Here is a 106,582-nt window from a genome sequence, read left to right as displayed (position 1 = left end):
TTCGGGGTTTTGTTATACCTAAATATACGAATTAATAATCTGATAATCAAATAATTACACTACTTCTGAACGTGCCTTTTTAAATTATTTTAATATTTGATAACCAGCTATTTAAATATTGTTACTCTAACCATAACTTAAAGTCTCTAACGCGCTCTCTACTTACAATAATATCATGCTCATTAAATCGGTTCAGCTTGATTTGAAGCCTTGAATTGGTATATGAAATGATGTCTCCTACGTGGTTGATATTCACATAAAACTTTCGGCTCACCCTAAAAAATGTCTGAGGCTCCAACTCCTCCTCCAACTGTTCCAAAGTAGTGTCCAACAAATAATTTCTTCCATCCGAAGTTGCCGCATAGGTTCCTTTGTTTTCGCTATAAAAACATTCCACATCATCGGCGTTTATAATTTTTAAATGTTGTCCGACCTTGGCCGTAAATCGTTTTTTGTATTCCCTCTCCAAAGGGTTAATCAAAAGATTTTTTATGTCGTTAAAATCAATCGGTATTCTACGATTTTCGGGCTTAAAATTTTGATACTTTTTCACCGCACTTTCCAGCTCTTCTTCGTCTATTGGTTTCAGTAAATAATCAATGCTATTTAACTTAAAAGCTTGGAGCGCATATTCGTCATAAGCGGTGGTAAAAATGATGGCACTTTTCACCTCGATCGCATCAAAAATTTCGAACGAAAGCCCATCGGATAATTGAATGTCCAAAAAGATTAAATCGGGGTGGGGATTATCTTGAAACCAAGCAATGGAATCTTCAACGGAATGCAACATGGTGGAGACCTCAATTTGCAATTCCGAAAGCAATCTGGACAATCGTCTTGCCGCTGGTTTTTCGTCTTCAATGATCAGGACATTCATTTTTTACGTTAATTGTTTTTTGGTTAGATACTTTATTGCCTACTGCTCTCTAAAATATAACAACTGACTTTCTACCTATTATTTTCTTATCTGTATTTATCAACATGATCTTTGTCCTCGTCCATATATTTTTGAATCTGTCTTTCTTCCCATTTTTTGAAAAAAGTGAACCTGTGTCGCAATACAATGATTGAATGGACGGCCAAAATCACTCCCCATATCAGGATATTGGCATTGATCCAATCGTAGTAATAGGATTCCTTTGGAAATGTCTCGGGTAAAAAGGACGTCAGGACACCCAATTTGAGCAACAACAAAGTACCGTTTACGATTACAAATATGCGATATGCCTATAATAGCCTTTGAGTTCCTGAACTCGCTTGTTAGCGGCCTCTCTGGCCATGTCTCTATCTGTCATTATTTTACTTGTACTTGTTCATTTCCTCTTTATCCTCATCCATATATTTTTGGATTTGACGCTCTTCCCAATCCTTGCCCAACATGGGGTTGAACCCAAAGGTTCTGGATGCATGGAACAACACTCCCACCCCCCAAGCTACCAATGTGATAAAATGTTCCCATTGCCAAAAACTATCTGACCTTAGGGAGATATTGATCAAAATAAAGGTGTTTATTACCACATAAATGGCCAAGTGTATATAAAAGCCTTTTAGTTCTTCAACTCTTTTCTTGGCTTTATTGTATTTTTCCTTATTAAAGTTTTCCATGATTATTTCCATTTATTGTTCTGTTCTTCATCGCGCATAATCTTCTCTATCTTGCGCTTTTCCCATTGTTTTCCAAAAAAAGGGTTAAGGTCAAAAGTTTTAATGGCATGAAAAACAATACCGATACCCCACCCAAAAGCGGCCCACAAAAACCACATATAGCCAAAACCGGTGGTAAAATAATTGATCAGCGCCAATCCTGAGATTACCAAAACATAGGAAGTCAGGTTTCCGTAAAACTTTTTAAGCTCGTCCACGCGCTCCCTTGCCCGCATGTACTTGTTTTCTTTATCGGTATTTTCCATGGTATTCGAATTTGATGTGATGTTGCAGTTAAAAATACTCATTATTAAAATTCTTTATCGTTCATAAGTTCCTGAATCTTACGCTCTTCCCATTCTTTTCCAAAAAGGGGATTGTGTCCGTAAGCCGACATCCAGTGACCTATTAGTCCGAGACCCCATCCCACGGCCGGAAAAATAATCCATGGGAAACTTGTAGTGCTATAATTGATATATCCCAGTAAAGGAATCACAATTAGGTAAGCTGTAAGATTGTAGTAAAAAGATTTGATGCATTCCACCTTCTCCTTGGCTTTGGCATATCGAAGTTCTGTTGTGTTTTCCATGACTGTTCGGTTTTGATTTTTGATTACACTGCTAAATTCGGCATAGCAACTCCCTTAATGAAAAATGAATTCCTGAACTATACATTTATTGGGATGAATTGTGGTGTTGGGGTTTAAGGTTTTGGGTTTGGAAGAGCAGGCAAAAAGGTTTGATGAAAACTACACGAAACCATTTTAATTGAACTTGATACCTGAACTTGAGCTTGATGCTTGGACTTGACACTTGAGCTTGAACTTAGCCAAGCAAGAGTTTTCGACTGCCCATTCGACTGCCTGCCCGTCCGACAGGCGGGCGCTCAGGATGACAGCTCGAACTGACATCCGACATCCGACATCCGACATCCGACATCTAAATTCTAAAAATCATCCTTATCCATAAGCTCTCTAATCTTGCGCTCTTCCCAGCGCTTGCCCCAAAGTGGGTTATAACCGAAGGCTTCCATCCCATGGACAAGCACACCGAACCCCCAGCCAAATGTTGGAAAAAATGCCCAAAGAAAATCCGTTGTTCTAAAATTGAGCCACCACAAAAAGGGAATCACAACACAATAGGCCATAAGATTGCCGTAAAATTCCTTAATTGCCTTTACCCGCTCTTTGGCCTTTACGTACCGCTTTTCTTCAATATAACTCTCTTGGGTCTCCAATACGGTATATTTTTGGGTGAGCATGGGCAGAAACACACTAAAATCCGACTGTGTTTTTTTAACAACCATTTCACGGTCGGTTAAAATACGGTAGCGTTGCTTTATATTCTGTAATCCGACCCCGCTACTTTTTTTCACCACTTGTTTTTCCTGAAGGTTATTGCTGACAACCAACATGCCTTGTTGTTCAAAAACCTTGATGTGCAACGGCCTGGATGAAGTGACCACATTATGTTTTACGGCATTTTCCAGCAATAGTTGTAGGGACAGCGGCACAATTTTAGCTTCAGGTTGGGAACAGCTATCCGGAATATCGAAGATGATGCTATCCTCGAAACGCATTTTTAGAAGTCTTACGTAGGTTTTGGCGAATTTCAGTTCTTCATCCACGGTAACCAGGTCCTTATTTTTCTGCTCCAGCACATACCTATAAACCTTGGACAGTGATGTTGTAAAGTTTTGGGCCTGATGTGGGTCTTCATCTATCAAACTGGTTAAAACATTGAGGCTATTGAACAAAAAATGGGGGTCCAACTGGTTTTTTAAAGCATCGAAACGGGCAGATGCCGATCCTGCTATGATCTTCTGTTCTTTTACCTGCTTCTCTTTGTAATATTTGTAGTAATAAGCAGCATAGAACAAAACGGCCACTGCCATGGAAATTAAAAAAGAGCTTACATAATACTCCGTGCGCTCTTCTGCCAAAAATTGATCTATTGATTTTTTATATACCAGCACCCCCAGGACAAACCTGGAAATACCAATTCCGATAATCGAGGCTATAACATTGCCCAAAAAACCATAGCCTATATATTTTTTTGTAAAAAGTCGTTTATCATACTTCCGCATCAAAATGATAAAGGACGCAGAGTTGAGCATATAAATGATCACAGAAAAAACCATACTCTCCCAAAACTCTGTCCAAAGCTCTTGAAAAGTAAGGTCCCACCCCTTAACAAAGAAAATAATGAGTAAGACCATGTAAATGGCCACCCCCACTAAAAACGCCCTTACAAGTTCCCTTATTAAGAGTTTCATCCTTTTCTATTTACCACAGTTCGCCAAAACCTCTTTCGCTCTTTCTTCTCCCCAAGTAGGGTAAAACGGTGTTTCGGATTTAAAGGTAGCAAAAAGTTCCAAGGCTCTTTCCACATCCTTACAATAGGGTACAGTGTCCTTGCCAAAGTATCTTGCCGATCCCATATCCCACTCTGCCTTGGAAAGGATAACCCGGGGGTTGTTAGGGGCCAGTTCCATTGCTTTTTGATAGAGTTGTGCATTTTTTTGTGACAGTGTCATCCCATATGTGACACCATCAAAGGCAATCCAAGCTGTATTGATGAGTGCTTCCTGAATCAATATCTCAGGGTTATTTGGTGAAATGGCTTTGGCCACATCTATAAATTCTTTGGCTTTTTCGAGCTGTTTTCCTAGTTTTTCTTCATCCTTTTCCCCGAATGAGATTATGGTGTTTATTTGAGAAACATAGTAATACGGCAACCAATTGTCCGGTTCCGCTGTGGCTATTCGTTCAAAAAGGTTTGATGCTTCCACCATCTTTTGGTCTTGCCATAATTCAAATGCCTTTTCCATACCCTTTGCGTAACGGTCTTGTGCGTTGACAAAGGTGGCTCCCATTAATAAGATTGATAAAATCAGATTTTTCATGACTGTCGCTTATTTATGCTCAGCTTGACTGAGTATCTCTCATCTTGACTGCGCATTGATTATTGATGCCACAAAAATGAATCAGGAACTACAATTTTAAAAAGAAGGATTACCGAACTGTACATATTTGGAGATGGATTGTAATGCGCTTATGTTTTAAAAAGCTCGTTTAATCCCTGGTTGAGGGTTTTATTAGCGACGCTCTACATCGAAATAAATTGACCTTTTTTCGTTTGAATACCTCGTGGGCTTGCCTCTAGGTAGTTGATTATTTATACTTTAGCAAACGGTTAAAAATTGAAGCAATCCATGTACATTCCACCCCACTACAACAATCAAAACATTGAGGAAATCAAAGGTTTTCTGGTAAACAACAGCTTTGCCATCTTAATCAATATTGTTGACAATAAACCGTGGGGCACCCATATTCCTTTGGAACTGGAGACCGACGAAAACGGGAATGATATTTTGGTGGGGCACATTGCCAAAGCAAATCCCCAATGGAAAAATTTTTCGGACGAAGCAGAAGTTCTGTGCATTTTTAATGGCCCGCATGCCTATGTTTCATCTTCTTGGTATAAAGAGGAGGAAGTACCTACTTGGAACTATATAGCGGTGCATGTGTATGGGAACTTAAAGATTTTGAACGAAGAGGAAACCATGCAATCCATGCACAGATTGGTGGACAAGTACGAGAAAGCTTCCAAAAACCCGATTTCTCTTAAAAACTTATCCCCAAAAACCTTGCACCAAGTAAAAGGAGTCGTGGGTTTTAAAGTGGAGGTATCGGATATACAGGCTACTTACAAACTATCCCAGACCCGAACCAATGACCACCACAAAATAATATATGAGCTTGAGGAACGTCCAGACCCGGGAAGTCAAGGCATTGCCCAGCACATGAAAGGTAAAACCTCTTAGTGGGTTATTCGATATCTTCAAAGTTAGTATCTGCCCAATTGGAATACTTTGGATTCTCAACATGCATGATCCAAATTTCGTCCTGATACTTACCTCTCATCATTGATTGATAGGCAGCATGGGCCGTTTCGCTATCTTCATACTTTGCCAAGTAAACATAATTGAGACCGTTATCAGGATTCTTGAAGTATTGTGCCTGCAATCCCTTGCTTTTCAGTTCTTTCATAAAGGTTTTTAGGTAGGTCTCATTTTTGAAAACGTTGGCCACAATATAGTGCCCTTTCCCTACCCCATCAAGGTCAATATATTTTTCAATGGGCTTAAACGCTCCTCCATGAAAAGAACCCTCACTTTTCTTATTGGATTGTTTGGTGACGGATTTGGAGTTATCTGCAAGAGCCTGCGCAGTCGAAGTTTCAATTTCATTGAAAACGGAGTCCAAATCCTTGTTGTCCGCCAAGTACAGCTTTTGGGCTTTGGTTTCAATATCGGGAATCTCATCTCCGTTGTGCCTTTTCACAATTCGCATAACCATCTCGAAACGTTTTTCCATTTCCTGTTCCCTACTCTGTTTCATGGAATCTATTTTGTAAAGGAGCTCGTCAATTACAGCGTAACTATCTTCTTGCCGCTCCTGCAATTGCGCAATACGCTCCTCCCAATAGGCCCTGTCCTCTTTATTGGAAGGGCGCAAAGTGGTTTCTTCATCCAGTCTACCAAGTTGCTTCGCTTTTTCGGTTTCATCACTTGCTTCGGCGACTGCCGTATTTTCAATCGCTTTTTTTGTTTCATCGTCATTGGAAACAAATGTGTTTTTGGAAAGATTGGGAACAAAAGAGTAAGCAATTGAAATTTCGTGGGTTACACCAAGGTTGGCAATGCTACTGTTCAAGCTTTTTTCAAAATTATAGCCAAAGGACAATCGTTGGTTCAAATTGAATCCAGTACCGGCCGATGCACCATAAAATTGGTCGTATCCACCTTGAATCCAACCCAATTTGGGAAGATCCAAAATAATCCCTCCTCCAAAGATAGGGTCTTCACTCCCTTCAAATCGTGCTCGTGCCAGGGGCATTAATCTCCCATCCTCAAAAACACCTCTTCCATTTTCCAACTCCTTAACAAACTGTACATGACCTGAAAAGGTTTTTTGATTTAGGTTGCTCAGGGATTTTCCTGACCTTAAATTATAATCCACCAAATTTTGGGCGAACACTCCAAAGTCGAATTTGCCCAAACTAAGGTTAAGGCCTGGCTGAAACGATATTACAGAGCTTTCCTCAGCTTCCATCAAAATGGGATCTTCTCCCTGAGTTACCGCTCTACTAGGATCATAGCCAGTTACATAGTAAGGGATATTCACCCCAAAGGTTAAGCTACTCTCTTCTCCCAACTGGATACCGTGGGAATAATTGGCCATGACTCCTAAATTGGAAATGACTCCTTCTTGCTGGTTGTAGAGGCTAAACCCGAGTCCAACCCTATCGTTTAACCTACCGCTGTAACTCAAAAAATAATTTTGGCGGTTGTTATCAAAATCAGCACTTTGGCTCCGATGAAAGAAGTTTACGTATGATTTGTCCTCACGTATTGATGAAAAGGTAGGATTGATCAAAAAACGGTTGAACTTCAACAAATTCTGAAATGGTACATCGTAACTAACATAGGGGTTACTTTCTTCTTGGGCCTGTAACGGGAAACCCAGAAAAACAAAAATCAATAACGCATAAACATAGCGTTCAAATTGGGGCGGAAATGTGATTTGGGGAAACGGGGGTATTTTTATCTCCATAGCCGATTGGAATTTGTAGGTTAATTTCCTGATTGGTCAGGCTAATATGTTTTTACTATTGTCATTCAGCAAGATTTGGGACTTGTAAGAATTTTAAGACTAATTTAATGTAAATCTACATATTTTATCGCCCAACAGGTAATTTTTTCGTTGAACGGTCTATTGGATTGATAGATAAGCAGTTTGAATTCATAAAAATTGAATTTCAGTTTATAAAATGTTCTGGGATTAAATTTATTTTTGACAATAAAATTCAAAATATCCCTTCGCATGGATGCGTCTTTCACCATTATCCCCTATTCTGAAACTTATAAAGATGCTTTTAGGAGCCTAAATGAGGAATGGATTACCAAATATTTTCAGATGGAGGAAATGGACCGAGTTGCACTCCACCATCCCAAAGAATATATTTTGGACAAGGGTGGATATATTGCGGTTGCTTTAATAAATAGAGAACCGGTGGGGGTTTGTGCTTTAATTCCTTGCCAATATGATGGTTACGATTTTGAACTGTCTAAAATGGGCGTCTCACCTAAAGCACAAGGCAAAGGTATAGGCAAATTGTTGGGACAGCACATTATTGATAAAGCCAAAGAGTTGGGAGCCAAAAAAATATTTCTGGAAAGCAATAGAAAATTGACCCCGGCCCTATCGCTTTACAAAAAATTAGGTTTTAAAGAAATGACCAAAATTTCGTCACCCTACGCCCGTAGCGATATTCAAATGGAGCTGACAATAACCACTGCCTAGTACAGCCCATGCTAGGTTTGTAACTGTCTTACAATTTTACAAGGTTTTAAACGACCACCTATTTACTATATCATTAAAAATGAGTATCTTATAGTGTCAAACCTTAAACCTCATTGCCATGGCTCTAATAAAATCGCTCAATAAATGGGCAAATGCGCATACGTATCTCCTTTTGGACTTGATCAGAGTTATGCTTGGCATCATCTTTTTTGTCAAGGGAATCGAGTTTATGACCAATTTTACGGAAATGGAGCGAATGGCTCGTCCTTTTGAAGGAGTACCGGGGGGAATGTTCATTCTGCATTATATAGCTCCCGCTCATTTTGTTGGTGGTATTCTTATAGTTGTAGGATTGCTGACTAGATGGGCCTGCATTGCTCAGCTTCCCATACTTTTGGGTGCCGTTCTTACTAATTTTTTGGGCGAAATGGACACCAACAACCTCATGTTGGCCACCATTGTTTTATTAGCTACCCTCTTCTTTATTGTTTATGGTTCTGGGAAACATTCCGTGGATTATTACCTTAAAATGCAGCAATAGCCTATAAATTGTCCAGCTGGTTGCTCTTGCCATCCGAGCTTATGGTCCAGAAAAATCCAACAAAGAAGAAACTGTCGGCCGGTGGGGTTATTGCTCTTCTATTGAACACTCCGTTGGCATCCGGAACTTCTGCATATTGATAATTGCTCACATTATTAAAACTCAATAGATTGCTCACCGAGAAATACAAAATCTTTTGTTGGTTGATAAGATAGGCCCAATTGAAGCTGAGATTGTTATAAGACTTTGTCTCTTCCGTCATAAAACCAGATGTATTGGGGTTATGGTACGGCCTTCCGGAACCGAACGAATAAGAAAGTCCGACTTGGGATCTTAGCTTATCCACCCAATATTTGGTGACCAATGATACATTATGTTTTGGCGCAAAGTTAGGAGTGGCTTTCTCGGGAAAGTTTCTGTAGTCCCTCTTGGTGTCCAAGTAAGAGTAGGAAGCCCAGTAATCTAAATGCTCAATGCTCTTGCTATCTCTCCAAAAAACATCGATGCCCTTGGCGTACCCGCCTCCCAAATTGGTGTAGTCGGAATTGAACTGTGGTGCATCCGTATCATACTTTACCAACTGGTCATAATCCTTATAATATACCTCGGTCCTAAAAGTTTTTCCATTATTGATATATTGATAATTGAGGATATAGTGCGATGCTTTCTCCATGTCCAAATTTTGGGTGAACTTAACCACTTCGGTAAGCGGTCTCTGATAAAAATCGCCATAGGCCAAAGAAAACTGCCCATCCTCTCCCGGCTTATAGGCCAAAGACATCCTTGGCGATACTTTAAACCCAACCAGCAAGCTGCAGTGCGTTCCCCGGACACCTAACTTCATGGCGAACTTGTTGCTCAGGAAAATATCTGATTCTACAAAAGCGGCCCATAAGCCTTCGTTATAACCACTATTGAACTCATCCACATCAACATCGGTATAATTTTCGTCATAATTGGTATTGAAATATTCCGCCCCAAAACTCAAATCATACCGATTACTAAAATTTTTACGTGCCTTTATCTTGATATGTGATGAAGTTTCTTTTGCATAGACTTTGTCTTCCTGTATACCAATATCATTGGTGTCCCATGCAATAGAAGCACCAGAGGTGAGACTCCAATCGTTAGCGAAAAAATATTTGTAAGATGAATTAAAGTACAGGTTGTTGTTCTTTAAACGGAACTGAACATAATCATCAAAATTGATATCCTCCTGCCCAATGTCCAAGTTGGTGTGGTTAAATCCCGTGTACAGTTTAAACATACTTATCTCTCCTTTGCTTCTAAAAACAGCTTCACCGGAAATGGATTCGTACGGACTGTCCCAACGAACACCTTGGTTTGATGGAATCAAAGCCTCATAAGGGGCAAGATTCATGTAAGATGTATTGATGCTGAGCGATTGGTCGCCCCAAATCTTTGTATGCCCCACTCCACCTCCAACACTCATTATGGAGATATCCGTTTTCTCCTGTAACGGCACATCCGCAGTGTTCAACAAAAGTACACTGGACAATGCCTGTCCATACTCTGCCGAATACCCTCCGGTGCTAAAGGAAATTCCCTTGAAAAGAAATGGTGAGAATCTGCCACGGGTAGGTGTATTATTGGGGGTGGCGTTGAACGGTTGAAAAACACGAAGACCATCTATAAAGACCTGCGTTTCACCTGCAGTACCTCCCCGTACAAACAAACGACCGTCCTCGTTTACCGTTGTGGTTCCTGGCAGTGTTTGCAAAGCAGCCACAAAATCGCCCGCTGCCCCTGCCGTGGTAACAATATCCAACGGTTTAAGTACCGAAACCTTGGAATTATCGCCCGCCTCAAAGGTTCCGGCCGTTAAAGTGACCCCCGACAAAGAGTTGACGGACGCTACCAACTTAATATGCAAATCCTTAAAATAGGAAACATCGCCAGCCTCGTAGTGGGGCTCGTAGGACAACATGGAAACAACCAAGGTCTGCATTCCCTCTTCAGTTGTTTCAAAATTAAAATTGCCGTCGGCATCCGAAGAAGCGCCATCGTAGGTACCTTCCAGATAAATGTTAGCACCTTCGATGGGGGTGTTTTTAGCATCGGTTACTTTCCCCGTAATGGCTTGTTGGGCAAAAGCAGCTCCCGTCCACATTAATAAAGTGATTAGATTGATGAAGATTTTCATGACTGTTCGTTTTGATTGATGCCACAAATCTCCCTTTCCACCCTTTGCCAAACCAAAACGAAATACCCAATTGTAGTTTTTTACTACTAAATTGAAATGGCCTATTTGCTTTTGCAATTCACTCCAAAAAATCAACATTTCGGTCCATTGAAATATTTTATAAGAGTCTTCTCCCAGAATTTTGGGGCAAACAAAACATCAAATACAAATAGTATGAAAACTGTTACACTAGCTTTAAGTTTCCTCTTTGTAAGCATTATTGCCATGGCGCAAGAAAAAACCAACGTAGCTATTACCGTTACCATCGACAACGTAACCAGTGATGAAGGAAAAGTACTTGCCAGCCTGCACACCACCGAAACTTTTATGAAAGGCCCGGGCATACAAAACTTGGAAAGTACCATTGAAAACGGAAAAGTAATCTTAAAGTTCAACAACGTAATACCAGGCACCTACGCCATTATGGCCCTGCACGATGCCAACGAAAACAACCGAATGGATTATCAGTCCAACGGGATGCCAAAGGAAAGCTACGGGATGTCCGGCAACGAAATGACCATGGGCCCACCGGATTTTAAAAGTGCCCAGTTTACCGTTGGCGATGAGGATTTGGAAATGAACATCCGGTTTTAGTCAAAAAAATATCATCAATCATTGAAAAGCCTGCTTCGTGCAGGTTTTTTTGTTTTGATTTCCCCTTGCTTTTAGGATTCTTTCTTTTCTATAGACTAACCTAATGGTTTTTTATACTTTTATGTCCTAAACTTATAATTGAATGACCATAACCCAGCTTCAATATGTGTTAGCTGTTGCCGAGCACAAAAACTTTACCCTTGCCGCGGAAAAGAGTTTTGTTACCCAACCCACCTTAAGCATGCAGGTACAAAAATTGGAGGACGAACTGGGTGTCCTCATTTTCGACAGGGGCAAAAAACCCATATCCATTACCGAGGTTGGAGAAAAAATTGTAGCCCAAGCAAAGAACATTGTCGCCGAAGCAGAACGAATAAAGGACATTGTTGATCAAGATAAAGGGTATGTTGGGGGAGATTACACCTTGGGGATAATACCCACGGTAATGCCCACATTGCTCCCCATGTTCCTAAATGCTTTTATAAAAAAGTACCCTAAGGTAAACCTGATTATAAAGGAACAATCCACACAAACCATGATCAAGAATATTTTGGACGGTCATTTGGATGCTGGAATTGCTGCAACACCCCTAGAAATTGAGTTTATCAAAGAACGTCCATTATATTATGAGCCATTTGTAGGTTACGTCCCAAAAAATCATCGTTTGGGATCACAGGAAGAGTTAATGATGGATGATCTGGATGTAAATGATATTCTTTTGTTGCAAGATGGGCATTGTTTTCGGGAAGGCGTCATCAATCTTTGTAAGGCCTCCAAAAACCGGCATGGGGACCATTTTAAAATTGAGAGCGGAAGTTTTGAGACCTTGGTCAGTTTGGCAGATGAAGGCATGGGAATGACCCTATTGCCCTACTTGAACACCCTACACTTAGAAACGGACAAGAGAACAAACCTAAAATCCTTTCAAAAACCTACCCCAGCGCGAGAGATAAGTTTAATTTACCATAAAAGCGAATTAAAAATACAGATAACCGATGCCTTAAGAGAGGTTATTTCCAGCATAGTCCGTGGTGCGATTGCTTTTCAGGATGTGAAAATAATCAGCCCCTTGGCCAAAAATTAAAAGAGCCGCTAAAAAGCGGCTCTTAGTTAGTGTTTATACTTTTAATAATACTAATGTTGATTGTAACTCTGGCTTGTCCACAAGATAAAATTGTAACCAGATTCTAAGCTCTTCCACTTCACTTGGCAATAATCTAGAAATAGCTTTCTGAAGTTCCCTAGCAAAGAGTTTAACATCAAAACTCACCTTTTGAAGGATTGTTTTGGTGTAATCTAACATAGCTCTAGGCATAATAATTTGATTAAATTGAATGTAAAAGGTTATGTTCTAAATTAGTGAAAAACACGTTTAAAAAACCTAAGTTTCAGTTAAAAATTGAATATCTTGTTGTTAAAATTGACCAAGAGCCTATATGAGCCAATCACAAGTAAAATTATATAAACCACTGTTTTTCAATGTTTTTATCGTCATTTTTTTATTGACCGGATGTAGTCCCATCAAAAAAACACTGAACTCGAATATTGAGGGCGACAGCCTGAAAAATTCTTTCCATGGCCTTGTAATTATTGATGCCAATACTAAAGAAGAGATCTATAATCACAATGGCGACAAATACTTTACCCCTGCCAGCAACACAAAGATTGTAACTTTATATACAGGTCTAAAGTTACTTCCCAAATACATTCCCACCCTAAAGTATAAAGTGACCCAAGACACGATATTTATTGAAGGTACCGGTGACCCATCATGGCTGCACCCCTATTTTAACGACAGCACAGCAATAGCTTGGTTAAAAAATCAGGAGACCATTGCCCTTTACACCAAAAATCATAGCGAACCCCGTTATGGGCCCGGTTGGGCCTGGGAAGATTACGACACTTATTTTTCGCCCGAAAAATCCACTTTGCCCCTTTACGGCAACGTAGCTACCATTTCCAGCAACAATGGATTGGAAGTTTCTCCAAAAACATTCTTCCATAAAACCATAATCAAGGACACCACTTTAAAAAGAAAAGAGTTCCACAACAAGTTTTATATCTCTTCTACGGAACAGGACACTTTGGAAATTCCTTTTATGGCCAGTGAAAATTTGACCAAAGAATTACTTGAGACAGCCCTTGGGAAAAAAATTGCCTTGACCCCACATTTTCCATCTGGTGAGAAGCAAACCTTGTATGGAATAGAAACCGACTCTATTTTTAAGCGTATGCTTTTTAAGAGCGATAACTTTTTGGCAGAACAATTATTAATGGCGGCCTCGGCCACACTATCCGATACCTTGAGCACCGAAAAAGCCATAGATTTTATGTTGAACAATCATTTAAAGGACTTGGAACATCAACCGCGCTGGGTAGATGGGTCCGGACTTTCCCGTTATAATTTGTTTACGCCCCGTTCCTTTGTTCAAATTCTTCAAAAACTATATGAAGAAGTACAGGAAGAACGTCTTTTTGGGATATTTCCGATGTGGGGACCCAACAATACGGTCCAAGAATGGGAAGACCACACAACGGAGCCGTTCCTATTTGCCAAATCGGGCTCCGTGGGCAACAACTATAATTTGAGCGGCTACGTGAAGACCAAATCGGGCAAATTGCTCATCTTTAGTTTTATGAACAATCATTTTCGGGTGCCATCATCAGAGATAAGGGAAACCATGTATACTACCTTAAAGAATCTATACGAAAATTACTGATGCATAATTCCCTGGACTTGGGCGTATTGTAACAACATTATGGTCTTGGCATCTTTTATTTCACCGTTTTGCATCATGGCAATGGCTTTTTTAAAATCAAGTTCCAACACCTCAATATTTTCGGTTTCATCCGCCGCGCCGCCGCCATCGCTTACTTTCATGGCATCTTTATACTCCCCAACAAAAAAATGAAGGATTTCCGTTACCGAACCGGGTGACATGTAGGCTTCAAAAACCTTTTCCACCTTATCAATTTTATAACCCGTCTCCTCCTCTACTTCCATTTTAATGGTCTCTTCGGCATTGCCCTTTTCCAAAAGTCCCGCACATACCTCGATCATCATCCCATCATCATTACCGTTCACATACGTGGGCATACGAAACTGTTTGGTAAGCACAACCTTTCTTTTTTCAACATTATAAAGGAGTATGGCGGCACCATTGCCACGGTCGTATGCTTCTCGGATTTGTTTTTCCCAAACGCCATCGTCCCGTAAATATTCAAAAGTTATTTTCTCAAGGGAATACCAGTTGTCCGATAGTAGTTCCCGCTGCATATTTCTGATTCTGTTGCTAGCCAAAATGAAAAAGTTTTGGTTAAATATACAAGCTTATCCACTTATCATCCTGAATTACTGCAATCACTTTTGACATCAATATTATTATGTCGATATTTATGTTTTTTGATGAAAACCGACCAAACCCAATATTATGCGTAACCCCTTACTCCTTCTATTACTTTTTGCTATTCTAATAAGTTGTGATAAAGCCACCGAAAAAAAACTGCCCCGAATCGCTATTGCCGGCCTTGGAATTGAGTCCAGTACGTTTTCGCCAGCCCTTACCCATAAAGAAGCGTTTCACCCCAAAATCGGAGATTCCATATTTAATCGCTATCCGTTTATGGAAGCGGATTCATCTTTGAGGAAACGAGCCGAATGGGTTCCCACTTTAGTGGGGAAATCATTGCCGGGAGGCACGGTTACCCGTGAAGCCTACGAATCCTTGGTGGGCAAAACATTGACGATGTTGGAAGAAAACATGCCGTACGACGGCCTTTTCTTTGACATTCATGGAGCCATGAGTGTGGTGGGCTTGGACGACCCGGAAGGTGACCTCATCAAACGTATTCGAGAAGTTGTGGGGACCGATGTGTTGATTTCGACCTCCATGGATCTCCACGGAAATGTATCCAAACGTTTGGCGCGGCACTCCGACTTGATTACCTGTTACCGCATGGCACCCCATGAAGATGCCACAGAATCCAGAAGGCGAGCCGTTGAAAACTTGGTGTCCCGACTCGAAAACGGTAAGGGCAAGCCAAAATACAAAGCCTGGGTTCCCGTACCCATCCTATTGCCGGGAGAAAAAACCAGCACCCGCGTGGAACCCGGAAAAAGTCTGTATGCCCAAGTTCCCGAAGTGGAGCAACAAGAAGGTGTGATCGATGCAGCTATTTGGATTGGCTACGCATGGGCCGATGAACCCCGAAACCACGCCGTGGTTATGGCTATAGGGGATGATAAAAAGCAAGTAACCGAAGGTGCTGAAAAGTTGGCCAATAGCTTTTGGGATGTCCGTAACGAATTTGAATTCGTCGCCCTGACAAAATCTTACGAAGAAGCATTGGAACTTGCCCTTGCCAGTGACAAAAAACCATTTATGATCAGTGATATGGGCGACAACCCTACCGCTGGCGGTGCAGGTGATGTTACTTGGACCTTGACGGAACTCTTAAAAAGGGAGGAGTTTCATAAAACAGATGGCAAATCTTTGATTTATGCCTCAATCCCAGGCCCTAAATTGGTAGAAGAAGCCGTAAAAGTGGGTGTTGGAGGGAAAGTCAGCGCCCCTGTTGGTGCCGAGATTGACGATAGATATGCTCCACCCCTTATGTTAACGGGAGAAGTTACTGCCATAAAACATGGCGATGTACATGCAGAAACCGAGGTTGTGGTGAAAGTGGACAATGCCCATGTGATTGTGACCAAAAAGAGGAAACCCTACCACAGAAAATCCGATTTTACCGATTTGGGGCTTACCCCCAGTGAAACGGATATTATAGTAATTAAAATTGGGTATTTGGTTCCAGAACTTTACAATATGCGAGGAGATTGGGTCATGGCCTTGACCCCAGGTGGCGTGGACCAAGATTTGGAACGTTTGGGCCATAAAAGAATCATTAGACCCATGTTCCCATACGACCCCGATATGGAGCGTCCCGATCTTTCTGCCCGATTGATCAAGGCTTCAGATGAGCTGGACTAAACGGTAACCGCTTGGTTTAAATATTGTCGAAAGGGAAGCATCTCTTTGTAAACCTCGACGATTTTTTCTTTGAAATCAGGATTCAGCACGTCTGCTTTTGTCAGTTTGTACTCCACCGCGAAGGTTTTGTTGCGCAACAATTCAATATGCGGATGGTCGTTGGAAAACCCTTTGGGGGATGACACCAATTTCTCGTCCTCATATAAGCCGCCAAACATTTTTTTGAAGGATGGTTTGTCCAGAATCTGCTGCAATTCCTCACCATTATAATCAATGGCATCTCGGATACTGCGAAGCGTTTTGGAGTCAGGTCGCCATCGACCGCCTGCCAACAAGCAATGTTTTAGTCCAATTTCAATATAAAAATCGGCGGAATTGGGCGCTTTGTCCAACCCTGCACCCAAATGGTCTTTGTAGATAGGTTTATTCGGATGGAACATTAAATTATTATTGATTCTGTTGATGCCCTTTTTGCCTGGAGTTGGGTAATAATCGTCATGGAGTTGTGCCATGGTCAAATCCAAATCATCCAACCAAGCGATAAAATCGTTGCGAAGGGATTTGTACCATTTGCGGTTCGCATCCATCCATTCTTTGTTATTGTTCTTTTGAAGTTCTTCTAGAAAATGGAACAGGTCGTTGAAATTCATATGCGCAAAAGAAGTGATTTTTTCAGACTCCAGATATCGGAATTCAGATTTCTGACATCTGACATCCAGCACCTAAAACCTATTATCTCCATCCAACAAATCACCGATACCGCCCAAAATACTTCCTTCACCTTTATCTTTTCCGCCGCCACGGGGTGCAGCGGCCCAAACTCGGCTGGCCAACCTACTGAACGGCAAAGATTGAATATAAACGGTTCCCGGACCACGTAGCGTAGCAAAGAAAAGTCCCTCCCCACCAAAAACAGTATTTTTAATGCCGCCCACAAACTCAATATCATAATCCACAGTTTGGGAAAAACCAACAATACAGCCTGTATCAACTTTTAAGGTCTCTCCAGGTGCCAATGTTTTTTTCGCCATGGTTCCACCAGCGTGCACAAAGGCCATTCCGTCACCTTCCAACTTTTGCATAATAAAGCCTTCGCCTCCAAAAAACCCACGGCCCAAGCGTTTGGAGAACTCAATGCCCACGGAAACGCCTTTAGCGGCGCATAGGAAGGCGTCCTTTTGGCAAATAAACTTCCCTCCTTTTTCGGAGAGATCTATGGGAACAATTTTACCTGGATAAGGCGAAGCAAAACTCACAAGTTTTTTACCTTGACCAATGTTCAAGAAAGCGGTCATAAAAAGGCTCTCGCCCGTGAGCAGACGTTTACCTGCGGAGAACAATTTGCCCAATACCCCAGTATCTTGGTTGGAACCGTCCCCGAAGATGGTTTCCATTTTAATATCGGTGTCCATCATCATAAAACTGCCGGCTTCGGCAACAACGGCTTCTTGTGGGTCCAGTTCTATTTCCACATATTGCATTTCTTCGCCATAAATGTGGTAGTCAATTTCGTGTGCGTTCATTTGTTATTGATGTTTTTTGATTTCTTTTTATATGTTTATAAATAAGAGATTTTGTTACATTATTAGTTGTATTTGATTTGTCAAGAATTTTAAAAATTAATTCAAAATATTTAAGCGACAATAATTTCAGGAAATCCTCATAGTATGAAAAAAAATTAAAATCATTCTCTCTATACTCTTTCTAACCCAAAGCTATATCGCCCAGTCACAAATCGAAAAAGACATCCTAGGAAATTGGCAAATTCAGAAACATAGAGAATATGAGGTAATATACCAAGAAATCTATATCAGTGATTCCACTATGTATATCTATGAATTTGGGAATTAACCCTGCAGGAACTTATCAAATTAAAAGCAGTACATTATTTCCATCTCAATTAGATTCAAGTTTTGAAAAAATAGGAAAAATTCATTTTACTGGTCCAGACCTATTGACAGTCGAAAAAGATGGAATTACGGTTAAGTATCGAAAACTAAAAGGAAAAAATTACTTCAATATTTGATTGAATAAAAAATCGATAAAAATCAATATTCAATTACGTTTTCTCAAAGACTGAACAAATGGCAGGAAAAGAATTGAAATATCTATTCTCTTGAATAATTAATAAAATAGTTAAATAAAGAAGTAGATATGCTTCGCAATTATTTTCCAATTCAAAATTTATCTTTTACCATTAACCTTTAGCCATAACTATTCCTTCACCTTGACCGTCCACTCAAAATGAAAAGTGGATACTTCCACCCCATCTTGATTGACCCCTACGGATTTCATCCAACACGTTTGTCCCTCACCAGTTTCCACGGTCTTTTTTATTGCATCGGCAATCTGTTCGCCATCCTCGCAAGCAAAGTTGATTCTGCCCGTAGCTTTTTTGGTAAAGGTGGCTTTGTTGTTAGCCACGAGCATAGAGATTTTCTTTCCGCTCTTTTGGATCTCGTTCATCACCAATGCACCCGTACTTAGCTCAGCAGCCATCCCCTGCACGGCCCAAAACATGGATTTAAACGGATTTTGATTCACCCATTTATGCTTTACCGAGGTGATTGCCTTTTTGTCATCAATATACTTAAGCCTTACCCCACACCACCATGCGGAAGGAAGTTTCATAAATGTAAACGTATTGATTTTACTGGGTGTAAGTGCCATATCCTGTATTTATAATCTCCTAAAAATAGGTAAAAAGATGATATGTATTATTGTTAATTTTATGTTAAATTATAGTACTTTGCTTTGCATAGTACCATCTTTTGGATATATATTTGCATGGTAAGCTAATAGGTTTACCCCTTTACAATCAAAAACATCAATCAGAAAATGGCAACTACAATCACCAAACACGAACGAAATTTATCCGCAATCATCCATGCGTCCATGTTCTCGAAGTACTTTATCCCCTTTGGGAATTTTATACTTCCCCTGATTTTATGGACCGCCAATAAAAAACAACATGAGTTTGTGGATTACAATGGTAAACAAGCACTTAATTTTCAAATTAGCATGTTGCTCTATTCCATTGTGGCAGGTTTGATCACTATTCCATTCTTTATCGGATTTTGGCCAGACCTGTTCGATTGGAACTTTTTTGGGTTCCACGACTTGAGCGATCTAAACAATCTAAACTTTCATTTAGATAGTGACGATTTTAGGTTGGGACGACTTATTTGGCCCGTAGGAATATCTGGATTTTTGCAGGTTGCCTTGGGCATTGTGAACATTGTTTTTACGATTTTGGCCACCATCAGAACCAATGAGGGGGAATATTTTAAATATCCATTCACCATTAAATTCATCAAATAATGAGCAATTTTAGATACATATTTGGAATTTTCACCTTAATCCTTGCCGTTTCGGTACATGGACAAGTAGCAAAGGACTCAGAATTATACAAAGTATTAAAATCCAAGGACAGTCTGTTGTTCGATGCCGCTTTTAACCGATGTGATGTAGATACCATGGAATCTTTGTTCACGGAGGATTTCGAATTCTATCATGATAAAGGAGGTTTCACCGATGGAAGGGAAGCCTTTTTGCAGCCTACACGAGAAAATTGTGAAAAAAAAGACCCCGAAGCACCCCAATATTCCAAACGAATTTTGATGGACGGAAGTTTGGAAGTATATCCTTTATATAAAGGCGAGGAACTGTACGGAGCCATTCAACATGGAGTGCACAGGTTTGAGTTTCTAAATAATCGAAATGAATATCAGAAAGGAGATATTGCCAAGTTCACACATGTTTGGGTGCTAAAGGACGGCGAATGGAAAATTAAAAGGGAGTTGAGCTACAATCATCATTTAATGAAAAACTCAGAACCTATAAAGGAGGTTTCGGTATCTCAACAAATATTGGACAAATATGAAGGTAGTTACACATCTCCACAGGTAGGGTCTGTTCAAATCAGAAAAGATGCTGGCAATCTATTATTATCATCAGAAAAAATGCAAGCCACACTTTATCCACAATCCGAAAACACTTTTTTTATGAAGGAAAGAGATGTTCGCTTTAAATTTATACAAACCGGTGAAGGTGAAATAACCAAAATGCAGATTATTGAAAACAATGCCGTTGTGGACGAAGCTAAAAAAGAAAAATTATAATCATCAATCAATAGGAGCTTAATCACCTCCTCAATATTTTATCATTCATCAATCAAAAAAATCGGAGTTTAACCATCAATCAAAAAACGAAAAAAATCATCAATCATCAATCAAAGAACCGTTTTCCACTCCCCTGCCCAATTCGGGGGAATGGAGTGGGAACGTTGCCAAAGAAAGTTTGGCAGTACAAAAACGAACAGTTAATTTAATAGAACCATGAAATTATGAACATAGAAAACACAAAAGCACAGATGCGCAAGGGGGTTCTGGAGTATTGCATCCTGTCCATCCTAAAGGATGACGACAAATATGCCTCAGAAATTCTGGGAGCCTTAAAGGACGCAAAGATGTTAGTAGTGGAAGGTACCATATACCCTTTGCTCACAAGGCTAAAGAACGCGGGATTGCTCAACTACCGTTGGGAAGAGTCCACATCGGGGCCTCCCCGTAAATATTATGCCCTTACAGAAACAGGCCAGCTGTTCCTAAACGAACTCAATGGCACCTGGGACGAACTTAGAAACGCAGTGAATCTGGTAACCAACACAAAATAAAATCAAAAAATGAACAAGACAGTAAATATAAATTTAGCAAATACGCTCTTCCATATAGACGACGATGCGTATAACAAGCTGAGACGGTACTTGGAATCCATAAAACGTTCCTTTTCAGGTACCAAGGGAAGCGATGAAATCATTGCCGATATAGAAGCTAGGATCGCCGAACTCTTCCTTGAGAAAATGGAGAACGAACGGCAAGTGATCACCCATAAGGAAGTTGACCAGGTAATCGATGTAATGGGGCAACCCGAAGATTACATGGTGGACGAGGACATTTTTGAGGACGAACCCAAAAAGGCCTATACTGAATCTACCGGGAAAGGCAAAAAACTGTACAGGGACATAGACCATAAATATATTGGTGGTGTATGTGCCGGTCTGGAGCATTACTTGGGCATAGACGCGCTATGGGTTAGACTCATATTTATTCTATTGGCCGTTTTCACCAGTGGTTTTGGACTTATCGCCTATATCCTACTTTGGATTTTGGTGCCCGAAGCCGCCACAACCTCCCAAAAATTGGATATGCGGGGGGAGCCCGTCAACATCAGCAATATAGAACGCAAAGTTAAAGAGGGGTTTGATGATGTTGCGGAAAAAGTAAAAAGTGTTGACTACGATAAAGTGGGCAACAAGGTCAAAAGCAGCTCCAAGACCTTTTTTGATACCATCGGGGACATTATTCTGTTCCTCTTTAAGGTATTCGGCAAGTTCATAGGTATCCTATTGATCATCATCGGTGCATCCACATTGGTGGGGCTGTTCTTTGGACTGTTCACCGTGGGCATGTTCGATGCAGTACATGTACCTGGAATAGATTTCTATGAAATAGTAAACACTTCCGGGGCGCCTGTATGGGTAGTATCCATCTTACTGTTCTTTGCCGTTGGTATTCCGTTCTTCTTCCTGCTCTATTTGGGATTGAAGATTTTGGTAAACAATCTAAAATCCATCGGGAATATCGCCAAATTCTCCCTTTTGGGGCTTTGGTTGATTTCCGTAGGACTGTTGATTGTATTTGGAATACGCCAAGCTGCTGAGTTCTCTTATACTGGAAGTGTAAACGATAGGACCGAACCGGCTTTGGGAATTCCTTCCGACACCTTGATTATTACAATGAAAGATGCTTACATGGAATATGACAGGGATGATATTCATTTTGGAAGGATGACCTTTGGTTATGATGAAAATGACAACCGTGTGCTGATGTCCGACGAAGTTGATATCAAAATCAGAAAGTCGGATACCGATTCCATCAAAATCAATATCAGAAAAGATGCTGATGGAAGTTCAACGTTAGCAGCTCGTGACCGCGCCAGAAACATTGAATACGGATACGAAATTGATGGCAATGAAATTTTGTTGGACGAGTATTTAATCACGCCAACATCCAATAAGGCCAGAAACCAAGAGGTAACCATAACTATTTACATTCCTGCATCCATAACCGTTTATTTTGACGATTCCACAAGCAGGTACATTGGTCGCGGTATTGATAATGACCAAGGCTACTACAGAAGTGGTATTGCCGGACAACACTGGTTGATGGATGAAGATGGTGAGCTACAATGTTTGGATTGCACCGATTTGGATGACGATTCCAATGAAAATGGTAAAATCATAATCAACGAAGATGGTATTGACATCGACATTAAAGACAATCAAGATTCCTTTGAGATGAAGATCAACGAGGATGGGGTAAAAGTCAAAGCAAAAAACTAGACAGGTCAGTACCCTGCAATCCTATAAAAAAAAATCAACATGATAAAGTTTATTTCATTACCCATAATTCTGTTAAGTCTCATTGCTGTACCATCCTGCAAAGCACAAGACAATTCTTCTTCCGGGAACAAAGATGTTGTAAAAGAAGAGAGATCTATCCCACCTTTTAACAGTTTGATTGTTACCACTGGAGGAAACATCTATCTGCACCCTACTTCGGCAACCAAATTGCAGTTGAAAGGTAAAAAAAGTTGTGTGGAAAAGATCGATGTCGCCGTTTCATCGAAAGCCTTACACATTTCGAGCAAGGACAACCATTCAGACAAATGCCATGTTGAAATCCATATTGGGACTCCAAATTTTGATGATATTCAGTTAAGTGGGGGTGGGTCGCTCAAAATAGAGGATGGTTTTGCCCCAATAGAAATTCTCAAATGCACTGTAAAAAGTGGAGGAAATCTTGAAATGGCATCAACACCTGTTGATTCCCTGTTCGCCATCGTCTACGGAGGTGGAAAAATAACCGCACAAGTTGGTACACTTCTTAACGGCACAGTAAAGGATGGAGGAACTATTTTTTATACAGGTAAACCTATAATCAAGTCGGATATATCAAATGGTGGTGTAATAAAGCGCAGATAAATAAAGGAAAAGGGAAAAGGCATAAACCAAAAATTACAATTGGGGAACGATTTTCTACAATTGAGCATTTTTAAATTCCAATAACACACATAAAACAGGACATTTAGGCTGATAAATTTCAGTATCGATCACAACTAAATCATAAATCAATCAATAATAGATGCCCAGTCTAGCTGAGAGATACTCAACCAAGCTGAGCATAAAAAACAACAATCATGACAACACTAGCAAGATTAGCAATCGCCGCGCTCCTATCTCTATTTGCATCCTCATGCATGATGGATATGAACTTCGGCAATGGAAAAACAGGCAACGGCGAAATCGTAGAAGAAAGCCGTGATGTAAAAGAGGATTTTGACATCGTATCCGCCTCCGAAGGAATTGATGTATTCGTAACGCAAGGCTCCGATTTCAACATTTCGGTAGAGGCAGATGAGAACATTATTGACCTTATCGGAACCGATATTAAGGATGGAAGACTTAAAATCCATGCCATTGAAAACATTGGAAGAGCCACCAAGAACGTTTATGTGACCCTACCAGAAATTACGGCATTGGAAAGTTCCAGTGGTGCCGACCTTATCGCCCAAAATGTGATAAAGGCAGAAAACATTGAACTTGACTCCAGTAGTGGTGCCGACCTACATGTAGAGGTTGTGGCGGGCGAAGTATCTGCAGATGCCAGTAGCGGTGCCGACATCAAGGTTTCTGGACAGGCAGATGCACTGTTTGCAGATGCCAGTAGTGGTTCGGATATTAAAGCACAGGATTTGATGGTAAAAAGATGCAACGCAGATGCCAGCAGTGGTGCCGATATTTCCGTAAATGTTTCGGAATCCTTGGTGGCAGACGCAAGCAGCGGAGCGGATATTAAATATACAGGCGAGGCAAGTGTGCAGACCAAAAAATCCGTTTCGGGAAGCGTTCGTAAATATTAATCCAATTCCCTTTACATATGCAAAGGCCTGCTGATTTTTCAGTGGGCTTTTGTTTTTAGAGCATATTTAAAAAGGATTGATTGTAGCGAAAGTAGGCATTTTGTGCCCAGTTGAAGACTTTTTTGAGTTGCATAGCAGGGCTACGGAAGGATAAAAAGGTAAAAAAATGGATGCAAAAGGGCAATTTTTAGCCAATTGAATTCTTTTTAAACATGCTCCAATAAGTTTATCCGAAATCCTATCTTAGCGTGACTCAATTTAAAACATCCCATGCAGATAACGCTAAAAAAATATACACTTCAACTAGCCCACACTTTCACCATTTCCAGAGAATCCAGGGATGAACAGGACACCCTGATTGTTTGTTTGTCGCTTGATGGTAAAACAGGTTATGGCGAAGCCACCTCCAACCCCTATTATAAAATAACCATTGAGGGGATGATGGCCGAAATAGAAGCTGTCAGAAATCAAATTGAAGGGTACACCTTAGACACCCCTGAAAACTTTTACGAACATTTAGAGTCCCTCAACCTCCATAAATTTACCCTTTGCGCCTTGGATTTGGCAGCAAACGACCTTTATGGAAAACTAAAAGGAAAACCTCTTTACGAAATTTGGGGCACCAATACGGACAAGTACCCCATCACCAATTACACTATTGGTATTGATACAATCGAGAAAATGGTGGCCAAACTCCAAGAAAAACCTTGGCCCGTTTACAAAATTAAGTTGGGAACCTCCGACGATGTTGCCATTGTACGCGAACTCAGAAAACATACGAACAGTATTTTTCGAATTGATGCCAATTGTGCATGGGGTCCAGAAGAAACTATTAAAAATGCCCCTTTATTAAAAGAACTGGGGGTAGAATTTTTAGAACAGCCGTTGAAGGCCGATAATTGGGAGGAAATGGCCATTGTTAAAGAACAATCCGCACTTCCCGTTATTGCCGATGAAAGCTGCATTGTGGAAAGTGATGTAGAGCAATGTGGCCCTTATTTTCATGGTATCAATATTAAATTGACAAAATGTGGAGGGCTGACACCTGCCAGGCGAATGATCAAAAAAGGTAAGGAATTGGGGCTGCAACTCATGGTCGGCTGTATGACGGAGTCCACCGTTGGAATTTCTGCCATTGCCCAACTTTTGCCCCAGCTTGATTATGTGGACATGGATGGTGCCATGCTCCTAAAAGGTGATATTGCAAAAGGCGTGGAGATTTTGGAAAACGGTAAAGTAATTTTCCCAAAATTGCCCGGTAGCGGCATAGAATTGCTGTAATGGGCCACTCTATACATCGCATACCGGACAGACAAATTTTAGTTGATGGCAAACCCCATTTATATTTTGGAGGAACTGCTTATTTAGGACTGCAAAACCATCCCCCTTTTAAGGATTTGTTTGTTCAAAATGTATCAAAGTATGGTATGCATTATGGCGCCTCAAGAAAATCCAATGTGCTTCTGGACATATACAACAAAACCGAAAACTATTTAGCCAACTGGGCAGGTAGTGAAAGTTGCCTGACCATGTCTTCTGGCTACTTGGCGGCCCAATTGGTGGTTCAGACCCTAATTGAGAAAGGACATACCGTAATTGCCGCACCACAAGCCCATGCCGCACTTTGCACCAAAGGGGTAATTGAAACCAAAGGTTGGGTGGAATTGGAGCAGCTAGTATCAAAAGAAATTGCCAAAAACCAACTGATGCCCGTTGTACTTTTTGACACTATTGATTTTTCGGGTGAACAATTTCCAAACTTCAAAAGTTTAAGGAGCCTCTCTTTGGATAAGGTGATTTTAATCGGAGACGATTCCCATGGTTTTGGCATTGTTGGCGAAAACGGGAATGGTTGTTTCAATATGCTCAAAGCACTAAAACCTGCCAAACTTATGGTTTGTTGTTCGTTGGGCAAGGCATTGGGCATACAGGCAGGGGCTGTTTTTGGTGATAAAAAGGACATACAAATGTTGGAATCCACTCCTTTTTATGGAGGGGCAAGCCCTGCATCTCCCGCTTTTATGGCAACGCTGTTGGACGCCAGAGAAATTTATTCGGAGCGTTTGGAAAAACTCAGGGACAACTACCGTTATTTTAAATCCATGCTAAAAAGACCGTCCTTTTTCACCCATATGGAAGGACATCCCACTTTTGAATTCCAAAATACAGAGGTGGTATCATCTTTAAACAAAAGTGGTTTTGTTTTTACCAATTTCAATTATCCTGATGACAAGGGGCCTATTGTGAGCCGTTTGGTCTTGAGCGCTTATCATAAAAAAGAAGATGTGCTACAATTGACCAATTGTTTGAACACCCTCTTGGGTTGATCATTATATCTCATAAATTGGTTATTTTGCAAGCATTAAATAAAGTAACATTATTATTTTATGAAGTTTCCATCTTTCCAAAATAATAGGGTTTACCTGTTTTTGTTGGTTGTCCTTATTTTTTCAGCCTGTAAAAAAGAGCAAAGCACAGAGCCAAATAAGATAGATCAAATGATTTCTTCCGTTCGGGAAACCTATGCCCCGGATAAGCGAGTGGCTCTTTTTGACATTCAATCAAAGGAGAATGCCAAAGGATATACATTAACGGGCAAAACCAATCTGCCCGACGCTCTGGATGCCCTGCATCAAGAATTGGAATCTCTACAAATTACTTATACGGATAGTATTGAAGTACTCCCTGCCTCTGACTTGGAAGGTAAAATTTATGGTGTCATCAAACTTTCGGTGGCCAATTTAAGGTCTAACCCTTCGCATTCGGCCGAAATGGTTACGCAAGGGACTATGGGAATGCCCATCAATGTGTATCAAAAAGAAAGAAACTGGTATCAAATACAAACCCCGGACAACTACTTGGGATGGGTGGATAGCGGCGGTATCGAGTTAATGAACAAAGCTGAGGTTGATGCATGGCAAGCTTCAAAAAAATTGATCTTTACCAAAATATATGGTAACTCATACATTAGCGCGAATGAATCATCACAAGTAGTTTCTGATTTAGTAGCGGGGAATATCCTGAGCTTGGTTGCGGACGAAGGTACTTTTTACAGAGTAAAATATCCAGATGGCAAAGAGGCCTGTATAAAAAAGTCGGCAGCCTTACCCTACCAAGATTGGAAGTCATCTTTAGAACTTTCCAAGGAATCTTTGGTTAAGACCTCCAAAACTTTGTTAGGGGTTCCCTATTTGTGGGGAGGAACCTCTATTAAGGGTGTAGACTGCAGTGGTTTTACCAAAACCGTTTATTTTATGAACGGAATCATAATACCTCGTGATGCGTCCCAACAGATACATGAAGGGATTTTGGTAGATGACTCAAAGGAGTTTGACAAGCTCGTTCCAGGGGATTTGCTATTTTTTGGAAGAAATGCCACAAATACAACTCCTGAAAGAGTTGTCCATGTAGGAATGTGGATTGGGAATAATGAATTTATCCACTCTGCGGGCAATGTCCATATCAGCAGTATGGACAAAAATGCTGAGAATTTTGATGCGTACAATTACAACCGCTATCTGCGCACCAAGCGTGTTCTGAATCAAAAAGACGAAGGACTTTTATACTTGACGGAACAGGATGTTTTTTGAAGTTCGAAGAGCAGAAAGTCAATACAAATACAAAGGCCATCCGATTGGATGGCCTTATTATTGTTTAATTATTTGCTGTTAATTTATTCGTCCCAAAAAATGCGGTCAAGAAGAGTTACATCAGGTACATTTTGTCCGTTCCTGCTCACTTCATTATCCGGATATGGCAATCTTCTTATAAACTGACCGTTCAAATCTGGATTTAAATTAACAGGCACGTCCATATCTTTATACTGGTAATCGAACCTTCTAGCATCATTCCATGTTTCTGGGTGCAAAAAAAGAGCGACCCACTTTTCTTTAAAAATGTCTTCGAGGGCAAACGCTCCTTCTCCCATACTCACACTAGGGTCGGCAAGGTATGTGTCGATTTCCTCTTGTGGCACCTCAAGCATTTCCATGTGCGCCCTTATCCCTGCTAAATAAGCCTGGTAAGATCTGTTCTTGTCAATTTCAAACGCGGCTTCTGCCTCTATAAACTTTTGTTCGCTATACGTAGCTATAAGTATTGGAGAAGTTATAGTTGTATAATATTGATCTTCTACTAAAGTTGACCTAGCTCCTTGCTCCGGAGCATTTCCCCTACCGGCTCCATTTACAGTACCAACAAAGGTATCATCATCTGTTGTACCTACCATTAGTCCTAATCTAGGATCGACCGCAGGATAGGACGTACCATCCAAAGCTTGGATAAATTGTTCGGATATCCAACCTCCCAATAAAAGATCAGCATTATCCCTCGCAACATCTGCCCATGGGTTGATGTCCTGTTCAAAGAAAGCAACCTTTGCATCATCATCAATGGATTGGAATCCATTATCGATGGCAGCCAACACTTCTGAAGCACTGTAATCGGAGGTTTCTTTGGCATGTATCATGTACCGTGCCTTCAACATATTGGCAAAGGCTATCCACTTTGTTGTATCTCCCTGATATATAAAGTCATCCTCTCCCATTGAAACGGTTGTTTCTCCTTGGAGATTATTAATTCCCTCATCCAAAAAGTCCATAATCATAGCATAAAGTTGCTCATCATCATCGTATGAAGGGGTAACAGTTTCAAAAGTAAAGCTTTCTGAAAATGGCATGTCGCCAAAAATATCCACACCCATTCCTAGGTTCAATGCCATTAGGACTTGCGCAGCCCCTTTATAATGATTGGCCTCTTGTTCTTCCGCTTTTTCAATCAATACTGTCAAATCGGTCATCACATTATATATATTGAACCAAGTATTGTTGTTACTTACAGGCTCCATGGTATCAGAAGCGCTTGCTGGATTTGGTGAAGCTAAATACTGTACATAATTTGATGTAATATCCCCTACCCTAAAAATATTTTTTGCAGATTCATAGGTACTATTAATCATTAATCCCGAGATAGGGGCATCTTCAGGGTTATTAGGGTTTTCGTTTACATCTAAATAGGAATCGCATGAGGCCATCATCAAGACCAAAAACAAACCTAAATTCCTCACTATTTTTTTCGTTATTTTCATCATTCCTGTTTTTATAGTCCAAAGTTTAACGTTAGAAAATAGCTCTGGGTTCCCGGAAAACCAAGACCTGTGAACCCTATGGCATTGCCGCCTGCTCCAGCGGAGAATGATTCAGGATCAAACCCATCCCATGGGGAATATAAAATAATATTGTTCGCCGCCAATGAAATCCTCATCGATGTAAATGGCAGTTTTGAAAGCACCTTATCATTTAAGTTATAAGCCAACGAAATGTTCCTTAGCTTGATAAAGCTCGCATCCTGCACAAAATTCTCACTTACCCCTCTATATGCATTTCTCCAATAACCTGCTCCATAATCCCTACCATCTGGCCCCAAACCTTGCCCAAGCCATACTTCTTGGGTGTTTGGGGTGCCATCGGCCAATACACCGTCAAAAACACGAAAATCATTTCTGGCTAGAGTATATTCATTTTTACCAAACGCTGACAAAAAGTTGTCAAATTGGTTATATTGATCAACATCTGCCCTAAAATCGACCAAAAAGCTCAACTCAAAGTCCTTATAAGTAAATTGGTTTCTTAGGCCTCCTATCCATTTTGGAACGGCGTTACCGAGTATGAGCTGATCTCCATTACGGACAGGAAAGCCATCATCCCCTATGACCGTCGGCAAATTACGTTGGAGAAAAATAGATTCTTCGTTTGCTCCGTATCTTTCATAGCTTGAACCATATAAATTGCCATAGGCCTCTCCTTCTATCAATTTCATGGTCACAGTACTTCCGGCATAACCAAACTGGTTGCCCACTACTATCTCATCAATACCTTCCCTTATTGATTTTACCTCATTGTTGTTCACCGACAGGTTGGCGGTCGCTTTCCAAGTAAAATCCTCATTACGAACAATATCCGCTCCAAGTACAAATTCAAATCCACTATTTTGTATTTCACCTGCATTGGTTATGTATGAAGAAAATCCTGTAGCATCGGAAATAGGAACTGGTATAATTTGGTCTTCTGCATTAGATTTATAGTAAGTGAAATCCAAATCCAATCGACTATCAAAAAAGGATAGCTGTGCCCCAAACTCCATTGAAGTTGTCAATTCAGGTTTTAACATTGGGTCACCAAATTCACTATTACGGCTAAATCCAACTTGACCGCCGAGTGGAAAATGGTCTGGTGAAACAAATGTTGCCCCCAATACATGAGGGTTTGTATCTTTACCCACTTGTGCCCAAGATGCCCTTAATTTTCCGAAAGTGAACCATGTGGGGACATCCAGATGTTCTGTAAACACATAACCCAGATTAATGGAGGGGTAAAAGAATGAATTATTGTTCTTTGGCAATGTTGAAGAAATATCATTACGTCCTGTTACATTCAAAAACAGATAGTCTTTATAGTTCAACATTAAATCACCATAAAAACCAACCAATCTTCTTATACTCTTTCCTTGCTCCGAAAATATCCTACTTGTATTATTGAGGTTGTAAAACTCAGGTATAATAAAAACCTCTCCCCTTGAAGTTATTCGATCATATTTTCTTTCAAATATATCGTTCCCCAATCGCAAAGTAGTGGTAAAATCTTCACCAAACTTATTTTTAAGGGTAATGTAAAAATTGGAAGTAATATCCCTACTGTTTATCCGTGTCTCCTCCAAATAGCCTTCAGAACTCAATGGCACTTCACCGTCAATACCTTTAGGTCCTGGAGTAATCTCCGTTCTGGAATCACTATAAAAATCAGTACCTATCCTATACGAAAGGGTCAACCACTCCCATGGGCTGTAATTGAAGTTAAGGTTACCGATAATCCGGTTTACATCGTCCTCATAGGTACTGAAGCGAGCATCATAAATTGGATTGGTATTCCCATAAGTCTTCATGGTTCCATCTTCATTTATATAATCCCTTACATCTTGGGTTTCTGCCCAATACATCATTCTTTCCATAAAACGATCATGTGGAACCCTATTTCCTCCAGAGTTGGAATAATTTATGGAACCACCAAAATTGAATTTTTCGTTCATTGTAACTGTTCCTGATATTTTTGCAGTGGTTCGGTCCCAGTTACTGAAAGGAATAATCCCTTTTTGATCCAACCGGCCCATGGATGCGTAAAATGTTGCTTTTTCACCCCCTCCGGAAATACTTAAGCTATGATCTGTTCGCACACCTGTATCAAATGCCCTATTCCAATTATCTTGGTACTTATGCCCTGGTTCTGTTTGGGCAACCTGATCTATTGGCGCTCCCCAACTAGGCCAAAAGCTTGAAGGATCGTACTCTCCACTGAATCCCTGTCCGTATTCTTTTTGGAGCTTGGGCAAACGATTGAGTTCATCAAATCCGACGGAAGTATTAAGGTTGATGCTTACCTTACCTTTTTTACCTTTCTTGGTAGTAATAATTACCGCACCATTTGCAGCTCGCACCCCATAAAGAGCAGTTGCAGCGGCACCTTTTAACACTGACATGGATTCCACATCTGCTGGATTAATATCCGCTGCCCTGTTAGAAAGCCCCCTTGGTGTGTTGGGGGATTCAACAGTCGAATTGTCAATGGGCACACCATCCACTACAAAAAGTGGTTGATTGTTTGCGCTAGGGTCCAATGAATTGATTCCCCTAATGATGATTCTAGCACTTTGTCCCGGGGCACCTCCCGAATTAGTTATTTGCACACCTGCAACTTGTCCTTGTAGAGAGTTGACGAGATTGGTTTGTTTTGTGTCGGCAATAGCCTCTGCATCAACACTCTGCGCCGAATAACCTAACGACTTCTTTTCTTGGGATATACCAAAAGCTGTAACAATAACTTCCCCCAATTGTTCTGCATCTTCTTCCAAAGACACATCGATAGTCTTTTGCGTACCTACGGTAACTTCTTTTGGTTTCATTCCCAAATAAGAAAATCTCAAGATCTGCCCGCTAGAGGCGGTAATGGAATAGTTACCATCAAAGTCTGTAGTTGTTCCGATGTTCGTGCCACTTACCACAATGGTCACCCCGGGCAAAGGCACTCCCGAAGTGTCGGACACTGTACCCGTAAGGGTCTGACCAAATGCAGCAACACAAGAAAACACTGCAATAATTGTCAAATAAATGTTTTTCATTACTAAAGTTTGTGTTAATAGACACGAAATTTGTTTAATTTTTTTTACATATCAAACATTTGCATTAAAAAATGTTTTATTTGTGATTATTTATCCGATTTAGTCAATAATTCTTAAATCATTTGTGAATATTTTAAAAAAGACATTTTTAACTATACTTTTTAGGGTTAAAAAAAATCTGATCTAAAGCCCTTTAGTTTGACAAAATGTTAGCATTTTAAGTCTATATTCTTAATTTTTACAAAAATTATTGCTATCTTTTAAATACTCTAACACTTTTAAAAGTAGGGCATTATGAAAAAATTAGTTTTACTTTTCACTATTATTCTTGTTTTTTTAGTTATAGGAAGCTTTAATGGACAAAAACCTAGCAGTCCATCGATTGAAGGTACTTGGGAACTACAAAGTTTTTACAACTATGACGGAGAAAATGTTATAGATACCATAATAAAATCTGACGGTTACAGACAGGTTAAGATGTATTCCAAAGAAAAAATTATGTGGACCCGCTATGTACCGGACGACCCCAACGGTAGGTTTGGTTATGGTTCTTACAAAGTAACGGACAACTCGTTGATCGAGATTATAGAATATGGTGACGACGACATGATGAAAGCTCTGGACACCATGCGAAACTTCACATTTGAGCTCATCTTAAAAGAAAATACATTCAGCCAAATTACAGTTGACTCGGATGGCAACAGAACTTTTTCAGAAAATTACAAGCGGATTGATTGAGTTGCAATCAACAAAAAAGGCACTGAAGTTTCAGTGCCTTTTACATTTTTACAAACTACTATTTATGATGCCAACACTTCTTTGCTCTCTACCAAGGCCAAGTAACGCTCCGCATCCAAAGCGGCCATACACCCAGTTCCTGCCGCAGTAACCGCCTGTCGGTATATTTTATCCTGTGCATCGCCACTGGCAAAAACACCGGGTTTGTTTGTTTTGGTGGATTTTGGCTGAGTAATTATGTAGCCTGTTTCATCCATGTCCAACTGTCCTTTAAATATATCTGTATTAGGTTTATGCCCAATCGCGATAAACAATCCGGTAACTGGTATTTCCTCTTTCTCACCGGTTTGGTTGTTCACCACACGAATACCTTCCACAACCTGTTCGCCCAAAACTTCATCTACTTCGGTATTGTATCGGATTTCAATATTGTCCAAACTATTTACACGATGCTGCATGGCTTTGGAAGCCCTCATGTAGTCTTTACGAACCAACATGGTCACTTTTGTGCATATATTGGCCAAATAGGACGCTTCCTCAGCTGCAGTATCTCCAGCTCCCACAATGGCCACATCCTGACCTTTATAGAAAAAACCGTCGCAAACCGCACAGGCCGATACTCCACCGCCCCTTAATCGCTGCTCGCTTGGTATATTCAAGTATTTGGCAGAAGCACCTGTTGATATTATCACGGTTTCAGCTTCCAATTGGGTGGAATCGTCCACGGTAATTTTATGTATTCCGCCAACCTCATCACTAAGTTTCACGGAGGTTACCATACCAATTCTCACCTCGGTACCGAACCTTTCTGCCTGTTGTTGCAACTGTATCATCATGGTTGGTCCATCAATACCTTCTGGATAGCCTGGGAAATTATCCACTTCTGTAGTAGTGGTCAATTGTCCCCCGGGCTCCATTCCGGTGTACATTACTGGTTTTAAATCTGCCCTGGAGGCATAAATGGCCGCGGTATAACCTGCTGGTCCCGACCCAATGATCAATGTTTTGATTCTTTCCACTTGTTCTGACATAAATCTTCTTCCTGAAATGTTACTTTACAAAAGTAGGTTTTTTGTCCAAAACCTTACACCATGCCGTTTTTATGTTTTCTTAAAAGATGTGAACAATTGTGAATGATTTTTTCCATTAAAGCTCTTTGAATATTTCTAAAATAAAAAGGAGCCGTAAAAAACGACTCCTTTCCGAAAAAGTAGGTTAAATTTATGGGAACATAATTTGCTCATAGAAAACTGTTACAACCAAGGGGCTCAACCTCAAAAACCCTCTTGGAGTAACGTAAATCTTGTTATAAATAAGATAATAAGTAAAGAACACAAAGTACCCTATAATCACCCCATCCTATTTTAAGGTTTTAACTCAAGCTGTAAAGCTTTGCGATAACTGGAACAAACATACTATTGTCCTTTGATTTGGAAGGGGTACAATTAACCAATGGGGCTTTTCCGTTTATGGATACCCATTTTCAATTTATATTCGTGTTTTTGAAGCCTTGTATAGGAAAATATATCTAAAATGTGGTAATTATTTGAAATTCAAATAATTGAGTAAAATCAGTAGCCTTATTGCTTATATTTCAATTTTTTCTCGATCGTCTCTATCATCACATTGGCAATATCCTTTCCGGTAGTATTTTCAATTCCTTGAAGTCCCGGTGAAGAATTCACCTCCAAAAGCAAGGGGCCTTTGTTAGACCGGATAAGGTCTACCCCTGCAACATCCAAGTTAAAGACCTTTGCAGATTTAATGGCCAATTTTCGCTCCTCTGGGGTTATCTTAACTTTTGATGCTGCCCCACCTTGGTGGATATTGGCCCTAAACTCTCCTTTTTCTGCGGTACGTTGCATGGAGGCCACCACTTTTCCGTTCACCACAAAACAACGAATATCGTGTCCATTGGCTTCTTTGATGAACTCTTGTACCAAAATGTTGGTCTGTACACTTTTAAAAGCGTTGATCACACTCTCCGCCGCTTTATTGGTTTCGGCCAAGACCACTCCTTTTCCTTGGGTACTCTCCAACAATTTAATTATGAGTGGGGCACCACTTACCATACGAATAAGATCTTTGGTATCCATCGGGGATTTGGCAAAGCCCGTAGTGGGTATATGAATATCGTTTTTGGAGAACAATTGCGACGCAAAAAGCTTGTCCCTGGATCTACCAATGGAGTCAGCAGAGTTTAGACAATACACCCCCAACGTATCAAACTGCCTTAAAAGAGCGCAACCGTAAAAAGTAACGGCGGGTTTAATTCTTGGAATCACGGCGTCGAACTTATCCAAAATGTTTCCGCCACGGTACCTAATCTCCGGAGTTGCGGCATCCAATTTCATGTAAACGTGCTCCACATTCAAAAAAACCACTTTATGGCCCCGCATCTCGCCTGCCTCAATAATTCTTTTGTTGCTATAAAGATTGGGGTTGCTTGCCAACAACCCCAATCGGAGTCCTTTTTTCTCCGTAGTGAAGGGTTGGTACTTTTGCTCAAGGTCCTCATCGGAAATATCTCCTTGCACAAAACTTTGGGATGGATCCACCAAATACCGTCCATTGATCGCCTCACGACCAAGCAGCATTCGATACTCCATGGTATCCCTATTGGCCAAGGTTAGTTCAATTTCAAAGACATTGCCCGCAATATTTACATTGGTCTTGATTACGGGACGCTCCTCTGCAATACCTTGCGAGCTTTTAACGCTACGCACATCGACCAATTTAGCTTGACATAAGATGGATATACTTCTATTGTCTTGAACCGGGTTTACCTCAAAACGTACCCATTCTTCCAGGCCTTTGTTAAAAATTTTAATCTTACTGGCTTGGATGGATGATGTTTTTGCCCCTGAATCTACTCTGGCCTTTATGGCCGGAATTCTCAAATCATCAAACTGGCACCATTCTTCGCTGCCCAAAATTTTAAAATCGTTCAAAACAAATATGTATTTAACTGATTAATCGCATAATGAACAGGTCCACAACCTCTACCAAAATCAAGATAATAATAATCCACTCAAGCCTGCTACTTTCCCTATGGTCCATAATATTCATGAACAGACTGAGGTTTTCCTTGATCACATTGCCTTGTTCCTTTATATTTCGGTACCTTTCCTTTAGGTCAAAGATTTGTTTTAAACCTTTGTCCAATCGGTCGAGCTCCAAATCTTCCCAAACTACTTCGTGGGAATCAAAAATATAGAGGTTTTCGGAAATTTGATTGTTAATGTTCAATACTTTGGCGATATGCTTTTTCAACTTTTTCCCTCCTATGTCCAACTTTCCTTTTTGCTCCAAATATGTGGTGTGTTGTCGGGTTTCTTTCATGGCCTCTTCCGATAGCCCCTCAAAATAATCCAGAGCCACAGATTGCGACAAATGCAACAATGCCAAACGAATACCTTCTACATTGGACTCCGGCAATATTACCCTATCGTGGTCTATGATTGCTTCTTCCCGATCCGATACCAATTCCATATCCATGGTTTCGGTGATGTAAGATTCCCGCCATTCCTTGCAAAAGGGCTTGATTTCGCTCAAAAGTTGGCTTATGTCCGCTTCACTGTATCCAAAAAAGGAAATAACACCGTATCTGAAGACATAAAGGTAACATGATGCATCGGAATAAAAAAGTTCATCCCTATCACCATAAACAAGTTCCTTGTCCAAAGCCTTCCTGCAAGCTGGAATATTGATACTAGCTGCCAAGTGCAGGGCCATTGCCTTTGATTCCATTTTGATAAAAGATTATATGTAAATCAAGAATTCATTCTTCTTCCGAAGCCTCAAGCTCATCAGTATCCAAATCTGAGTCTTCGCTATCATCGTTGTCCGAATCATCAAAATCCTCCATGGCCATCACCAAACGTTTGCTAACTTTTACCAAATAGGCGGTGTCTTCGGTACGAACCTCAACACACTCCACTACCTCATTATTGGCGTTCCGGTAGGTAACAATGTCATCATCATCGTATCCATCGGGAAATTTTTCCACAAGAAGGTTGAGCATGTTTTTATCCAACTTTTTGTAGTCTACGATCACTCGTTTTAAAACTGGTATTTGTCCTTTTCTCATGGCTACATGTTTAGTAAATAAGCAAAAATCAGGGGTGCCACAATGGTCGCATCTGATTCTACAATAAATTTGGGTGTATCAATATCCAATTTGCCCCAAGTGATTTTCTCGTTGGGAACGGCTCCGGAGTATGACCCGTAACTTGTGGTGGAATCACTGATCTGGCAGAAATAGCTCCAAAATGGCGTTTCTGTCTGTTCCAGGTCTTGATAGAGCATCGGCACCACGCAAATAGGAAAATCTCCTGCGATACCTCCACCAATTTGGAAGAACCCAATACCGTTTTCCGAGTTTTTCTGATACCAATCGGCCAAAAACGTCATGTACTCTATACCGGATTTTACAGTACTGGCCTTTAGTTCTCCTTTGATAACGTAGCTGGCAAAAATGTTGCCCATGGTGCTGTCTTCCCAACCGGGGACCACAATGGGCAAGTTCTTTTCAGCTGCCGCATACATCCAAGAGTCCTTTATGTCTATTTCGTAGTACTGCTCCAAAACACCCGAAAGCAGGAGTTTGTACATAAACTCATGCGGAAAATAACGTTCGCCATTGGCTTCGGCCTCTTTCCAAATGTCGTAAATGTGTTTTTGCAGCCTTCTAAAGGCTTCTTCTTCGGGAATGCAGGTGTCAGTTACTCGGTTTAGACCTTTTTCCAAAAGGTCCCACTCTTCTTGTGGGGTCAAATCCCTGTAGTTGGGCACTCTTTTGTAGTGGGAGTGTGCTACTAGGTTCATTAAATCCTCTTCGAGATTGGCTCCTGTGCAAGATATAATATGAACTTTATCGGTACGGATCATTTCCGCAAATATTTTGCCCAGTTCGGCCGTACTCATCGCCCCAGCCAAGGAAACCAACATTTTGGACCCCTTGTTCAATTGCTCTTCATAGCCTTTGGCCGCATCCACCAAGGCGGCAGAGTTAAAGTGCAAAAAGTATTTTTGTATAAATTGTGATATTTCTCCTTTGTTACTCATTATAATTACTATGTTTTTTGGAATTTTTGAAGGCAGTGTATTTGCTTCAAATCTTTACTCCGTAAAATCTTTGTTTTCTAAAAATTTATAGCTCAACATTTTATAGTAGAGCTTCGCTGCCAAAAAGTCGGAGGATTTATCAACATCATTTGGACACAATTCCACGATATCGAAACCAACAACATTCTTTTCTTTAAAAACCCTTCGTAAAAAGTCAAGAGTTTCGTACCACAACAGTCCGCCTGGCTCCGGTGTTCCTGTTGATGGCAATATGGATGGGTCAAAGGCATCCAAATCAAAAGTGATGTACACATTGTCCGTCATTAAATCGAGGGCGGAATCCATCCAAAAATCATCGGAAACCATTTCGTGGGCAAAGAACACCTTGTCCCTGTCCATCACCAATGTCTCGGCATGATCCATACTGCGAATACCTACTTGTACCAAATTTGTGGTCTCGTTGGCCTCATACAAGGCACAGGCATGATTGTACTTTGTGCCTTCGTACTCTTTGCGCAAATCGGCGTGGGCATCGATCTGAAGTACGGTGAGTCCCTCATAACATTCGTTAAAAGCTCTAATGGCTCCAATGGAAATGGAATGTTCACCTCCTATCATGGTCACCAATTTGTTTCGGTTGATGTACTCTTTAACGGTTTTGTGTACCGCTGCTACCATAGTTTCGGGCGATGCAAAATCTTCTATGGCATCTGCCAAGTAAACCCCTTGTTTATAAACTTCGCTATCCGTTTCAATATCGTAAACCTCCATATTTTCCGAGGCTTCCAAAAAGGCTTCTGGACCTTTGTCCGCTCCTTTTCCCCAAGTACTGGTACCATCATAAGGTACTGGCAGTAATACTACTTTAGCTTTTTCGGCCGTGCCGTATTCCTTTGGAATATCGGCGTATGTTCTTTCTGTTTTCATTTTTTTTTGATAATTCTTTTTTCAGTTATTGCTTGGTACCGATACATCTTCGGCCTCTACCCATATATCTGTGGACTTTTTGTTTTCATATCCCAGTATGGACAAAAACTCATCAGCTGTTTGTTGCTCTGCAAATACCGATGTTTTTATACTCCCCTCCTCATCTTTGTCAATGAGAATGTGTTTAGGATGGGGAATCAAGCAATGCTGCAATCCGCCAAAACCACCTATGGTTTCTTGGTAAGCACCTGTATTGAAAAATCCAATGTAAAGGGGCTTGTCCTTTCTATATTTGGGAAGATAAATGGCGTTCATGTGCTGCTCCGAGTTATAATAATCATCGCTATCACAGGTAAGTCCTCCCAGAAGAATACGCTCATATTCATCATTCCAACGGTTTATGGCCAACATAATAAACCTTTTGCTAATAGCCCAAGAATCTGGCATGGTGGTTATAAAAGATGAGTTGATCATGTTCCACTTTTCTCGGTCGTTCTGTTGCTTTTGGTAGAGTACCTCGTAAATGTTTCCACCACTCTCCCCAACGGTGAAGCTTCCAAATTCAGTAAAAATATTGGGGGGCTCCACGCCTGCTTCTTGACATGCCTGGGCAATTTGATGGATAATCTCGTCTACCATGTATTCATAATCGTATTCAAAGGCCAAGGAGTTTTTGATCGGAAAACCGCCACCAATGTTCAAGCTATCCAATGTTGGACACACTTTTTTTAGGTTGATATAGACCTTTAAGCACTTTAAAAGTTCGTTCCAGTAGTATGCCGTGTCCCGTATTCCCGTATTAATGAAGAAGTGAAGCATCTTCAACTCAACTTGTTTGTTGGGTTTTATGGATTGATTGAAAAAAGGCACTATGTTTTTATAGCCGATACCCAATCTAGAGGTATAAAACTCAAACTTGGGCTCTTCTTCGGAGGCAATTCGGATTCCAATCTGGAATTTTCCATCAATTACTTCGCCCAACAAATTAATTTCCTCGTAATTATCAATTATCGGGATACAGTTCCGATGGCCTTCATTGATTATCTTTGCAATGTTTTGGATGTATTGATCCCTTTTAAAACCATTACAGATCACATAGGTGTCTTTTGTGATTTTGCCAGCACTCTTCAAATGCTCAACAATATTGATATCAAAAGCCGATGAAGTCTCTATATGAATGTCATTTTTAAGGGCTTCATTCAAAACATGCTCAAAATGTGAGCTTTTGGTACAATAACAATAATGGTATTTGCCTGGGTAGTTATGATTTTTGATAGCTGTATTGAACCAACCCTTTGCCCTTTGGATATTCTCGGATATTTTGGGCAAATAGGTAAACTTTAAAGGAGTCCCGTAACGTTGCACCAAACCATAAAGATCTATTCCATGGAATTGTAATTTATTGTCTTCCAACTGAAATTCCTCTTGGGGAAAATCATAGGTTTGCTCGATTAAGTCGATGTATTTCGTTTTCATTTAAATTTCGTAATTGTATTATAAGATATTAATAAAATAGGAGGCCTGAAAATCAATGTTTTCAGATACGAAATTCAAAAATGGTATATGGTACAAAGTAAGGATTCCGTGAAAAATCACGGTCAATATGATATAGCTCTTCGAAAGTCAGCCCGTATATCCGGTGTCTTGATCTTAAGACGGCTTTTTGGGTAGACTTTCTTATCCCCAAAAGCCCGAACATGAAAAAAGTCTTCAAAGCTTATAGGCAATGCGTCCATATTCGGTGGACTCATTTATGGGGCAAACATAACTAAAAATCCAATACTGCAACTTTTTTTACAAAAATTTTTATTGATCATATTTTTTTGAATATCAAATAGTTACATATAAAAAAGTAAAATAAAAGTAATTGTAAACGAAAGCTGGCCAGTAAAAAACATCTACTGGCCAGCTTCTCTCTAATATTTAAATCAATGTGATTAACCTACTAACGGTGGTTTGTCATTAATGAAAGGTTGTTTGTAGAAACGTCTTCCTTTTGCTTTGTACAATGCATTGGATAATGCGGCTATGACAGGTGGTAAGGAAGGCTCTCCCAAACCGGTTGGATCAATGCCGTTATCAACAAAATGCACTTCTATATCTTTGGGTGCTTCGGAATTGCGCATGAGACGATAGGTATCAAAATTTGATTGCTCTGGTTTACCCTCCTCGAAAGTCAACGCACTGTACATTGAGTGGCCAATACCATCTACTATCCCACCTTCAATCTGGTTTTTTGCAGCCAATGGATTAATTACGATACCGCAATCCACGGCACAGGTCACTTTACTAACTCTCGGTATATCGCCGCCGCCATTTTCCAATTCCAATACTTGGGCCACATAGGAATTATGACAGTAATATGCTGCTACACCACGGGATTCGCCTGTTTCGGTGTTCCAATTGGATTTTTCCTTGACAAGTTTCAGCACTCCCGCATAACGTTCTGGGTCATAATCATTTTTCTCTGGGTCGCCCACAGGATTGTTTATGGCTCTATCGAAAAGTTCCAAACGAAATTCCAATGGGTCTTTGCCTGCCGCTTCTGCCACCTCATCCATAAAGGCTTGTTCGGCCCCTGCAATAAAGTTGGAACGTGGTGCTCTCCATGCTCCAGTGGTCACATTGGTTTCCAAGCTGTGCTTTTCAGCCAAATAGTTGTCCACGGCTCCTGCAGGAAAACGGTTTTCAAAGATAAGGTCATCGTTGGTACCTGCTCCGCGCACATGCCAAGCAATCAGGTTTCCGTTCTCGTCCAAGCCCGCTTTGTATTTTACTTTGTAAGAGGGTCGGTAGGTACCTTGGGTCATATCATCTTCCCTAGAGTACACCAATTTCACCGGAGCATTCATTTTTTGGGAAATCGCTGCTGCCTCCACTGCAAAAGTTCCATATAAGCGACGGCCAAAACCTCCGCCCATGCGGGTCATCATTACATCTATCTTTTCTGCTGGCATACCTAATCTGGACACCAATGTCTGTTCTAAAAATTCAGGAGTCTGTATTGGACCCAACAATTCCGCCTTTTCTGGGGTAACGTGCGCAAAAAAGTTCATGGGCTCCATGGTATTATGGGCCAAATAGGGTGCTGAATAGGTACTTTCAACAATTTTTGCCGCTTTTTTAAAAGCTGCCTCCACATCTCCATCCTTTCTTGCTGGTTCTTCTTGGGGTTTTTCCAAAAGTGATGCAAGAGCTTCTTCATGGTAAGAGGTACTTTCCAATTTGGACACTTCTTCCCACTCCACATTCAATGCTTTCTTGGCCTGCATACATTCCCATGTACTGTTGCCTACAATGGCGACCAGTTCTGGGATAGCACCTCCATCCGACCATTGTTTTTCTACATCTTCGGGATATGCCTCAAAGTGAAAAACATCTTTTATTCCGGGCATGGACTTTACCGATTCTGCATTCATGCTCTTGAATTTCATACCAAAAGCAGGCGGGTGCACGATCATGGCGGTAAGCATCCCGTCTTTATACACATCCAATCCAAAAAGTGGTTTACCGGTAACTATCTTTTTACCATCCACATTTTTCTTATCCGTACCTATAATAGAGAAGTTACCATTGTCTTTTAACTGTACCTCTTCGGGCACTTCAATACCGGTTGCAGCGGACGCCATATCTCCATAGCCTGCGGAATTTCCGCTTGCTTCGTGGGTCAGCACACCATCTTTCGTGGTAATTTCATCTGCCGAAACGCCCCAAGCCTGTGCTGCTGCTTCTTTCAACATGTGTCTTGCAGTGGCTCCGGCCATTCTTAAACTTTCCCATCCTTGTCTGATGGACTGACTACCACCGGCCAATTGCCGTGTGAAAATATCGGTGTTCAATGGAGCTTGTTCCACCAATACATCTTTCCATGCGATATCGAGCTCTTCTGCCACGATCATAGGCATGGATGTTTTTACATTCTGACCTATTTCGGGGTTGGGCGACATGATGGTCACCATACCATTATCCCCTACTTTGAGAAAACCGTTGAGTTCAAACCACTCATCTGGCAGGCTATTTACCTGCTCCGGAGTCATTTTACAAGAAGCTAACCAGCTAAACCCGATAACAAGTCCACCACTGGCCAATCCTGTATTTCGAATAAAGGCCCGTCGTCCAATTTTTGTCTTAACAAGTGTCATTATACTAGTTTTATGGGTTTATGATTTAGCCGCCAGTTTTACGGCCTTTTTGATTCTGGTATAGGTACCACAACGGCAGATATTGCCGTTCATGGCCATTTCAATTTCTTCGTCTGTTGGGTTTGGGTTTTTTTCCAAAAGAGCGGAAGCTGTCATAATTTGACCAGCCTGACAGTACCCGCATTGGGGCACATCGACTTCCAGCCAAGCTTTTTGAACTGGGTGATCGCCTTCTTCTGACAATCCTTCTATTGTAGTGATTTTGGAGTTTCCTACGGATGATATTGTTGTCATGCAGGCTCGCGTAGCAGTCCCATCCAAATGAATGGTGCAGGCTCCACATTGAGCTATTCCGCATCCGTATTTTGTTCCGACCAAGTTTAAATGGTCTCTTAAAACCCAGAGTACCGGTGTGGATGGATCCACATCGACCTCCTGCTTTGTTCCGTTGATGTTAAGTGTAAATTTCGCCATGATGTTGATTAATTCCTTTTGAAGTTAAATATTTCTTGCAACAAAATGGAATATTATATTAAACTTCCGTGAAAAATTAACATTGTTTTTAGTTTTTCCCAAGTTACTTAAAATCAATACAAATAAGAAGCGGGTAATTCATCCTGAAACCAATTAAAAAAGTCATCAAAAGTGTTGACCATTTGATTCGATTCAATACTTTAACCGCGCAAAAACGGGCAAGTGATCGGAGGGATATCGGGTATCCTTGGAGTCGCTCAAAATGGCACTCTTAAGCACCTCAAAGCTATCAGAAACAAAAATATAATCTATTCTGCGTTCCACAGGTTTATTGAATTCAAAGCCATTGAAAGTTCCTTGAGGGCCAAAAGCATTATTCCCGGCAGCAATGTGTGCATCCGCCATTTTACCCAAAATTACCCGCACACCCCTACTGTTGCTTTCCAAATTAAAATCGCCTATCAAGACCACCGGAAGGTTTTCGGTGTTCAATTCCTCTATTTTTTCGAGGATGAGCCTGGAACTTTCCTCCCTTGCTTTCACCCCAACATGGTCAAAATGAGTATTGAAAGCCATAAACTTGGTGCCATCACTTTTATTTTTAAAAATACCGTAGGTGCAGGTTCGGGGCAAAGCAGCATCCCATCCTTTGGACGGTTCATCAGGGGTTAGGGAAAGCCAAAAAGTAGATTGTTCAATAAGTTTCACCCTTTCTTTGTTGTAGAAGATGGCCGTGTGCTCCCCTCTTTCATCACCATGGTCGCGTCCTACGCCAAAATAAGCGTAGTCCTTTAAACCATTATCAATTTCTTTTACTTGATGAATCAGCCCCTCTTGAATACCAAATACATCCGGATTGTAGAAATTAAGCTGTGAGATGAGAAACTCCTTTCGGTTGTCCCAATTGTTGGGGGCATCATCAGGGTTGTCATATCGAATGTTATACGAAATAACGTCAATGGTTTGTCCTTGAACACTTAAGAATGTCCCAATGGCCAAAAGCATTAAAAAGGTGTTTTTCATTGTTCAGGTTTTTATGTTTTTTTTATTTATTCTTCTTGAGTAATAGGAACTGGGTCGAATGCTTTATAATTTAAGTATGCAAACTATTCATTTTATGGGGTATCTAGGTTACTAGATCTTTATTTTTCATAAAAAAAAGAATAATTTGTTTTAAGTAATTAAGGCATTACATCACTATTGTTCTAAAGGTAAGGTTGATTCTTGGTGTTTTCACCAACTTAGTTGGCGGTAACCGATGGAGCCAATGGCTTTGGGTACTCCCTTTCATTACTAAAAGGCTCCCATGGTCGAGGGTCAACCCTACCTTTTCCTTGGATTCTTTGTGCTTAAAAACAAACTTACGTTCAGCTCCAAAACTAAGGGAGGCAATGGCGCCATTTTTCTTCAAATCTTTCTCGGCATCGCTGTGCCATGCCATGCCTTCTTCCCCGGAATGGTACAGATTGAGCAGACATGAATTATAGGTTTCTTTAGTTAATTTTTCGGCAAGCTCCTTCAGCTTCAATAATTCTGGAGTCCAAGGCAATGCTTTTTTGGTGTAATTGGAATAGGTATATTCAAAAGGCTCATCGCCATACCAAGCCACTTTTCGCTTGGTCTCAATTCTTTTTCCATACATCAAGGCTACATCGTTCTTCCATGCAATGGTATCAAAAAGTTGTTGAAAATAGTGATTGGCTTCTTCATGCTTCATGATCGGGCCATAATAATTTACCACGCCATCTTTTGGCAACCAATTCTTATCGGGGTTTATTTGATTGGTGAACAAATCCATCTTTATTAAAATTAAGCGAACAACATTTCTTGGCTTTTTTTCAGGATATCGCCCACTCTTTCTTTTAATGCTTCCGGTTCAATAATCTTGGCATAATCCCCAAACATCAGGTACCATCTGGCAAAGCCATTTTCCAAATCGGTTGTCATAAAGGTCATTTCCACTTCTTTTCCCTTGACTTCTTCTGAAATTAGGCCATAGTACTTGCTTTGATTGCGAATATACTTGGCCACAGATTTATCGACCAATATCTTCACTTTTGTTCTGCTGACCTCCTCTCTTTTCTTCCGGTGCTCATCAATAGTGCCATGTTCCAGCATAAAATCCAATGATGTTCTAGCTATTCGGTGAATTCTATCTGTTCGAAAATGCCTGTAATCTGTCCGCAAATGACAATAGCCCAATATGTACCAAAATCCATTTTCATGAAAAAGTCCAACGGGTTCTATCCTACGTTCGGATGGGGTTTCTTCCCGTAATGATTCGTATCTTAAAAAAACCTGCTTCCGCTCTGCAATACTCTCGAACAAAATTTCAAGGGCATTGGTCACCTTTTCATTGAACAAAACCTGCCCCGGCACTATGGACACCTGGGACTCCAAGGTTTCCACCCAATCCTTTTCCTTTCCGCGCAACACCGATTTAAGTTTGTACATGGCCGACTCGTAGTAAGCCCCAAGGGATTTATCGGTAAACTTTTGCATGAGTTTTTCAGCGGCCACAAAGCTTCCAGCTTCTTCGCGGGTAAACATTACCGGGGGCAAACGGTACCCTTCCATAATGGTATAGCCCACACCTGCCTCGCTTACAATGGGCACGCCCGAGGCTTCCAAAGTCCTAATGTCCCTGTAAACGGTACGTAGGCTCACATCAAATCGGTCTGCCAGTTCTTGGGCCTTTACAATCCGCTTGGATTGCAACTGTATTAAAATGGCAACTATCCTATCAAAACGTTTTGCGGTATCCATTCCCATAATTGTGTGAGCTATCTCCCAAAGATAGGATTTCAATCCAAGGACGGGAGATCTTTTCTTGCTCATCTTGATTCATTTTTTACTATTAAATCCATGTCAAAACTAGGCAGGCAGAGTGACAACTGCTTGTCATGAACTTTTTTCCTACTCTTTTTTTTCTGCTGACAAAGGGCTGTCACATCCCCCTCATACTTTTGGTTTCAGAAACAATAAACCTTAAAAAAACAAAGCATCATGGAAAACATTACTAAAAAGCAAACCGAAGCACAAGTGATTACCCCAACACAATTTTTGGAACATTACCAAGGCCATAGAGCACTTACCCGAAGGGTAATCGAAGCCTTTCCGGAAAAAGAGTTCTTTAATTACAGTATTGGTGGAATGCGCCCTTTTTCTGAAATGGTAAAGGAACTTTTTGCCATTGCCGTTCCCGGACTTACCGAAATTGTTTCGGGCAAAATCGGTGATTTTGATGAAAACAAGGACTACGGCAGCACAAAGGCCCAGTTTTTGGAAAAATGGGATCAGGATACGGAGGAAATCAATAAACTATGGAGCCAGATTGATTTGGAGCGTTTTCAAGAACACGTAAAACTCTTTGGGCAGTATGAAGGTTCCGTACAGTCTTCCATTTTTTATTTTATTGACAATGAGGTACACCACCGCGGTCAGGGGTATGTTTATTTGAGGGCCTTGGAAGTTGAACCTCCATTTTTCTACGAACGATAGATTTTACCCGGGATGAAAACTATTTTAGTATTCAAGACGTCCGTTTGGGGCGAATCGCAAGTAAGGCAGTTGCGTCCCCTGTTGAACCAATTGGTAAACAAGGATGGGTGTTGGAACTTTGACCTGGAGGATTGTGACAACATTCTCCGGGTCGAGACCCAAGGGGTAACGGCTCCATCCATTGCTTCACTGCTGCACAGTCAAGGTTTTCATTGTGAGGAACTGCATTGATCGTAGATACATTATGTCAGGTTGAGCGCAGTCGAAACCTATTGATTAACAGCAATCATTAAATTCTTGACTGCGCTCGAATTGACATTGTACTGATTGTTTTGACAATTTTTTAAATTACAGAACAACCTTTTGCTTAAGCTCATTGAATTGGGCCAACAACTCTTGATAGCTGTCTTTTTCTTCTTGCCCCGGCACTTTGTCGGCACCGCTTAAAATATAGTAGAGATACGAAATTTGGGCTACCATTACCACTTCTGGATAGGCCCCCTCATCATTTTTGAGTTGTTTCAATGCTTCCTTGTATTGTTTTAAGCTGGATTCAGTGGCATTGTTTTTTTCCAGTTCCTTAATTTTTTCCTCAACCTTGTCTTGAAGTTGTCTAGCATCCGATAATAGGTCTATTACCTTAAACTGAAGCTCTTGTTGCTCTTTCATGTCTGACAAATAAACTCCTTCTTCTTCCAATCTAGGATCCATAAGCACTTCAAAAGGTTTCTCGAAAGACTCGTTACCAACCGTTAATTTAGCGGTATATTTTCCCGGCAATACCATTGGCCCGTTTTTGTAGCGTCTTTTCTTGTTTTTTGTCCAAGCTCCTTTTTGCTGCAGGTTCCATTCAAAACGGTTGATGCCCTTTTTGGTCTCCAGTTTTTCATCCATGTAAACAAAGGTCATGCTAAGGCTCATGTCCTCCACTTTTTCTGTGGTGGATTTCAATTTAGTGGAATCACTGACAATGGTTGCCACCTCTTTACCTTGTGCATCCATAATTTGAAGACTCACCCCTTCTGTAATGTCAGACGGGAGGTAATAATCAATAATCACGCTGGTTGATGGGTATTCTGGAAAATCGCCCCCGCCCCATGGTGTTTGGTATCTGTAGGTATTATCAGGCCTGAACAACACCGGTGTATCGCCCAATTGTGTAATATTCTCATCTTGAAGGGTAGTAACCTTGTCCAAAATCCAGAAACCACGCCCCATGGTGCTCAAAATTAAATCTCCTCGGAACAACGTAATATCAGTAATTGGGGTAACCGGAAGGTTTTGCTGAAACTTTTTCCAAGTCTCGCCATCATCAAACGATACAAACATTCCAAACTCGGTACCTGCATACAATAACCCTTCGCGAACAGGGTCTTCCCGTAAAACCCTTGCGGTATAATCGGATGGGATTCCGTTGGATTCGGTACTGATCAACTCCCAGCTCTCACCGTAGTCTTCTGTTTTATAGAGGTAAGGTGTTTCATCGCCCAATAAATGACGATCCACCGCAATGTAAGCCTTGGCGGGATTGAACTGTGATGGTTCCACAGACTCTACCCTTCCTCCTTTGGGGAGTTTTTTCGGCGTAACATTTTTCCAAGTTTTGCCCCCATCCTTGGTAATGGAAATAATCCCATCATTGGAGCCCGTCCATATTACGCCCTTGCTTATTTTTGACTCTCTGATGGAATACAAAGTGCTGTAATATTCTTCTCCGGTAATATCGCGAGTGATGGGATTTCCGGAAATAACTTGTTTGTCGGGTTCGTTGGCCGTAAGGTCGGGGGAAATAATCTCCCAGTTTTTGCCACCATTGCTGGTTTTGTGCAAGAATTGAGAACCCATGTACACCACTTCTGGATCAAAAGGGGATACATGGATAGGTGCTACGCGCTGGAATCTATATTTTAAGTCTTTAGGATTGTGTCCGTAAATATTGGATGCACCAATGGAATATTCGCGGCTTTGCCCCGTTTTTTTGCTGTACACGCTAAAGCGCCCCTTACAGTTGTTATAAACAATGTAATGATTGCCCGGCATGGGGATCACGGGACCGGTTTCGCAACCGCCCACATTCATCATAATGCTTTCATTGGGCGTGGTCGTAGCTTTGGGCGCCCTGCTTGGTATGGCCAAGGTGGTATTGTCTTGCTGGGCACCATACACCCAATATGGATACTGGTCATCCACAGCAACTTGGTAGATCTCTGCCGTGGGCTGATTGTACTGCGTAGACCATGTTTTACCTCCGTTATGAGAAACGTTTGCCCCGCCATCGTTACACTGGATCAATAAATCGGGGGTGTCCGGATTGAGCCAAATGTCATGATTATCACCGTGGGGCACACTCATGCGTTTCCATGTTTTTCCTCCATCCATGGATTTTATCAATGGGTTGGCATTGGAATACACGATATCGGGGTTGGTCGGGTCCAGTTCAATATTAGTGTAGTAAAATGGTCTGTTCACCAATCTCACATCATCGGAAACGTGTGTAAATGACTTTCCTTGATCTACGGATTTATACAATCCCCTATCTTCGCCTGGTGCTTCTACAACGGCATAAAGTATTTTTGAATCCGCTGGCGAAACCGCTAAATCAATTTTACCGATCAACCCTTTTGGCAAACCATTTTCCAGTTTTTCCCAATCTTTACCTCCGTTGATTGATTTGTAGATACCGCCTTCGCTGTTTTTTCCACCCGAATCAATGGTCCAAGGTGTGCGGCGTGCCTTCCAAGCGGCAGCATAAACAACATTTGGGTTACCAGGGAGCAGTTCCAAGTCGGCGAACCCTGTTTCTTCGGAAACATAAAGCACCTTTTCCCATGTTTTTCCTCCATCGGTCGTTTTAAAAATGCCACGTTCCTTGTTGGGTTTAAATGCATTTCCAATGGCAGCAACCCAAACAATGTTGCTGTTCGTGGGATCTATTTCCACGGCACCGATCTGGCCTGTATGTTCCAATCCGATGTGTTCCCAAGTTTTTCCCGCATCAATGGATTTGTACACCCCTTTCCCTGAAATGATATTGCTACGGATTCCATCGGAACCTGTTCCCACATAAACGATATTGGGATCATTGGCTGCGATTTCGATAGCGCCGATGGAGGGTGTTTTAAAGAAACCATCGGAAACATTGTTCCAAGTGGTCCCATAGTCATCTGTTTTCCAAACACCTCCGCCAGTGGCCCCAAAATAAAAAGTCCCCGGGAGCATGGCTGTTCCAGTAACGGTGGTTACCCTTCCTCCCCTTGCGGGCCCTATGGTTCGGTATTGTAATGCTTCGAAATCCTGTGCTAAGGTTACACAGCTTACTAAAAAAATAAAAAGAAAATAAAAAGAGCGTTGCTTTAAGGTCATGAGTTAGTAGAATAGTTGGTTTCTTCTCAAATCTACTAAATACTTAGTCAATCTGAAATTGAATAGAGATGGAATTATTACCCTTAATGAAAAGTTGAACGGTTCGGCTATTCATCCTTATGAAAAAGAAAGGATTCTTCTTAATGTATTTTACCTGTTGTGCATTATGATTGACATTCGTCAGTTCGAGTGATTTTCGGTGGTTGGGCGAAGTTGAAGCCGAAAAAAAATAAATCGTATCGAGAACCAGAATTTCAGGTCAAAACCCGATTCTCGATACCTGCCTTTGCCGGCAGGCAAAATCCCTTTGGATTTTCACTGGAATTGACGGCCTTTGGCGTATGAAGCCTTCAAAATGCACAACAGGCTACATTATATCAAATTGCAACTGCCCTACTGTACTTATTTAAATATTTTGATGGCGTCATGTTCGTAATCTTCTTAAAAGTATCCCTAAACGCTTTGGGGTCGTTGTACCCAACTTCATACATTACTTCGTTGACCGTTTTTCTTCCTTTTTCCAGTTCTTTCTTGGCAGCTTCCACTTTAACACGCTTCAGGTATTCGATAACCGTGTTTGAGGTAGCCTTTTTAAAACGCCTCTCGAAAGTTCTTCGGCTCACCGCAATTTTATCGGATAGCTCATCAACGGTTATTTTATCTTGATAATTTTGTTCGATAAATTCCTGAGCCCTTAAAACCTCCTTATCGTTATGGGATTTTTGCCCTTTGAAGATGATAAAAGGCGATTGGCTGACACGGCTTATGTCTATTTCAAAAACTTTTGAAGATAGCACCGCCATATCGCGACCAGCAAACTTTTCCACTAAATAAAGGTTTAGGTTTAAAGACGAATAGGCTCCCCCGCTAGTGTACAAACCGTTCTCATCGGTGATGATTTTATCATCCACCAGATTTACTTTGGGGTACATCTCCCTAAACTCACTTGCTGCCAGCCAATGCGTGGCACATTCCTTTCCATCGAGCAAACCTGTACCTGCCAATATAAATGCACCAATGCACAGACTCGCCACTTCGGCACCATTGCTATATTGATCTTTGATCCAAGGAATAAGTGCACTGTTTTTAGTAACTACCTCCTTGTAATCACCATGAATTGCAGGAATAATGATCAAGTCGGTTTTCTTTATATCTTCAATAGTGGTATTTGGTATAATATTGAACATCCCGTTACTTAACCTCGCTGTTTTTTGTGCGCCCACAAGGTGAGTGGCAAACATTGGGGCTTTGCCCGCTCTTTGCAGGGCACTATTGGTCATATTGAACATTTTAAAGGTTGCCTCCAAATTGCTCAGGCTTGAATCGCCTTCTGGAACAAGTATCGATATATGTTTCATTTGCTGAAAATCAATTGATTAACTTTAATTCAAAGGTATATTAAGTTGCTGTCGTAATCAACCCGTTATATTGACGTAAATATACCCCCAAAGTACAAATTAGTACACATATCTTTGGTAACTCCTTGATTGTTAAATAGAAAACAAGTGTTATGAGACAGGTTATTTTATCTATGCTAGTGTCCATCGACGGTTATATTGAAGGGGTGGACAATGATATCAATTGGCACGTTTGGGATGATGAAATGCAAGCTTATATGATGGGTTTTTTGCAAACCATCGACACTTTTATCTATGGTAGAAAATCGTATGAGTTGATGCTTGATTATTGGCCCGATCAAAAAGGTGAATTTGCAGACATAATGAACCAAACACCCAAAATTGTATTCTCCACAACCCTACAAAAGGCAAAAATGAATGCCAGAATAGCTCGCGGAAACGTCACCGAAGAAATACAAAAAGAGAAGGAAAAACCAGGGAAGGACATGGTGTTGTTCGCTGGGGCCAATATAGCCTCTTCATTTATAAAACACAATTTAATAGATGAATACCGAATTATTGTAAATCCTGTGGTGCTGGGAAAAGGAACACCTTTGTTTAAAACCGGGAAACAGCAACAACTCAATTTAGTAAGCGCCAAATCTTTTAAATGTGGCAATGTGCTGCTAACGTACAAAGCAAAAAATATGGACAGGAATATTTTAAAAGCGTATGATACCGCGACCTCAACGCTTATTGAGCTGCTCTCTTCGTTGACCAATGAGCAACTCAATATAAAGCCCACCAAAAATAGTTGGACCGCCGGGCAGGTCGGTGATCATTTGGAGAAATCATACGAAGTATCCAAAATTTTGCTGGGAGAAGTTGAAGATACCCAACGCCCCCCAGACCAAAAACTGGCTGAAATACGTGCGTTGTTTTTAAATTTTGACATCAAAATGGATTCGCCCAAAGCGATTGTTCCAACAAATGACCCCATTGACAAAAAACGTCTTCTTACTAGTTTGGAAGAGAAAATTCAATGGGTCAATACAAATTCCAAGAATATGGACCTGTCAAAAACCTGTCTGGATTTTGAAATCCCAGAATATGGGCCATTTACCCGCCTTGAATGGATCGGCTTTAATACCGTACATACACAGCGCCACATCCATCTACAACAAATCATTAAAACCATAAAAAATGACACCTAAACAAATCTGGGCAAATCTGGGCGTAGAAAATATTGAAAGAACACAAGAGTTTTATCTGGCATTGGGGTTTAAGCAAAACGGAACTCCCTCAAAAGATTTGGTAAGCTTTTTGTTCGGAGAGGATGCGTTTGTTATTCACTTTTTTAAAAAAGAAAAGCTAAAAACAAGTCTTGAAGGAGAGGTGTCCGACCTAAGCCAAGGCAATGAAATTATGTTCACCCTCTCCGCGGAAAGCAAGGAAGAAATCCACGAGTGCATAGAAAAAGTTAAAGAGATAGGGGGAACCATTCGTTTTGACCCTAGGAAGGACAGAAAAAGTTTTTACGACGATAACGGTTATTACGTTGGTGTCTTCGCCGATTTGGATGGGCACTTATTTAACCTCTTCTGCAATTTGAACAAATAATCCCTGCATCAAGCAGGCGGAGAACATAACTTAAACTAAAAAACATGAAAACTATTTGGTTGAACCTACCCGTAAAGGACATTAAAGAATCGAAGGAATTTTTTAAAGCCATCGGATTTAAAGAAAACCCAAGGCATAAAAATGCCGAGCATTTGGGAAGTTTCTATATAGGGGAAAACAATTTTGTGTTGATGTTATTTCCAGAGAACACTTTTAAAGGGTTTGCGCAGAATGAAATCAGTGACACCCAAAAAGGAACGGAAGTATTGATCAATATAGATGCCCAGAGTAAATCGGAAGTGGATACAATGGCTAAAACAGTACAAAAAGCCGGTGGCAAAATCTTTGCCGAACCTGGTGAATCCGATGGTTGGATGTACGCTTTTGGTTTTGAAGATTTGGACGGACACCGATGGAGTATGTTGTATATGGACATGGAAAAAATGCCCGGGTAATCTGATTTTCAGTGTAATGAGATTTATAAATACCCTGACTGACTGCCCAATGGATAGGAATTCGGAATGACGTACAAAAGAAATATTACAAACAATGAATTTTTAAAAACATTAATACTAAAGATCAAAAACAATGAAAGTAAACACGTATTTAAATTTTGACGGAAATGCAGAGGAAGCATTTAACTTTTATAAGACAGTATTTGGCGGGGATTTTATAGCAAATATGAAAATGGGAGATGCCCCTGATGCCGAGAAACTATCTGAAGAAGAGAAAAATCGCATCATGCATATCTCATTGCCACTATCAAACGATACTATTTTAATGGCATCGGACATTGTTCCCTCCATGGGACATTCCCTAAAAAAAGGCAATAACTCCTACATTTCCATTCATCCGGAGAGCAAGGAAGAGGCAGACCGTTTGTTCAATGGTCTATCAAAAGGAGGAGAAATTGAAATGCCAATGGCCAATCAATTTTGGGGCGATTATTTCGGGAGTTTTGTTGACAAGTTCGGTATTCACTGGATGGTAAACTATAATCCACAAAGCTAGTAACCCCATCAATTTTATAAACCGCAATATGGGCAACAGTTTCAATGGACAACAAACAACAATTGTAGAGGTGTTTTGTACCTCGGTAACCACTATTGAAAAAGCGGAATTCCTTTTGGGCAAACTCCAAAAGGAATTTCCTTCTTGTGAAATTAATTTTGATTTGGAAGATTGTGACAATATACTTCGGGTAGCCACAGCAGGAAGTACAATGGACACTGCTCCAATTATTAAGTTGGTAAAAAAATATCAAGAGGATATACAAATCTTACCTGATGAAATCCCTGTAAAGGGCACTGATACCCGCAATGGAACATCTAATTTCCATGACCATTACAATACAATTGCTTAAAATTGACTACTGATAACTGCAATAATCCATCTAAAGTGAAATTGAATATAAAGCCCGACTGTGGAAATGCCCCAAAAAAAGAGCTGGTCAAACACCTTACTTGCTATTTTGCCTCCAACGATATAGAAAAGGCCGTGGAGTTTTTGGATACCCATATCACATGGACTTTAGTCGGAAAAAAAACCGTAAATGGAAAAGGGCAATTTAGAACAGTATTACAGGAAATGCGTCAAAACAAAGTGTGCGAATTAACAATTCACAGCATAATCACCCACGGAAAGGAAGCCGCCATAAATGGTGAAATGTTGATGGAAGATGGGAGTGTATTCGGTTTTTCCGATTTCTACGAATTTACAAGTGCCAAAGGAAGCCGTGTCAAAACCATTGTTTCCTATCTAATTGAGAAAAACTAACCTAAATACTGACAGTACCAAGGAATCCAATCCCCATTCCTCCTAATCAAAAATTAAAAAGGAGGTTTTGTCTTTGAAGACTCTTGATAGAGTTAGGGTGTTCAAACCATGTATTCCTTTAAAAACCCAATATTTGAAGATTTTCTTAGACGGCACAAAGCCTTTACCTTTATTTGTCGAACTCTTTCCTCGCTCAGTTTTAACTCTAAAGCAATTTGTTGAATTCCCATGGATTCGCTATTGCCAACGCCAAAAAACATTTTGATCACAAAGGCTTCCCTGTAATCCAGCATGTTCAAAATACCATCTATTTCGGCATGTAACGATTGGCCTATCATGTTTTGTTCAGGACTTTCCAACTGGTTTGATGGAATAATGTCGTACAGATTTAGCTCCCCATCCCCGACTTGCAATGATTCGTCCATTGAAATAGGCCATGAAGCGTGCTGCATACAAACCTGAATCTCGGATAATGAGAAATCAATAAGTTCCGATACTTCCTCTGCGGTGGGCGATCTTTGGTGCAATTGTTCAAAATGGGAAGAAGCTTTTTTTATTTTATTTATGACATTTATTTTATTCAGGGGCAATCTAACCATCCTCGATTTTTCGGAAAGTGCCTGAATAATGCCTTGCCGTATCCACCAAACCGCGTAGGAAATAAATTTGAAGCCACGGGTCTCGTCAAATTTTGTAGCCGCTTTGACCAATCCGAGATTGCCCTCGTTGATAAGGTCATGGAGGTTAAGCCCTCTTGATTGGTATTGTTTGGCAACGGATACTACAAACCTCAAATTGGCAGACACTAATTTTTCCATGGCCCATGTGTCCCCGTGTCTTATTCGTATAGCTAGAGCCACCTCTTCATCTTCCGTGATCATCGGGATACGGGCTATGTCGTTTAAGTACCGTGTAAGCGATGGGGTATCCCTGTTTGTTATCAGTTTTGATATTGAAAGTGGTCTCATAGCTTATCTGTCTCATTAGGACTTCGTCCTTACGTAAATCAAGTTTCCATTGCCCTTTGGGTTTTTTCTGGAGCCAATTTCAATTTGGTTCAAGGATTTGACCAAAGGGGTCAATTTTCGGAACCCGTAGTTCCTGGCATCAAAATTGGGTTGTTTTTTTTGCAAGAGTGTACCAACTTCACCTAAAAAGGCCCACCCCTCCTCATCCTCCACATCTGCTATGGTAGTTAGGATAAGGTCTATCACTTTGGGAGTGATCTTATCTATTTTACTCTTGCTATTTTTTTCTGTGTCGTTGGCATCGCCTACAGGGGCTTTATGTAATATTTCAAGGTATATAAACTTATCACAGGACACTATAAAGGGATCTGGGGTCTTTCGTTCTCCAATTCCAAAAACTGTCATACCGGCCTCCCTTAATCGTATTGCCAAACGCGTAAAATCACTGTCGCTCGACACCAGGGCAAAACCATTTACCTTCCCGGTATACAAGATGTCCATCGCATCTATGATCATCGCACTGTCCGTGGCGTTTTTGCCGGTGGTGTATCCGTATTGTTGAACAGGTGTTATCGCATTTTTAAGAAGGACATCCTTCCATTTTACCAAACTTGGCTTGGTCCAGTCTCCGTAGATTCTTTTAATGCTGGGGTTTCCATATTTCGCAATTTCCTCCAGCATTTCTTTGACATATTTGGAGGGAATGTTATCGCCATCTATTAGTACGGCAAGGCTTAAATCTTTATCCATAATAAATATTACTCCTCGTTTCTTTTTAAATATTCATTCTTATAGACGGCCTTTGCAAGTTCTTCCCTTTTCTCTTTGGATTTTTTGGTAAACCTTTGGTTTTCCCTAATATGTTTTAACTGTTGGGTGTTCCGCACCTTGTTCCTATATCTTTTCAAGGCTCTTTCAATATTTTCACCGGGAACTATTTTAATTTTTAGCATATGTTTTGTGCTTTAAGGGTTCATGTAATTACAGGCAATCTAAAACATAGGCCTGTTGTCCAAGGATATGTTTGATCCTTGGAAATGCATATAGGGACTTTAGCCATGCAAGCATCAAAAAGATGAATATTCAAACAAAAAATAACCTAAGAAATAGCCTCTTCTGAACTAGGAATTAATAGGGAGAAAGCTGTCTTGATATTTAAGGATTGGAGTACTGATTGTCCATTATCCGCAATGCACAATAAAGGAAAGGATTTAAATTGGATTTAAGCCGCTTTTGTCCTTTTATTTTAATTCCGGTGGAAGGTTCTTTTGCATTTGTGTCGGTTAAAATCCCAAGAAAGGCTATGCTATACAGCCAAAGATGCGGAAGAAGACCATAACTTGGCTGAGGAACCATCCTATCAACAAAAGAAAGGACAACTAAAACAAATCCTGCTCCATAAGATATTTTAACTGATTAAGTTGATTTTAAAAACATATCAAAAAGAGCGTACATAACGGAGCTCAAAAAAAAATGTCGAACAGAGCTATGCCAGAGGCGACGACGTAGATGATATACCTTGACCGTCCTATCCACTTAGCACTGTATTGGAACTAAGTTTATGTGGCACTGATTTTCCGTAAAATTCTTATATTTAAGACCATATCCCCCAGAGACTTATTGAATTACAGAAATGCCATGCCTTGCATTAAAAACAGAAGACTTGGGCGTAGCCAACCTATTTGGTGTTGTATGCAGAAGAAAATTGGATTAATAAACAAGTTGAGCCACATAGAACCAATATTTATGATATGAATAAATTGCTGTTTTTCAGCCTAATAGCTTTAATTCTGATGGGCTGTAACAAACCGCCAAAGTATGATTTAGTCATTGAAAAAGTTAATTTATTTGATGGCTATGAAGACCTAGGCACTGTGAATGTGGCTATAAATGATGATACAATAGCCGCAATAACCGCAAAAAAATTACATGCAGGTTCAACTATAGACGGGTCAGGTAAATTCATGATACCTGGACTAGTCAATGCCCATGTACATGCCAATAGTTTGGAAGATTTAAAAGAAGGCTACCCTTTAGGTATTTTGACTCTTTTGAATATGCATACAGGATTGGAAGAAAGGGAAATTGGCTGGAAAACAATGACAAAAGATTCAATCGGTTTTTCCACTCTTTATGGAGCTGGTCATGCAGCCACAGTACCAGGTGGGCATCCTACTCAATTCAGCCCAGATATGGAAACAATTAATGACTCGCTTTCTGTTGAGGACTGGATAAATCATCGAATCTCCAAAAAGGTTGATTACATAAAAATAGTTCACACTTTAGGTGGATGGATGGATGAGCCAACAGCCCCAACTTTAGACTATGATAAAATTAAGAGGCTTATAGGACTCGCACATAGTAATGGATTCAAAGCTGTGGTGCATGTCGGGGAAGTTGAAGAAATGGAAACCATTGCAAAATTTAAACCCGATGGTTTTGTGCATATGCTGAGTATGAAAAAAGATATTCCAGTCCCGGACAGCTATTACACCACAATTTCGTCTAGCGGTGCTTTTGTTGTACCTACTGCAGGTATTAATTTAAAATCGATGGATGGACTTCCTCCGTTTATGCGGGAATGGATATCAAATAATCTTTTAGACGCAACTGAAAGTGCCGAAATAATAAAAAAAATGTATGAAGCTGGGATATTGATTGTGGCAGGTACTGATGCACAAGAAGGTCAAATGAATTTTGGGGAAGATTACTTTTTGGAGCTAGAGCTATACAAAATGGCAGGATTGTCCAACATTGAAGTACTTAAAACAGCAACTGGAAATGCAGCCAAGGCTTTTGATTTACCTATTGGAGAAATTAAAAAAGGAAGTAAGGCAACTTTTGTCCTTCTCAATGCAAACCCCTTAAATGACCTTGCAAACCTTAGAAAAGTTGAACAGGTTTGGAAAAATGGTAAGACCAATTAATAAGTTACTGTATATGTCAACTAGGTTATAATTAAAGTGGCTTATATTAACCGTTTGAAGTGGTTCTCGGTATCCGACCGAGCCAGATAGAGCGCAATGATGTATATTTAGAGAAAACAAAGACCACCCCTATGCGAGCGATCCTTGGTGAAATTTTTGTCCATGATCCGTCCCAGCCCGTTTATACCAAGGAAGCGCTATTGCGGTTGGACATGAAGATGGCCTTCATGCAGCGTTTGGCCCGTCACTTAGGACTGCTCTTCATAGATGGGGAGGCATCGGAAGGCAATCTGTGCTATGCCTTTGAACCAGGGCTGAACCCAGATTATATCAGCTCATTTACAAAGGTGGACATCAAGAGGTTTCTCGAAAGGACCTTGACAGCCTCCCGTTACCATATGGGAAGGGATGCCGTGGAATTCCCAAAATCCCTGCATTTGGAATAACATCCGCGTGAAAAAACCAACACCCGGACAAAATTATGAAGAAAAGGGACAGACAAGCCCAAATGGCTAGGATTGTATCCTTTTTTTGCTTTCCATACCTTTTTATCCTAGCCCTTTTGGTCAAAGGCCACCAGGTTGAAAAGTTGCAACAGTATGTCCGACCATTTCACCAATACAACCTTTCTTATTGAATTAGGGTGGTTTATTTGTTGTTCACCACGAAAATGACACGGCATTAAACCATATAAATTACCTGAATTACGGGTTTTACAACCATTATTGCCGGATTGACATTCAGTACTTTAATTTTTGAAAGTCAATCAACTATATTGCTGACAAAATATTGTTTTAAATGAAGAATATCCTTTATACAAATAGAGTCTCCAAGTATTTTAGCCCAGGCGATCATGAGCTTATACACCCACTAACCGCAATCTCCCCATAACTTTAAGTACCACAATGTAGCATATGATCTTTCTCTTGGAATCAACGCATCTCTCTAATCAGAAAAGTTAAAGGTCAATCCAATCAAAATGGTTGCTGCTAGTATTGGATAGTAAATAAATAACTTCCAGATTGCAATTCCATGGTAAGCCATCCATTGGTTTGATTTATTTGTCCAATACCCTCCTTAGCTTTAAGTTTTTTTCCAGATTCCTTCACCTTTTTAATAGAGGCGGCTTTTAATGTTAAAGTTGCCGTGGTGTTGGCCGGTACACTTACTCTATATTCCCATCCTCCATCAATCAGTTTCCACTCGCTTTGTATTCTTCCGTACATGGAGTCGTAATATCCCTTGGCATAGGTCATTTGACCCGTGGGATCGGGTATGGGTTCCAAAATAAAGTGTTTAAAACCAGGATGGTAGGGATCTCTTTGGATACCTAACGAGTAATTGTACATCCAAGCTGCAACGGCTCCAAAAGAATAATGGTTAAAAGAGTTCATACTGTTATTGCCCCCAAATCCATCTTCAATGGTATAGGAATTTAATCGTTCCCAAATGGTAGTAGCCCCATTGACCACCGGGTAAAGCCAAGACGGATAGCTAGTTTGCTGTAATAATTTATATGCTGTTTCGTGCCTTCCGTTTTCGGAAAGTGCATGGTTCAAAGAGGCAGTTCCAATAAAGCCCGTCATCAAGGAATACTCGGGTCTTTCAACCCCAAGTTCGTCCACATTGCTACGGACAATGCTTTCCACCAATTGATCCACGGCTTTTTCTTTGTTTTGATCATTAAATGCCTTTAAATGCAGTGGTATGGCATAAGACGCCTGGGTATCCACCAAATCCCCTTTTTTGGGTCGGTCTTCCTCTGATGGCGGTGGGCCAAACCCTTGGCTTACAAACCCGGAATGCACTGTTTCCCCTGTGTTTTGGTTGATATATGTTTGGTTAAAAAATTTCTTTTTTTGCTGGTATTGCGTTTCGTAGTTAGAAGCATCGTTGGTGTTCCCGAGAATGGAAGCGGTCTTCTTCAAGATGTCCAAATTGTACAGATGATAAGCCGTCCAAAACAAGGTATTATCATTTTTAAACCCTTCTGGACTCAACCAATCCCCTAATGGACCTTCATTCAAAATTCCAGATCCTTTATCAATTTTGGAGTCCAAAAATCTCACATAGCGTTGCATGGCTACGTAGTTTTCCTCCAAGACCTTGACATCGCCATATTGTTGGTACATCTCCCAAGGTATAACAATACCTGCGCTTCCCCAGAGTGTTCCTCCAAATCCACCACCAACAGGTGCCACATCGGTAAACCTGCCATCCGCTCTCTGAATATCGCGCATAGACACTAAGTGGCGCCTTAAAAAGGGTTCCACGTTGGCCAAATAGGTAGATGCCTCTGAAAATACATTGATGTCACCACTCCAGCCCATTCGCTCATTCCTGGCCGGGGTATCCGTGGGTATGGAGAGGAAATTGCCCCGCAAGGACCAGGTTATGTTTTTCCAAAAACGATTTACAAGTTCGTTCGAGGTTTCATAGTGGGATGCCAGTTCCTTTATGGAACTGACCACTTTTCCTTTTACGCTGCCAAGTGGAAGCGCTTTATCAATACCTGTTACCTCCAAATATCTAAATCCATGGAAGGTAAATCTTGGCCTGATTCTTTCTTCCCCTCCTTTTCTAATATAGATGTCCTGAGCCAAGGCCGCCCTGATATTTTCAAGCATCACCATACCAACATTATTGCCAGATTCCTCAAGATCGGGGTAGGTTACCTCGGCATAACGGAGTGTTATGGTATCTCCTGCTTTTCCCTCGGGTAAATCAATCTCCGGAAAGCCCACCATGTTCTGTCCCATGTCGTAAACAAAAACGCCTGGCCTGACTTCTTTTACCGCTTTGGGCATCAAGGTTTTTACTATGGATGGGTTCTCCCCTATTTGCCCAACCAATTGCATATCGTCATAATCCAGCCCTTCGCCTATAAAAGCGGTTCCTTCGAGTGGAACCTCGCTGGCAGATTTCCAAGAAGAATCATCATAGGTTGAAGTGGACCAATCTTGAACGGCCCTCTCTTTGTTGGCATCATAGACCTCGCCCTGAAAGAAGCTTCCATAACGTACGGGACCATCAGTGAACAACTTCCAATCCGTTGTATTGGTGGTCAAAATTTGTTCCGTTCCATCAGTATAGTTGACAACCAATTGACCAAATAAGGACTGTCTGTCCCCAAAATAGTTCCAGTTTTCACCACTATAGGTAATATTGCCGCTCCACCAGCCTTCGCCCAACCAAGCACCAATTATGTTTTCCCTTTCTCCTGATTTCAATAGGTCGGTAAGGTCATACGTTTGGTACATGTGGGTCTTGTTGTACTGCGTAAGTCCGGGGGCAAAATAGCTGTCCCCAACGCGTTCTCCATTAAAGTAAATTTCATAGATACCCCTTGAGGTAACATATAATCTGGCTTTTTGTATCTCCTTATCTTTTACGGTAAAGCTTGACCGTAACATGGGAGCGGCATTTTTACTTGGGTCGGCCAAAATGAGCGCACTTTTATCATCGCCATAAATACTGTATCCATCTGCGGAAATTGTTAATTGGTCAGACTTGGAAGCGGTACTAAAAACACCCAAATAGGAATCTGAATCTTTCAATTTTTCATGAAACAAAGTATTGGAAGGTTGACGGAAGTTCTTCACTTTAAGTTCGGATATCACCATTTTTTGGCCCTTTTTGGCCCAAAAACCAATGTCTCCCACCATAGGGAAACTGATGTAATTGTTGCCCCTGCCCACTGGGTTGAGATTAAACCCTTGGCTCCCCCAAGGTGAAGGGTTTTCCAAATCGGATTTGGAAATCCTGTTCTGCTTTTCCCTGCCATCCAAGTAAACATCAAATAACCCAAAGTTGCAGTCTATATAAAAAGTATGTTGTTCGTATTTATTCGCTTCGTTGACCAACGACTTTGGTATGGAGAAACTAAAAAGTGGTGCATCTTTTGAATCCCCAGTATCGTAACCTACTCGGTAAACATGCAATTGTGCGCGTTTATTTTCTGAACCGTCCACTTGGGAAATATCCAATTCAAACGCGATAAAGCTTTCATCCAAGCCATTTTCAACACCTTGGACGTTCAAATCCCTGTTCATCAATCGTTTGTCATTGGCACCAAATACAAAAGCACCTTTTGTGGATTTTGATTTTTCATCCAACTGTATGGCATATTCCAATTTATATACGGATATATACTGGGAGTAGAAAACCAAATCCTCATCGTCCCCCCCTATCCATTGTGCTCCATTCCAAGCTTCGGCATTATCGTCGCTTTCCAAGAGACCGGTTTCAAACCAAGACTCCCCCTCGAAAGTGTTTCCTTTTTCGTCCCAAACCGTGATTTTCCAATTGTATCGAGTTCTTGCTTGTAGCGTTTCACCGCTATAGGCTACCCCTAAAGATTCGGCATTGTTTTGTCGTTTGGAATCCCAAACCAAGTCTCCATCCTCATCGGTTACAACAATTTGATATGCTCGCTGCCCATATCCTCTTTCGTTATCGTCGGCCTTCATCTGCCAACTGAAATTAGGATTGGAAATATCGACTCCCAAAGGTTCTTCCATATAGTCCACTCTTAAGTTTTCTATGGAAAGTTGGCCTATGGCCAAAAAAGAAACATTAAAAAGCAGCAGAAAAAGAGCGAATGTACTTTTTCTCAAAAGGCTCGATTGCCTTTGGTTATAATTATCCATCCAAGTTTGTTTAGTTTTCTATCCAATTATAAGGTATAATTCCCAAATAACCGTTCTTATCTGTTCTGACGACAAATATGCTTTTTTTATAGGTTGAATGTGTTGGTTCCAGACTTGATCATAGTACTTTTTCCTTGCCAAACAAGCTCACCTGTCACACCATCCGGCAAGGTAATCGTAGCCTCTAGCTTTTTACCTGACTTCTTGTAATCCACGGATATCATTCCTGCAGGGTGAGGCATTTCTCCTCCAATTTTTTTGATGTCACCTAAATTTGGGGCAATCCTTACGGTTTTAAAGTTGGGCGAAGCACTTTCTATCCCCAAGAGAATTCTAAAAAACTCAATGTTGGGACTGGAACCCCAAGCGTGACAATCGGAACGAGTGGTTTCCACTTGCGAGGTTTCCCCCCATGTGGTCAACCCTAATTCCATATTCTTTCTCCAAACATCCAACCATTCCAAATATTGGTCGCCATATCCTGCCTCATTTAAGGCCAAATGCAAATAGTAACTAAAATAAATGGAAGTTGGTGCCAAAGACTCATTCTCCAAAAGGGATTTACCAATGGCCTTTTTGGTATCCTCATCCACGATGTTGGCTAAAATGGCCAAAGAATTGGCATGTTGGGAATACTTTTCTTTAGCCGGGGTATCGGCGAACAATTGTTTGGATTCGTCCCAATACTTTTGTTTAATGGTTGCTGTCAATTGATCGGCCATGGTGGTATACAGCGTTACAAATTCAGGTTTTCCCAATTCTTTTTCTAAAGCAATCCCTGATTGTAAAGCATGTAACATTTGAAGGTCCAAAGCCGCGGATGAACCGTCTTCAGCCATTGGGGCCATACCAAAGTTCCATTCCGGTACCCAATCGGTGTAATTCCACCCGGGAACATTTTTCAAAGAACCATCATCATCCAAATAGGTGATAAAATAGTTCAATACTTGACGGGAGCCCATCAATTTTTTGGCGATAAAATCAGCATCGCTACCGTACATCATATAATCATAGAGCATGCTCACATACCACAAGGAATAGGTTGGAATGACTTGATCTTGTCTATCTGGATATCTGCTCAAGGTATGTCCGTTGGGTTGTCTTGAATAATCAATCAGATTAATGGCATTTTTGATCAAACGATCATCTCCACTATTGTAAAAGGAAACAAAATGTTGAATCCTGGTATCTCCCACATACTGTAACCTTTCGTAATAAGGACAGTCCATATAGGTGTCCACGGCACAAAGACGTGCTGTTCTCCAACCTATTTCCATCATATCGGAAAGCTCTTCCCTATCGGAGATTAAATTGGCCTTCATTTGGAAAGGATATCCTGTGAACGTACCATGGACATCATTGATAATCAATGCCTCATCTTTGGTCTTCACATCCAACTCAACATACCTGTAGGTTCTATAGGTCAATGAGGTATATTCTTGATTGGCCATACCATTGGAAATGATACTGTCCCTTCTTCCGGTCATGGTCTTGCCTTCGATAATATCACGATTTCCTTTGGCTCCCTCGCTATCGTAAAGTCCCTCGGCATATTGAACCGTGATCACACTATTTTTCCCTCCACTGAACAATAGGGTCAGATAAGCATTGGTCAAATGTTCCTGGTCCAATAATATTTTGATGTGCGAATTGGCATCCACTTTAATATCTGTGGGGTTTTCTGGAAAAGATGAAGGAACTTTCACCCCTTCCGATTTTCTTACCGTGGCCAAACGCTCCTTGGTCAATTCCATTTCGGGTAAAATTGATGGTACCAAGTTCCACCCTTCTTGTTGCCTGAATCCAAAACCTTGCTGTACCGCTTCAAAAACAGTAGTGGCCAAAGACCATGAACTATCGTCAAAATCTATGGCTTTCCAATGGGTTAGCGTTTTGTTCATATCTATAAAATCTCCTGCTCCGGCAGCGTAATATCCTCTAATATGCTGTTCCAGAGGGGTATAACTTTTATCCTCGATAACCTTCCAACTTTTATCGGTATCCACCACTTTGGCCAACTCGGTTTGTCCTTGCACTATCAAGGCAGTTTTATAGGAAAATTGAGCTACAGCACGCAAATCGGCTTCGTTCCACACTTTTACGGCCAAGGTATTTTTCCCTTGTCTTAAGTGTGAGGCTATATCCACAGTTTGGTAATTCCAATGTTTGATATCGCCCCAGTTGGGCCCAACAGAGGCAAGGGTACCGTTTACAAAAAGTTTGTAGCGGTTATCCGCCGAAATACGGATGGGAAATTCATTTGGAGCCTTATCCAAATTGAATGATTTGCGGAAAAGATACATTCCGGCCGCTTCGGCATCGGAACCTCCAAGGGTAATCCATGTTGCCGTCCATTCGGGTTCGGCATCGGATCTACGCTGCCCCATTAAGGTCAGGGTCGAAAATAAAATCAGTAATGTTAGAAAGTTTCTCATGTTGTTTGTAAATAGCTTAGAATTTATATGCTGATCAATCGTGTTTATGGCAATCGTCCAATTTCTCGCCACATGGCCAGTTCTTGGGAAAATCTGTTATGTATCACCTTACATTTTGTGTCGATACGCATGGTCGGTCTTGTTTCCAAATTATAAGCAGGCCAATGGGGTAAATCCGTTGCATGCGGTATCCCTGTTTTGGCAAAACCCGTCCAATACGCGGCCATATTGTGTGAGGCAATGAAACGCTCCGGCCTTCCCCCTCCAAAAAAACTGGGTTGGTCGGGTTCTCCATCTTTGGGCGGCTGCTCATTGTTGAATTTAAAGGAAATATCCATGGCATGGGGCGTTCCCATGGGGTAATCGGTTCCGGGGATCAGTTTTTCGGATTTATATCCAAAATTGTACAAAAACACGGGTGCCCCAGCTTGCTTGGCCTTCCGTTGTGCAATTTCAATGGATCCCAAGCCCATCATCACAATGGAAGAAACGGCTACAAAGATATCCGCTGGGGATGCCTCGGGCCGTGCTTTTTTATAGGTTTCGATAACTTTTGAGGTATCCGCTCCAAACTGGGGCTCCAACCTGGTTTGTAATCCCCAAAAATCGAGTGTGGCAAATTCCGTGTCCTTTCGTTCCCATGCAAAGAAGGTATATTCGTCCTCGTTCCAACCGACCATCAAGGGTTTGTCCTTGGAAATATTCGGCGCGGTAGGATCAAATGGGTGATTTGGAAGCACCGTGCCGTCCACCACAGGGCCAAAACCACCAACGGTGGGTTCCGTTAATCCTCCGGTATGTTTCTTTTCTTGGAATGGTGGCACAAATGGAATTTTAGCCTGGACCTTCAAAATTTCATCCGTGGGGACCTCCAACAGTTTTTTCCAAGTGTTTTTTGTGAGACCAAATTCCTTAAGTACCAATTCAGTATTGCGAGCAGCCATATCCTTTGTAAGCATACGGACACCAGGCCCACTTTCTATGGAGGCCTTATTGAAATATGGTGATGCATCGGGCATGGCATACAAACAAGAGGTTTTTGCCCCGCCACCAGATTCACCAAAAATCATCACATTGTCCGGGTCACCGCCAAATACATGAATATTTTCATTTACCCATTTTAAGCCTTCGGTAATGTCCAAAAGCCCCATGTTTCCAGAACCGGCATAGTCAGGTCCGCCTATTTCATCCAAATACATAAAACCCAGCATGCCCAAACGGTGATTGGTCTCCACGACCACCACATCAAAATTTCTTGCCAAATTGGCTCCATCTTGCCCGGCAGAGCCTCCTGATCCGATTACAAATCCACCCCCATGGCTATAGAACATCACCGGACGTTTTTTATCATCATTGGCCGGAGTCCAAACATTTAAAAACAAACAATCTTCCGAAGGGGCAGGCTCGTTTCTTCGAGGGGCTTGAATGGCAGGTGGTCCCAATTCAAAAGTATCTCGAATCCCTGTCCAAGAAGCCAATGGACCCGGTTTGCGAAACCTACGGTCACCGGAAACTTTTCCAGCATACGGTATACCTTTAAATATGTTCACACCTGCCGAACGCATTCCTTTTATCTTTCCTTTGGAGATTTCGGCTTCTACCCACTCCTCAGGTATATCCCATCCGCTATACCCAAAGGGTAACATGGTACCTGGAAGAAGCATCAATGCTGATGATGCCCCCACTGTTCTAATAAAATTTCTTCTTGTATTCATTGATACTATTCCTTCAACCAGTCTAATTCTATGTTCGACCAGTCCTTTAGTTTGTGCCTACAGAGTGAAATATATCACTCACTTTTTTAGCCATTGTAACTGTCCCGACAATTTACAGCTTGCTCAATCTTGACGCAAAATTTTGACCTCACCCAACAAACCAGATTCAAGTAATGGTTCCTGACCTTGATAAAAAGGCATGGTGGTAAAGGTTATTTTTCTTTGAATATCTGGTTGGGCATCCCCTATCAATCGGTTGACCCAAACATTGGTCACTGCAATTTCCAGTTGATTCTCGCCATTTTTTAAGGCATCGGTAATTGCTATTTGGAAAGGTGTTTTCCAAAGTACACCGATTGGCTGTCCGTTCAAGGTGACTTCGGCAATATTCTTAACCTTGCCTAAATCCAATATAAATGATGCTCCACCATCTGTTTTATCAAAATCAAAGGTTTTGCGATAGGTAGCCGTACCAGAAAAATATTTTATGCCCTCAACCTTGTTTTCCGTCCAAGATTGCAATGCATCAAAAGTTACGGATGCAGGCGCTCCCCTCTTTTCTTGGAATTCTACATCCCATTGCCCCTCTAAAGTTAGTACTGGCGCTTCGGAAATCTGCGGTATGCTTAAACTTTTTTGATCTGTATCTTCAGCAAAAAGTATAAAATAGGCATCCCAAGACTCAAAATCAAGCTCTACCCATGTAGTTTCGCCTTCCATAGCATAGCTAACATCGGAAATTGTTCCTGTTTGCGGATGCCAAAGTTTGGGTTGTTTGCCCGTAACCCTAAAACCTATTTTTGCCGTTGTAGGCTCAAGATTGCGGTTGTTCAACCAATAGATATGTGAATCACCGGAAGCTCGGTGACGGAACAAGATTTCATGATCGGTTTCGGTAATCTGGACATCGGGTGCAATGTCCAAACTTACATTTTCCCCAACATTGGGCTTTGCCCAAATTTCATCAGCAAGGGATTGAAAAGCTGAAACGTCATCCGACAAACTTGGTGTGGTCAAGGGCTTGGTTCCTTTAATTTTTACCCCTGCGTTGGCCAATTCTGCCAATTTATTCAACACGGCCATCGACATTTTTTGTGTTCCCTTGTCCAATTGGAGTATTTGATACCTAACACCACTTAGCGCCTTTAATTGACCATCTTCAGCTGAAATGGCTTCTTGCAAAATGGTTGGACTGACAAAATCAAACTCATGCCCTTTTGCAATGTCCGGCAGGCTTTCTTGGGTGATATGGGTAACATTGTCATTTTCACCATAGAGATAGAGCACATCCGCCACATTTTGCCCTTGCTGTAATAGATAGCAGCTTCGCGACAGATAACTTATCCAAGATTGAGCACCGGCACCTGACCACGTTTCCTGCCTTGTAAAATATTGACCAAAGGGACCCAAGGAGAAACCTGGCATCTTATCATCAAGTGGTTGGTGTACCGAGGTATGTATGACAAATCTATTAAGCCCAGATGCCAACTCCAGATCGGCTGTACGCTTTAACTTTTCGGGATGCCAAGAAAATCCATTTTGAATGGAGGTCATGGATTCTGCCGCCACAAATGGTTTTCCGTAAATGTTTGCAACAGAGGCAGACTCTCGGATATCTCCCTCACTACGCACTTCCTCATCCATTCCTCCCGCCAAACTACCAGGGGTCCACATGGCACTCATGGGTATATCGGCATTTCGTTTGACATCCATCCCATCGGCCAAAAAGATACGGTTGCCTTCATGGCTTTCGGTATAACGTTTCATGCCACGTTTATGGAGCTCCTCTCCAATAATATCGTAATGGTTGTCAGAAATCATTTCACCAATGGTCTTTCTAAAATCCCAAAGAAACCTTTCCGATGCCTCCCTGCTTTCGATTACTCGACCGGTAAGCACAGGGATCCAAGTTCTCATATCATAGCCCCTACGGGATGAAAACTCCTCGAACATATCGTGCGTCCAATTCATGTGGCCCGCTTCATAACTATCCAGAATGACATAACCCAAACCGGACTCGCCCATTTGGCCTCCAGTGGCATCTTGGTACAGATCCAAATAGTGGTTGATGTACTTTCGTACTGCATCTTCATCCAATTTATCCACTTCCAATCCAGTGGCTTCCGGGGATGCCGGATGGTTTTCACGCCCTGTTAAAGAGTATCCCAACCTGATGATCTTCCAGGTACCTTTGGGCACCTCCCAAACTAAGGTTCCATCACCCTGAAACTTGTCAGTTAAGTCAATTACATTTTCTTTTCCAATGGCATCTTCATCATTCCCGCTGTCCACCGAATCGGATTCCTTCCATGCCGTAAAACCTGCTTTGCCCTCATACCTGTCCACTCTTGAAGTATTGGTTAAGACAAACTCGGCGACATCGACGCCCTCTGGTTTTGGTTCGCTCACTACCCCGAACAAAGCTTCCATTCCCGGTGGGGAAGGAGGCAAAGTTTTGTACACAAAACGCCAATACTTGGCTGTGGTCGGAGGAAAAGAACCTGTGGTCTGGGGAACAATACTCCCAGGAATGTCTACTAATTTTTTAAAGGTAACCCCATCGTCACTGATTTCAATGGACCTATTTTGAGGCATGCCCCTAAATACGGCCATTGAGCCTATTTTTGCCCCCACCACGGAATAACTTTTAAAGGATACGGGTTCATTAAACGCATATTGAACCCAAGTCTTTTCGCCCACTGCTGCCGGGGGCAAGAAGCTTCCGTTGTGCAAATTCCCATCGGTTAGGGCATCCAGTAAAAAGTTTCCGCCACTTGAGGTTACACTGGGATTCAGTTCGGACAAGGAAACTTCTTCTTCCGGAATTTTGTAAGCAATCACCGCGGCATCCTCATAAAACTGGGGAAGTTCCCTTTGTTCACCATCCATACTAAAGCCTGTTTCTGGCGGAACATTTTGAAATGTACTTGTCTCTTTTGGCGGTTCCGGTAATTTACTGTTAAATGTATCGCCTCCTTGCACCTCAATTTCTGACCAAACATATTTTTTCATGCCATCCCTGGGTTCCACCCACGGACCTCCGGTCTCGGACCATCCCGGAGAACCCGCAATGGCCATTTCAAAGTCTTTTTCAATGGCTAAGTCCGTAGTGAATTTAAAGGCCTCTTTCCAATCCGGGGTCATGAACACCAATTTTTCATCGGTGACCAATGGAGTGAACAGATTGGCATCAAAATTTTGAAATCCGCCTATTCCGGTACGTTCCATCCAATCCAAATCTTTTTGGATGCCATCTTTGGTGACATTACCGTTCATCCAATGCCACCAAACCCTTGGCTTGGCTTCATTCGGTGGGTTCTTAAATCCTTCTTCCAATTGAACTGCATCAAAGGTAGGAGCTTCCTCTGTCTTTGGTCCACAGGATATCATCAGAAAAGCCAGTGAAAAGTATATGGTAAAATGGTTTGTGTGCTTCATTTGGCAAAATTTAAGGTTTAACAATTTTATTGACGTACCGCTTCCAAGCGTTGTCCGTGATAAACAACCTGTACAGAAACCACATTCCCTTGAGCATTTCTTTGCAATTTAACGCTATTTTGAGCGTCCTCTTTATCTAGATAAAGATTGCTATCCTCTTTACTAGGTACCAGTTCAATGGTCGTTTCTGCTATGGTCAAATAATAGGTGTCTTGGTTTTTGTTCACCGTCAATTCATCAAAGAAACCGCTAGTGGTTTTGTAAGTTCCCTCAAAACCTGATTCTTTAAGGTTTTCCATTTCCACTTGGGTCGTAAAATAATATTCACCGGATGCAAGGTCCAATTCAACCGATTCTCCTTGTGAGGATAGTATGGTTACCCCTTCTGCCTTTTCCAAAGCCTTTTTACCTTCTTTTAGGCTTTCCATGGTTCCAAACGGAAGCGTCACATGGGCCATGGTGTTCACGGGAACCTTTATTGCTTGGGTAAAGGTTGAATTTTCCAATGTCCAACTGCTGGCTATTTCACCATAGTAAGTTTCTAAACTGGCATCCGCATGGGTAATTTCCCCGCCAGGAATAATTTTTATATTAAATTTCTTGTAACCAGGACCTTCCATACTAGGTTGAATTCCTCCTATATTCTGATACATCCATTCTCCAATGGCACCATATGCGTAATGATTGTAAGAGTTCATGCTCGGGGTCTGGAAGGTGTCATCCGGCTTTATGCCATCCCAGCGCTCCCATATAGTAGTCGCCCCTTTGGTAACAGGGTACAACCAAGAGGGATAGGTATCCTGCAACAAGAGTTTATAGGCCACATCGGCATGTCCAAACCTGCTCAAAACATGGTTCAGGTAGGGTGTTCCCAAAAAACCTGTTGTTAAATGATAGCCGTAATCCTTGATGTTTTCCACCAATCTATCGGCTGCTTCTGCCCTTAGGTTTTGAGGGAGCATATCAAATTGAAGGGCCAATACGTAGGCCGTTTGCGTACTGGACACCAATCTCCCGGATGGGGTAACATATTCTTTTTGAAACGCAGTTTTAATATCCTTTACCAATTGTCCGTAAAAAGCCTCGTCTTCTTTTTTGCCCAAAACTCGGGCCGCATTGGCCAATAATTGGGTCGAATGGGCGTAAAAACATTGGGCAATAAGGTATTTATCCGTAATTGCCGCTTTCCCATCACGATCGTCATCCGGGGAATAGAACAACCAATCACCGAAATGAAATCCCGTTTGCCAAAGATAGTCCTCACTTTGGTCACCAATATAATCCACCCATGCCTTCATACTAGTATATTGATCCTCCAAGAGCTTTTTATCTCCATAAAGTTCATAGGCATACCAAGGTATTATGGTTGCCACATCGGCCCATCCCGCGCTACCCCCTGCTGTTGGTCCCAACACATTGGGCACCACGAAAGGCACTGAACCGTTTTCGAATTGATCGACGGCTACATCCTTCATCCATTTGGCGAAAAAATTATTTACGTTCATATTGTAAGAGGCCGTCCTAAAAAAAGCCTGGGCATCGCCCGTCCACCCCAATCGTTCATCCCTTTGTGGGCAATCCGTTGGCACATCGATAAAGTTGCCTTTTTGTCCCCATTTTATATTTTGTTGTAGCTGGTTCAGCATGGGATTGGACGTCGTAAACTTTCCTGTTTCCTCCATATCCGAATACAGTGCTATGGCCTTAATATCTTCCGCAGTGGGCTCTTGCGGCAAACCAATTACCTTAATATATCGAAAGCCCTGAAAGGTAAAGTGCGGTTCCAAAATTTGGTTGGGTTCGCCATTCAATATGTAGGTTGTTTTTTGTTCTGCCGAACGCAAGTTATCCAGATACAAATCACCATCACCATCCAATACTTCAGCGTGATGGATTTCCACTTTTTGTCCTTTTCTCCCTGAAATGTTCAATTGTATCCAACCTACTAGATTTTGTCCAAAATCAATAATGGTCTCTCCGCTTGGAGAACTAAGAATTTCCTTGGGTACAAACTCTTCCTGCTTTCTGATGGGTTCGTTTTCAGTACCTATTAAATTGTCCTTTTTAAATTGCGCCACTTTTACCAGCTCCCAATCATCGTCTTCATAAGTTGGTTGGGTCCAATCCTCAATTTCCAAGGTTGAATCGTACAGTTCACCGTCATAAATCTCAGAATTTAGAATAGGTCCTGTTTTCCATTTCCAGGAACCATCTGAAATCAGTGTTTGTTCGGAACCGTCCTCAAATTGAATGTGAAGTTGCATAAGAAGTGCAATGTCATCTCCATAATGGTTGCGCCTTTCGCCCCAAGCCAAGTAGTCCCGATACCAGCCATTGCCCAAAACAACTCCAATAGCGTTGGTTTTGCACAGCATTTCGGTCACATCATAAACTTGGTACTGCAGTCTTTGGTCATAACTAGTCCATCCCGGGGTTAAATAATCTTCGCCTATCCGTTCACCGTTAATGTGAGCTTCATAAAGTCCGTGCGATGTAATATAGACTGTTGCCTTTTTTACGTTTGCATCTGAGGTGAGACCAAACTCTTTCCTAAAATAGGGGCTTGGCCTATTAATGGTATCTTTTTCAAAACTCGGTGCGATCCATTTGGCCTTAAATTCTTTCGCTGGATTCAAAAGCCCCATTTGCCAATAGCCAACATGGCTCCATTTGGATTTACGTCCATGATTGTCCCATACTCTAACTTGCCAAAAGTAGTCCTTTCCGGATTCCAAAGAGGGCCCCGAATACAGATTCATTATGGAAGATCCGGAATCAATTTTTCCAGAACTCCAAAACACTCCATCCAAGCCTGATTCATTTTTGTTTTCCGATACTCTTACCTCATAAGATATTTGCTTGGTATCCCGTTTATTGGAAATCATGACCCAACTAAATCTTGGCTGGTCCGTGGTGATTCCCATAGGGTTTACCTTGTTCTCTACGTATAATTTGGATACCTCTATCTGGGCGTTGGCGGCAAGGAAAGCAAAGACCAATAAAAAGGTGACTATTTTTTTCATAACGATACTATTATTTAAAACAACATTGAAATGAACCAGGCCCAGCATGACCAACATAAACCGGACCTGTTTCAACTAACTCACCCTTATTTGTTGTTTTCTACATTAAAAATTCGGGTTCAACAAGGCCTCGCTTGCCGGTAATGGAAATAGCTCGTAAATAGTGGTAAAGGCAGCAGCGGGCGGGCCAAAACCTTCAGGGAAATAATAATCCTGCGGATTTGCCTTTACACGATCGCCAAAGGCCGTCATTACAGATTGGGCTGTTCCTGTTCTTACCAAATCGAGCCATCTTTTGTTTTCAAATGCCAATTCAACTCTACGCTCATCCATAATGGCCTGTCTCATCTCGGTTTGGTTTAATCCGGTCAAAGGAGCTAGACCTGCCCTATCCCTTACCGCATTCAAATAAGGTTCAGCATCTCCGGGACGATTTTGCTCGTTAACCGCTTCCGCCATAAACAATAATGCCTCAGAATAACGGTAGATAGGCATATTGACCCCTGTTAGTCCAGGATTGCTGTGTGGTTGCCAAAACTTATCGATATAGGGGAAATAGGTTCCATCCACTTCGATACTATCCACGGACACCGATTTTCTTAAATCTCCATCCTCATAGCTTTCCAATAAATCCGGAGTAGGTATATTAAACCCTTCTACGTTTGATGCTTGAGAATTAGGCACACCTGAAACCAAAGCTACTTGTTCAGCTGTTAAAGGCATGGGCAACCATTCGTACATAAATGAACTGGCAAAACCTTCGGTTCCTTCCAAGAATTGCACTTCGAAAATAGATTCTATACTGTTCTTATTGTTTAGATCGAAAACATTGGCATAATCAGCCAAAAGGTCATATTCATCCGAAGTTATCAAATCTGACAAAACAGATTCTGCGCTGCCCCAACTTTCCTGTACCATATGTACATTTGCCAACAACATTTGGGCAGATCCACGGGTGGCCCTACCTTCCTCTTGAGAAGATTTTAGGGGCAGCAAGTCAACAGCTTCGCCAAGGTCGCTTAGAATCTGGGTATAAATTTCTTCTTGTGTTGATAAAGGTAGAGCAGCGTCATCCCTACCGGTTACAGGAACTAAATGCAATGGCACGGCACCAAAATACTGAACCAAATCAAAGTAGGCCAATGCCCTTAAAAAATAGGCTTGCCCCTTTACATTGTCCTTAACATTATTATCCTCGAACTCAACTTCATCGATCAATGCTAGAATTTGGTTGGCCCTTGCAATGATCAAATAATTGGAGGTGTATTTGTTGGTCAAAATACCATTACCGTTGTTTACATAAAAATCGGCCATACTTTCTCCATCCTGTACTGCCCTGTAATTAGGATTATACTTGTAATAGGTATTATCGGAAGTCATCTCCCCCATGGCCCAGGCACCTTGCCCCTGCACTTCTTGCAAATCACGCAATGGCACATAAGCGGCATTGACTGCCTGTTCAAAATCGCTTTGTGTTTCAAAGAAAACGGCCTGGCTCAATGAATCTTCCGGAGGAAGCTGTAAAAAATCATCCGTACATGACGTAAATATGCCAGTCGCTATTAATGTTATTATTCCTATTATTTTTTTCATGACAGTATTTTTTAGAATGATAGGTTGAAGCCTAAAGTGAATGTTCTCGGAACCGGATATGCACCCCAATCGTAACCCAGAGCCAATGCATTCGACTGCTGACCTTGGGTAGTTGTGCTAATTTCTGGGTTCACCCCTCTATAACTTGTAAAAACAAAGGCTTGCTGAACTGAACCATAAAGCCTTGCTCTCTTTAAAAAAGAGGTCTCTTTTAGTGGAAAGCTATAACCGACTGTAATGTTTTTTACGGAAAGGTAACTTCCATCCTCAATAAATCGGGAACTGAACCAGTCGCGCTCCATAAAAGTGGCACTAGTGGTTTTACCATATCTCCCACTTCCCGGATTTTCGGGTGACCTCCAACGATCTTTCACATCGCGAAGCACATTGAAAACACCGTCCAAATTGGTAGTCCCTTGGTCATTGGTTACGGCAATATCATTACCAACGGACCCTGAAATTACGATGCTCGCATCCCAGTTTTTGAATTTAAAATCGTTGGTGAGACCGAAAATATAGTCTGGGAATGGGTTGCCGATAACAGTTCTGTCATCGTTCTCGTTCCCAAAAGTAATGACACCATCTCCGTTTACATCTTTAAATTTTACGGTTCCGACTTCAGATTCCACGGCACGTGGTGAGTTATCAAACTCCTGTTGGTTGTCATAAACTCCATCATGGATCAATCCCCAGAACTGACCTAAAGGCTCTCCAGGACGTGTTATACTGGTATAGGCTCCACCGGGATTGAAGATTCTATCCACACCATCAGCCAAAGAGATCACTTTATTTCGATTAAAAGCAATATTGAAGTTGGTATTCCATGAAATGTTCTCGTTGGATATGTTTCTGCTTACCACGGCAAATTCATGCCCCCAGAATTCTATTTCTCCCACGTTATCGTTAAAATTGGTAAAACCTGATTCCTGTGGAATATCCACATTGAACAACAAATCCGTGGTGTTCTTTTTGTAATAGTCATAGATAAACTCCAGTCTGTCATCAAAAAATCTCATATCCAAACCAATATCCAATTGCTTGGTACGCTCCCAACCCAAGTTAGAGTTTCCTAAGGTGGTAAGGCCAGCCCCACTAACAACGGAATTACCGAAAACAGCATTCAAGGAATTGTCCACCAAGGCATATTGGGTGTAGTTCCCAATATTGTTGTTACCGATAATACCGTAACTGGCCCTGATTTTACCAAAGCTGACGAAATCCGTATTTTCCATGAAGGATTCATCAGAGAACACCCAACCCGCAGAAACTGAAGGGAAGTTACCCCACCTGTTATTGGAACCAAATCTTGAGGATCCGTCACGACGCAGGGCGAGGGTAATCAAATACTTTCCATCATAATCATAGTTCAAGCGAGAGAAATATGATGTCAAACTCCACTCATTAATATTGTTGAAAGAGCGAGTTCGGTCAATATTTAATGCAGATTGAATCGTTTGAACCCTATCATCAGGAAAATTGGACAAGTACAATTGCGTATTGTCCGCTTCATATTTTTGATAAGAGATTCCGCCCAAGATTTCGAAATTGTGGTCTCCAAAAGATTTTGCGTAGGTTATTGTATTTTCATTCAACCAGCTCAAGTAATTGCTATCTCTTCTGATAGAAGTTGCAATTGCCGGAGGCAATGCGGCAAATGTGGTCGATACTGTTGACGGACTAAAGTTAAAGAAGGATGAATTTCCGAAATCCCCATTAATAGAGGTCTTTATTTGCATACCATCAATAGGTTTATATTGTAAATACACATTTCCCAAAACCCTCATTGATTTTGTTTCGTTAGTAATCTCTTTGGCCGCTCGGTACCAGTTTGGAGTCGGAAATGCACTGATTCCCGGAATCCAGGCCGTTAATGGCAAAGTTCCATCCTCGTTCTTGTATGGTAGAATTGGCCAGGTCTGCATGGCATTGGTTACCAAACCTCCTGGTATACCGGCGTTTACATTGGTCGCATAAAATGCACCATCGGAACTTGGCAGGTTGTCAATCGAGTAAGTTGGCGCTACAGAAATCCCAAGATCCAACTCATCGTTCAATTTAAATTTGGAGTTTGCTCTTAAGGAATATCTTTTAAAATCCGAATTGACCATAACACCCTCTTGCTGAAAAACCCCTGCAACAACAGCTACGGAAGATCTTTCTCCCCGAGCATTCCAATTAATGTTAAGGCTCTGTATCGGTGCTGTTCGGAACATGGCATCGTACCAGTCATAACCCTCCCCGTACTGTTCTGGGTTTTGAAATGGTTCTGGTACTGGTTGTCCCAAATCCTCAAAAGATTCCTTTTTGAATTGGGCAAACTCCTGACCGTTCATCAAATCCGGCCGTCCTTTTTGTGGAACTACCTGGACTCCTCCGTAATAACTGATGGAGAAACCGCCCTGTTCCGTTTTTCCAGATTTGGTCGTAATAAGTACAACCCCATTGGCCGCCCTTGAACCATATAGGGATGTTGAAGCGGCATCTTTCAATACACTGATACTTTCAATCTCATCTGGATTAATGGAGCTGATGTCCCCAACAATTGGAAAACCATCCACTACGTACAACGGGTCGCTTCCAGCTAAAATAGAAGCTTGTCCACGAACCCTTACCTGTATTCCCTGACCCGGTTTACCTGTAGTCTGATTGATTTGTACCCCCACCAATCTACCTTGTAATTTTTGGGTGACCTGTGGCACTGGGATATCGGCCAACTGTTCAGAATCGATTTGCTGTACCGCACCGGTTACCTTTCTACTGGTCTGGGTACCATATCCTACGATTACAACCTCATCCAGTTGTTGGCTATCGACCGATAAGCTCAAGTTGATTTGCAATCTTCCGTTAACGGGTATGTTTTGTGATGCATACCCCACGGAAGAAAAGGTCAACACCCCATCCGAAGCCGTTTCGATGGAATAATTCCCGTCAAAATCGGCACTTGTACCATTTGTAGTGCCTTGCTCAACAACAGTAACCCCCGGCAAGGGCTGACCTGTTTCGGCATCTGTAACAGTTCCGTTCACTGTAATCCGCTGCTGTGCATTGGCTGTAAAACCACAGCAAACCACCATAAAAAGAACCCCTAACCATAATGTCTTTTTAGTCCTCATAGTTTGTTTTTAGTTAATTAATTTGTGCAATCGACCTAAGGTTTTTGTATCTGAGTTTGGCCGAAATAAATCCTCAATTACCTGTAAGGCAACTGATTCTCCACAAGGTTAAGATATTGTCAGGGGAAAACTATTCCGTTCTGTACTGTTCTGATACGGAATGGTTTTAAGATATAGTAAGAAGTAAAAATTATAGACTACAAAGAACTTCTCTGTATCACATGGAAAGGATTGTCCATATAACTGGGCTGGTTCTTCAAAATGATTTCCGCGGCTTTTTTTCCTAAATTTTCAAAATCAGTGGATATTACCGTAATGCCGTCCAAAAGCACCTCTTTCAATGGAGTTTCATTATAGGATATAATACCTACATCCTTTCCGAGAACATATTGGGTTTGTTTGATTTTTTTGATCAAAACAACCAAATCATCTTCTTTTAGGTTAATGTAAGCCGTATCCTTTTCTATTTCGCTCGATTCTATCTCTTCGATGATACCAAACTCATAGGCGAACTGTCCGCAAAACTTGATAAAGCCTTTTTTGATCTCAATAGGGTGATAGGTCTTCTTTCGGAGCAACAACTTGATCTGATGATATTTTCTAAGTTTTGGGTTCAACTTTATCAATGCTTTGTATATATCCGTTTCAAAATCCTGGTAAATGGAAGACACCTCATTGGATAGCCCATCCAACCGTTTGTCCAGCACAATCAGTTTTTCCAATGGAATTTCCTTCTTTACAAAGTCCAGCACATCATCTCCCCCCTCTTCAAAATGAGGGATAATTACATAATGGGTGTAGGTGTAGGAACGTTTTTTTGAATCCAATATCAGCTCCTTAAAATGTCGGTAATTGTTTTCATAGATAAAGAAATCTATGGTGGCACTATCGCCCAAAGTGCGGGCAAATGCATCGTAAATAATTTTTTTATGCGAACTCAATTTATTGAATAACAGAAAAACTTTGGCCTTTAATGCCAGTTCATCCTTCTTCACGTAGTACCCCTTGCCCGGCACCGATTCAATAATTTTATTTTTTTTCAAGTGATCATAAGCCCTGACCACGGTATCCCTGGAAATATCGAACTCGATCAACAACTCGTTTACTGAGGGCAACCGATCGTCCAGTTTTATTTTACCATTTTCTATGGCGGCCAAAATGGAATCCACAATTTGCTTATACTTAGGCACTTTAGATTCCTCTTTTATATCGATCAATTCCAACATTTTACTAACTTTTAGGACCGGTTTGCTTAACAGTACAGAACACTTATTAAAAATTGGGTAAGTACATTTACCGACAACAATAATAAAAAAAATAACCTGATGGGGATTAAGACTTTTAAACACGTGGATTATTTATGGGACGAAAAAAAGGCGTTGGAGCTTGGTGATGACCAAGTGGCCCTTTTCCTGTACCGATCCAATATTTTAGGCTCCGATTTAAGGATCACGAACTACGGAGGGGGCAATACCAGTTGTAAAACCATAGAAAAAGACCCGTTGACTAACGAAGATGTTGAAGTTATGTGGATCAAGGGTTCTGGAGGTGATATTGGAACCCTTACCCGTTCAGGGATTGCAGGTCTTTACACGGAGCGTCTAAGAAACCTGAAAAAAGTCTACAAAGGATTGCATGATGAGGACAGAATGGTCGGCCTCTTCAACCACTGTATTTACGATTTAGATAGTCGTGCTCCTTCCATTGATACTCCATTGCACGGTTTACTGCCCTTTAAACATATTGACCACCTTCACCCAGATGCCTTAATTGCTGTTGCGGCAGCAAAGGACAGTGAAAAAGTTACCAAAGAAATTTGGGGAAACACCATGGGTTGGGTGCCATGGCAAAGGCCGGGATTTGACCTTGGGCTTCAATTGGAAAAGTGCCTTAGTGAAAACCCTGGGATACGTGGTATCGTATTGGGAAGCCATGGATTGTTTACCTGGGGCGACACTTCTTATGAATGTTACATCAATAGTCTGGAAGTCATTGAAATGGCATCAGAATTTATTGAGAAAAAAATAAAAGAGCAGGGCGAAGTTTTTGGCGGACAAAAGGTGGAATCATTGCCGGCAGATGACAGAAAAGAAAAAGCGGCCCGGTTGATGCCTCTCCTTCGCGGATTGTGTTCTTCCGAAAATCGCATGATCGGCCATTTTACAGATGCCGATGTGGTAATGGAATACATCAACAGCAACGATCTGGAGAAATTGGCCCCCATGGGAACTTCGTGTCCAGACCACTTCTTGCGCACCAAGATCCAACCCTTGGTATTGACATTGGATCTAAAAGAAGATGTATCCAATGCTGATGAAGTTTTGAAAAAACTGGAACCCGCATTTGAACAATATAGACAGGAATACGCAGCCTATTACGAAAATTGCAAACACGACAACAGCCCGGCAATGCGTGATCCCAACCCGGTCATTATCATTTATCCCGGTGTTGGAATGTTCAGTTTCTCCAAAAACAAACAAACCACCCGTGTGGCAAGCGAATTTTACATCAATGCCATTAATGTAATGCGTGGAGCAGAGGCCATTTCAGCTTATACCTCCTTGCCAAGGCAAGAAGCATTTAATATTGAATACTGGTTGCTCGAAGAGGCCAAACTACAGCGTATGCCCAAAGAAAAACCCTTATCCAGAAAAGTGGCACTGGTCACCGGTGCAGGCGGAGGGATAGGAAAGGCGATTGCTGACAAGCTTGCTGAACACGGAGCAAATGTAGTATTGACCGATATAGCAGAGGAACGACTTAAAGAAGCGTTGGAAACCTATCCAAGGGATGTTGCCAGTTACGCAATTTGTGACGTCACAAGTACCGATTCCATAAGCAAAGCTTATATGAATGCCTGCTTGGAATTTGGCGGTGTGGATTTGGTAATACACAGTGCCGGGCTGGCCATTTCAAAACCTTTGGAAGAAACCACGACCAAAGACTGGGACCTGCTCCAAAATGTATTGGTCAAAGGGCAGTTCGAGCTCTTTAAGCAAGGAGTTGCCATTATGGACAAACAAGACCTTGGTGGCGACATCATTAGCATCGCCAGTAAAAATGGATTGGTCTCGGGACCGAACAATGTCGGATATGGAACTGCAAAAGCCGCACAACAGCACATGGTACGTCTATTGGCTGCAGAGCTTGGGAGCAAGGGAATCCGCGTAAACACCGTTAATCCAGATGGTGTAATCGTAGGAAGCAAGATTTGGGAAGGGGATTGGGCCGAAGGTCGTGCGAAAGCGCATGGCATAAAAGTGGAAGACCTTCCCGCTCATTATGCCAAAAGAAATCTGCTCAACAAAATTATATATCCGGAAGATATTGCCAACGGCGTGTTCGCCTTTGTCGGTCTGCTGGATAAGAGTACTGGAAACATTATCAACGTGGATGGTGGCATGGCCAATGCATTTACAAGATAGGTTTTTAGTTTAGTTATTTACTATTCAAGTTTCCGCAGGTCAAGTTTTGGCCTGCGGTTTTTAAAGATTATTACACCCTATGATTTTAGATAAAGAACAAATAAACTCCGAAAACCAAAGCAATTTTGACAAGCATAATCAAAGCTTTGATTTTTTGGCCAATAGCTTAACAAACAAAGGGTACGATGTTGAAGGTCTACTAAAAAAGATATGTGACTTCCAAGTCGCCATACCCAGTTGGGCCTTGGGCGCAGGGGGAACACGATTCGGGAGGTTCTCCTACCATGGAGAACCAGGTACATTGGAGCAAAAAATAGAGGATGTCGGATTGATCCATTCCTTGACACAATCCGCAGGGGCCATTTCACTTCATATTCCATGGGACGTTCCAGAAGATGTCCAAAAAATCAAGGCGTTGGCCAAGTCCCTTGGACTCAAATTCGATGCTATGAACTCCAACACCTTTCAAAATCAGCACGATCAAGAACATTCCTATAAATTCGGTTCGCTTTGCAGTACCGATGAAAAGGCACGGCAACAAGCTGTTCAGCACAATATTGATGTCATCCGCTTGGGAGAGAAACTAGGTTCCAAAAGCCTAACGGTATGGTTGGCGGATGGTTCCAGTTTTCCTGGACAGAACAATTTCCAGACTGTACTTAAAAATACACAGGATAGCTTACAGATAATCTACAAGACCCTACCCGAAGATTGGAAGCTTTTTATTGAATACAAACCTTATGAACCCAATTTTTATAGCACGGTGATCCAGGATTGGGGCACCTCCTTTATGTTGGCCAACGAATGTGGACCAAAAGCCTATACCTTAGTGGATTTGGGGCACCATTTGCCCAACACCAACATAGAACAGATTGTTGCCACTCTTATGATGAAAGGTAAATTGGGTGGTTTTCATTTTAACGACAGTAAATATGGGGATGATGACCTTACTGTAGGAAGCATCAAACCATATACATTGTTTTTGATTTTCAACGAACTGGTCCACGGCATGGAGAACAATCCGCAAAACCCTTACCCAGCCTGGATGATCGATGCCAGTCATAATCTAAAAGATCCCTTGGAGGATTTGATGCAATCGCTGGAAGCCATCCGATCTTCGTATACGAAAGCACTTTTAATAGATCAAAAGGCCCTTCGTGAAGCGCAAAATAAGCACGATGTGACCTTGTGCCAAGAAATTTTACAGGATGCTTACCTGACCGATGTAAGACCATTATTGGAACGTGCCAGGATTTCCAAGGGAGGAGCTTTGCACCCCTTGGACACGTACCGACATTTAAATATCCGCAAAAAATTAGTGGAGCAAAGGGGTAAACATTCAATGGCTACGGGACTATAATACAAATACTATGGCAACAGAGGTAATTGCGGTTTTCGATATTGGAAAGACCAATAAAAAGTTCTTCCTTTTTGATTTGGATTTCAAGGAGGTGCATCGCGATTATACCTATTTACAACCCATCAAAGATGAGGATGGTCATCCTACAGAAAACCTCACCGAACTTCAAAACTGGATAAAGAACAGCTTTCATGATATTCTAAAATCCAAAGATTACAAAGTAAAAGCGGTCAATTTTTCATCTTACGGAGCTAGCTTGGTTCACTTGGACGACATGGGCAACGTGATTACTCCATTGTACAATTACACCAAGCCCATTTCGGAAGAAGTCATTGCTAAATTCTACGGAGAATACGGGCCCGAGATTGAATTCTGCAGGGAAACCGGAACAACCAGAGAGGGGATGCTTAACTCTGGAATACAACTCTACTGGCTTAAAAAGGAAAAACCGGAAGTTTTCTCGAACATCAAGTATTCGCTGCACCTACCGCAATATCTAAGCTATTTGTTTACGGGAATCCCCGTTAGTGAATACACCAGCATTGGTTGCCATACCGCCCTCTGGAACTACGAAAAACAGGATTACCACAACTGGGTCTACCAAGAGGAAATACATAAGGTATTGCCTTCCATTGTGGATACGGGAACCAGCATCAACACCAATCTTCTGGGACATCAAATAAAAGTCGGAGTTGGTATTCACGATAGTTCTTCGGCGCTTTTACCCTACATCCGAAGTATTGACAAAAAATTCCTGTTGCTTTCTACAGGAACATGGAGTATAGCGCTGAACCCTTTTTCCAAAGAGCTTTTGACAGATAAAGACACAAGTTCCAATTGCATCAACTATATGCGCATCAATGGGGAATCTGTGAAAGCCGCTCGTTTGTTCCTGGGGAATGAGTACGACGAAAAAATTAAGGAACTGGCCAAACTTTTCAATGTGTCCGAAGACCACCACGAGTCCGTAGGTTTTAATCCTGAGTTGTATCAAAAACTAAAGTGCAATTTCACCCACACGTTTAAATGGACAAGTATTGATGTGAAATTGCCAAATACCCTCACCCCCATGAATTTCGACTCTTATGAAGAAGCCTACCACCAATTGATGATGGAATTGGTGGAATTGCAAGTGGACCGTATAAAAAGAGCTATTGGTAATGATGAAATCAACCAATTGTACATTGATGGTGGCTTTGCCAATAATGAAATTTTTGTGGAATTGCTGGCCCATGGTTTTGATAACATGAAGGTGAAGACCACCGATGCATCTTTAGGTTCAGCACTCGGAGCGGCCATTGTCATTTCCAACGTGGAATTGGACCAAAAGTTCCTCAAAAATAACTACGCCTTAAAAAAGCACAGACCCTTATTTACCAATTGATATGGACCAAAGTTTTGATACCCGTTATCCTTCCGTTGATGATCTGAGGGAGAAAGCAAAAAAAAGAATCCCGCGATTTGCCTTTGAATATTTGGATGGCGGTTGCAACGAAGACATCAATATTCAAAGGAACACTTCCGAAATAAGGGACATCACCCTAAAACCAACTTACATCAAGGATTTTAAGGGTTCCAGTATAAAAACAACATTGTTTGGAGAAGAATACGATGCGCCATTTGGTGTCGCACCTGTAGGTCTTCAAGGGCTGATGTGGCCCAACTCCCCCGAAATTCTGGCCAAAGCGGCCAACAAGCACAATGTGCCCTTTATTTTGAGCACGGTGACCACCATGAACATAGAACGAGCAAGCGAACTTACCGAAGGTAAAGCCTGGTTTCAACTTTATAATCCAGTGGAAGATACTGTAAGAAATGATATTTTGGATAGGGCGGCCGCTGCAGGCTGCCCTGTTTTGGTACTGCTGTGCGATGTGCCCACTTTTGGATACCGACCAAGGGATTTTAAAAACGGCTTGGCCTTGCCCCCAAAAATGGCAATGGCGAACATCCTGCAAATTTTGGGCAAACCAAATTGGGCATTTCAAACCCTAAAACACGGTATTCCAACTTTTGAAACCCTAAAACCATACACCCCGGAAGGTCTCAACCTAAAGCAACTGGGCAAGTTCATGGACAAAACCTTTTCGGGGCGTTTGAACGAGGAACGCATCAAACCGATCCGTGATAAATGGAAAGGAAAGTTAGTCCTGAAAGGTGTGGCATCCGAAGAAGATACCGAACAGGCCATTAGACTGGGATTCGATGGCATCATTGTTTCCAATCACGGAGGTAGACAATTGGATGCGGGGGAATCCACCATTGCTCCATTGACCCGTATTGCTGAAAAATACAAAGATCAAATCACCATTATGATGGACAGTGGTATGCGCTCTGGTCCAGATATGGCACGTTCCCTCGCACGGGGAGCCGAATTTACCTTTATGGGGCGCTCCTTTATGTACGGTACCGCTGCCATGGGCAATAAGGGAGGAGATCATACCATGACCATCCTTAAAGTACAGTTACAACAAATCATGGACCAATTGTGCTGCGAGAACATCCAAGACTTGCACAAGCACTTGATCTAACAAACCGGCACACTAAAATTTAACGATACAAACCTAACTACATGAGCCAATACAATATTGACGAAGAAATTGAGGAAATAGCAGGTGGCGAATTCGAAAGAGAACCCGTGCCCCAATCCAAATTAAAAAGTTGGAAAAGTTTTTTGGGCATGTACGCCGGAGAACATGCGGCAGGTACGGAATTTGTTATTGGCCCACTTTTTTTGACCACGGGAGTCAGTGCCTTTGATTTGATCATCGGGCTTCTTTTGGGAAACCTTTTGGCAGTGTTGAGCTGGCGTTTTCTTACGGCTGAAATTGCCGTCAAGTACAGGCTTACGCTGTATTATCAATTGGAAAAAATAGTGGGCAAAAAATTGGTCATAGGCTATAATCTCGCCAATGGTATTTTGTTTTGTTTCCTGGCCGGGGCCATGATTACCGTATCGGCTACAGCAGTCGGTATTCCCTTTAATATGGAAATGCCCAAATTGACCGATACCATGCCCAATGGAATTACTTGGGTGATCATCGTATTGGCTATCGGAGCTGTTATCTCCTTGATTGCAGCAAAGGGTTATGAGACCGTTTCCAAAGCAGCCAACTATATGTCACCGATAATTGTTCTGGCATTTTTAGCGAGTGGAATTGTTGCACTTCGCGACCTTGATGTAAACAGTTTCTCCGATTTTTGGAACATTTGGGGAGAAGGCGGCGAATCTTTTCCTGGACAGATCAAGTATACGTTTTGGCATGTGATGATCTGGTCTTGGTTCGCCAATGCCGCTATGCACGTAGGGATGTCCGATCTCTCCGTGTTCCGATTCGCCAAAAAGGCCAGTGCTGGATGGACCACGGCCGCAGGAATGTACGTGGGCCACTATATGGCTTGGATTGCGGCTGCCTTGCTTTATGCGGTGTACCTAAAATCACCTGAGGCACAAGCAGCTTTGTCCGGTGGAAGTGCCCCCAATGTTGCTCCAGGTCCGCTAGCTTACAACGCATTGGGAATATTCGGTGCCATTGCCGTGGTTTTGGCTGGTTGGACAACGGCCAACCCCACCATCTACCGTGCAGGATTGGCGTTTCAAGCCATTATTCCAAAAACCTCAACATTTTGGGTAACCATTATTGCCGGTAGTGTGGCCACCTTGGCGGGATTATTCCCCGCTTTTGCCATGAAGCTATTGGATTTTGTGGCATTGTACGGTTTCATTTTGGCACCTATGGGAGCTATTATCGTATTTGAGCATTTTTATGGTAAAAAGGCCAATATCATATTGGATTATGCGGAAAAAAAGAACGTGACATTCAACCGAGCGGTGTTTTGGTCATGGGCCATCAGTTTTGGGATGTGCTATTTTGTCTCGGTCACATTTGATATATTCCTTTCATTTATGACATTGCCCGCATGGTTACTGTGTGGCTTGTTATATCTATTAATGGCGAAAAAAGGGTCGGCACAAAACTGAAAAACAGTTTTGCAACAGCAAAAAATGATCCGTTGTTTTTTAGTGTATCAGGACGTATTTTACCTTAATGGTATATTAAAGAATTCTATGAAAACTTTTAGACCAAAAAGAACGGAAAGCCATTCTTTTAAATTTTAGAATGGCCTTCGCTTTATTGAGAACCGATAGTTAAGTAGGTTGCCAATATTAATGAATTGGAGGTTTTAATTCCAGCCACCGCCTAAGGCGCGGTACATATTTACCTGGGCCAACAACTGATCTTTTTTGGTCTCAACAAGCTCCATGCGGGATTCCAAGGCCTCTCGTTGTGCCAAAAGCACTTCGATATATTCCACCCTTGCGGATTGGAACAAGCGAGTAGATAGGTCTATGGATTCCGTCAATGCCTGTACTTGACCATCCTTTAATTCATAGCTCTTTTTTAAGTTATTGATGTTGAACAACTGGTTGGCCACTTCGATGTAAGCATTCAAAATGGCCTTTTCATATTCATAAACCGCTTGCAACTGTCGGTCCGTAGCATTCTTATATTGTGCCTTAATGGCATTCCTGTTAATCAATGGAGCCACCATATCACCAATAGCTGAATACAAAACAGATTCTGGCGTGGTCGTCAGGTATTTGGTATCGAACGCTTCCAGTCCCAGACCTGCTTTTATCGTAAACTGTGGATAAAAATTGGCTTTGGCCGCTTTCGAATCCAACTTGGCCGCTTGCAATTCAAATTCAGCGCTGCGCACATCGGGACGGTTCTGTAACAATTGCGAAGGTATTCCTGCGTAAATCGTATCAATCGGTGTATCGATAAAATTATCGGATGCCCGTTGAATATGTTGAGGCGTTCTACCAATCAAAAAGTTCAATCGGTTCTCCATCTCCACGATTTCCTGTTGGATTTCGTATTTATGGCTTTGGTTTTTCAAAACTTCCGCCTGAAAACGCTTTACCGCCAATTCCGTGGCACGGGCAGCCTGCTTTTGCAGTTTCACCATACGCAACGCATTCTGCTGAATCTCCAAGTTTTGATCTATGATGGCCATTTGATTGTCCAAGGCCATTAATTCGTAATACGAATCGGCAATTTCCGCTACCAAATTGGTCACCATAAAGTTTTTGCCCTCCACGCTGGACAGGTATTCAAAGACCGCTGCTTTCTTCTCGTTACGGAGCTTCTTCCATACATCGAGTTCCCAAGTGGCGAAGGCCCCGACCATATAATTGGTCAGGGGTTCGGGGAACTCTTCGCCTTCCTTCACCTCAAGGTTCTTTTCTACAGCACCGTTACGGGTATATTCTCCAACTTTTTCAACTTCTGCACCTGCTTGGATGTTCACAAAGGGCAAATACTCTCCTTTTTTGGCCTGAATCCTGTTTTGGGCCATATCCACTTGCTGTAACATAATGTTTAGCTCTTGGTTTTTGACCAAGGCAGTATCGATCAATGCAATGAGGTTGGGGTCTTTAAAAAACTCCTTCCATTCCACCAATCCGGTATTTATGGTATCTGTGGATTGATTCTGATAGTTCTCCGGAACAGCAACGTTCTCTTCCCTGACCTCACGGGTGGGCACACAGGAATACAGGACTACCGTCGCTATCATTCCAATTAAAAGTGATTTTCTATGCTTCATTTTGGTTGCCTTTTTTATTATTATTTCCATTTTTTGAAGTCGTCATTTTTTTCAAACGCTGATTCATCAAGCGCAGTCGGGCCTTCAATTTGAAAACCGTGTCATTGCGATGGAAAAACTCTTCCGACATCGGTTCATCGTGCTGATCTTTGATAAGACTTTTGCCATCCGCCATTTTTGCAAATATGTAATATAGACCAGGAATCAATAGAACTCCGAAAATAGTTCCTATAATCATACCGCCCATCGCCGAACCGCCAATGGTCTTGTTCCCAATGGCCCCTGCACCAGTAGCAATCACCAAAGGAATCAATCCGGCGATAAAGGCAAAGGAAGTCATCAAGATCGGTCGGAAACGCTGTCTGGCACCTTCAATGGCGGCATCAAGTATCGTGGAACCTTCCCGACGTTTTTGTACGGCAAATTCCACAATCAAAACGGCATTTTTGCCCAGTAGTCCCACCAGCATAATAATACCGATCTGGGCATACACATCGTTGGCCAGTCCCATCGCTTTCAAAAGGAAAAAGGAACCGAAAATACCAACAGGAAGCGATAGAATCACTGCCAAGGGCAGCAAGAAACTCTCATATTGCGCAGCAAGTACCAAGTACACGAAAATCAGAACCACGATAAAAATGTAAAGCGACTCATTTCCGCGCTGTGCCTCATCATAGGACAAACCTTCCCATGCAATATCATAACCTCTGGGCAAGGTTTGTTCCGCAACCTCCTCAATGGCCTTGATGGCGTCACCACTAGTAAAGCCAGAGGCGGGCAAACCACGTATGGCCGCAGAATTGTACAAATTGTATCGGGTAATTTCGTTGGGACCCAACTTTTTCTCCATGGTCATAAAAGCGGAATAGGCTACCATTTCACCCTCTTCGCTCTTTACAAAGAGTTTTTCAAGGTCAGATGGCATACCTCGGTATTCCGGGGCGGCTTGGGTATAAACTTTAAAAAATCGACCAAAACGGATAAATCCTTGCTCGTAGGTACTACCAATAAGAATGTTCAGGTTTTCCATCGCTCTTCCTATGGAAACGCCTTTCTGCATCGCTGCTTTATTATTGATTTTCAACTCATACTGCGGATAATTTGCAGCAAAGAAAGTGAACAGCCCTGTCAGCTCTTCGCGTTCACGAAGCGCATCCATAAATTCATTGTTGATACGTTCAAATTCGTGATAATCGGTTCCATCGGTCTTGTCCAACAAACGCATGGAGAAACCACCTGATGAACCAAACCCGGGTACCGCTGGCGGCTCAAAGTATTCAATTACCGCTCCAAGGTCTTTGGATTCTTCTTCCAGTTCTTCCATGATCTCGTGGACGGAATGTTCTCGCTCCGACCATGGTTTTAGGTTGATGAGACAAGTACCCGCATTGGAACCGCGCCCTTCGGTCATGATCTCATATCCCGCCAAAGAAGAAACAGATTCCACACCTTCGGTCTCCTCACAGAGTGCTTGAAGCTTTCTGGCCACCTCATTGGTCCGTTCCAATGTAGCACCTGGAGGTGTTTGGATAATAGCGTAAATCATTCCTTGATCTTCATTGGGTATAAATCCTGCTGGAAGTGTTTGATTGGTAAAGAAAATTCCAGCACAGAAAGCTATCAATGCCCCAAAAGTGACCACTCTCCGGTTTACAATCTTGCTTAAGACACCAATATATCTACCAGTGAGTTTTTCAAATTTTCTATTAAACCAATCTATAAAGCGATTTATAGGTGATTTTCTTCTGGGTTTCCCGTGGTTGTTCTTCAGCATCATGGCGCATAGCACGGGTGTGAGGGTAAGTGCCACCAAGGCGGAAATAATAATAGATCCCGCCATTGTGATGGAAAACTGTCTATAGAACACCCCAACGGGACCAGTCATAAAGGAAATTGGAATGAATACGGACACCATCACCATAGTAATGGCAATAATAGCACCCCCAATTTCTCCCAATACTTCGTAAGAGGCTTTATATGGCGTCAGGTTTTCCTTTTCCATCTTCATATGGACGGCCTCTACTACAACAATCGCATCATCCACCACAATACCGATGGCCAAAACCAAAGCAAATAGAGTAATCAGGTTAATGGAGAGTCCAAAAAGCTGCATCACAAAAAATGCCCCGATGAGCGATACCGGTACAGCAATAATCGGAATCAAAGTGGAACGCCAGTCACCCAAAAAGAGGAACACCACTACCGCAACTAGGATAAAGGCATCACGTAAAGTATGCAGTACTTGTTCAATGGAGGCATCCAAGAAGTTGGATACGTCGTAACTGATTTTATAATCAATTCCCGGAGGCAATTCTTCTTCAAGCTCGGAAAGCTTGTCTTTTACTGCATCAATCACATCACTTCCATTACTGCCAAAGGTCTGCTTTAACACAATGGATGCGGATGGGTCGCCATCGAGATTGGAGTAAATATCAAAAAACTCACTTCCAAGTTCCACATCGGCGACATCTCCGAGTTTCAGCAACTCCCCTTCTCCATTGGCTTTAATAATAATGTCCTTGTACTGCTCGGGCTCATTATATCTATCTTGATATACCAATACGTATTCAAGGGACTGTGCCCGTTTCCCGGAGCTACGCCCCAATCGACCCGGTCGAGCCAGAATACTTTGCTCCTCCATAGCCGTGAGAATTTCTTCCGCAGATACCTCGTAGGCTCGCATTCTATCGGGTTTTAACCAAACACGCATCGCAAACTTGCGGCTACCCAGAATTTGGGCGCTGGCTATTCCGTTGATACGTTGTATTTCAGGAATAACCTTGGTATACGCATAATTGTACAGGAACTTTTCGTCATTGTTTTTGGCATCGCTATACAGGTTCACGTACATCAACATACTGGGCTGTACGGGGGTAATGATCACCCCTTCGCGCTGCACCAGTTCCGGTAACAAGGGCATTACTTGATCTACCCGTGTTTTTACTCTAACTACGGCTTGATTAGGGTCGGTTCCCGGTTCAAAAATCACTCTAAGGGTTCCTTCCCCAGCACTGGTGGCATCGGACGCTATGTACCGCATACCCTGTACCCCATTAATGGATGTTTCCAAAGGAATTAGGGTTGATTTCACCAAAACATCAGCACTCGAACCCGGATAAGCTATAAAAATATTTACCGTGGTGGGTGCTATTTGTGGGAACTGCGAAATGGGCAGTTGTTTTATGGCCAACAGTCCCGTAAACACAATTATGACCGAAATCACAATGGCCAATACCGGCCTATGTATAAATTTTTTAAACATTGCTTAAGATTATGGGATTGTTACTCAGAATACAACTCTAGGTGAGATAGTATGGATTCAGGTTTCTCGAACTCGTAATGAATCTTTTCCCCGTTCCGAACCATACGGATACCTTCCAAGAGCACTTTATCGCTTAATGTAAGTCCTTTTTCCACCACAAAGAGATGAGGCAGCTCTGCACTTACAACTATTTCCCGCTGTTGTACGGTATCATTCTTATCGAGTACAAACACAAATTTTTTGTCCAATACCTCAAAAGTTGCTTTTTGAGGGATAAGCATGGCGTTGTCCAGGGGCACTTTCATCAAAATGCTTCCTGTCTCGCCATGTCTCAAAATACCATCGGGATTGGAAAAGGTTGCCCTAAAGGCAATGTTACCCGTTTCGTGGTTGAATTCTCCTCCGATGGTCTCCACGACCCCCGACTGGTTGAACTTTTTGTTGTTGGCCATTAACAGTTCAACGACCTGTTTTTCGTTCTTTTTGGAACTGGTTATGTAATCTAGGTATTCAGCTTCTGGCACATTAAAGTACACCCACATCTTGGAGTTATCGGATAGAGTCGTTAAAAGTTCACCTTCGTCCAAAAGACTACCTTCCCTCGCTTCCAAGTGGTCCATTATTCCATCGAACGGTGCACGGATATCGGTAAAGCCTAAATGGGTCTCGGCCAAACTAACTTCTGCTTTGGCTCTATCAAACTCTGCTTTGGCCATGGCAAGTTCGTTGGCGGAAACTACATTGCCATCTGCCAATAGTTTGGTGTTCTTGTATTCTATTTCGGCCACTTCTGCCTCTGCATTGGCCTTTTGCAGGTCAGCTTGGTAGACATTGGGCATAATATGGAACATTTGCTGCCCCTTTTTTACATGTTGTCCTTCATCCACATAAATGTGCTGTAGGTATCCTTTTTCCAAGGCCCTTAGCTCAATATGCCTAATGGAATGGATTTGACACACATAGTCCTTGGTAATTGAAGTATCTTTTTGAATGGGGCTGGACACGAGATATTTGGTTTCTTCCTTGTTCTCATGTTTTTTGGAATCGCAGCTTGTGCAGCAGATTACTACAAACAAGCCGATGAAGATCGAAAATCTCCTCATAGTTTTATTGGTTTAAAAATTGATTTAGAAATGGTCAAGGGAAGTCCGAATCCACATAAAGGGACCTACCCTTGGTTAATGATTATTACCCAAAGGGTTGTAGGGGTTTTCGCGACAAGCGGCTGCTTCGAACGCAAAAGGAAAATTCTAAATTCGGAATACCTGAAACCTAACGTGCTTCTTTATTGATGAAGCGGACTTGGGTATAGAAAACCCACGATTTGTGTTAGATTCCAAAAACAATTGCCCCCAAGAGGCGGCAAAAAAATGGGCAGTTAAAAAACTGCCATACGCTGAGGAAAAATTATGTGATGTTGCTTCTTCCTCGCGCTCTTCTTGTTCTTCAATGTCGATTTCTACACAATGTCTTTTTTCAAGACCTAATTGTAATGCATTGAATACAGCAGAGGAATGTTGGCCTTCTACATTTTGAAGATAGCAAGCATTATCCGTAACCGGTGTTTCTTGCAAATTTGCTTGCAAGTTGATGAATCCTCCCAGCAAAACAATGCACAGAGGAAACAAATATTTTGCAAAAGCCTTTTTCATTTGGGGAACAAAACTAGGTTACGTTATCATTACACACAAATATTTTATTGAAAATAGCGCTGTAACAAGTTTTCAAGTTATATTTTATGATTCCTTTAAGGATTTACAATAGTTTTAAAGTTTGGGGTGCCTTTAGTTCTTTGCACTTTCTTAATTCTTCGAATATTTCGTGAAACCAATCTGCTAACCTATCTCCCTCTGACATTTTGGGAGGAAACAAAAATTTTATTTGATAGAGTAGGATGTTCTATTCTCGTAAGCTTATATCTATTGCAATAATAAACCGAAGCATTATCCTTAGAAAAATCATTCTGTGGCTCTGGTGGACTATCCATTTCATCCACATAGATTCTAAAATCCAACCCGCTTTTATAGTTTTTCAAAAACCTTATTAAGCTATCTTTCTGTGGTTTTGTCAGGAAATTGTATTGTTTGACACCATTTTTTTTCAACCAATAGTTGGCGATATGGATGTTTACAATGCCTGTTTCATCACTAATTCTATAGAAGTTAATTTTAGGGAATTTGGACATCAGCATATCCGCCCACCTAAATTTTGGCATTAACACACCTTGCAACCCTTTTGGAATATCCTTGTTTTGCAGCCAATAACATCGTTGCCTAATTTGTTACAAAAAGATGCACTTGGCATAAAAGACATGATGGCTAAAGAATGTAACCATAATTCACGAGACAAGTATAAAAACAATCATTATTCATGGAAAGTAATCGTTTTTCATATTATGTTTGTAATTGAATTTCATAAAAATCAATTGTGAGTAATCATTTTTCACGAAAAGTAACCGTTTTTCATGGTCGAACCCTACCGGAAGAAGGTTTCTTGGCCGGTTATTCCCTGTTGATTTCAGAAATAAAAAGCAAGCTCGGTATAATGGTCCCCTTGCCTGATACTTTATCCATTGCAACGGAAAAACACCAACGCTACAATACAAACCAATGGCAGGTATTTACCATTAGGTACAAACCTAAGGATGACCTCAAAAGTCATTTGGCCTTTGCGCTAAAATATGAACCTTTGGATCTCTACATCCTGAAAAAATTCTTCGAACTTACCGGGGAAGTGATCATATTAAAAATGTTGGAAGAGGAGCCCACTGGACAATACACCAGAAGGGCCTGGTTTTTATATGAATGGTTGACGGGGAAGACGCTTGAAGTACCTGGTCTAAAAACAGGTAATTATGTGGAAGTTGTTGATTCTTCTCTACAATTTACCGGTCCATCTGAAAATTCCACCCGGCACAGGGTCAAAAACAATTTGCCCGGGGTTCCCGGTTTCTGTCCCATGATACGAAAGACAGAGAAACTGGAACAGTATATTAAAAAAAATCTGTCGGATGCCGTTGAAAAGGGTTTGGGAAAAAGGGACAAGGACCTGATACGGAGAACCGCTGCTTTTTTATTGCTCAAGGATTCCAAAGCATCCTTCGCCATTGAAGGGGAGTACCCTCCGAACATGCGGGCAAGGAACTGGGGGAAGGCCATAGGCCAATCCGGAAAAGTGCCCCTTACTGTTGAAGAGATTGAAAGGCTACAGCACATTGTGATTGGAAGCAAAAAACTAAAGTATATGGGCATACGCAAAGGGGAAGGCTTTATCGGGGAACACGATAGGGACACACTGGCTCCCATGCCCGACCATATATCGGCCAGTGCCAAAGACTTACCTTTACTGATGCAAGGATTGCTGGAGACCAATGCCCTTTTACAACAGGGGCAATATAACCCTGTTTTGGCTGCGGCCACGATAGCTTTCGGTTTTGTATTTATCCACCCCTTATCCGATGGCAATGGAAGGATCCACCGGTATATCATACACCATTTGCTCACGCGGATGGGCTACACCAAAAGGGGGATGATTTTTCCCGTATCCTCCGCCATTTTGGAAAGGATAGATGCATATCAGGATGTTTTGGAGCATTTTTCTTCCCCAAGGGTTGATTTGGTCCAATGGGAGGAAGCACCGGACCACAATGTTAAGATCCTTAATGAGACCATAGATCTGTACCAATATTTTGATTTGACCAGGCAAGCGGAATTCCTATACGAGTGTGTGGAAGAAACCATTGAAAGGATCATACCAGAAGAATTGGACTACCTTGAAAAATATGACCGACTGACCCAATTTATCAATGCCCGCGTAACCTTGCCTGATACAAAAGTGGATTTGTTAATCAAATTCCTTGACCAGAACAACGGCAAATTGTCAAAGAAAAAAAGGGACAAGGAATTTGAGGAATTGACCCATAATGAAGTACTTGAAATAGAGGATGCGTTCCAAAATATTTTTATGTAAACCTTTCAATTCGCCTTTGGTGCAATTGCAAACAAGCACATTTTGACCCTTTATAATTTATGGGAATAAAAAAAGAGTCCGGTTTCCCGAACCCTTTTAATATTATCCATCCTGAGGACTAACCCCTTCAGATCTTCAAAAGTCGATTTGTGGACACTGAGGTCGGAATATCTTCCCTCAAATCTGATACGGGCGTAAATGGGAATCCGTCCATCCTTTTTTTTGGCTGATTTTTTTAGCCAAAAAACTGATAATGAATGAATTAGAGCTGTTCATGTGTTTTCGCTTTAAGTGGAACAATCCGTTGAGCGAAAGTCAAATCACACGAAAATCATATCGGGAAGTACAAGTTAATGAATTTACCCCGACAAAAATAGGACATCCTCACCCTTGATTTCAGACCAAAACAAAAAAAGCCATAAAATATTAATTTTCTGGCTTTCAATTTATTATGGTTTTCATTGTTGCCAATAAAACCATGGTTGTCGGGGTGGCAGACTTAGCAATAACCCCACAAAACACTGTTATTCAATTATTTATATGCATTTATCAAATTTTGCACACCTGATTGCACAACAACACCAAAAAAGAGCTTTTGAAATAAGATTTGCGCTCATTTCATAATATAAAATTATAAAAAGAATCAATAGGAATTTATTAACCTCCAAGAACACTACTCAACCTGAACATCGGCAAATATATGGATACCAATATGACCCCTACAAAAAAACCGATCAACACAATGATCACAGGTTCCATTATAGTGGACAACATTTTGGACTTTTGCTGCAGTTCGATGACATATTGCTCGTTCAATTTTCTAAAAATATACTCGGTCTGATTGGTCTCCTCGGCCACTTTTACCAATGAGATGTACACTTCATTTTCATGATAAACCAATTGGTGAAGGGTAAGCTGCAGGTTTAACTTTGGCAAAAAGTTCTGTTTTTGCCAAAGTTTAATACTTTTGGACAGAGAGGCTATGGGATAGTGATTCTCCGACTTGATTCCCTGCTTTGATAAAGTTCTAAGCCCTTTGGGGAATATTATTTTCCGAACTTTGCCGAACAAAAAGTAATATGGCGACCATCCAATACATATCGGACCTTCATTTGGAATTTCCTGAGAACAAATACTTTATTCAGGACAATCCCATCCAACCTCAAACGGATACCCTGGTCATGGCAGGGGACATTGTGTTGTTTTCCACATTGGGTAAATTTGATTGGTTTTTCGATGACCTATCCCGCAAGTTCCAACAAGTATATTGGATTCCAGGAAACCATGAATATTATGGGTCGGATATTAGACATAGGACGGGCTCCTTTAAAGAAAGGATAAGGGATAACATCTTTTTGGTGAACAATCAAACCATCGAAGTCCAGGAGGTGGAATTGATTTTTACCACGCTTTGGACCCAACTCTCCGATAAAAACCAAGGACATATCACCGGAATGCTTTCTGATTTCAGGGCCATCCATAACAATGGGGAATTGCTGTCCCCTTCCGATTATAATGCCCTACATCAAGAAAGCCTCTTCTTTTTGGAGCAAAACCTGAATAAGAGTTCCAAAAAAAAGGTGGTGGTCACCCACCATGTCCCCACTTTTTACCAGTATCCCAAAAAATACCAAGGTGATCCCTTGAACGAGGCTTTTGCCGTGGAACTGGACGACCTGATGAAAAGATGTTGCCCAAATTATTGGATCTATGGGCACCACCATTCCAATATAGCCCCTTTCCAAATGGGAGACACCACGCTTGTGACCAACCAATTGGGCTATGTACGGATGGGTGAACACCTTCAATTTTCCTTCGATGCCATAATTGAACTTTAAGAACACTATTGTATCAATTACATGGCTGTACTTGTTCACATACTTAGTGAATCAGATGGCTACATCCATCTTTGTAAATTTTATCAACTGGAACCCCTTCTTGTTATACATAAAAAGAAAAACAGATTTCTATCCTAATACAAAACCTTCTTCAGGGCTTCAATCAATTCATTGTATTTGGTAGGATTGGCCTCTTTTAACTTTTTCAGGTTCTCCAATTTCCATTTAACGGCAGGAAATTCTTCAAAATCATAGATTTCCCAATTGGGTTCAAGACCTATTACACTCATTAAAAATGTTTTGTCTTCTTCGGTTAGGCTCTCGTTTACTGTCTTTATAAGTTCAACCCGTGTCTTTTCAAAATCTTCGTAAGAAAAAGGAACAGCACTCATTCCGTCAAAATGGTTTTCCATAGCATGGCGCTGGTCCGTAAGATTTGGGTTCAATATCTCATATAAAGGTCTGTTGCTGCTCAAAAGACAAAGGATAAAGCCTTCCTTTATCCCTTTGGTAAATCCCTCATGCTCCATCAACAGTTTAATATCGAACAAGTCCCTTGGATGCTGTCTGTCCAAAGCGGCACATATCTTACCTCCATAAAGTTGGGACAGTGAAACCACAGTAATGGCGGCAAATGCATTAAATTCATCCTGTGCCCTTTGACAGAGCATCATTTCTTTTGGAGTTTCCAAAACGCCCCTATTGGCCTGATTGACCTCCAATTTTATCTGGGCAGAAGGGGTTGAGATCAAAAGCTTCAGTATTTTTTCATCAAGGGTTATGTGTACCTTGGGTACAATGGACGCTATATTTGCCTTTATACGTTTTAACGCTGCTATAATTTTTGACAACGAGGTGGCCCTGTCCTCGATAGGCATATAGGTGATGTCCAAGTCCACGGAGAGTCTGGGCATTTCCCTTACAAAAAGATTGATTGCCGTACCACCATGCAATGCAAAATCTGCTTCCTTGGCCACTTCGGGCAATACCTGTAACAAAAGTGCTACCTGTATTTTATAAACTTCCTTTATTTCCATTAATCCTCCAGTTCTTTAGGTACCGTTATCCTATATTTGGAATTATACACCCCACCTTCCCTGGCGAAGGCACGTTTACCACTCCCAAGATGTACCTGTTCGGTATCAACATAGTCAAACCAACGATGATTGGCCTTTTCTGCCATATAAAGGAACAACCGTTTCACTTTTATGGATGTGCACTTTTCCAGTAAAAGTTGGACCTGTTTGGGCCTGAGATTGTTCATTCCCTCCATGACTTCATAACATTCCAATAAGGAATGGACCCTCGGGGTCAAATAAAGACATTCCAATAGGGCCCTTTCCGGATTGGCCACTTTTAAGGTAAACGTTTTGTGAGGTATCGATGTCAATCCTATATCGTAAGGAAGAAAAGAGGTGTGTATCGGGGTTATCCTGTACCCCCAGTCATGATTCAAAAACCAGGACGGAAGCGTACTATTGTTCCCGCAAAACAAAAACAACTGTTGTACATTCAAATCCAAGTAATGGGCCCTGCCCTGCAAGGCCAAAGCGGTCTTTCCTCCCAGATGCACTGGCACCCCACCTTGCTGCTGCAAGGTATATAAAGCTCCCTCGTAACCCACTTTATCCCCGGTTCTGATCATTGCGCCGGAACCTATAGAGGTCAACCAGTTACTGCTCTTGTACCTCCGTAAAAGGTCATGGCTATACCCATGTTCCACAAGCCATGAAGACAGAAATACCGTCCCTGACGGCTGTGATTGCAAGAGTTGGTTTATTTTTATTCTATTTTTAGTACTCATAGTACTAATTTAGTATTTTTTTTAAACCAAGACAAAGAATAGTTTGTTTTAATTGATATTTTGGTACTTATAGTACTAAAAAAAGTATGTTTTTAAACTATTCTGAATATACTGTGAATACTATACGGAAGGTCCAGCCTCCAGCTTTCTTCACGGCTCTGCTTGTAAATGTCCAAGAACTGTCGTTTGGTATGATTGGACTTGCAACATAAAAATGATCAATAGGGGAAATGTCATTGATAGCAAACCCCAAGACAAGTTTGACTTATTTTGTATGCTCAGGTTTGTTTATTCAAAAAACCCCTGATAGGCCTTGGGCATGGATTGGAGTTGTTTGATTTGAATATCGCGATAAAACACCTCTGCGGCTTCGCTTTGCAATTGGATCCTGCCCTTTACCATATCCACGGCCTCCCCATCGGTTCGGGTATAGCGGGAGTTCTTAAGCACCATCACGACATGTCCGTTGACAATATGCAGGCTTTTCCCTCCATAACTAATCAGTTCCAATGTGGTCCACTCATCGGCCGGACTTTCAAAGTTTGCCGAACGAAGGCAAAATCCATCACTCCCTTCCTTGAAGCTCCGAAAGGGCTGGGTCTCATCTGCCACACTTGACATCAGGCTGCCTTCAGATGGAAAGGAACGAATATCTATGGCCGAGTTGGCTTGCCGCCAAAAATCACCCATATGCCCTTCCATTACCTGGAATTCTTGGGAGAGCATCCACGATCGCCAATATTCCACTCCAGCCTCGCCAATGGAATGGTACAGTATTCCGGAGTCTCGCAACTTATCCTGTCTAGGTTCGTATTTCTTATCCCCCCACTTTACCTGAAGTTTCAGATGGTAATTTTCATAGGACTTCCGGGTGAACAAACACCCATAAATTTCCCCACTTACCTTTAATACGGGGCCGTTCGGCTCCTTCAATACGGAAAATACGTGAGTACTGTCCCTATTATAACCAATTGGGGGAATGGGTTTGCCCAAGGCATCCATTGGTATATTTCCATCATAGTCGGCTTTATGCCTATAGCTCAAATAGGTTTCCCATTGCGTTAAATCCTCATCCAATAATGGAACCCACTCCTTGCTTTCCTGCACTGAAAACTGTAAAGTTATTAGGGCTACGGCCACTATAGCTGCAACATATATTTTTTTGTTCATACTATCCCATTGAAATTATTATCAAAACGAAAAACAAAACTAAGTGCCTTCGTAGCCATTACACTTGTACTTTTCCAATATTAATACGTACTTTTCCATTTCATTTCATGCTATGAGGCGATACACTTTGAACTCCCCCTTCAATATCTATCATTTTGAAGCCTCCCATTGGGAACATCCCCTCCACAACCATACCTATTTTGAAATCATATTTATCTTAAAGGGGAACGGAAAACATCAGATCAATGGAAATGTCGTCGATTATGGTGAAGGGGATGTATTTCTACTGGGGCCGGAAGACTTCCACCATTTTGAAATCGATAAATTGACCGAATTCTGTTTTATCCGTTTTAATGACTATTTCCGTAAAAGACAAACTGCCGAAGGGGACAGTTCTTGGGGTAACACCCTGAAAACCTTGCTGCACACCGCTTCACGCAGCCGGGGCTCCATTGTGGGCGAACACAGGGAAAAGGAAAAGCTGCACCATCTTTTACATGTACTGGAGCAAGAGTACCAGTCCAGCGAATCGCCTTATTTTGAAACGCTCAGGGACAGCTTGATGCGGAGCATCCTGACCATTTTGGCTCGCAACCTATTCGTGCAGTCCAATAAACGCAGTTGACCATACAAAACAAGGCGTGTTTTTATTCAACTACTTCTATGCAGATGATTTGAAGCAGAATATAAAAATCTGGGAGTGTACTGCGGGTTGGTTTCAACAAGAAACAGGCCTAAACAACTCAACTCTTCTTCTACCAAAAAATCTTGAAGAGTCACAATATAAAATTATCAATCACTGCCGTTGGGATAGTCTTTTGGACATTTTGCCTTCCCTGATTTTTAAAAAATCCTTTAAGGAATATGTACTTGAAAATTTCTATAGAAATAATGTAGCAGCCATGCCCATATTGTATAAACGTATATAAGGTTATGGAATTTAATAATTTGCTTAGCGACTTAAAAAGAAGAGTCGGAACCAATCATCCAGAAAAACAACGGGATAATTAAATGTGCCAACTTTTCCGTGATGCCCCGATTCTCTAGTGATGACCAATACCTAAATATAGGAGCAGGTCATCATGTAAGGTATAGCTCAAATTTTCCGTTTTTAGGAGCCTCCACCATACGGCCCAACCACGCAATTCTAAGTTCAAAAAGTTTTACCCGTTAAAAATTTGCGCAACTAAATAACTGCATATATATTTGCAGTTAAATAACTGCGCAATGAAATTAAGAAGAGACGTTTTTCAGGCCATCTCCGACCCAACAAGGCGAACTATTATCACCTTGGTGGCCGCCAGTGCAATGACACCAAGCGCCATTGCTGAAAACTTTGACTATTCCAGACAGACCATTTCAAAACACATTCAAATTCTAACGGAATGTGACCTATTGAAACAAGAGCAAAAAGGAAGGGAAATCTACTACCAATTAAATCCAAAGGGGATGAAGCAAATAGCTGATTTTATAGAACCCTTTAGGAAAATGTGGGAGGACCGATTTAACACCTTGGAGGCTGTAATGAAATCCAATATGCACGAACACAAGAAATAAAATGAGCAAGAAGTGAATAAAAAACAGCAATCAAACACTAACTAAACAATGGAACAAAAAACCAAAATCGATGTCCCGGATGGCGGCCAAGAACTCGTCATTACCCGGGAATTCAACCTTCCCGTAGAACTGTTGTACAAAGCATATGCGGAGGCTGGGTTTGTAGCCCAGTGGATGGGAACCAAAGTGTTAAAACTTGAGCATAGAAACCATGGGGGTTACGAGTTTGAAACCTCGCACGAAGGCAAGGTAGTGTTTAAAGCCAATGGAACCATACATAAGGTTGTACCCAATCAACAAATCATACGAACCTTTGAAATGGAAAACCTACCGTCAAGTGTCCATCTAGAGTTCCTGGAATTTGAAAAACTTACCAACGACACGAGTAAACTGACCATCCAAATGATATATAAATCCGAGGAACACCGTGCAGAGCAGCTTAAACTCCCCTTCGCGTATGGCTTGAACTTGGCTCATAACCGACTTGAGGAAATACTGAAAAACTTAAAATAATTCAACATGAAAAATAGCAACAAAATAATGTATTGGGTGGTTACCATCTTCCTTTCCATTGGAATGTCAGCCGGTGGTATACAGCAATTATTTCAAGTTGGTGGCTATAACGAAATCGTAACAGAGTTGGGCTATCCCCTATACTTGTTAAGTATTCTTGGAGCTTGGAAACTATTGGGTGTCATTGCCATCCTCCTACCAAAATTTCCTCTTTTAAAGGAATGGGCGTATGCAGGTTTTTTCTTTGCCATGTCCGGTGCGTTTATATCACATCTCGCAGCGGGGCAGCCATTTTCTGAAGCAATACCTTCATTACTATTAATGGTGGTAACTGTTTTGTCTTGGTATTTGCGTCCTATGAGCCGAAAAATAACAATCATCACTAGTAGAAATGAACAATAAGGTAGCTAAGTACATTGACAACATTAAAAACTGGAAAGAAGAAACCATTTTATTGAGAAACATCTGTTTGGATTGTGGTTTGGAGGAAGATTTCAAATGGATGCACCCTTGCTACACCTATCGAGGTAAAAATATTGTCCTCATCCACGGCTTTAAAGATTATTGTGCATTGCTATTTCACAAAGGAGCCTTGCTGAAGGACACTGCACATATTTTGGTACAACAAACCGAGAATGTTCAATCGGCCCGTCAAATCCGATTTTCTGATTTGCAAGAGATAATGGACTTAAAAACTGCTATCAAAACATACATCTTTGAAGCGATCGAAGTGGAAAAATCAGGTCTCACGGTTAAAAAGAAAAAGACTTCAGACTATGAAATGCCAACAGAACTGGAAGAGGCATTCAAAAAAAACCCTCAATTGGAATCCGCGTTCAACAAGCTAACGCCAGGCAGACAAAGAGGGTATCTCCTTTATTTTTCACAAGCCAAACAATCCAAAACCAGAGCTTCAAGAATTGATAAGTCGCTTCCTAAAATATTTGAAGGCAAGGGTCATAATGAAAATTAAGTCCGGGGAGCGGTTTCTTTCATTTCTATAATGGGGGTAAACGTATGCTTTAAATCAGACCACTCTTGCGTACATATTTCCTGTTTTTTACCAAATACAATTTGCGCAAGTAAAAACTTGCATATATATTTGCAAGCAATCACTTGCTTAAAACCCATACTGATGAGACGGAATATATTCAATGCCTCTGCAGAACCATCAAGACCGACCACGATAGACTTGATAGCCCCGAAGTATGCCAATTTATACGCCATTACAGCACAATTTGACATTAGCATACCAGCAATTTCATTATATCCAACAACTTCATCTGTATGCGATGTTACCTGTTCAGCAAAGCGACAGCGCAAGATGATATAAACCAAACTTGAAAAATGAAACGAAGTGCATCAATGGATCGAACAGTACCGAAAATAGCAACACCACCAATAAAAACTATCAATAAATCAAAAAAGAAAACATGGAAAATAGTGTAAAAACCGATGAAATCTTCATTGAAAAAATCTTTAATGCAAGCATTGAAAGTGTTTTTCAAGCTTGGACAGACCCAGAAAAATTAATGAAATGGTATGCACCGGATGGCTGCACTATTGCTTTTAAAAAACTAGAAATAGAAAAAGGTGGAACCTACCATTCTTGCATTTCAAACCCCCAATATGGAGATTGTTGGTGTATTGGGGAATACAAAGAAGTGATACCGAATTCAAAAATTACATTTACAGTGATTAATGCTGATGAAAATGGCAATCCAATAAATCCCGCTGAAATGGGAATGGACCCGGATTGGCCAGGGAATACAGTTGTGACCGTAACACTGACGGAAGAAAATGGAAAAACCAAACTGCAACTTCGCCAAACAGTTTCGCAAGAATTGGCAAAGAAAACAGGTGCTTATCCCAGTTGGTTACAAATGTTGGATAATATGCAGGAATTACTGATACAAATAGGTTAATGTGAAACGTACAGCCATACTTTTTACTTTAGGGCTTCTGACTTTCGTTTCGTGTAATCAAACTGCTCGTTCGGAAGGAGAGAAAAGTAAGCGAACCCTTACAAATGATACTTTAGTTTTCCAAAATGGCTATTCGGAAGTCAACGGAATAAAAATGTACTACGAGATGTACGGTCAAGGTAAACCATTTGTTCTCATTCACGGAGGTGGGTCAACAATTCAGTCGACCTTTGGGAAGGTTATCCCGTTATTCGCAAAAAACAGACAAGTAATCGCAGTTGAACTACAAGCTCACGGACGGACGGACGACAGAGACGCAGAAGTGTCTTTTGAGCAAGATGCGGACGACATTGCAACCCTTCTCAAAAACCTGAATATAGACAAAGCTGATTTTTTTGGCTTCAGTAACGGAGGAACAACTACTTTACAGATTGCCATTCGCTACCCTGAAATCGTTGATAAAATCATTGTAGGTTCTGCTCTTGCCAAGCGTGATGGTGTTCCTGAATGGTTTTGGGACTTTATGAAACAAGCAACATTGGAGAATATGCCAGCGCAACTGAAAACGGCGTATAAAGAAGTGGCGCCAGACACAAATGGTTTGCAGATAATGCACGACAAAGATGCCAAGCGAATGGTAAATTTCAAAGACATTCCAGATGAGCAGATAGCATCCATTAAAGCACCGACTTTAATCATCATCGGTGATAAAGACGTCATTACACCTGAACATGCCATTGAATTATATGGACAAATAACAAACTCACAATTAGCAATTATCCCAGGCGGACACGGTGATTATATTGGAGAAATAACAACACTGAAACCTGGCTTTAAAGCAAGTGAGCTTG

At 41.4% G+C, this 106,582-nt stretch carries 92 protein-coding genes (1 of these 92 only partly in view); 42 read left to right on the top strand and 50 right to left on the bottom strand.

What is annotated here, in order from left to right; all coding sequences use genetic code 11:
• Positions 1-121: 121 nt before the first annotated feature.
• The 7 genes from VM932_RS10640 to VM932_RS10610 all read right to left on the bottom strand — a co-directional run bounded on the left by VM932_RS10640 (position 122) and on the right by VM932_RS10610 (position 4,548).
• Positions 122-877 carry a LytR/AlgR family response regulator transcription factor gene (locus VM932_RS10640; protein ID WP_326278785.1) on the bottom strand — a complete coding sequence of 252 codons (756 nt, stop codon included), beginning with the start codon at positions 875-877 and terminating at the stop codon, positions 122-124.
• An 86-nt stretch (positions 878-963) separates the two neighbouring features.
• The gene (locus VM932_RS10635; RefSeq protein ID WP_326278792.1) at positions 964-1,209 is read right to left on the bottom strand and encodes a 2TM domain-containing protein; all 246 of its coding nucleotides are present in this window, start codon (positions 1,207-1,209) and stop codon (positions 964-966) included.
• Between the two features lie 90 nt (positions 1,210-1,299).
• Positions 1,300-1,605 (bottom strand): 2TM domain-containing protein, encoded by a 306-nt coding sequence (locus VM932_RS10630; RefSeq protein WP_326278784.1) that lies wholly within the window; start codon positions 1,603-1,605, stop codon positions 1,300-1,302.
• Positions 1,606-1,607: 2 nt separating this feature from the next.
• Positions 1,608-1,910, bottom strand: a complete 303-nt coding sequence (locus VM932_RS10625; protein WP_239057419.1) for a 2TM domain-containing protein — start codon at positions 1,908-1,910, stop codon at positions 1,608-1,610.
• Between the two features lie 44 nt (positions 1,911-1,954).
• On the bottom strand, positions 1,955-2,233 hold the full coding sequence (locus VM932_RS10620) for a 2TM domain-containing protein (RefSeq protein WP_326278783.1): 279 nt from the start codon (positions 2,231-2,233) through the stop codon (positions 1,955-1,957).
• 356 nt (positions 2,234-2,589) lie between these two features.
• Entirely contained in the window at positions 2,590-3,918 is a 1,329-nt protein-coding gene (locus VM932_RS10615; protein WP_326278782.1) for a 2TM domain-containing protein, read from the bottom strand.
• Between the two features lie 6 nt (positions 3,919-3,924).
• Positions 3,925-4,548: a tetratricopeptide repeat protein gene (locus VM932_RS10610; protein WP_326278781.1), complete on the bottom strand. Its 624-nt coding sequence runs from the start codon at positions 4,546-4,548 to the stop codon at positions 3,925-3,927.
• A gap of 309 nt (positions 4,549-4,857) precedes the next feature.
• On the opposite strand from VM932_RS10610, the gene VM932_RS10605 reads away from it, so the two are divergent.
• The gene (locus VM932_RS10605) at positions 4,858-5,469 is read left to right on the top strand and encodes an FMN-binding negative transcriptional regulator (RefSeq protein WP_326278780.1); all 612 of its coding nucleotides are present in this window, start codon (positions 4,858-4,860) and stop codon (positions 5,467-5,469) included.
• Positions 5,470-5,473: 4 nt separating this feature from the next.
• On the opposite strand, the gene VM932_RS10600 is transcribed toward VM932_RS10605, so the two are convergent.
• Positions 5,474-7,261 (bottom strand): PorP/SprF family type IX secretion system membrane protein, encoded by a 1,788-nt coding sequence (locus tag VM932_RS10600; RefSeq protein ID WP_326278779.1) that lies wholly within the window; start codon positions 7,259-7,261, stop codon positions 5,474-5,476.
• 270 nt (positions 7,262-7,531) lie between these two features.
• On the opposite strand from VM932_RS10600, the gene VM932_RS10595 reads away from it, so the two are divergent.
• A complete protein-coding gene (locus VM932_RS10595; protein WP_326278778.1) occupies positions 7,532-8,011 on the top strand; it encodes a GNAT family N-acetyltransferase in 480 nt (159 codons plus the stop codon).
• A 118-nt stretch (positions 8,012-8,129) separates the two neighbouring features.
• Positions 8,130-8,552, top strand: coding sequence for a DoxX family protein (locus VM932_RS10590; protein WP_326278777.1), 423 nt, complete (start codon positions 8,130-8,132; stop codon positions 8,550-8,552).
• 1 nt (position 8,553) lies between these two features.
• On the opposite strand, the gene VM932_RS10585 is transcribed toward VM932_RS10590, so the two are convergent.
• Complete coding sequence (locus VM932_RS10585; RefSeq protein ID WP_326278776.1) at positions 8,554-10,716, bottom strand: TonB-dependent receptor; 2,163 nt, start codon at positions 10,714-10,716, stop codon at positions 8,554-8,556.
• 213 nt (positions 10,717-10,929) lie between these two features.
• Between VM932_RS10585 and VM932_RS10580 the strand changes: the two genes are divergently transcribed.
• Both VM932_RS10580 and VM932_RS10575 read left to right on the top strand, forming a co-directional pair.
• A complete protein-coding gene (locus VM932_RS10580; protein WP_326278775.1) occupies positions 10,930-11,349 on the top strand; it encodes a DUF2141 domain-containing protein in 420 nt (139 codons plus the stop codon).
• A 142-nt stretch (positions 11,350-11,491) separates the two neighbouring features.
• On the top strand, positions 11,492-12,433 hold the full coding sequence (locus VM932_RS10575; RefSeq protein WP_326278774.1) for a LysR substrate-binding domain-containing protein: 942 nt from the start codon (positions 11,492-11,494) through the stop codon (positions 12,431-12,433).
• Positions 12,434-12,466: 33 nt separating this feature from the next.
• On the opposite strand, the gene VM932_RS10570 is transcribed toward VM932_RS10575, so the two are convergent.
• Positions 12,467-12,664 carry a hypothetical protein gene (locus tag VM932_RS10570; RefSeq protein WP_293164260.1) on the bottom strand — a complete coding sequence of 66 codons (198 nt, stop codon included), beginning with the start codon at positions 12,662-12,664 and terminating at the stop codon, positions 12,467-12,469.
• 121 nt (positions 12,665-12,785) lie between these two features.
• Between VM932_RS10570 and VM932_RS10565 the strand changes: the two genes are divergently transcribed.
• Complete coding sequence (locus tag VM932_RS10565; protein WP_326278773.1) at positions 12,786-14,069, top strand: D-alanyl-D-alanine carboxypeptidase; 1,284 nt, start codon at positions 12,786-12,788, stop codon at positions 14,067-14,069.
• Here the strand turns inward: VM932_RS10565 and VM932_RS10560 are convergent.
• Positions 14,063-14,626, bottom strand: a complete 564-nt coding sequence (locus tag VM932_RS10560; RefSeq protein ID WP_428979732.1) for an NUDIX domain-containing protein — start codon at positions 14,624-14,626, stop codon at positions 14,063-14,065. The genes VM932_RS10565 and VM932_RS10560 overlap by 7 nt on opposite strands.
• Before the next feature lie 154 nt (positions 14,627-14,780).
• Here VM932_RS10560 and VM932_RS10555 point away from each other — a divergent pair, with 154 nt between their 5' ends.
• Positions 14,781-16,337, top strand: a complete 1,557-nt coding sequence (locus tag VM932_RS10555; protein ID WP_326278771.1) for a M81 family metallopeptidase — start codon at positions 14,781-14,783, stop codon at positions 16,335-16,337.
• Here VM932_RS10555 and VM932_RS10550 read toward each other — a convergent pair.
• Positions 16,334-16,987, bottom strand: coding sequence for a DUF2461 domain-containing protein (locus VM932_RS10550; protein ID WP_326278770.1), 654 nt, complete (start codon positions 16,985-16,987; stop codon positions 16,334-16,336). The genes VM932_RS10555 and VM932_RS10550 overlap by 4 nt on opposite strands.
• Before the next feature lie 72 nt (positions 16,988-17,059).
• Positions 17,060-17,860 (bottom strand): TIGR00266 family protein, encoded by an 801-nt coding sequence (locus VM932_RS10545; protein ID WP_326278769.1) that lies wholly within the window; start codon positions 17,858-17,860, stop codon positions 17,060-17,062.
• Positions 17,861-18,171: 311 nt separating this feature from the next.
• Here VM932_RS10545 and VM932_RS10540 point away from each other — a divergent pair, with 311 nt between their 5' ends.
• Entirely contained in the window at positions 18,172-18,363 is a 192-nt protein-coding gene (locus tag VM932_RS10540; protein ID WP_326278768.1) for a hypothetical protein, read from the top strand.
• 188 nt (positions 18,364-18,551) lie between these two features.
• Here the strand turns inward: VM932_RS10540 and VM932_RS10535 are convergent, their stop codons facing one another.
• The gene (locus VM932_RS10535; protein ID WP_326278767.1) at positions 18,552-19,007 is read right to left on the bottom strand and encodes a DUF4442 domain-containing protein; all 456 of its coding nucleotides are present in this window, start codon (positions 19,005-19,007) and stop codon (positions 18,552-18,554) included.
• Positions 19,008-19,175: 168 nt separating this feature from the next.
• Between VM932_RS10535 and VM932_RS10530 the strand changes: the two genes are divergently transcribed.
• The 9 genes from VM932_RS10530 to VM932_RS10490 all read left to right on the top strand — a co-directional run bounded on the left by VM932_RS10530 (position 19,176) and on the right by VM932_RS10490 (position 27,910).
• Positions 19,176-19,658, top strand: a complete 483-nt coding sequence (locus tag VM932_RS10530) for a DUF4870 domain-containing protein (RefSeq protein ID WP_326278766.1) — start codon at positions 19,176-19,178, stop codon at positions 19,656-19,658.
• On the top strand, positions 19,658-20,458 hold the full coding sequence (locus VM932_RS10525; protein WP_326278765.1) for a nuclear transport factor 2 family protein: 801 nt from the start codon (positions 19,658-19,660) through the stop codon (positions 20,456-20,458). Before VM932_RS10530 ends, VM932_RS10525 begins: the two co-directional genes overlap by 1 nt.
• A gap of 224 nt (positions 20,459-20,682) precedes the next feature.
• On the top strand, positions 20,683-21,012 hold the full coding sequence (locus VM932_RS10520) for a PadR family transcriptional regulator (RefSeq protein WP_014031488.1): 330 nt from the start codon (positions 20,683-20,685) through the stop codon (positions 21,010-21,012).
• Positions 21,013-21,021: 9 nt separating this feature from the next.
• Positions 21,022-22,740: a PspC domain-containing protein gene (locus tag VM932_RS10515; RefSeq protein ID WP_326278764.1), complete on the top strand. Its 1,719-nt coding sequence runs from the start codon at positions 21,022-21,024 to the stop codon at positions 22,738-22,740.
• A 39-nt stretch (positions 22,741-22,779) separates the two neighbouring features.
• Positions 22,780-23,382 (top strand): GIN domain-containing protein, encoded by a 603-nt coding sequence (locus VM932_RS10510; RefSeq protein WP_326278763.1) that lies wholly within the window; start codon positions 22,780-22,782, stop codon positions 23,380-23,382.
• Positions 23,383-23,597: 215 nt separating this feature from the next.
• A complete protein-coding gene (locus tag VM932_RS10505) occupies positions 23,598-24,320 on the top strand; it encodes a head GIN domain-containing protein (RefSeq protein ID WP_326278762.1) in 723 nt (240 codons plus the stop codon).
• Between the two features lie 270 nt (positions 24,321-24,590).
• Positions 24,591-25,601 (top strand): dipeptide epimerase, encoded by a 1,011-nt coding sequence (locus VM932_RS10500; protein ID WP_326278761.1) that lies wholly within the window; start codon positions 24,591-24,593, stop codon positions 25,599-25,601.
• Complete coding sequence (locus VM932_RS10495) at positions 25,601-26,647, top strand: pyridoxal phosphate-dependent aminotransferase family protein (RefSeq protein ID WP_326278760.1); 1,047 nt, start codon at positions 25,601-25,603, stop codon at positions 26,645-26,647. The genes VM932_RS10500 and VM932_RS10495 overlap by 1 nt, the downstream gene beginning before the upstream one ends.
• A 60-nt stretch (positions 26,648-26,707) precedes the next feature.
• Entirely contained in the window at positions 26,708-27,910 is a 1,203-nt protein-coding gene (locus tag VM932_RS10490; RefSeq protein ID WP_326278759.1) for a C40 family peptidase, read from the top strand.
• Between the two features lie 83 nt (positions 27,911-27,993).
• On the opposite strand, the gene VM932_RS10485 is transcribed toward VM932_RS10490, so the two are convergent.
• Entirely contained in the window at positions 27,994-29,409 is a 1,416-nt protein-coding gene (locus tag VM932_RS10485) for a SusD/RagB family nutrient-binding outer membrane lipoprotein (protein WP_326278758.1), read from the bottom strand.
• 8 nt (positions 29,410-29,417) lie between these two features.
• Positions 29,418-32,489: a SusC/RagA family TonB-linked outer membrane protein gene (locus VM932_RS10480; RefSeq protein ID WP_326278757.1), complete on the bottom strand. Its 3,072-nt coding sequence runs from the start codon at positions 32,487-32,489 to the stop codon at positions 29,418-29,420.
• Positions 32,490-32,783: 294 nt separating this feature from the next.
• Between VM932_RS10480 and VM932_RS10475 the strand changes: the two genes are divergently transcribed.
• Positions 32,784-33,227, top strand: coding sequence for a hypothetical protein (locus VM932_RS10475; protein WP_326278756.1), 444 nt, complete (start codon positions 32,784-32,786; stop codon positions 33,225-33,227).
• A gap of 62 nt (positions 33,228-33,289) precedes the next feature.
• On the opposite strand, the gene trxB is transcribed toward VM932_RS10475, so the two are convergent.
• The 12 genes from trxB to VM932_RS10415 form a co-directional block, all read right to left on the bottom strand.
• Positions 33,290-34,258: a thioredoxin-disulfide reductase gene (gene trxB, locus VM932_RS10470; RefSeq protein WP_326278755.1), complete on the bottom strand. Its 969-nt coding sequence runs from the start codon at positions 34,256-34,258 to the stop codon at positions 33,290-33,292.
• A gap of 549 nt (positions 34,259-34,807) precedes the next feature.
• The gene (rimK, locus tag VM932_RS10465; RefSeq protein WP_163625717.1) at positions 34,808-36,178 is read right to left on the bottom strand and encodes a 30S ribosomal protein S6--L-glutamate ligase; all 1,371 of its coding nucleotides are present in this window, start codon (positions 36,176-36,178) and stop codon (positions 34,808-34,810) included.
• Positions 36,179-36,191: 13 nt separating this feature from the next.
• A complete protein-coding gene (locus VM932_RS10460) occupies positions 36,192-36,977 on the bottom strand; it encodes an RMD1 family protein (RefSeq protein WP_326278754.1) in 786 nt (261 codons plus the stop codon).
• A 31-nt stretch (positions 36,978-37,008) separates the two neighbouring features.
• A complete protein-coding gene (locus VM932_RS10455; protein WP_163625719.1) occupies positions 37,009-37,317 on the bottom strand; it encodes a hypothetical protein in 309 nt (102 codons plus the stop codon).
• A 2-nt stretch (positions 37,318-37,319) separates the two neighbouring features.
• Entirely contained in the window at positions 37,320-38,294 is a 975-nt protein-coding gene (locus VM932_RS10450; RefSeq protein WP_326278753.1) for a deoxyhypusine synthase family protein, read from the bottom strand.
• Between the two features lie 54 nt (positions 38,295-38,348).
• Complete coding sequence (gene speB / locus VM932_RS10445; RefSeq protein WP_326278752.1) at positions 38,349-39,221, bottom strand: agmatinase; 873 nt, start codon at positions 39,219-39,221, stop codon at positions 38,349-38,351.
• Positions 39,222-39,242: 21 nt separating this feature from the next.
• Positions 39,243-40,697 (bottom strand): arginine decarboxylase, encoded by a 1,455-nt coding sequence (locus VM932_RS10440; protein ID WP_326278751.1) that lies wholly within the window; start codon positions 40,695-40,697, stop codon positions 39,243-39,245.
• Positions 40,698-41,158: 461 nt separating this feature from the next.
• A complete protein-coding gene (locus VM932_RS10435; RefSeq protein ID WP_326278750.1) occupies positions 41,159-43,363 on the bottom strand; it encodes a xanthine dehydrogenase family protein molybdopterin-binding subunit in 2,205 nt (734 codons plus the stop codon).
• 18 nt (positions 43,364-43,381) lie between these two features.
• On the bottom strand, positions 43,382-43,837 hold the full coding sequence (locus VM932_RS10430) for a (2Fe-2S)-binding protein (RefSeq protein ID WP_326278749.1): 456 nt from the start codon (positions 43,835-43,837) through the stop codon (positions 43,382-43,384).
• Between the two features lie 192 nt (positions 43,838-44,029).
• Entirely contained in the window at positions 44,030-44,860 is an 831-nt protein-coding gene (locus tag VM932_RS10425) for an endonuclease/exonuclease/phosphatase family protein (RefSeq protein WP_326278748.1), read from the bottom strand.
• 166 nt (positions 44,861-45,026) lie between these two features.
• Positions 45,027-45,635, bottom strand: a complete 609-nt coding sequence (locus VM932_RS10420; protein WP_326278747.1) for an alpha-ketoglutarate-dependent dioxygenase AlkB family protein — start codon at positions 45,633-45,635, stop codon at positions 45,027-45,029.
• An 11-nt stretch (positions 45,636-45,646) separates the two neighbouring features.
• Positions 45,647-46,609, bottom strand: a complete 963-nt coding sequence (locus tag VM932_RS10415; RefSeq protein WP_326278791.1) for a helix-turn-helix transcriptional regulator — start codon at positions 46,607-46,609, stop codon at positions 45,647-45,649.
• A 234-nt stretch (positions 46,610-46,843) separates the two neighbouring features.
• On the opposite strand from VM932_RS10415, the gene VM932_RS10410 reads away from it, so the two are divergent.
• Both VM932_RS10410 and VM932_RS10405 read left to right on the top strand, forming a co-directional pair.
• On the top strand, positions 46,844-47,338 hold the full coding sequence (locus VM932_RS10410; RefSeq protein WP_326278746.1) for a DinB family protein: 495 nt from the start codon (positions 46,844-46,846) through the stop codon (positions 47,336-47,338).
• Between the two features lie 12 nt (positions 47,339-47,350).
• The gene (locus VM932_RS10405; RefSeq protein WP_326278745.1) at positions 47,351-47,569 is read left to right on the top strand and encodes a hypothetical protein; all 219 of its coding nucleotides are present in this window, start codon (positions 47,351-47,353) and stop codon (positions 47,567-47,569) included.
• 117 nt (positions 47,570-47,686) lie between these two features.
• Here VM932_RS10405 and VM932_RS10400 read toward each other — a convergent pair whose 3' ends face one another.
• Together VM932_RS10400 and VM932_RS10395 are read right to left on the bottom strand one after the other, a co-directional pair.
• Positions 47,687-50,701, bottom strand: coding sequence for a VPS10 domain-containing protein (locus VM932_RS10400; RefSeq protein ID WP_326278744.1), 3,015 nt, complete (start codon positions 50,699-50,701; stop codon positions 47,687-47,689).
• Between the two features lie 377 nt (positions 50,702-51,078).
• On the bottom strand, positions 51,079-52,059 hold the full coding sequence (locus VM932_RS10395) for a GlxA family transcriptional regulator (RefSeq protein WP_326278743.1): 981 nt from the start codon (positions 52,057-52,059) through the stop codon (positions 51,079-51,081).
• Positions 52,060-52,211: 152 nt separating this feature from the next.
• Between VM932_RS10395 and VM932_RS10390 the strand changes: the two genes are divergently transcribed.
• The 6 genes from VM932_RS10390 to VM932_RS10365 all read left to right on the top strand — a co-directional run bounded on the left by VM932_RS10390 (position 52,212) and on the right by VM932_RS10365 (position 55,434).
• The gene (locus tag VM932_RS10390; protein WP_326278742.1) at positions 52,212-53,252 is read left to right on the top strand and encodes a dihydrofolate reductase family protein; all 1,041 of its coding nucleotides are present in this window, start codon (positions 52,212-52,214) and stop codon (positions 53,250-53,252) included.
• A complete protein-coding gene (locus tag VM932_RS10385; RefSeq protein ID WP_326278741.1) occupies positions 53,242-53,658 on the top strand; it encodes a VOC family protein in 417 nt (138 codons plus the stop codon). The genes VM932_RS10390 and VM932_RS10385 overlap by 11 nt, the downstream gene beginning before the upstream one ends.
• A 44-nt stretch (positions 53,659-53,702) precedes the next feature.
• On the top strand, positions 53,703-54,113 hold the full coding sequence (locus tag VM932_RS10380) for a VOC family protein (protein ID WP_326278740.1): 411 nt from the start codon (positions 53,703-53,705) through the stop codon (positions 54,111-54,113).
• Positions 54,114-54,246: 133 nt separating this feature from the next.
• Entirely contained in the window at positions 54,247-54,669 is a 423-nt protein-coding gene (locus tag VM932_RS10375; protein ID WP_326278739.1) for a VOC family protein, read from the top strand.
• 28 nt (positions 54,670-54,697) lie between these two features.
• The gene (locus VM932_RS10370; protein ID WP_326278738.1) at positions 54,698-55,021 is read left to right on the top strand and encodes a hypothetical protein; all 324 of its coding nucleotides are present in this window, start codon (positions 54,698-54,700) and stop codon (positions 55,019-55,021) included.
• 35 nt (positions 55,022-55,056) lie between these two features.
• A complete protein-coding gene (locus tag VM932_RS10365; RefSeq protein ID WP_326278737.1) occupies positions 55,057-55,434 on the top strand; it encodes a nuclear transport factor 2 family protein in 378 nt (125 codons plus the stop codon).
• 101 nt (positions 55,435-55,535) lie between these two features.
• Here the strand turns inward: VM932_RS10365 and VM932_RS10360 are convergent, their stop codons facing one another.
• From VM932_RS10360 to VM932_RS10350, 3 genes are read right to left on the bottom strand one after another with little or no spacing between them, the layout of a single operon-like run.
• Complete coding sequence (locus VM932_RS10360) at positions 55,536-56,402, bottom strand: sigma-70 family RNA polymerase sigma factor (protein ID WP_326278736.1); 867 nt, start codon at positions 56,400-56,402, stop codon at positions 55,536-55,538.
• Between the two features lie 15 nt (positions 56,403-56,417).
• Positions 56,418-57,152, bottom strand: coding sequence for an NYN domain-containing protein (locus tag VM932_RS10355; protein WP_326278735.1), 735 nt, complete (start codon positions 57,150-57,152; stop codon positions 56,418-56,420).
• Between the two features lie 8 nt (positions 57,153-57,160).
• Positions 57,161-57,355, bottom strand: a complete 195-nt coding sequence (locus VM932_RS10350) for a small ribosomal subunit protein bS21 (RefSeq protein WP_014031530.1) — start codon at positions 57,353-57,355, stop codon at positions 57,161-57,163.
• 735 nt (positions 57,356-58,090) lie between these two features.
• Here VM932_RS10350 and VM932_RS10345 point away from each other — a divergent pair.
• The gene (locus tag VM932_RS10345) at positions 58,091-59,329 is read left to right on the top strand and encodes an amidohydrolase family protein (protein ID WP_326278734.1); all 1,239 of its coding nucleotides are present in this window, start codon (positions 58,091-58,093) and stop codon (positions 59,327-59,329) included.
• A gap of 131 nt (positions 59,330-59,460) precedes the next feature.
• Complete coding sequence (locus VM932_RS10340; protein WP_326278733.1) at positions 59,461-59,775, top strand: hypothetical protein; 315 nt, start codon at positions 59,461-59,463, stop codon at positions 59,773-59,775.
• Between the two features lie 543 nt (positions 59,776-60,318).
• Here VM932_RS10340 and VM932_RS10335 read toward each other — a convergent pair.
• The 8 genes from VM932_RS10335 to VM932_RS10300 all read right to left on the bottom strand — a co-directional run bounded on the left by VM932_RS10335 (position 60,319) and on the right by VM932_RS10300 (position 80,521).
• Positions 60,319-63,978, bottom strand: coding sequence for an alpha-L-rhamnosidase (locus tag VM932_RS10335; protein ID WP_326278732.1), 3,660 nt, complete (start codon positions 63,976-63,978; stop codon positions 60,319-60,321).
• Positions 63,979-64,064: 86 nt separating this feature from the next.
• Positions 64,065-66,413 carry an alpha-L-rhamnosidase-related protein gene (locus VM932_RS10330; RefSeq protein ID WP_326278731.1) on the bottom strand — a complete coding sequence of 783 codons (2,349 nt, stop codon included), beginning with the start codon at positions 66,411-66,413 and terminating at the stop codon, positions 64,065-64,067.
• A gap of 44 nt (positions 66,414-66,457) precedes the next feature.
• A complete protein-coding gene (locus tag VM932_RS10325; protein ID WP_326278730.1) occupies positions 66,458-68,128 on the bottom strand; it encodes a carboxylesterase/lipase family protein in 1,671 nt (556 codons plus the stop codon).
• 123 nt (positions 68,129-68,251) lie between these two features.
• Entirely contained in the window at positions 68,252-71,566 is a 3,315-nt protein-coding gene (locus VM932_RS10320; protein ID WP_326278729.1) for a glycosyl hydrolase, read from the bottom strand.
• Positions 71,567-71,592: 26 nt separating this feature from the next.
• Complete coding sequence (locus tag VM932_RS10315) at positions 71,593-74,589, bottom strand: alpha-L-rhamnosidase (RefSeq protein ID WP_326278728.1); 2,997 nt, start codon at positions 74,587-74,589, stop codon at positions 71,593-71,595.
• A 105-nt stretch (positions 74,590-74,694) separates the two neighbouring features.
• Complete coding sequence (locus VM932_RS10310) at positions 74,695-76,182, bottom strand: RagB/SusD family nutrient uptake outer membrane protein (RefSeq protein ID WP_326278727.1); 1,488 nt, start codon at positions 76,180-76,182, stop codon at positions 74,695-74,697.
• Positions 76,183-76,193: 11 nt separating this feature from the next.
• Positions 76,194-79,295: a SusC/RagA family TonB-linked outer membrane protein gene (locus tag VM932_RS10305; protein WP_326278726.1), complete on the bottom strand. Its 3,102-nt coding sequence runs from the start codon at positions 79,293-79,295 to the stop codon at positions 76,194-76,196.
• A gap of 197 nt (positions 79,296-79,492) precedes the next feature.
• A complete protein-coding gene (locus tag VM932_RS10300) occupies positions 79,493-80,521 on the bottom strand; it encodes a GntR family transcriptional regulator (RefSeq protein ID WP_326278725.1) in 1,029 nt (342 codons plus the stop codon).
• Positions 80,522-80,620: 99 nt separating this feature from the next.
• On the opposite strand from VM932_RS10300, the gene VM932_RS10295 reads away from it, so the two are divergent.
• From VM932_RS10295 to VM932_RS10275, 5 genes are all read left to right on the top strand, one after another.
• Positions 80,621-82,720, top strand: a complete 2,100-nt coding sequence (locus VM932_RS10295; RefSeq protein WP_326278724.1) for a bifunctional aldolase/short-chain dehydrogenase — start codon at positions 80,621-80,623, stop codon at positions 82,718-82,720.
• 79 nt (positions 82,721-82,799) lie between these two features.
• The gene (locus VM932_RS10290; protein WP_326278723.1) at positions 82,800-84,080 is read left to right on the top strand and encodes a sugar isomerase; all 1,281 of its coding nucleotides are present in this window, start codon (positions 82,800-82,802) and stop codon (positions 84,078-84,080) included.
• Between the two features lie 10 nt (positions 84,081-84,090).
• The gene (locus VM932_RS10285) at positions 84,091-85,464 is read left to right on the top strand and encodes an FGGY-family carbohydrate kinase (RefSeq protein WP_326278722.1); all 1,374 of its coding nucleotides are present in this window, start codon (positions 84,091-84,093) and stop codon (positions 85,462-85,464) included.
• A 1-nt stretch (position 85,465) separates the two neighbouring features.
• On the top strand, positions 85,466-86,611 hold the full coding sequence (locus VM932_RS10280; protein ID WP_326278721.1) for an alpha-hydroxy acid oxidase: 1,146 nt from the start codon (positions 85,466-85,468) through the stop codon (positions 86,609-86,611).
• Positions 86,612-86,652: 41 nt separating this feature from the next.
• Complete coding sequence (locus tag VM932_RS10275; RefSeq protein ID WP_326278720.1) at positions 86,653-88,062, top strand: purine-cytosine permease family protein; 1,410 nt, start codon at positions 86,653-86,655, stop codon at positions 88,060-88,062.
• A gap of 203 nt (positions 88,063-88,265) precedes the next feature.
• Here VM932_RS10275 and VM932_RS10270 read toward each other — a convergent pair whose 3' ends face one another.
• The 4 genes from VM932_RS10270 to VM932_RS10255 all read right to left on the bottom strand — a co-directional run bounded on the left by VM932_RS10270 (position 88,266) and on the right by VM932_RS10255 (position 94,607).
• Positions 88,266-89,693: a TolC family protein gene (locus tag VM932_RS10270; protein ID WP_326278719.1), complete on the bottom strand. Its 1,428-nt coding sequence runs from the start codon at positions 89,691-89,693 to the stop codon at positions 88,266-88,268.
• Positions 89,683-92,955, bottom strand: a complete 3,273-nt coding sequence (locus VM932_RS10265; RefSeq protein WP_326278718.1) for an efflux RND transporter permease subunit — start codon at positions 92,953-92,955, stop codon at positions 89,683-89,685. Before VM932_RS10265 ends, VM932_RS10270 begins: the two co-directional genes overlap by 11 nt.
• Before the next feature lie 20 nt (positions 92,956-92,975).
• Positions 92,976-94,058, bottom strand: a complete 1,083-nt coding sequence (locus VM932_RS10260) for an efflux RND transporter periplasmic adaptor subunit (protein ID WP_326278717.1) — start codon at positions 94,056-94,058, stop codon at positions 92,976-92,978.
• Between the two features lie 147 nt (positions 94,059-94,205).
• The gene (locus VM932_RS10255) at positions 94,206-94,607 is read right to left on the bottom strand and encodes a hypothetical protein (protein ID WP_326278716.1); all 402 of its coding nucleotides are present in this window, start codon (positions 94,605-94,607) and stop codon (positions 94,206-94,208) included.
• 775 nt (positions 94,608-95,382) lie between these two features.
• On the opposite strand from VM932_RS10255, the gene VM932_RS10250 reads away from it, so the two are divergent.
• Complete coding sequence (locus tag VM932_RS10250) at positions 95,383-96,924, top strand: Fic family protein (RefSeq protein ID WP_326278715.1); 1,542 nt, start codon at positions 95,383-95,385, stop codon at positions 96,922-96,924.
• 657 nt (positions 96,925-97,581) lie between these two features.
• On the opposite strand, the gene VM932_RS10245 is transcribed toward VM932_RS10250, so the two are convergent.
• Positions 97,582-97,860, bottom strand: a complete 279-nt coding sequence (locus VM932_RS10245; protein ID WP_326278714.1) for a type II secretion system F family protein — start codon at positions 97,858-97,860, stop codon at positions 97,582-97,584.
• Between the two features lie 143 nt (positions 97,861-98,003).
• Here VM932_RS10245 and VM932_RS10240 point away from each other — a divergent pair, with 143 nt between their 5' ends.
• Complete coding sequence (locus VM932_RS10240) at positions 98,004-98,762, top strand: metallophosphoesterase (RefSeq protein WP_326278713.1); 759 nt, start codon at positions 98,004-98,006, stop codon at positions 98,760-98,762.
• A 134-nt stretch (positions 98,763-98,896) separates the two neighbouring features.
• Here the strand turns inward: VM932_RS10240 and VM932_RS10235 are convergent, their stop codons facing one another.
• From VM932_RS10235 to VM932_RS10225, 3 genes are all read right to left on the bottom strand, one after another.
• Positions 98,897-99,799, bottom strand: coding sequence for a nucleotidyl transferase AbiEii/AbiGii toxin family protein (locus tag VM932_RS10235; RefSeq protein ID WP_326278712.1), 903 nt, complete (start codon positions 99,797-99,799; stop codon positions 98,897-98,899).
• Positions 99,799-100,566: a type IV toxin-antitoxin system AbiEi family antitoxin gene (locus tag VM932_RS10230; RefSeq protein ID WP_326278711.1), complete on the bottom strand. Its 768-nt coding sequence runs from the start codon at positions 100,564-100,566 to the stop codon at positions 99,799-99,801. Before VM932_RS10230 ends, VM932_RS10235 begins: the two co-directional genes overlap by 1 nt.
• 288 nt (positions 100,567-100,854) lie before the next feature.
• Positions 100,855-101,736, bottom strand: a complete 882-nt coding sequence (locus VM932_RS10225) for a 3-keto-disaccharide hydrolase (protein WP_326278710.1) — start codon at positions 101,734-101,736, stop codon at positions 100,855-100,857.
• A 112-nt stretch (positions 101,737-101,848) separates the two neighbouring features.
• On the opposite strand from VM932_RS10225, the gene VM932_RS10220 reads away from it, so the two are divergent.
• The 5 genes from VM932_RS10220 to VM932_RS10200 all read left to right on the top strand — a co-directional run bounded on the left by VM932_RS10220 (position 101,849) and on the right by VM932_RS10200 (position 104,779).
• Positions 101,849-102,361, top strand: a complete 513-nt coding sequence (locus tag VM932_RS10220; protein ID WP_326278709.1) for an AraC family ligand binding domain-containing protein — start codon at positions 101,849-101,851, stop codon at positions 102,359-102,361.
• A gap of 602 nt (positions 102,362-102,963) precedes the next feature.
• Positions 102,964-103,293 carry an ArsR/SmtB family transcription factor gene (locus VM932_RS10215; protein WP_326278708.1) on the top strand — a complete coding sequence of 110 codons (330 nt, stop codon included), beginning with the start codon at positions 102,964-102,966 and terminating at the stop codon, positions 103,291-103,293.
• 48 nt (positions 103,294-103,341) lie between these two features.
• The gene (locus VM932_RS10210; RefSeq protein ID WP_326278707.1) at positions 103,342-103,806 is read left to right on the top strand and encodes an SRPBCC domain-containing protein; all 465 of its coding nucleotides are present in this window, start codon (positions 103,342-103,344) and stop codon (positions 103,804-103,806) included.
• Positions 103,807-103,812: 6 nt separating this feature from the next.
• Positions 103,813-104,208 (top strand): DoxX family protein, encoded by a 396-nt coding sequence (locus VM932_RS10205; protein WP_326278706.1) that lies wholly within the window; start codon positions 103,813-103,815, stop codon positions 104,206-104,208.
• Complete coding sequence (locus VM932_RS10200; RefSeq protein ID WP_326278705.1) at positions 104,198-104,779, top strand: YdeI/OmpD-associated family protein; 582 nt, start codon at positions 104,198-104,200, stop codon at positions 104,777-104,779. Before VM932_RS10205 ends, VM932_RS10200 begins: the two co-directional genes overlap by 11 nt.
• On the opposite strand, the gene VM932_RS10195 is transcribed toward VM932_RS10200, so the two are convergent.
• Positions 104,776-105,144 carry a hypothetical protein gene (locus VM932_RS10195; RefSeq protein ID WP_326278704.1) on the bottom strand — a complete coding sequence of 123 codons (369 nt, stop codon included), beginning with the start codon at positions 105,142-105,144 and terminating at the stop codon, positions 104,776-104,778. The genes VM932_RS10200 and VM932_RS10195 overlap by 4 nt on opposite strands.
• Positions 105,145-105,239: 95 nt before the next feature.
• On the opposite strand from VM932_RS10195, the gene VM932_RS10190 reads away from it, so the two are divergent.
• Complete coding sequence (locus tag VM932_RS10190) at positions 105,240-105,731, top strand: SRPBCC family protein (RefSeq protein ID WP_326278703.1); 492 nt, start codon at positions 105,240-105,242, stop codon at positions 105,729-105,731.
• A 1-nt stretch (position 105,732) separates the two neighbouring features.
• Positions 105,733-106,582, top strand: partial view of an alpha/beta fold hydrolase gene (locus tag VM932_RS10185; protein ID WP_326278702.1) — the 5' portion only. It continues 47 nt past the right edge of the window; only the first 850 of its 897 coding nucleotides appear in the window; it begins with the start codon at positions 105,733-105,735; the stop codon falls past the right edge of the window.

Origin of the sequence: Flagellimonas halotolerans, assembly GCF_035818535.1 — a bacterium.
In the GTDB taxonomy this organism is placed as follows: domain Bacteria; phylum Bacteroidota; class Bacteroidia; order Flavobacteriales; family Flavobacteriaceae; genus Flagellimonas; species Flagellimonas halotolerans.
Note: the sequence above shows the minus strand (reverse complement) of the source record. Positions and strands in the feature narration are given on the sequence as shown.

Excerpts from the sequence above, each read along its gene's own strand:
- VM932_RS10640 (WP_326278785.1), bottom strand. The coding sequence starts at position 877 with ATGAATGTCCTGATCATTGAAGACGAAAAACCAGCGGCAAGACGATTG.
- VM932_RS10630 (WP_326278784.1), bottom strand. The coding sequence starts at position 1,605 with ATGGAAAACTTTAATAAGGAAAAATACAATAAAGCCAAGAAAAGAGTT.
- VM932_RS10625 (WP_239057419.1), bottom strand. The coding sequence starts at position 1,910 with ATGGAAAATACCGATAAAGAAAACAAGTACATGCGGGCAAGGGAGCGC.
- VM932_RS10620 (WP_326278783.1), bottom strand. The coding sequence starts at position 2,233 with ATGGAAAACACAACAGAACTTCGATATGCCAAAGCCAAGGAGAAGGTG.
- VM932_RS10615 (WP_326278782.1), bottom strand. The coding sequence starts at position 3,918 with ATGAAACTCTTAATAAGGGAACTTGTAAGGGCGTTTTTAGTGGGGGTG.
- VM932_RS10610 (WP_326278781.1), bottom strand. The coding sequence starts at position 4,548 with ATGAAAAATCTGATTTTATCAATCTTATTAATGGGAGCCACCTTTGTC.
- VM932_RS10605 (WP_326278780.1), top strand. The coding sequence starts at position 4,858 with ATGTACATTCCACCCCACTACAACAATCAAAACATTGAGGAAATCAAA.
- VM932_RS10600 (WP_326278779.1), bottom strand. The coding sequence starts at position 7,261 with ATGGAGATAAAAATACCCCCGTTTCCCCAAATCACATTTCCGCCCCAA.
- VM932_RS10595 (WP_326278778.1), top strand. The coding sequence starts at position 7,532 with ATGGATGCGTCTTTCACCATTATCCCCTATTCTGAAACTTATAAAGAT.
- VM932_RS10590 (WP_326278777.1), top strand. The coding sequence starts at position 8,130 with ATGGCTCTAATAAAATCGCTCAATAAATGGGCAAATGCGCATACGTAT.
- VM932_RS10585 (WP_326278776.1), bottom strand. The coding sequence starts at position 10,716 with ATGAAAATCTTCATCAATCTAATCACTTTATTAATGTGGACGGGAGCT.
- VM932_RS10580 (WP_326278775.1), top strand. The coding sequence starts at position 10,930 with ATGAAAACTGTTACACTAGCTTTAAGTTTCCTCTTTGTAAGCATTATT.
- VM932_RS10575 (WP_326278774.1), top strand. The coding sequence starts at position 11,492 with ATGACCATAACCCAGCTTCAATATGTGTTAGCTGTTGCCGAGCACAAA.
- VM932_RS10570 (WP_293164260.1), bottom strand. The coding sequence starts at position 12,664 with ATGCCTAGAGCTATGTTAGATTACACCAAAACAATCCTTCAAAAGGTG.
- VM932_RS10565 (WP_326278773.1), top strand. The coding sequence starts at position 12,786 with ATGAGCCAATCACAAGTAAAATTATATAAACCACTGTTTTTCAATGTT.
- VM932_RS10560 (WP_428979732.1), bottom strand. The coding sequence starts at position 14,626 with ATGCAGCGGGAACTACTATCGGACAACTGGTATTCCCTTGAGAAAATA.
- VM932_RS10555 (WP_326278771.1), top strand. The coding sequence starts at position 14,781 with ATGCGTAACCCCTTACTCCTTCTATTACTTTTTGCTATTCTAATAAGT.
- VM932_RS10550 (WP_326278770.1), bottom strand. The coding sequence starts at position 16,987 with ATGAATTTCAACGACCTGTTCCATTTTCTAGAAGAACTTCAAAAGAAC.
- VM932_RS10545 (WP_326278769.1), bottom strand. The coding sequence starts at position 17,860 with ATGAACGCACACGAAATTGACTACCACATTTATGGCGAAGAAATGCAA.
- VM932_RS10540 (WP_326278768.1), top strand. The coding sequence starts at position 18,172 with ATGAATTTGGGAATTAACCCTGCAGGAACTTATCAAATTAAAAGCAGT.
- VM932_RS10535 (WP_326278767.1), bottom strand. The coding sequence starts at position 19,007 with ATGGCACTTACACCCAGTAAAATCAATACGTTTACATTTATGAAACTT.
- VM932_RS10530 (WP_326278766.1), top strand. The coding sequence starts at position 19,176 with ATGGCAACTACAATCACCAAACACGAACGAAATTTATCCGCAATCATC.
- VM932_RS10525 (WP_326278765.1), top strand. The coding sequence starts at position 19,658 with ATGAGCAATTTTAGATACATATTTGGAATTTTCACCTTAATCCTTGCC.
- VM932_RS10520 (WP_014031488.1), top strand. The coding sequence starts at position 20,683 with ATGAACATAGAAAACACAAAAGCACAGATGCGCAAGGGGGTTCTGGAG.
- VM932_RS10515 (WP_326278764.1), top strand. The coding sequence starts at position 21,022 with ATGAACAAGACAGTAAATATAAATTTAGCAAATACGCTCTTCCATATA.
- VM932_RS10510 (WP_326278763.1), top strand. The coding sequence starts at position 22,780 with ATGATAAAGTTTATTTCATTACCCATAATTCTGTTAAGTCTCATTGCT.
- VM932_RS10505 (WP_326278762.1), top strand. The coding sequence starts at position 23,598 with ATGACAACACTAGCAAGATTAGCAATCGCCGCGCTCCTATCTCTATTT.
- VM932_RS10500 (WP_326278761.1), top strand. The coding sequence starts at position 24,591 with ATGCAGATAACGCTAAAAAAATATACACTTCAACTAGCCCACACTTTC.
- VM932_RS10495 (WP_326278760.1), top strand. The coding sequence starts at position 25,601 with ATGGGCCACTCTATACATCGCATACCGGACAGACAAATTTTAGTTGAT.
- VM932_RS10490 (WP_326278759.1), top strand. The coding sequence starts at position 26,708 with ATGAAGTTTCCATCTTTCCAAAATAATAGGGTTTACCTGTTTTTGTTG.
- VM932_RS10485 (WP_326278758.1), bottom strand. The coding sequence starts at position 29,409 with ATGATGAAAATAACGAAAAAAATAGTGAGGAATTTAGGTTTGTTTTTG.
- VM932_RS10480 (WP_326278757.1), bottom strand. The coding sequence starts at position 32,489 with ATGAAAAACATTTATTTGACAATTATTGCAGTGTTTTCTTGTGTTGCT.
- VM932_RS10475 (WP_326278756.1), top strand. The coding sequence starts at position 32,784 with ATGAAAAAATTAGTTTTACTTTTCACTATTATTCTTGTTTTTTTAGTT.
- trxB (WP_326278755.1), bottom strand. The coding sequence starts at position 34,258 with ATGTCAGAACAAGTGGAAAGAATCAAAACATTGATCATTGGGTCGGGA.
- VM932_RS10460 (WP_326278754.1), bottom strand. The coding sequence starts at position 36,977 with ATGGAATCAAAGGCAATGGCCCTGCACTTGGCAGCTAGTATCAATATT.
- VM932_RS10455 (WP_163625719.1), bottom strand. The coding sequence starts at position 37,317 with ATGAGAAAAGGACAAATACCAGTTTTAAAACGAGTGATCGTAGACTAC.
- VM932_RS10450 (WP_326278753.1), bottom strand. The coding sequence starts at position 38,294 with ATGAGTAACAAAGGAGAAATATCACAATTTATACAAAAATACTTTTTG.
- speB (WP_326278752.1), bottom strand. The coding sequence starts at position 39,221 with ATGAAAACAGAAAGAACATACGCCGATATTCCAAAGGAATACGGCACG.
- VM932_RS10440 (WP_326278751.1), bottom strand. The coding sequence starts at position 40,697 with ATGAAAACGAAATACATCGACTTAATCGAGCAAACCTATGATTTTCCC.
- VM932_RS10435 (WP_326278750.1), bottom strand. The coding sequence starts at position 43,363 with ATGACACTTGTTAAGACAAAAATTGGACGACGGGCCTTTATTCGAAAT.
- VM932_RS10430 (WP_326278749.1), bottom strand. The coding sequence starts at position 43,837 with ATGGCGAAATTTACACTTAACATCAACGGAACAAAGCAGGAGGTCGAT.
- VM932_RS10425 (WP_326278748.1), bottom strand. The coding sequence starts at position 44,860 with ATGAAAAACACCTTTTTAATGCTTTTGGCCATTGGGACATTCTTAAGT.
- VM932_RS10420 (WP_326278747.1), bottom strand. The coding sequence starts at position 45,635 with ATGGATTTGTTCACCAATCAAATAAACCCCGATAAGAATTGGTTGCCA.
- VM932_RS10415 (WP_326278791.1), bottom strand. The coding sequence starts at position 46,609 with ATGGGAATGGATACCGCAAAACGTTTTGATAGGATAGTTGCCATTTTA.
- VM932_RS10410 (WP_326278746.1), top strand. The coding sequence starts at position 46,844 with ATGGAAAACATTACTAAAAAGCAAACCGAAGCACAAGTGATTACCCCA.
- VM932_RS10405 (WP_326278745.1), top strand. The coding sequence starts at position 47,351 with ATGAAAACTATTTTAGTATTCAAGACGTCCGTTTGGGGCGAATCGCAA.
- VM932_RS10400 (WP_326278744.1), bottom strand. The coding sequence starts at position 50,701 with ATGACCTTAAAGCAACGCTCTTTTTATTTTCTTTTTATTTTTTTAGTA.
- VM932_RS10395 (WP_326278743.1), bottom strand. The coding sequence starts at position 52,059 with ATGAAACATATATCGATACTTGTTCCAGAAGGCGATTCAAGCCTGAGC.
- VM932_RS10390 (WP_326278742.1), top strand. The coding sequence starts at position 52,212 with ATGAGACAGGTTATTTTATCTATGCTAGTGTCCATCGACGGTTATATT.
- VM932_RS10385 (WP_326278741.1), top strand. The coding sequence starts at position 53,242 with ATGACACCTAAACAAATCTGGGCAAATCTGGGCGTAGAAAATATTGAA.
- VM932_RS10380 (WP_326278740.1), top strand. The coding sequence starts at position 53,703 with ATGAAAACTATTTGGTTGAACCTACCCGTAAAGGACATTAAAGAATCG.
- VM932_RS10375 (WP_326278739.1), top strand. The coding sequence starts at position 54,247 with ATGAAAGTAAACACGTATTTAAATTTTGACGGAAATGCAGAGGAAGCA.
- VM932_RS10370 (WP_326278738.1), top strand. The coding sequence starts at position 54,698 with ATGGGCAACAGTTTCAATGGACAACAAACAACAATTGTAGAGGTGTTT.
- VM932_RS10360 (WP_326278736.1), bottom strand. The coding sequence starts at position 56,402 with ATGAGACCACTTTCAATATCAAAACTGATAACAAACAGGGATACCCCA.
- VM932_RS10355 (WP_326278735.1), bottom strand. The coding sequence starts at position 57,152 with ATGGATAAAGATTTAAGCCTTGCCGTACTAATAGATGGCGATAACATT.
- VM932_RS10350 (WP_014031530.1), bottom strand. The coding sequence starts at position 57,355 with ATGCTAAAAATTAAAATAGTTCCCGGTGAAAATATTGAAAGAGCCTTG.
- VM932_RS10340 (WP_326278733.1), top strand. The coding sequence starts at position 59,461 with ATGCGAGCGATCCTTGGTGAAATTTTTGTCCATGATCCGTCCCAGCCC.
- VM932_RS10335 (WP_326278732.1), bottom strand. The coding sequence starts at position 63,978 with ATGGATAATTATAACCAAAGGCAATCGAGCCTTTTGAGAAAAAGTACA.
- VM932_RS10330 (WP_326278731.1), bottom strand. The coding sequence starts at position 66,413 with ATGAGAAACTTTCTAACATTACTGATTTTATTTTCGACCCTGACCTTA.
- VM932_RS10325 (WP_326278730.1), bottom strand. The coding sequence starts at position 68,128 with ATGAATACAAGAAGAAATTTTATTAGAACAGTGGGGGCATCATCAGCA.
- VM932_RS10320 (WP_326278729.1), bottom strand. The coding sequence starts at position 71,566 with ATGAAGCACACAAACCATTTTACCATATACTTTTCACTGGCTTTTCTG.
- VM932_RS10315 (WP_326278728.1), bottom strand. The coding sequence starts at position 74,589 with ATGAAAAAAATAGTCACCTTTTTATTGGTCTTTGCTTTCCTTGCCGCC.
- VM932_RS10310 (WP_326278727.1), bottom strand. The coding sequence starts at position 76,182 with ATGAAAAAAATAATAGGAATAATAACATTAATAGCGACTGGCATATTT.
- VM932_RS10305 (WP_326278726.1), bottom strand. The coding sequence starts at position 79,295 with ATGAGGACTAAAAAGACATTATGGTTAGGGGTTCTTTTTATGGTGGTT.
- VM932_RS10300 (WP_326278725.1), bottom strand. The coding sequence starts at position 80,521 with ATGTTGGAATTGATCGATATAAAAGAGGAATCTAAAGTGCCTAAGTAT.
- VM932_RS10295 (WP_326278724.1), top strand. The coding sequence starts at position 80,621 with ATGGGGATTAAGACTTTTAAACACGTGGATTATTTATGGGACGAAAAA.
- VM932_RS10290 (WP_326278723.1), top strand. The coding sequence starts at position 82,800 with ATGATTTTAGATAAAGAACAAATAAACTCCGAAAACCAAAGCAATTTT.
- VM932_RS10285 (WP_326278722.1), top strand. The coding sequence starts at position 84,091 with ATGGCAACAGAGGTAATTGCGGTTTTCGATATTGGAAAGACCAATAAA.
- VM932_RS10280 (WP_326278721.1), top strand. The coding sequence starts at position 85,466 with ATGGACCAAAGTTTTGATACCCGTTATCCTTCCGTTGATGATCTGAGG.
- VM932_RS10275 (WP_326278720.1), top strand. The coding sequence starts at position 86,653 with ATGAGCCAATACAATATTGACGAAGAAATTGAGGAAATAGCAGGTGGC.
- VM932_RS10270 (WP_326278719.1), bottom strand. The coding sequence starts at position 89,693 with ATGAAGCATAGAAAATCACTTTTAATTGGAATGATAGCGACGGTAGTC.
- VM932_RS10265 (WP_326278718.1), bottom strand. The coding sequence starts at position 92,955 with ATGTTTAAAAAATTTATACATAGGCCGGTATTGGCCATTGTGATTTCG.
- VM932_RS10260 (WP_326278717.1), bottom strand. The coding sequence starts at position 94,058 with ATGAGGAGATTTTCGATCTTCATCGGCTTGTTTGTAGTAATCTGCTGC.
- VM932_RS10255 (WP_326278716.1), bottom strand. The coding sequence starts at position 94,607 with ATGAAAAAGGCTTTTGCAAAATATTTGTTTCCTCTGTGCATTGTTTTG.
- VM932_RS10240 (WP_326278713.1), top strand. The coding sequence starts at position 98,004 with ATGGCGACCATCCAATACATATCGGACCTTCATTTGGAATTTCCTGAG.
- VM932_RS10235 (WP_326278712.1), bottom strand. The coding sequence starts at position 99,799 with ATGGAAATAAAGGAAGTTTATAAAATACAGGTAGCACTTTTGTTACAG.
- VM932_RS10230 (WP_326278711.1), bottom strand. The coding sequence starts at position 100,566 with ATGAGTACTAAAAATAGAATAAAAATAAACCAACTCTTGCAATCACAG.
- VM932_RS10225 (WP_326278710.1), bottom strand. The coding sequence starts at position 101,736 with ATGAACAAAAAAATATATGTTGCAGCTATAGTGGCCGTAGCCCTAATA.
- VM932_RS10220 (WP_326278709.1), top strand. The coding sequence starts at position 101,849 with ATGAGGCGATACACTTTGAACTCCCCCTTCAATATCTATCATTTTGAA.
- VM932_RS10215 (WP_326278708.1), top strand. The coding sequence starts at position 102,964 with ATGAAATTAAGAAGAGACGTTTTTCAGGCCATCTCCGACCCAACAAGG.
- VM932_RS10210 (WP_326278707.1), top strand. The coding sequence starts at position 103,342 with ATGGAACAAAAAACCAAAATCGATGTCCCGGATGGCGGCCAAGAACTC.
- VM932_RS10205 (WP_326278706.1), top strand. The coding sequence starts at position 103,813 with ATGAAAAATAGCAACAAAATAATGTATTGGGTGGTTACCATCTTCCTT.
- VM932_RS10200 (WP_326278705.1), top strand. The coding sequence starts at position 104,198 with ATGAACAATAAGGTAGCTAAGTACATTGACAACATTAAAAACTGGAAA.
- VM932_RS10190 (WP_326278703.1), top strand. The coding sequence starts at position 105,240 with ATGGAAAATAGTGTAAAAACCGATGAAATCTTCATTGAAAAAATCTTT.